At 72.8% G+C, this 115,343-nt stretch carries 96 protein-coding genes, 1 tRNA gene, 2 pseudogenes and 1 riboswitch (1 of these 100 running past the window's edge); of the genes and pseudogenes, 61 read left to right on the top strand and 38 right to left on the bottom strand.

What is annotated here, in order from left to right; genetic code table 11:
- Both AB0947_RS09260 and AB0947_RS09255 read left to right on the top strand, forming a co-directional pair.
- Positions 1-296 carry the end of an SUKH-4 family immunity protein gene (locus AB0947_RS09260; RefSeq protein WP_366749672.1) on the top strand. 2,776 nt of this gene lie to the left of the window's left edge, so only the last 296 of its 3,072 coding nucleotides appear in the window; its start codon lies off the left edge, out of view; its stop codon occupies positions 294-296.
- Between the two features lie 268 nt (positions 297-564).
- Positions 565-1,437, top strand: coding sequence for a DivIVA domain-containing protein (locus tag AB0947_RS09255; protein WP_366749942.1), 873 nt, complete (start codon positions 565-567; stop codon positions 1,435-1,437).
- Positions 1,438-1,456: 19 nt separating this feature from the next.
- Here AB0947_RS09255 and AB0947_RS09250 read toward each other — a convergent pair whose 3' ends face one another.
- From AB0947_RS09250 to AB0947_RS09240, 3 genes are all read right to left on the bottom strand, one after another.
- The gene (locus AB0947_RS09250; RefSeq protein WP_366749671.1) at positions 1,457-3,091 is read right to left on the bottom strand and encodes a cation acetate symporter; all 1,635 of its coding nucleotides are present in this window, start codon (positions 3,089-3,091) and stop codon (positions 1,457-1,459) included.
- On the bottom strand, positions 3,088-3,531 hold the full coding sequence (locus AB0947_RS09245) for a DUF485 domain-containing protein (RefSeq protein ID WP_366749670.1): 444 nt from the start codon (positions 3,529-3,531) through the stop codon (positions 3,088-3,090). Before AB0947_RS09245 ends, AB0947_RS09250 begins: the two co-directional genes overlap by 4 nt.
- Positions 3,532-3,720: 189 nt before the next feature.
- Complete coding sequence (locus AB0947_RS09240; RefSeq protein WP_366749669.1) at positions 3,721-5,217, bottom strand: MFS transporter; 1,497 nt, start codon at positions 5,215-5,217, stop codon at positions 3,721-3,723.
- A gap of 445 nt (positions 5,218-5,662) precedes the next feature.
- Here AB0947_RS09240 and AB0947_RS09235 point away from each other — a divergent pair, with 445 nt between their 5' ends.
- From AB0947_RS09235 to AB0947_RS09210, 6 genes and pseudogenes are all read left to right on the top strand, one after another.
- Positions 5,663-6,451 (top strand): ABC transporter ATP-binding protein, encoded by a 789-nt coding sequence (locus tag AB0947_RS09235; RefSeq protein ID WP_366749668.1) that lies wholly within the window; start codon positions 5,663-5,665, stop codon positions 6,449-6,451.
- Complete coding sequence (locus AB0947_RS09230; RefSeq protein WP_366749667.1) at positions 6,448-9,021, top strand: FtsX-like permease family protein; 2,574 nt, start codon at positions 6,448-6,450, stop codon at positions 9,019-9,021. The genes AB0947_RS09235 and AB0947_RS09230 overlap by 4 nt, the downstream gene beginning before the upstream one ends.
- 237 nt (positions 9,022-9,258) lie before the next feature.
- On the top strand, positions 9,259-12,801 hold the full coding sequence (gene mfd / locus AB0947_RS09225) for a transcription-repair coupling factor (RefSeq protein WP_366749666.1): 3,543 nt from the start codon (positions 9,259-9,261) through the stop codon (positions 12,799-12,801).
- 28 nt (positions 12,802-12,829) lie between these two features.
- A pseudogene (locus AB0947_RS09220) lies at positions 12,830-13,051 on the top strand (MerR family transcriptional regulator); the annotation flags it as partial.
- Between the two features lie 260 nt (positions 13,052-13,311).
- Positions 13,312-14,034 (top strand): HNH endonuclease family protein, encoded by a 723-nt coding sequence (locus tag AB0947_RS09215; RefSeq protein ID WP_366749665.1) that lies wholly within the window; start codon positions 13,312-13,314, stop codon positions 14,032-14,034.
- Positions 14,035-14,133: 99 nt separating this feature from the next.
- Positions 14,134-14,877, top strand: coding sequence for an N-acetyltransferase (locus AB0947_RS09210; protein WP_366749664.1), 744 nt, complete (start codon positions 14,134-14,136; stop codon positions 14,875-14,877).
- Between the two features lie 70 nt (positions 14,878-14,947).
- Here AB0947_RS09210 and AB0947_RS09205 read toward each other — a convergent pair whose 3' ends face one another.
- Positions 14,948-15,700, bottom strand: a complete 753-nt coding sequence (locus AB0947_RS09205) for a hypothetical protein (protein ID WP_366749663.1) — start codon at positions 15,698-15,700, stop codon at positions 14,948-14,950.
- Positions 15,701-15,813: 113 nt separating this feature from the next.
- Complete coding sequence (locus AB0947_RS09200) at positions 15,814-16,521, bottom strand: hypothetical protein (RefSeq protein WP_366749662.1); 708 nt, start codon at positions 16,519-16,521, stop codon at positions 15,814-15,816.
- A gap of 188 nt (positions 16,522-16,709) precedes the next feature.
- Between AB0947_RS09200 and AB0947_RS09195 the strand changes: the two genes are divergently transcribed.
- The 15 genes and pseudogenes from AB0947_RS09195 (at position 16,710) to AB0947_RS09125 (ending at position 35,480) form a co-directional block, all read left to right on the top strand.
- Complete coding sequence (locus AB0947_RS09195; protein ID WP_366749661.1) at positions 16,710-19,082, top strand: N-6 DNA methylase; 2,373 nt, start codon at positions 16,710-16,712, stop codon at positions 19,080-19,082.
- Between the two features lie 233 nt (positions 19,083-19,315).
- Positions 19,316-19,966, top strand: coding sequence for a hypothetical protein (locus AB0947_RS09190; RefSeq protein WP_366749660.1), 651 nt, complete (start codon positions 19,316-19,318; stop codon positions 19,964-19,966).
- A 17-nt stretch (positions 19,967-19,983) separates the two neighbouring features.
- Positions 19,984-21,498 (top strand): serine/threonine-protein kinase, encoded by a 1,515-nt coding sequence (locus tag AB0947_RS09185; RefSeq protein ID WP_366749941.1) that lies wholly within the window; start codon positions 19,984-19,986, stop codon positions 21,496-21,498.
- Positions 21,499-21,651: 153 nt separating this feature from the next.
- Positions 21,652-22,479 (top strand): annotated as a pseudogene (locus AB0947_RS09180) (glycoside hydrolase domain-containing protein).
- 156 nt (positions 22,480-22,635) lie between these two features.
- Positions 22,636-23,283, top strand: a complete 648-nt coding sequence (locus tag AB0947_RS09175; RefSeq protein WP_366749659.1) for a SurA N-terminal domain-containing protein — start codon at positions 22,636-22,638, stop codon at positions 23,281-23,283.
- Positions 23,284-23,392: 109 nt separating this feature from the next.
- Positions 23,393-24,382, top strand: a complete 990-nt coding sequence (locus AB0947_RS09170; RefSeq protein ID WP_366749658.1) for a nucleoside triphosphate pyrophosphohydrolase — start codon at positions 23,393-23,395, stop codon at positions 24,380-24,382.
- A gap of 154 nt (positions 24,383-24,536) precedes the next feature.
- Positions 24,537-25,853 (top strand): cytochrome P450, encoded by a 1,317-nt coding sequence (locus AB0947_RS09165; protein ID WP_366749657.1) that lies wholly within the window; start codon positions 24,537-24,539, stop codon positions 25,851-25,853.
- A 219-nt stretch (positions 25,854-26,072) separates the two neighbouring features.
- Complete coding sequence (locus AB0947_RS09160; RefSeq protein WP_366749656.1) at positions 26,073-27,176, top strand: transglycosylase family protein; 1,104 nt, start codon at positions 26,073-26,075, stop codon at positions 27,174-27,176.
- 183 nt (positions 27,177-27,359) lie between these two features.
- Positions 27,360-27,531: riboswitch (cyclic di-AMP (ydaO/yuaA leader) on the top strand.
- 4 nt (positions 27,532-27,535) lie between these two features.
- Positions 27,536-28,303: a transglycosylase family protein gene (locus AB0947_RS09155; protein ID WP_366749655.1), complete on the top strand. Its 768-nt coding sequence runs from the start codon at positions 27,536-27,538 to the stop codon at positions 28,301-28,303.
- 295 nt (positions 28,304-28,598) lie between these two features.
- A complete protein-coding gene (gene eno / locus AB0947_RS09150) occupies positions 28,599-29,900 on the top strand; it encodes a phosphopyruvate hydratase (RefSeq protein ID WP_041665249.1) in 1,302 nt (433 codons plus the stop codon).
- A 105-nt stretch (positions 29,901-30,005) separates the two neighbouring features.
- On the top strand, positions 30,006-30,482 hold the full coding sequence (locus tag AB0947_RS09145; protein WP_366749654.1) for a septum formation initiator family protein: 477 nt from the start codon (positions 30,006-30,008) through the stop codon (positions 30,480-30,482).
- 49 nt (positions 30,483-30,531) lie between these two features.
- Positions 30,532-31,137 carry a DUF501 domain-containing protein gene (locus AB0947_RS09140; RefSeq protein WP_366749653.1) on the top strand — a complete coding sequence of 202 codons (606 nt, stop codon included), beginning with the start codon at positions 30,532-30,534 and terminating at the stop codon, positions 31,135-31,137.
- Positions 31,134-32,075, top strand: a complete 942-nt coding sequence (locus tag AB0947_RS09135; protein ID WP_366749652.1) for a Ppx/GppA phosphatase family protein — start codon at positions 31,134-31,136, stop codon at positions 32,073-32,075. Before AB0947_RS09140 ends, AB0947_RS09135 begins: the two co-directional genes overlap by 4 nt.
- A 457-nt stretch (positions 32,076-32,532) precedes the next feature.
- The gene (locus AB0947_RS09130; protein ID WP_366749651.1) at positions 32,533-33,915 is read left to right on the top strand and encodes an NAD(P)/FAD-dependent oxidoreductase; all 1,383 of its coding nucleotides are present in this window, start codon (positions 32,533-32,535) and stop codon (positions 33,913-33,915) included.
- A 272-nt stretch (positions 33,916-34,187) separates the two neighbouring features.
- On the top strand, positions 34,188-35,480 hold the full coding sequence (locus tag AB0947_RS09125; protein ID WP_366749650.1) for a cyclopropane-fatty-acyl-phospholipid synthase family protein: 1,293 nt from the start codon (positions 34,188-34,190) through the stop codon (positions 35,478-35,480).
- A 90-nt stretch (positions 35,481-35,570) separates the two neighbouring features.
- Here the strand turns inward: AB0947_RS09125 and AB0947_RS09120 are convergent, their stop codons facing one another.
- Both AB0947_RS09120 and AB0947_RS09115 read right to left on the bottom strand, forming a co-directional pair.
- Positions 35,571-38,099: an FtsX-like permease family protein gene (locus tag AB0947_RS09120; protein ID WP_366749649.1), complete on the bottom strand. Its 2,529-nt coding sequence runs from the start codon at positions 38,097-38,099 to the stop codon at positions 35,571-35,573.
- On the bottom strand, positions 38,099-38,869 hold the full coding sequence (locus AB0947_RS09115; protein WP_366749648.1) for an ABC transporter ATP-binding protein: 771 nt from the start codon (positions 38,867-38,869) through the stop codon (positions 38,099-38,101). Before AB0947_RS09115 ends, AB0947_RS09120 begins: the two co-directional genes overlap by 1 nt.
- A 427-nt stretch (positions 38,870-39,296) precedes the next feature.
- Between AB0947_RS09115 and AB0947_RS09110 the strand changes: the two genes are divergently transcribed.
- The 3 genes from AB0947_RS09110 (at position 39,297) to AB0947_RS09100 (ending at position 41,725) form a co-directional block, all read left to right on the top strand.
- Positions 39,297-39,380 (top strand) — tRNA-Leu (locus AB0947_RS09110).
- Positions 39,381-39,546: 166 nt separating this feature from the next.
- Positions 39,547-40,722: a 4-hydroxybenzoate 3-monooxygenase gene (locus tag AB0947_RS09105; RefSeq protein ID WP_366749647.1), complete on the top strand. Its 1,176-nt coding sequence runs from the start codon at positions 39,547-39,549 to the stop codon at positions 40,720-40,722.
- Positions 40,723-40,870: 148 nt separating this feature from the next.
- Entirely contained in the window at positions 40,871-41,725 is an 855-nt protein-coding gene (locus AB0947_RS09100; RefSeq protein ID WP_366749646.1) for a Bax inhibitor-1/YccA family protein, read from the top strand.
- Between the two features lie 56 nt (positions 41,726-41,781).
- Here AB0947_RS09100 and AB0947_RS09095 read toward each other — a convergent pair whose 3' ends face one another.
- Positions 41,782-42,012, bottom strand: a complete 231-nt coding sequence (locus AB0947_RS09095) for a DUF4287 domain-containing protein (RefSeq protein ID WP_189814252.1) — start codon at positions 42,010-42,012, stop codon at positions 41,782-41,784.
- 99 nt (positions 42,013-42,111) lie between these two features.
- Between AB0947_RS09095 and AB0947_RS09090 the strand changes: the two genes are divergently transcribed.
- The gene (locus AB0947_RS09090; protein ID WP_366749645.1) at positions 42,112-42,423 is read left to right on the top strand and encodes a hypothetical protein; all 312 of its coding nucleotides are present in this window, start codon (positions 42,112-42,114) and stop codon (positions 42,421-42,423) included.
- 21 nt (positions 42,424-42,444) lie between these two features.
- Here the strand turns inward: AB0947_RS09090 and AB0947_RS09085 are convergent, their stop codons facing one another.
- The 3 genes from AB0947_RS09085 to AB0947_RS09075 form a co-directional block, all read right to left on the bottom strand.
- Positions 42,445-43,227, bottom strand: a complete 783-nt coding sequence (locus AB0947_RS09085; RefSeq protein WP_366749940.1) for a hypothetical protein — start codon at positions 43,225-43,227, stop codon at positions 42,445-42,447.
- A 319-nt stretch (positions 43,228-43,546) separates the two neighbouring features.
- A complete protein-coding gene (locus AB0947_RS09080) occupies positions 43,547-44,767 on the bottom strand; it encodes an acetyl-CoA C-acetyltransferase (protein ID WP_366749644.1) in 1,221 nt (406 codons plus the stop codon).
- A 144-nt stretch (positions 44,768-44,911) separates the two neighbouring features.
- On the bottom strand, positions 44,912-45,928 hold the full coding sequence (locus AB0947_RS09075) for an SGNH/GDSL hydrolase family protein (RefSeq protein ID WP_366749643.1): 1,017 nt from the start codon (positions 45,926-45,928) through the stop codon (positions 44,912-44,914).
- A gap of 157 nt (positions 45,929-46,085) precedes the next feature.
- On the opposite strand from AB0947_RS09075, the gene AB0947_RS09070 reads away from it, so the two are divergent.
- Positions 46,086-47,477, top strand: coding sequence for a cystathionine beta-synthase (locus AB0947_RS09070; RefSeq protein WP_366749642.1), 1,392 nt, complete (start codon positions 46,086-46,088; stop codon positions 47,475-47,477).
- Positions 47,478-47,819: 342 nt separating this feature from the next.
- On the opposite strand, the gene AB0947_RS09065 is transcribed toward AB0947_RS09070, so the two are convergent.
- Positions 47,820-48,674: a helix-turn-helix transcriptional regulator gene (locus tag AB0947_RS09065; RefSeq protein WP_366749641.1), complete on the bottom strand. Its 855-nt coding sequence runs from the start codon at positions 48,672-48,674 to the stop codon at positions 47,820-47,822.
- Between the two features lie 149 nt (positions 48,675-48,823).
- Here AB0947_RS09065 and AB0947_RS09060 point away from each other — a divergent pair, with 149 nt between their 5' ends.
- Positions 48,824-49,585, top strand: coding sequence for an SDR family oxidoreductase (locus AB0947_RS09060; protein ID WP_366749640.1), 762 nt, complete (start codon positions 48,824-48,826; stop codon positions 49,583-49,585).
- Between the two features lie 361 nt (positions 49,586-49,946).
- Here the strand turns inward: AB0947_RS09060 and AB0947_RS09055 are convergent, their stop codons facing one another.
- Complete coding sequence (locus tag AB0947_RS09055) at positions 49,947-50,396, bottom strand: hypothetical protein (RefSeq protein ID WP_366749639.1); 450 nt, start codon at positions 50,394-50,396, stop codon at positions 49,947-49,949.
- Between the two features lie 237 nt (positions 50,397-50,633).
- Between AB0947_RS09055 and AB0947_RS09050 the strand changes: the two genes are divergently transcribed.
- Positions 50,634-51,476: a MurR/RpiR family transcriptional regulator gene (locus AB0947_RS09050; RefSeq protein ID WP_366749637.1), complete on the top strand. Its 843-nt coding sequence runs from the start codon at positions 50,634-50,636 to the stop codon at positions 51,474-51,476.
- Positions 51,477-51,567: 91 nt separating this feature from the next.
- Positions 51,568-52,152 (top strand): hypothetical protein, encoded by a 585-nt coding sequence (locus AB0947_RS09045; RefSeq protein WP_366749635.1) that lies wholly within the window; start codon positions 51,568-51,570, stop codon positions 52,150-52,152.
- A gap of 7 nt (positions 52,153-52,159) precedes the next feature.
- Here the strand turns inward: AB0947_RS09045 and AB0947_RS09040 are convergent, their stop codons facing one another.
- The 5 genes from AB0947_RS09040 to AB0947_RS09020 all read right to left on the bottom strand — a co-directional run bounded on the left by AB0947_RS09040 (position 52,160) and on the right by AB0947_RS09020 (position 55,780).
- Positions 52,160-52,534, bottom strand: coding sequence for a hypothetical protein (locus tag AB0947_RS09040; RefSeq protein ID WP_366749634.1), 375 nt, complete (start codon positions 52,532-52,534; stop codon positions 52,160-52,162).
- A 10-nt stretch (positions 52,535-52,544) separates the two neighbouring features.
- Positions 52,545-53,024, bottom strand: coding sequence for a roadblock/LC7 domain-containing protein (locus AB0947_RS09035; protein WP_366749633.1), 480 nt, complete (start codon positions 53,022-53,024; stop codon positions 52,545-52,547).
- Positions 53,025-53,055: 31 nt separating this feature from the next.
- Positions 53,056-53,850, bottom strand: a complete 795-nt coding sequence (locus AB0947_RS09030) for a transcriptional regulator (protein ID WP_366749632.1) — start codon at positions 53,848-53,850, stop codon at positions 53,056-53,058.
- A complete protein-coding gene (locus AB0947_RS09025; protein ID WP_366749631.1) occupies positions 53,847-54,227 on the bottom strand; it encodes a hypothetical protein in 381 nt (126 codons plus the stop codon). The genes AB0947_RS09030 and AB0947_RS09025 overlap by 4 nt, the downstream gene beginning before the upstream one ends.
- Before the next feature lie 149 nt (positions 54,228-54,376).
- Entirely contained in the window at positions 54,377-55,780 is a 1,404-nt protein-coding gene (locus AB0947_RS09020) for a diaminopimelate decarboxylase (protein WP_366749630.1), read from the bottom strand.
- Between the two features lie 140 nt (positions 55,781-55,920).
- Between AB0947_RS09020 and hutU the strand changes: the two genes are divergently transcribed.
- From hutU to hutI, 4 genes are all read left to right on the top strand, one after another.
- Positions 55,921-57,585, top strand: coding sequence for a urocanate hydratase (gene hutU / locus AB0947_RS09015; RefSeq protein ID WP_366749629.1), 1,665 nt, complete (start codon positions 55,921-55,923; stop codon positions 57,583-57,585).
- Between the two features lie 77 nt (positions 57,586-57,662).
- Positions 57,663-58,865 (top strand): allantoate amidohydrolase, encoded by a 1,203-nt coding sequence (locus tag AB0947_RS09010; RefSeq protein WP_366749938.1) that lies wholly within the window; start codon positions 57,663-57,665, stop codon positions 58,863-58,865.
- A complete protein-coding gene (locus tag AB0947_RS09005) occupies positions 58,862-60,199 on the top strand; it encodes a formimidoylglutamate deiminase (protein ID WP_366749628.1) in 1,338 nt (445 codons plus the stop codon). The genes AB0947_RS09010 and AB0947_RS09005 overlap by 4 nt, the downstream gene beginning before the upstream one ends.
- A 29-nt stretch (positions 60,200-60,228) precedes the next feature.
- A complete protein-coding gene (gene hutI / locus AB0947_RS09000; protein WP_366749627.1) occupies positions 60,229-61,401 on the top strand; it encodes an imidazolonepropionase in 1,173 nt (390 codons plus the stop codon).
- A 13-nt stretch (positions 61,402-61,414) separates the two neighbouring features.
- On the opposite strand, the gene AB0947_RS08995 is transcribed toward hutI, so the two are convergent.
- Both AB0947_RS08995 and AB0947_RS08990 read right to left on the bottom strand, forming a co-directional pair.
- A complete protein-coding gene (locus AB0947_RS08995) occupies positions 61,415-62,962 on the bottom strand; it encodes an RICIN domain-containing protein (protein WP_366749626.1) in 1,548 nt (515 codons plus the stop codon).
- A 224-nt stretch (positions 62,963-63,186) separates the two neighbouring features.
- Positions 63,187-64,083, bottom strand: coding sequence for an RNA polymerase sigma factor SigF (locus tag AB0947_RS08990; protein WP_366749624.1), 897 nt, complete (start codon positions 64,081-64,083; stop codon positions 63,187-63,189).
- A 248-nt stretch (positions 64,084-64,331) separates the two neighbouring features.
- Here AB0947_RS08990 and AB0947_RS08985 point away from each other — a divergent pair, with 248 nt between their 5' ends.
- A complete protein-coding gene (locus AB0947_RS08985; protein ID WP_171155630.1) occupies positions 64,332-64,709 on the top strand; it encodes an STAS domain-containing protein in 378 nt (125 codons plus the stop codon).
- A gap of 428 nt (positions 64,710-65,137) precedes the next feature.
- Entirely contained in the window at positions 65,138-65,707 is a 570-nt protein-coding gene (locus AB0947_RS08980; protein WP_366749623.1) for an ATP-binding protein, read from the top strand.
- Positions 65,708-66,325: 618 nt separating this feature from the next.
- Here the strand turns inward: AB0947_RS08980 and AB0947_RS08975 are convergent.
- Positions 66,326-67,831 carry an oligopeptide:H+ symporter gene (locus AB0947_RS08975; protein WP_366749622.1) on the bottom strand — a complete coding sequence of 502 codons (1,506 nt, stop codon included), beginning with the start codon at positions 67,829-67,831 and terminating at the stop codon, positions 66,326-66,328.
- A gap of 493 nt (positions 67,832-68,324) precedes the next feature.
- On the opposite strand from AB0947_RS08975, the gene AB0947_RS08970 reads away from it, so the two are divergent.
- On the top strand, positions 68,325-69,002 hold the full coding sequence (locus tag AB0947_RS08970; RefSeq protein WP_030653180.1) for a response regulator transcription factor: 678 nt from the start codon (positions 68,325-68,327) through the stop codon (positions 69,000-69,002).
- A 172-nt stretch (positions 69,003-69,174) separates the two neighbouring features.
- Positions 69,175-70,446, top strand: a complete 1,272-nt coding sequence (locus tag AB0947_RS08965) for an ATP-binding protein (RefSeq protein ID WP_366749621.1) — start codon at positions 69,175-69,177, stop codon at positions 70,444-70,446.
- Between the two features lie 17 nt (positions 70,447-70,463).
- Here the strand turns inward: AB0947_RS08965 and AB0947_RS08960 are convergent, their stop codons facing one another.
- Complete coding sequence (locus AB0947_RS08960; RefSeq protein WP_366749620.1) at positions 70,464-70,967, bottom strand: GtrA family protein; 504 nt, start codon at positions 70,965-70,967, stop codon at positions 70,464-70,466.
- Positions 70,968-71,149: 182 nt separating this feature from the next.
- On the opposite strand from AB0947_RS08960, the gene AB0947_RS08955 reads away from it, so the two are divergent.
- The 3 genes from AB0947_RS08955 to AB0947_RS08945 are packed head-to-tail and all read left to right on the top strand — an operon-like array spanning position 71,150 to position 74,009.
- Complete coding sequence (locus AB0947_RS08955) at positions 71,150-72,289, top strand: 5-(carboxyamino)imidazole ribonucleotide synthase (protein ID WP_366749619.1); 1,140 nt, start codon at positions 71,150-71,152, stop codon at positions 72,287-72,289.
- Positions 72,286-72,810: a 5-(carboxyamino)imidazole ribonucleotide mutase gene (purE, locus tag AB0947_RS08950; protein ID WP_366749618.1), complete on the top strand. Its 525-nt coding sequence runs from the start codon at positions 72,286-72,288 to the stop codon at positions 72,808-72,810. Before AB0947_RS08955 ends, purE begins: the two co-directional genes overlap by 4 nt.
- A gap of 5 nt (positions 72,811-72,815) precedes the next feature.
- Positions 72,816-74,009, top strand: coding sequence for a dipeptidase (locus AB0947_RS08945; protein WP_366749617.1), 1,194 nt, complete (start codon positions 72,816-72,818; stop codon positions 74,007-74,009).
- Positions 74,010-74,067: 58 nt separating this feature from the next.
- On the opposite strand, the gene AB0947_RS08940 is transcribed toward AB0947_RS08945, so the two are convergent.
- Together AB0947_RS08940 and AB0947_RS08935 are read right to left on the bottom strand one after the other, a co-directional pair.
- Positions 74,068-74,463, bottom strand: coding sequence for a VOC family protein (locus AB0947_RS08940; RefSeq protein ID WP_366749616.1), 396 nt, complete (start codon positions 74,461-74,463; stop codon positions 74,068-74,070).
- 21 nt (positions 74,464-74,484) lie between these two features.
- Positions 74,485-74,853: a VOC family protein gene (locus AB0947_RS08935; protein ID WP_366749615.1), complete on the bottom strand. Its 369-nt coding sequence runs from the start codon at positions 74,851-74,853 to the stop codon at positions 74,485-74,487.
- A gap of 86 nt (positions 74,854-74,939) precedes the next feature.
- Here AB0947_RS08935 and AB0947_RS08930 point away from each other — a divergent pair, with 86 nt between their 5' ends.
- A complete protein-coding gene (locus tag AB0947_RS08930; protein ID WP_366749614.1) occupies positions 74,940-75,446 on the top strand; it encodes a CGNR zinc finger domain-containing protein in 507 nt (168 codons plus the stop codon).
- A gap of 112 nt (positions 75,447-75,558) precedes the next feature.
- On the opposite strand, the gene AB0947_RS08925 is transcribed toward AB0947_RS08930, so the two are convergent.
- Complete coding sequence (locus tag AB0947_RS08925) at positions 75,559-76,902, bottom strand: UDP-glucose/GDP-mannose dehydrogenase family protein (protein ID WP_366749613.1); 1,344 nt, start codon at positions 76,900-76,902, stop codon at positions 75,559-75,561.
- A gap of 190 nt (positions 76,903-77,092) precedes the next feature.
- Here AB0947_RS08925 and AB0947_RS08920 point away from each other — a divergent pair, with 190 nt between their 5' ends.
- Positions 77,093-78,250, top strand: coding sequence for an acyl-CoA dehydrogenase (locus AB0947_RS08920; RefSeq protein ID WP_366749612.1), 1,158 nt, complete (start codon positions 77,093-77,095; stop codon positions 78,248-78,250).
- An 85-nt stretch (positions 78,251-78,335) separates the two neighbouring features.
- A complete protein-coding gene (locus tag AB0947_RS08915; protein ID WP_366749611.1) occupies positions 78,336-78,710 on the top strand; it encodes a four-helix bundle copper-binding protein in 375 nt (124 codons plus the stop codon).
- A 61-nt stretch (positions 78,711-78,771) separates the two neighbouring features.
- Here AB0947_RS08915 and AB0947_RS08910 read toward each other — a convergent pair whose 3' ends face one another.
- Positions 78,772-80,097: an LCP family protein gene (locus AB0947_RS08910; RefSeq protein WP_366749610.1), complete on the bottom strand. Its 1,326-nt coding sequence runs from the start codon at positions 80,095-80,097 to the stop codon at positions 78,772-78,774.
- Between the two features lie 119 nt (positions 80,098-80,216).
- Between AB0947_RS08910 and AB0947_RS08905 the strand changes: the two genes are divergently transcribed.
- Positions 80,217-80,777: an acyl-CoA thioesterase gene (locus AB0947_RS08905; protein WP_366749609.1), complete on the top strand. Its 561-nt coding sequence runs from the start codon at positions 80,217-80,219 to the stop codon at positions 80,775-80,777.
- A gap of 69 nt (positions 80,778-80,846) precedes the next feature.
- Here the strand turns inward: AB0947_RS08905 and AB0947_RS08900 are convergent, their stop codons facing one another.
- The gene (locus AB0947_RS08900) at positions 80,847-82,214 is read right to left on the bottom strand and encodes an LCP family protein (RefSeq protein WP_366749937.1); all 1,368 of its coding nucleotides are present in this window, start codon (positions 82,212-82,214) and stop codon (positions 80,847-80,849) included.
- A 281-nt stretch (positions 82,215-82,495) separates the two neighbouring features.
- Here AB0947_RS08900 and AB0947_RS08895 point away from each other — a divergent pair, with 281 nt between their 5' ends.
- Complete coding sequence (locus tag AB0947_RS08895; protein ID WP_366749608.1) at positions 82,496-83,527, top strand: glycosyltransferase family 2 protein; 1,032 nt, start codon at positions 82,496-82,498, stop codon at positions 83,525-83,527.
- A 58-nt stretch (positions 83,528-83,585) separates the two neighbouring features.
- On the opposite strand, the gene AB0947_RS08890 is transcribed toward AB0947_RS08895, so the two are convergent.
- From AB0947_RS08890 to AB0947_RS08875, 4 genes are all read right to left on the bottom strand, one after another.
- Positions 83,586-85,244, bottom strand: a complete 1,659-nt coding sequence (locus AB0947_RS08890) for an LCP family protein (RefSeq protein ID WP_366749607.1) — start codon at positions 85,242-85,244, stop codon at positions 83,586-83,588.
- A gap of 82 nt (positions 85,245-85,326) precedes the next feature.
- Positions 85,327-87,084, bottom strand: a complete 1,758-nt coding sequence (locus tag AB0947_RS08885; protein ID WP_366749606.1) for an LCP family protein — start codon at positions 87,082-87,084, stop codon at positions 85,327-85,329.
- 252 nt (positions 87,085-87,336) lie between these two features.
- Positions 87,337-88,521 (bottom strand): LCP family protein, encoded by a 1,185-nt coding sequence (locus tag AB0947_RS08880; protein WP_366749605.1) that lies wholly within the window; start codon positions 88,519-88,521, stop codon positions 87,337-87,339.
- Positions 88,522-88,652: 131 nt separating this feature from the next.
- Positions 88,653-89,408: a TIGR03089 family protein gene (locus tag AB0947_RS08875; protein WP_366749603.1), complete on the bottom strand. Its 756-nt coding sequence runs from the start codon at positions 89,406-89,408 to the stop codon at positions 88,653-88,655.
- 111 nt (positions 89,409-89,519) lie between these two features.
- Between AB0947_RS08875 and AB0947_RS08870 the strand changes: the two genes are divergently transcribed.
- Positions 89,520-91,001: a peptidoglycan recognition protein gene (locus AB0947_RS08870; protein WP_366749602.1), complete on the top strand. Its 1,482-nt coding sequence runs from the start codon at positions 89,520-89,522 to the stop codon at positions 90,999-91,001.
- A 170-nt stretch (positions 91,002-91,171) separates the two neighbouring features.
- On the top strand, positions 91,172-92,254 hold the full coding sequence (locus tag AB0947_RS08865) for an NDP-sugar synthase (protein ID WP_366749600.1): 1,083 nt from the start codon (positions 91,172-91,174) through the stop codon (positions 92,252-92,254).
- Between the two features lie 405 nt (positions 92,255-92,659).
- On the opposite strand, the gene AB0947_RS08860 is transcribed toward AB0947_RS08865, so the two are convergent.
- The 4 genes from AB0947_RS08860 to AB0947_RS08845 form a co-directional block, all read right to left on the bottom strand.
- The gene (locus AB0947_RS08860) at positions 92,660-93,682 is read right to left on the bottom strand and encodes a DNA-3-methyladenine glycosylase 2 family protein (RefSeq protein ID WP_366749599.1); all 1,023 of its coding nucleotides are present in this window, start codon (positions 93,680-93,682) and stop codon (positions 92,660-92,662) included.
- Positions 93,683-93,794: 112 nt separating this feature from the next.
- A complete protein-coding gene (locus tag AB0947_RS08855) occupies positions 93,795-95,120 on the bottom strand; it encodes a coenzyme F420-0:L-glutamate ligase (protein ID WP_366749598.1) in 1,326 nt (441 codons plus the stop codon).
- Positions 95,117-96,076: a 2-phospho-L-lactate transferase gene (cofD, locus tag AB0947_RS08850; RefSeq protein ID WP_366749597.1), complete on the bottom strand. Its 960-nt coding sequence runs from the start codon at positions 96,074-96,076 to the stop codon at positions 95,117-95,119. The genes AB0947_RS08855 and cofD overlap by 4 nt, the downstream gene beginning before the upstream one ends.
- A gap of 34 nt (positions 96,077-96,110) precedes the next feature.
- The gene (locus AB0947_RS08845; protein ID WP_366749596.1) at positions 96,111-96,629 is read right to left on the bottom strand and encodes a cysteine dioxygenase family protein; all 519 of its coding nucleotides are present in this window, start codon (positions 96,627-96,629) and stop codon (positions 96,111-96,113) included.
- Between the two features lie 688 nt (positions 96,630-97,317).
- On the opposite strand from AB0947_RS08845, the gene AB0947_RS08840 reads away from it, so the two are divergent.
- The 3 genes from AB0947_RS08840 to AB0947_RS08830 all read left to right on the top strand — a co-directional run bounded on the left by AB0947_RS08840 (position 97,318) and on the right by AB0947_RS08830 (position 103,070).
- Positions 97,318-97,581, top strand: a complete 264-nt coding sequence (locus AB0947_RS08840) for a WhiB family transcriptional regulator (protein WP_003975777.1) — start codon at positions 97,318-97,320, stop codon at positions 97,579-97,581.
- 288 nt (positions 97,582-97,869) lie between these two features.
- Positions 97,870-101,559: a glycosyltransferase gene (locus tag AB0947_RS08835; RefSeq protein WP_366749936.1), complete on the top strand. Its 3,690-nt coding sequence runs from the start codon at positions 97,870-97,872 to the stop codon at positions 101,557-101,559.
- Positions 101,556-103,070, top strand: a complete 1,515-nt coding sequence (locus tag AB0947_RS08830; protein ID WP_366749595.1) for a DUF5719 family protein — start codon at positions 101,556-101,558, stop codon at positions 103,068-103,070. Before AB0947_RS08835 ends, AB0947_RS08830 begins: the two co-directional genes overlap by 4 nt.
- Positions 103,071-103,145: 75 nt before the next feature.
- Here the strand turns inward: AB0947_RS08830 and AB0947_RS08825 are convergent, their stop codons facing one another.
- Entirely contained in the window at positions 103,146-103,532 is a 387-nt protein-coding gene (locus AB0947_RS08825) for a metallopeptidase family protein (protein ID WP_366749594.1), read from the bottom strand.
- Positions 103,533-103,883: 351 nt separating this feature from the next.
- On the opposite strand from AB0947_RS08825, the gene AB0947_RS08820 reads away from it, so the two are divergent.
- From AB0947_RS08820 to AB0947_RS08795, 6 genes are all read left to right on the top strand, one after another.
- Entirely contained in the window at positions 103,884-104,309 is a 426-nt protein-coding gene (locus AB0947_RS08820) for a DUF3499 domain-containing protein (protein WP_014673095.1), read from the top strand.
- A gap of 207 nt (positions 104,310-104,516) precedes the next feature.
- On the top strand, positions 104,517-105,881 hold the full coding sequence (locus AB0947_RS08815) for a phosphomannomutase/phosphoglucomutase (protein WP_366749593.1): 1,365 nt from the start codon (positions 104,517-104,519) through the stop codon (positions 105,879-105,881).
- Positions 105,882-105,954: 73 nt separating this feature from the next.
- Positions 105,955-106,125, top strand: coding sequence for a Trm112 family protein (locus AB0947_RS08810; protein ID WP_014673093.1), 171 nt, complete (start codon positions 105,955-105,957; stop codon positions 106,123-106,125).
- Between the two features lie 55 nt (positions 106,126-106,180).
- Positions 106,181-107,308 (top strand): SIS domain-containing protein, encoded by a 1,128-nt coding sequence (locus AB0947_RS08805; RefSeq protein WP_366749592.1) that lies wholly within the window; start codon positions 106,181-106,183, stop codon positions 107,306-107,308.
- A 99-nt stretch (positions 107,309-107,407) separates the two neighbouring features.
- Positions 107,408-108,559, top strand: a complete 1,152-nt coding sequence (manA, locus tag AB0947_RS08800) for a mannose-6-phosphate isomerase, class I (RefSeq protein WP_366749591.1) — start codon at positions 107,408-107,410, stop codon at positions 108,557-108,559.
- 168 nt (positions 108,560-108,727) lie between these two features.
- Positions 108,728-109,708 (top strand): cation diffusion facilitator family transporter, encoded by a 981-nt coding sequence (locus AB0947_RS08795; RefSeq protein WP_366749590.1) that lies wholly within the window; start codon positions 108,728-108,730, stop codon positions 109,706-109,708.
- Positions 109,709-109,729: 21 nt separating this feature from the next.
- On the opposite strand, the gene AB0947_RS08790 is transcribed toward AB0947_RS08795, so the two are convergent.
- On the bottom strand, positions 109,730-109,996 hold the full coding sequence (locus tag AB0947_RS08790; protein ID WP_366749589.1) for a hypothetical protein: 267 nt from the start codon (positions 109,994-109,996) through the stop codon (positions 109,730-109,732).
- A 386-nt stretch (positions 109,997-110,382) separates the two neighbouring features.
- Here AB0947_RS08790 and ahcY point away from each other — a divergent pair, with 386 nt between their 5' ends.
- Together ahcY and AB0947_RS08780 are read left to right on the top strand one after the other, a co-directional pair.
- Positions 110,383-111,840 carry an adenosylhomocysteinase gene (gene ahcY, locus AB0947_RS08785; RefSeq protein ID WP_366749588.1) on the top strand — a complete coding sequence of 486 codons (1,458 nt, stop codon included), beginning with the start codon at positions 110,383-110,385 and terminating at the stop codon, positions 111,838-111,840.
- A gap of 236 nt (positions 111,841-112,076) precedes the next feature.
- Positions 112,077-112,691: a hypothetical protein gene (locus tag AB0947_RS08780; RefSeq protein WP_366749587.1), complete on the top strand. Its 615-nt coding sequence runs from the start codon at positions 112,077-112,079 to the stop codon at positions 112,689-112,691.
- A 54-nt stretch (positions 112,692-112,745) separates the two neighbouring features.
- On the opposite strand, the gene AB0947_RS08775 is transcribed toward AB0947_RS08780, so the two are convergent.
- The gene (locus AB0947_RS08775; RefSeq protein ID WP_366749586.1) at positions 112,746-113,720 is read right to left on the bottom strand and encodes an RDD family protein; all 975 of its coding nucleotides are present in this window, start codon (positions 113,718-113,720) and stop codon (positions 112,746-112,748) included.
- 164 nt (positions 113,721-113,884) lie between these two features.
- Between AB0947_RS08775 and AB0947_RS08770 the strand changes: the two genes are divergently transcribed.
- Positions 113,885-114,892, top strand: coding sequence for a stage II sporulation protein M (locus AB0947_RS08770; RefSeq protein ID WP_366749585.1), 1,008 nt, complete (start codon positions 113,885-113,887; stop codon positions 114,890-114,892).
- Positions 114,893-115,343: the final 451 nt, after the last annotated feature.

Raw genomic sequence — 115,343 nt, 5'->3', positions numbered from 1 at the left:
AGGCGGTCTGTGTGCAGTACGGGACGGCGAACATCGTGGCCGTGCCGGTGGAGGCGGGGCCGGGCGGTGCGCCGGTGCCGCCGCAGTTCGTGAACACCGGGCTGCCGGAGTTCACCCGGTGCCTGGCGCTGCTGGGGCGGATGTGGCGGCTCAGGTACGGGCTGAACCAGGAGCAGGCGGGCCGCTGGACCGTCGACTTCCAGGCGCAGCTGGCCGCCCTCGACCCGGCGGCGCTCGGTTCGCCGGAGAGCTGGTGGTCGGTGCTGCTGGAGCAGATGTGGGACGGGTTGCTGTAGCCCGGCCGTAGCCCGGTCGCCGGGTGTGATCCTTCGGGCCCCGCACGCGCAACGCGTGCGGGGCCCGGCGCGTTGTGCGTGCGAGCGTCGGCGCGTGTCCGTGCGGACGCCGGTGCGTGTCCGTGAGGGGGCCGTTCGGGGCGTTGGCGTGACGTGTCTGCGGAGTGTCGCGTTATGAACCGTTACTTCCCATCCATCAAGATATGCACGAAATCATCCTGTCATGCAGGTCCGGTGGAGAGGGGTCCCCAGGGTGAGCAGCGCATCGATGCCACCGCACGGCTTCGCGACCGTTCGGGGGCGTGGCTACCGACCCGACCAGGTCGAGGCGTTCCTGGAGGCGCTGTCCGAGGACCGGGACGCCGCCTGGGAGCGCGCCGCCCGGCTGACCGTGCTGGCCAAGGACATGGGGGCGGAGGCCGCGCTGCTGCGCGAGACCGTCGCCGAGCTCCGGCCGCAGACGTACGAGACGCTCGGGGAAGGTGCCCGCAAGCTGTACCAGTGCGTGCTCGACGAGGCGGCGGACCTGCTGGAACGCACCCGGCGCGAGGCCGCGGAGGAGGTCGCGCGGGCCGAGGCGGACGCCGAGCGCGTCCTGCGGGAGGCGCGGGAGGCGGCGGACGAGGTCCGCGCGGAGGCCGACGAACGCGCCCGCCAGTGGCTCCTCGCCGTGGAGACCGAGGCCGAGGGCATCCGCGTAGCCGCCCGGCGCGCGATGAAGTCGGGGCGCATGGAGTCGCTCGCGGAGTTGCGTGAGGCGCGCCGGCGCACCGAGGGCATGCTCGCCGAGCAGTCCCAGAAGCACGCCGCGCGCTGGGCCCGGGCCGAGCGGGAGGAGGCCGATCGGCTGGCGGAGCTGGATGCCGGGTACGCCGAGCGGACGAGCCGGGCCGAGGCCGAGCTGGCCGAGGCCGAGCGTGACCTGGCGGCGGCCGAGGAGTACGAGCGCCGTTCCCCGGAGGAGGCGAGCGCGCGGGCCGCGGAGGTCATCGCCGAGGCGCGTGCGCAGGAGGAGCGCATCGCCGGGGAGACGGAACGGGTGCTGCGCGAGCACGGCGAGCTGTGGGACGAGATGCAGGCGCACATGGACTCCGTGCGCGAGACCCTCGTCTCGCTGACCGGCAGGGTGGTCCTGGAGTAGCCGCGGGCCGGCGCTTTCGTCACCTTCCCTTGCGTACCGCTCCCGCCAGGATCCAGCCCTCCACGGCCTCGTACTGGTGCCGCTGCCGTTCCGCCTTCGCGCGGCCCGACAGCACCGTGCCGAGCCAGCCGAAGAGGAAGCCGGCCGGGATGGAGACGATGCCGGTGGTGGTGAACGGGAACCAGTTGAAGTCGGCGCCGGGGAAGGCGGAGACGGGTGATCCGGAGACGAGGTTGGTGCCCGGCATGAGCAGCAGCACGGTCAGCGAGCCCCCGATCAGCGTGCCCAGCAGTCCGCCGCGGGTGTAGCGGCGCCAGAACAGGCTGTAGACCAGGGCGGGGGCGAGGGCGGAGGCGCCCAGGCAGAAGGAGAGCGTGACCAGGGGCTGCAGGCTGTGGTGCTGCACCAGGGTGGCGAGCAGGATCGTCGGCACGCCCGTGGCGAGCGCCGAGACGCGGGCCAGGGTCATCTCGCGGCGGGCCGGCATCTCCGACACCCGGGCGGCGAACACGTCGTGCGCGAGGGAGTTGGCGCAGGCGAGGATCATTCCGGCCACGGAGGCGAGCAGGGTCAGGAAGAGCGCGGTGGTGACCAGGGTGAACAGGAGGCTCTCCGCCGTCGACACGTCGGCGCCGAACACCGCGCGCGAGCCCATCAGGTACGCCGTGTTGCCCTGCGGGTCGGCCGTGGCGATCGCCGTACGCCCGAGCAGGGCCGTGGCGCCGAACCCGACCACCGTGATGACGAGGACGAACAGGGCGACGAGGGAGACCGCCCAGGACATCGAGCGGCGCACCTGGCGGGCGCTGGAGGCGGTGTACATGCGCATGGTGATGTGCGGCAGGCAGGCGCCGCCGAGGACGACGGTCAGCTGTGAGGCGATCATGTCGACGCGGCCCGTGGGTGTGGTGCCGAACTCCAGCCCGGAGCGCAGGAAGTGCGGCCCGGCGCCGCTCTGCCGTGCGGCGGCGGTGAACAGGGCGCCCGGGTCCCAGTCGAAGCGGCGCAGGACCAGGAGGGCGACCACGGCGCCGGAGCCGACCAGCAGCACGATCTTCAGGATCTGGATGAGCGCGGTGCCCTTCATGCCGCCGATCGCCGCGTAGGCGATCATGAGCAGGCCGAGTCCCACGACGCACCCGGTCTTCAGGGACTCGTTGGTGAAGCCGAGGATGAAGGCCATCAGCTGCCCGGTCCCGGCCAGTTGGACGAGCATCAGCGGCAGCAGCGCGGCGATGGTCACCGCGCAGGCCGTGATCCGTACGCAGCGTCCCGGCAGCCGGCGGGCGAGGGCGTCGCCCATGGTGAACCGGCCCGCGTTGCGCAGGGGTTCGGCCAGCAGGAACATCAGCAGCATCAGCGACAGGGCCGTGCTGAGGGCGAGGACGACACCGTCGTAGCCGCACAGGGCGATCACCCCGCCGGTGCCGAGGACGGTGGCGGCGGAGACGTAGTCGCCGGCGATGGCGAGGCCGTTGCGCAGCGGGGACAGGGAGCCGTAGCCGGTGTAGAACTCGTCCAGGTCGTCGCGGTCGGGGCCGGTCATCACGCACAGCAGCAGGGTCACGGTGGCGGCGGTGGAGAAGGCCACCAGGGACATGGTCTGCGCGGAGTCGCTGAAGCCGGTGGACGCCGCACCGGCGGCGGCCGTCATCGGGCCGCTCCGCGCCGCGCGTCGAGTTCGGCGTGCCTGCGGATGCGGTCGGCGAGCGGATCGACGTACCGGCGCGCGGTGTGCTCGTACAGGGCGATCGCCAGCCAGGTGACGGGGAGTTGCAGCAGGGCGAGCAGCAGCCCGGCGGGGATGCCGTCGGCGACCGTGCGGGTCATGACGCCGGGCGCGTACGCGGACAGGACGAGGAACAGCGTGAAGTAGCCCAGCGCGGTGAGCGTGGCGGTGCGCCGCTGCCAGCGGTAGGCGCCGCGCAGCAGGCGCAGGTCGCTGTGGCGGCCGAGGGGCGCGCGCGGCGCCCGGCGGACCGGACGCTCCGGTCCGGGCGGCGCGGGCGGCTGCCAGGGGTAGGTCGGCCGCGCCGGGTACGACGGCTCGTGCGGGTGCGGTGAGTACGACGGGTGCGGCGGGTCGTAGGACATCCCGGGGCTCCTTGCGCGGCTCGGGTCCGTGGCGGCGGACCGCAGGGAGGTGGGGGAGCTGAGCCACGCACGCTACTCGCGCGTCCCGGGCCGCGCGGCGTTTTCACCAAACTGGCCGGTCGGTATGCGCTTACCCCCGGGAGGACGGGCGCGCCACCTGGGGCGTCACCCGCGTCAACCCGCCCGGGTTCAGTCCTGGAGCACCGGGAACCGGCGGGGCGCCACCACCAGCAGCACCACGAAGGCCAGGGCCGCCGCGACCGCCGCGCCCAGGTAGACCGCGTGGACCGCTTCGGCGATGGCCCGCCGGGTCGCCTCGTGAGCCGTACCGTCGTCCAGCGCGCGCGTGACGGAGTCCAGGTCGCCCGCCCCGCCGAGCCGCGCGGCCAGCACGCCGTTGGCGACGGCGCCGAACAGGGAGGCGCCCAGGGTCTGGCCGGTCTGCCGGCAGAACAGCACCGACGCCGTCGTGGTGCCCCGCTCCGACCAGCCCACGGTCGACTGCACCCCGACGATCAGCGGCAGCTGGAACAGCCCCAGCGCCCCGCCCAGCAGCAGCATCAGCAGCGTCGGCTGCCACCACGACCCCGGATACGGCAGGAACGGGAACGCGAAAAGGATCAGCGCCGCCAGGCCGATGCCGAGCAGCGCGGTGTCCCGGAAGCCGATCCGCCGGTAGACGTGCTGGCTCAGCGCGGCCGACACCGGCCAGCTCAGCGTCCACACCGACAGCACGAACCCGGCGGCCACCGGCGCGAGCCCCAGCACCGACTGCGCGTACGTCGGCAGGAACACGCTCGGCGCCACCATCAGCAGCCCCAGCGCGCCCAGCGCCAGGTTGACGGCCGCGATCGTCCGGCGCCGCCACACCCAGCCCGGGATGATGGGCGCCGCGGCCCGCCGCTCCACCCACACCACCACGGCGACCAGCAGCAGGCCCGTGCCGGACAGGGCCAGCGACGGCGCCGACAGCCACGGCCACGCCACCCCGCCCTGCACCAGCGCGGTCAGCAGCACCCCGCCGCACGCGAACACCGCGAGCGCGCCGGCCCAGTCCACGCGCGCGGGGCGGGCCTGCTCCCGCTCCGGCTCGTGCAGGTGACGGACGATCAGCCACAGGGCGGCGGCGCCGATCGGCAGGTTCACCAGGAAGATCCAGCGCCAGTCGGCGTAGGCGGCGAGCACCCCGCCGAGCCCGGGACCGGCGACCGCGGAGACCGCCCACACCGTGGAGAGCTTGGACTGGATCTTCGGGCGCTCCGCCAGCGGGTACAGATCGGCGGCCAGCGTCTGCACCGTGCCCTGCAGCGCCCCGCCGCCCAGGCCCTGCACGATCCGGAACGCGATCAGCGCCCCCATGTTCCAGGCCGCCGCGCACAGCAGCGAGCCGAGCAGGAACACGGCCGCGCCCACCACCAGCACCGGCTTGCGGCCGAAGGTGTCGGACAGCTTGCCGTACACGGGCAGCGTCACGGTGACGGCGAGCAGGTAGCCGGAGAACAGCCACGAGAAGACGGAGAACCCGCCGAGGTCGCCGACGATCTGCGGTACGGCCGTGGAGACGACGGTGGAGTCGAGTGCGGCCAGTGCCATCGCCAGCATGAGCGCGGCGACCACCGCGCCCCGCCGCCGGGTGTCCTGCCGCCGGCCGGCTCCGCCGCGCACCGCCGGTGTCGTCCTCCCCACCGCGCACCCCTCCCGTGGTCCCTGTCGGACGCTACCCCGTGCCCCCTGCACGTACCACCGGGACGACAGCTTCCCACGGCGGGCCGGGCCTGAGCCCGACGCGGCCAAAGGGTGGAGGCTTCGCGCACCGACGGGTGGAGGGCACCCCGAGAACGGCTCCACCCGGCGGTGGAGCACCCCTAGGGGTTCCTCCGTACTACGGCTCGGGGAGGGTTCGTCCCGGCGGAGGACGAGACCGGCCGGGGGCGTTCCCTAACCTGGCTGTACGCCGCTGGGGGGCGGCGGACCGCACCGGCGGGGGTGGGGATTACCCCCGGGAAAGACGGGGCTCCGCACCAGCGCGCGGCACCCCCGCCGACCGCGAGACTCATCGACGTAACCCAGGACGACGCCCGGAACACCGGGACATCGACCACGACCTGTCAACCGACATAGGAGACATACCGTGACATCGGCTGTGACCATTCCCAGGCACGGGGGCACTGGAGGGCGTACGGCCGTTGCCGCGCGGGCGCGGCAGGTCGTGAAGGCGTACGGGTCGGGCGAGACCCGTGTCGTCGCCCTGGACCACGTCGACGTGGACATCGCCCGCGGCCAGTTCACCGCGATCATGGGCCCCTCCGGGTCCGGCAAGTCCACCCTGATGCACTGCCTCGCCGGCCTGGACACCGTGACGAGCGGTCAGATCTACCTGGACGAGACCGAGATCACCGGCCTGAAGGACAAGAAGCTCACCCAGCTGCGCCGGGACCGGATCGGCTTCATCTTCCAGGCGTTCAACCTGCTGCCGACGCTGAACGCGATCGAGAACATCACGCTGCCCATGGACATCGCCGGCCGCAAGCCCGACCGGGCCTGGCTGGACCGCGTGGTGGAGACCGTCGGGCTCGCCGGGCGCCTCAAGCACCGCCCCACCCAGCTCTCCGGCGGCCAGCAGCAGCGCGTCGCCGTGGCCCGCGCGCTCGCCGCCCGCCCGGAGATCATCTTCGGGGACGAGCCGACCGGAAACCTCGACTCGCGCGCGGGAGCCGAAGTCCTGGGCTTCCTGCGCCGCTCGGTGGACGAACTCGGCCAGACCATCGTCATGGTCACCCACGACCCCGTGGCCGCCTCCTACGCCGACCGCGTGCTCTACCTCGCCGACGGCCGGATCGTCGACGAGATGTACCAGCCGACGGCCGAGCAGGTCCTGGACCGCATGAAGGACTTCGACGCCCGGGGGCGCACGTCATGACCGTGCTGAAGACCTCGATGCGCAACTTCCTCGCGCACAAGGGCCGCATGGCGCTGTCGGCGATCGCGGTCCTGCTGTCGGTGGCGTTCGTGTGCGGCACGCTCGTGTTCACCGACACCATGAACACCACCTTCGACAAGCTCTTCCAGGCCACGTCCTCGGACGTCCAGGTCAGCGCCAAGGGCTCCTCCGACACCGGGCAGACCACCTCCCGCACCGGCAAGCCGCCCGTGCTGCCCGCCTCCGTGGTCGCCAAGGTCCGCGGGGCCCGGGGGGTGCGGTCGGCCGAGGGCACGGTGTTCTCCACCGCGGTCACCGTCATCGACGCCGGCAAGGACAAGCTGTCGCCCACCAGCGGCGCCCCCACCATCGTCGGCAGCTGGAACGGCAACGACGCCCGCACCATGGAGATCACCTCCGGTACCGCGCCCAAGGGACCGGACCAGGTGATGGTCGACGCCGACACCGCCGGCAAGCACCACCTGAAGCTCGGCGACGAGATCAGCGTGATCACGGCCGTCGGCACGCACCACGCGCGCGTGTCCGGCATCGCCGCCTTCAAGGTCACCAACCCCGGTGCGGCAATCTTCTACCTGGACACGAAGACCGCCCAGCAGACCCTCGTCGGCCGGACCGGCGTCTACACCGACGTCAACGTCATGGCCGCCAAGGGCGCGCGGCTGAAGGAGAACGTCACCGCCGTCCTCGGGCACGGCTACAAGGTGCAGACCGCCAAGGAGGTCGCCGACGCCAACCAGAAGGACGTCCAGAGCTTCCTGAACGTCATGAAGTACGCGATGCTCGGCTTCGCCGGGATCGCCTTCCTCGTCGGCATCTTCCTGATCATCAACACCTTCTCCATGCTGGTCGCCCAGCGCACCCGCGAGATCGGCCTGCTGCGCGCCATCGGCTCCTCCCGCAAGCAGGTCAACCGGTCCGTGCTGCTCGAGGCGCTGCTGCTCGGCGTCCTCGGCTCGGTGCTCGGCGTCGGCGCGGGCGTCGGCATCGCGATCGGCCTGATGGAACTCATGGGCCAGATCGGCATGAACCTGTCCACCGACGACCTCACCGTCGCCTGGACCACCCCCGCCATCGGCCTGCTCCTCGGCGTGGTCGTCACCGTCCTCGCCGCCTACCTGCCCGCCCGGCGCGCCGGCAAAGTCTCCCCGATGGCCGCCCTGCGCGACGCGGGCGCCCCGGCCGACGCCAAGGCCGGTGCCGTCCGGGCCGTGACCGGCCTGCTCCTGACCGCCGCCGGCGGCTGGTGCCTGTACACCGCCGCCACCGCCGACCAGGCCAAGACCGGCTCGGGCTGGCTGGGCCTGGGCGTGGTGGCCACGCTCATCGGCTTCGTCGTCATCGGCCCGCTGCTCGCCGCCGGACTGGTCCGCGTCCTCGGCGCGGTCATCCTGCGGGTCTTCGGACCCGTGGGCCGCATGGCCGAGCGCAACGCGCTGCGCAACCCGCGCCGCACCGGCGCCACCGGCGCCGCCCTGATGATCGGCCTCGCCCTGGTGGCCTGCCTGTCGGTGGTCGGCTCCTCGATGGTGGCCTCGGCCACCGACCAGCTGGACAAGACCGTGGGCACCGACTTCATCATCCAGGGCGAGCAGGAGTACAACCTGATCAAGCCCCAGATGGTGCAGAAGATCAAGGACACGCCCGGCCTGGAGCGGGTCACCGAGTACAAGCTCCTGGACGCCTCCCTGACCACACCGGACGGCCGGGTCTCCAAGAAGGAGACCATCAACGCGGCCGACGCGACCTACGTCCAGGACCTGCGCACCAAGACCGTCGCCGGTGACCTCGCCGACGCCTACAAGCCCGACTCGATGTCCGTCTTCGAGGGCTTCGCCAAGGACCACGGCATCAAGCTCGGCTCCACGGTCGCCGTCCACTTCGAGGACGGCCGCACCGCGAAACTGACCGTCCGGGCGATCACCAGCGACGAGGTCGTCGTCGACAAGGGCGCCATGTACGTCTCCATCGCCACCGCCGCCAGGTACGTCCCGGCCGGCCGCATGCCCCTCGACCAGCTCATGTTCGCCACCGCCAAGGACGGGCAGGAAGCCGCCGCCTACAAGGCGCTGAAGTCGGTGGTGCGCGACGACCCGGCGCTGACCGTGCGCGACCAGACCGACTACAAGCAGGCGCTGAAGGACCAGATCGGCCAGCTGCTGAACATGATCTACGGCCTGCTGGCCCTCGCGATCATCGTCGCGGTCCTCGGTGTGGTGAACACCCTGGCCCTGTCGGTGGTCGAGCGGACCCGGGAGATCGGCCTCATGCGGGCCATCGGTCTCTCCCGCCGCCAGCTGCGCCGCATGATCCGCCTGGAGTCCGTGGTGATCGCCGTCTTCGGCGCCCTGCTCGGCCTGGGGCTCGGCATGGGCTGGGGCGCGACCGCCCAGAAGCTCCTCGCCCTGGAGGGCCTGAAGGTCCTGGAGATCCCCTGGCCGACGATCACCGGCGTCTTCGTCGGCTCGGCCTTCGTGGGCCTGTTCGCCGCGCTGATCCCGGCGTTCCGCGCGGGCCGCATGAACGTCCTGAACGCCATCGCGACCGATTAGCAGCCCAGCCGGAAGGGCTGGGCCGACGGCCACCGCACACGGGGGTTGCGGCGGGCGGACCCGGTGCCGGGAGTCCTGCGGGACTTCCCCGGCACCGGGTTTCCGCGCTGTGCGCCGGCCCGGGGTTGTCCACAGCCCCCCGCACCTCCGCCCCCGCCGTCGTACGCTGGACAGCCCCGGCCCGTCACACGAGTCGGGCCCTTCGTGTTGCCGACCCCCTGGACGGAAAGCCCCTCCATGAGCCTGCACGGTCTGCTCGACGCCGTAGTCAAGGACCCCGCCCTCGCGGAAGCGATCAGGGCGGCGGCGGACGGCAACCGCCCGCACGTCGACCTGGTCGGCCCCCCGGCCGCCCGGCCCTTCGCCATCGCCGCCCTGGCCCGTGAGGCCGGCCGCCCGGTGCTGGCGGTCACCGCGACCGGCCGGGAGGCCGAGGACCTCGCCGCCGCCCTGCGCTCCCTGCTGCCCGAACAGGGCGTCGCGGAGTACCCCTCCTGGGAGACCCTCCCGCACGAGCGGCTCAGCCCCCGCAGCGACACCGTCGGCCGCCGCCTCGCCGTCCTGCGCCGCCTCGCCCACCCCCGCCCCGACGACCCCGAGACCGGCCCGGTCTCCGTCGTCGTCGCCCCCGTGCGCTCCGTCCTCCAGCCGCAGGTCAAGGGCCTCGGCGACCTGGAACCGGTGGCGCTGCGGACCGGCCAGAGCGCCGACCTGGACGACGTCGTCGAAGCCCTCGCGGCCGCCGCCTACGCGCGCGTGGAGCTGGTCGAGAAGCGCGGCGAGTTCGCCGTACGCGGCGGCATCCTGGACGTCTTCCCGCCCACCGAGGAACACCCCCTGCGCATCGAGTTCTGGGGCGACGACGTCGAGGAGATCCGCTACTTCAAGGTCGCCGACCAGCGCTCCCTCGAAGTCGCCGAGCACGGCCTGTGGGCGCCCCCCTGCCGCGAGCTGCTGCTCACCGACGACGTCCGCGCCCGCGCGCGTGCCCTCGCCGAGGAACACCCGGAACTGGGTGAACTCCTGAACAAGATCGCCGAGGGCATCGCGGTCGAGGGCATGGAGTCCCTGGCCCCGGTCCTCGTGGACGACATGGAGCTGCTGCTCGACGTCCTGCCCGAGGGCGCCATGGCCGTCGTCTGCGACCCGGAGCGGGTCCGCACCCGCGCCGCCGACCTCGTCGCCACCAGCCAGGAGTTCCTCCAGGCGTCCTGGGCGGCCACCGCCGGCGGCGGCGAGGCCCCGATCGACGTCGGCGCGGCCTCCCTGCGGTCCATCGCCGACGTCCGCGACCGCGCGCGCGAGCTGGACATGATGTGGTGGTCGGTGTCCCCGTTCGCCGCCGACGAGGAATTCGCCGCTGACGCGGCGGGCGACACCCTCAAGCTCGGCATGCACGCCCCCGAGACCTACCGCGGCGACACCGCGCGGGCCCTCGCCGACACCAAGGGCTGGCTCGCCGACGGCTGGCGCGCGGTGTTCGTCACCGAGGGCCACGGCCCGGCCGCCCGCACGGCGGAGGTCCTCGGCGGCGAGGGCATCGCCGCCCGCCTCGACAACGACCTCGGCGAGCTCAGCCCCTCCGTGGTGCACGTCTCCTGCGGGTCGATCGAGTACGGCTTCGTGGACCCGGCGCTCCGACTCGCCGTGCTCACCGAGACCGACCTGTCCGGGCAGCGCACCGCCACCCGCGACGGCGCCCGGATGCCGGCCCGCCGCCGCAAGACCATCGACCCGCTCACCCTGGAGCCGGGCGACTACATCGTCCACGAGCAGCACGGCGTGGGCCGCTACATCGAGATGGTGCAGCGCACCGTCCAGGGCGCCACCCGCGAGTACCTGGTCGTGGAGTACGCGCCCGCCAAGCGCGGCCAGCCCGGCGACCGGCTGTACATCCCGACCGACCAGCTGGAGCAGATCACCAAGTACGTCGGCGGCGAGGCACCCACCCTGCACCGCCTCGGCGGCGCCGACTGGACGAAGACCAAGGCGCGCGCGAAGAAGGCCGTCAAGGAGATCGCCGCCGACCTGATCAAGCTCTACAGCGCCCGCATGGCCGCCCCCGGCCACGCCTTCGGCACCGACACCCCCTGGCAGCGCGAGCTGGAGGACGCCTTCCCGTACGCGGAGACCCCGGACCAGCTCACCACCATCGCCGAGGTCAAGGAGGACATGGAGAAGTCGGTCCCCATGGACCGCCTGGTCTGCGGCGACGTCGGCTACGGCAAGACCGAGATCGCGGTCCGGGCCGCCTTCAAGGCCGTGCAGGACGGCAAGCAGGTCGCCGTCCTCGTCCCCACGACCCTGCTGGTGCAGCAGCACTTCGGCACGTTCTCCGAGCGGTACGGACAGTTCCCGGTGAAGGTGCGGGCCCTGTCCCGCTTCCAGACCGACACCGAGGCCAAGGCCGTCCTGGAAGGGCTGAAAGACGGCTCCGTGGACGTCGTCATCGGCACCCACCGCCTGTTCTCCTCGGAGACCAAGTTCAAGGACCTGGGCCTGGTCATCGTCGACGAGGAGCAGCGCTTCGGCGTCGAGCACAAGGAGCAGCTGAAGAAGCTCCGCGCCAACGTCGACGTGCTGACCATGTCCGCCACCCCGATCCCGCGCACCCTGGAGATGGCGGTCACCGGCATCCGCGAGATGTCCACGATCACCACGCCGCCGGAGGAGCGCCACCCGGTGCTCACCTTCGTCGGGCCCTACGAGGAGAAGCAGATCGGCGCCGCCATCCGCCGCGAACTGCTGCGCGAGGGCCAGGTCTTCTACATCCACAACCGTGTCGAGTCCATCGACCGCGCCGCCGCCAGACTCCGCGACATCGTCCCCGAGGCCCGCATCGCGACCGCCCACGGCCAGATGTCGGAGTCCGCGCTGGAGCAGGTGGTCGTCGACTTCTGGGAGAAGAAGTTCGACGTCCTCGTCTCGACCACGATCGTCGAGTCCGGCATCGACATCTCCAACGCCAACACGCTGATCGTGGAGCGCGGCGACACCTTCGGCCTGTCCCAGCTGCACCAGCTGCGCGGCCGCGTCGGCCGGGGCCGCGAGCGCGGCTACGCCTACTTCCTGTACCCGCCGGAGAAGCCGCTGACGGAGACCGCGCACGAGCGCCTGGCCACCATCGCCCAGCACACCGAGATGGGCGCCGGCATGTACGTCGCGATGAAGGACCTGGAGATCCGCGGCGCCGGCAACCTGCTCGGCGGCGAGCAGTCCGGGCACATCGCGGGCGTCGGCTTCGACCTGTACGTCCGCATGGTCGGCGAGGCCGTCGCGGACTACCGGCGCCAGCTGGAGACGGGCGGGATCGAGGAGGAGGCCCCGCTCGAGGTCAAGATCGAGCTGCCGGTCGACGCGCACGTCCCGCACGACTACGCGCCCGGCGAGCGGCTGCGCCTCCAGGCGTACCGTTCGATCGCCTCGGCCAACTCCGAGGAGGACATCAAGGCCGTCCGCGAGGAACTCACCGACCGTTACGGCAAGCTGCCCGAGCCGGTGGAGAACCTGCTGCTGGTCGCCGGGCTGCGGATGCTCGCGCGCGCGTGCGGCGTCGGCGAGGTCGTCCTCCAGGGCACCAACATCCGCTTCGCGCCGGTGGAACTGCGCGAGTCGCAGGAGCTGCGGCTCAAGCGGCTCTACCCGGGCACGGTCATCAAGCCCACCGCCCACCAGGTGCTGGTCCCGCGCCCGAAGACCGCGAAGGTGGGCGGCAAGCCGCTGGTCGGCCGCGAACTGCTGGCCTGGGTCGGCGAGTTCCTCACCTCGGTCCTGGGGTGACGGCGGACGTACGGGGGCGGGGCCGCGCGTGCGGATCGGTGAGCCGGCCGAGGCCACCGGGACGGCACCGCGCGCCCTGCGCCACCAAGAGCAGCAGGGCCTGATCACGTCCGTGCGTGCGGCCAACGGCTACCGCGCGTACGCCACCGGTACGGCCGTCCGGGTCCGCGGCATCCGCCGGCTGCCGGAGGCGGGCCGCACCATGGACGACGTACGGGCGTTCCTGTCCTGTCTGGACGGCGACGGTACGGGGGCCGGCGGGTCGGCTGTTCTCGTTGCTCTTCTCGGTCACACGGGGATCGCCGGACCCTGACCCAGTGACAAGGTCAAACCCGGCCGGGGGCGCGCGGACGGCAACGGCCCGTCACCTTCTCCCACTAGCACCCGGTTTGCTCCCCGGCGGCCCCTTTGCGCTGGCATCTGGCGGGCCACAGCGGGCAGTTACGGTGGTGAGCGGAACGATCCGCCCGCGCCTGCGGGGCGGACCAGGGTGAGGGAGGGAGACGCACTGTGACGCGTCCGAGGGGCGGAGCGGCCATCGCCGTGGCGGTGCTGGTCGCCGTGGCCGGCTGCACGGCCGAGCAGACCGAGGGGGCCTCCGGGCCCGCGAAGAGCGGAAGCGGAACCGGAGGCGCGGCCCTGGCCGCCGTCGACTCGCTGACCGTCAAGGGACGCGCGCCGAAGACCGGTTACTCCCGGGAGCGGTTCGGCACCGCCTGGGCGGACACCGACTCCAACTCCTGCGACACCCGCGACGACATCCTCAAACGCGACCTGAAGCAGGCGCGGTTCACCGGCGGCCACTGCAAGGTCTTCTACGGGCTGCTGGACCCCGACCCCTACTCCGGCAAGGACATCACCTACCGGCGCGGTCGCAGCCAGGTCGACATCGACCACCTCGTCGCCCTCTCCGACGCCTGGCAGAAGGGCGCCAAGTACTGGGACGCCAGCAAGCGCATAGCGCTGGCCAACGATCCCCTGAACCTCCTCGCGGTCGATGCCGGCACCAACCGCGGCAAGGGCGACGGCGACGCGGCCACCTGGCTGCCGCCGGACAAGTCCTACCGGTGCGCCTATGTCGCCGCCCAGGTCGCGGTCAAGAAGAAGTACGGCCTGTGGGTCACCGCCGCCGAGCGGAGCGCCATGAGGAAGGTCCTCGCCGGCTGCCCCGGCCAGAAGCTCCCCACCGGCGGCACCCCCACCAAGGCACCCGAGCGCTTCCGGGCCCGGTGACCCGCGCCCGGTGACCCGCACGGGCACCGGCCGCACCACCGTCCCGCCGCCGGGCAATTCGCCGTCCCGCCCGGGGCGGCACCGCCTACCGTGACCGCCATGGACATCAAGGTGAGCAGCCTCGCCGAGCGGCCCGACCGGCTCGGGGCGGTGCTCGGCATGGCCGACACCTGGCCCGAGTTCGTCACGCACGACCTGGTGGGCAACGCCCACTACGGCCGCGTCCCCACCGAACTGCCGGAGTACACCCTGTTCGCCGAGGACGCGGACGGCCGGGTCGTGGCCCACGCCTACAGCGTGCCCTTCGCCCTCGGCCTGGACGGCCGGCGCACCCTGCCGGCCCGGGGCTGGGACCAGGTCCTGGTGTGGGCCTTCGCCGACCTGCGCCACGGCACCCGCCCGGACACCGTCAGCGCCATCGCGGTCACCATCGCCCCGCACGCCCAGGGCCGGGGCCTGTCGTCCGTCATGCTCTCGGCGATGCGCGCCAACGCCCGCGCCCGCGGCTTCCGCGAGGTCGTCGCCCCCGTGCGCCCCAACGCCAAGCACCGCGAGCCGCGCACCCCGATCGCCGAGTACGCCCACCGGGTCCGCCCCGACGGGCTGCCCGCGGACCCCTGGCTGCGCGTGCACGCCCGGGCCGGCGCCGCCATCGACTCCATCGCGCCGGCCTCCATGACCGTGACCGGCTCGCTGGAGGAGTGGCGCCGCTGGACCGGGCTGCCCTTCGACACGGTGGGCGACGTCGAGGTGCCCGGCGCACTGGCCCCGGTCCGCTGCGAACCGGAGCACGGGTACGCCGTCTACACCGAGCCCAACGTATGGATGCGCCACCCCCTGTGACCCCGTGCCGGGCCGCCCCGCCCCCGGCACCGGCCGTTCCGGCGCGTCGGCCGCCACGGTGCGTCGGCTGTTACAGCGCGTCCAGGTCGACGATCTCGCCCGTGGGCTTCTTCGCGGGCACCGGCTTGCCGTAGTCGAGGAACGACAGGTGCTCCGGCTCCTTCCCGCCGGACACGCTGTCGACCCGCAGCAGGTACGGCTTGCCCTCGGTCGCCACGTACGCCGTGTAGCGCTCCTTGCCGTCCTTCTCGTGCAGGGTGATCGCGGGCGTGCCGTCGACCTGCGTCGTCTTCCCGCGGGTGGTGCCCGCCGTGCCGCCGCCGCTCATGTCGCCGAGGACCGAGTCCAGGTCGCAGAAGCTCGCGATGTCCTTGGCGTCCTGGCCCTTCACGGCCATCTTGGTCCACTTCCCGGCCAGCATGTCCACGGCCGCCTGCGTGTCCTCCTTGGACTCGCCCTCGCTCTGGGCGCGCAGGAACGCCTCGTCGTACTTCATGTAGACGGTGCTGCCCGTCTTGATCAGGTCGGCCTTGCCCTGCCCGCTCATGCGCATCGTGCCGGCGCACTGGCCGTCGTGGTCGATCGCCATGTCGATGTCGATGACGCCCTTGCTCTCGTCGTCGGTGACCCGGCCCTTCAGCCGCACGGACGAGGCGCCCGTGGTGGCCTTCATTGCGCGGTCGGCGATCTGACCGCCGCTCAGCCCGGCGAACGGGCCCTTCGGCTTGCTGTCCGCCGAGTCCTGCCCCGGCTGGCAGCCGGTGGTGAGTCCCGCCGTGGCCGCGGCGGCGAGACAGAGGGCGGCGAGTGCGGTACGACGCATGACTGTTTCCTTGTTGAGAGAAGTAGGTGCTGAGAAGTAGGTGCTGAGAGGTGGGGGGTGAGAAGTGGGGGGTAGGAGAGTGCCGCGCGAGAAGTGGGGCGTGCGCGGACGGGTCAGGCCTTCTTCCAGGTGCCGCAGTCGTTCGTCTTGAAGTAGGCGTCCGACGGGCTGATGGTGACGACGGCCGTACCGGTGACGTTGTTGTTCGCGATGATCGAGTCCAGCCCGTGGCCGGCGTCCTTCGTACGCTCCCAGTAGCAGGAGTCGTCGGCGTTGCCGGTCGACCTGTAGGTGCCCGGCGCGATGTCCGTGCCGACCTTGAACATGCCCCCGTCCCCGTCCATCGAGGAGGCGGGCGTGCCCTTCGCCTTCGGGTCCACGGCCTCCCAGTCCTCGCAGCCGCTGGACTTGAACAGCTTGTCGGTGGCCTTGACGGTCACGTAACTGGTCCCGCTGACATTGTCGTTGGCGAGCAGGGAGTCCAGTTCGCCGGAGGCGTCCTTGGCGCGCTCCCAGTAGCACATGCCGTCGTCGTTACCGGTCGTGCGGTACGTCCCCGGCTTCACGTCGGTACCGACCCGGTACTCGCCGTCGCCCCCGAAGGCGGCCTTCTTCTCGGGCTTCGCCTCGGACTTCCCGGCTCCCTCCGAGCCCTTCCCGGCACCGGACTTGTGCTCGGCCGACGCCGAGGCCCCCTTGTCCCCACCGCCGGAACCACCGTCCTTGCCGTTGCTGCTGTCGCTGCCGGCGTTGGCGGACACGGCGCCGATGACGACGATCCCCACGACGGCACCGAGCGCGACCTTGGCCTTCATCCCCATGGCGAACCCCTCCCCAGACGTTGCGGCCTCCCCCTCCGGTGGCCGCTCGTTCGCTGGGTCAATAAGACCAGAGCCTGTGAACCGAGTCAACACGGTTCACAGATCGAGTGCATTACACGCCGTGAACCGCCATCCCTTGTGTACGTCGGTATGCTCGGTGCTCACACGGGACGAGGGGAGCGGGGCCGGTGCAGGACAACGCGACAGAGGTGACCGCCGCCGGTATCGCGCGGCTGGCCGGGGTGGGCCGCGCCGCCGTCAGCAACTGGCGCCGCCGGCACGCCGACTTCCCGAAACCGGTGGGCGGCACCGAGACCAGCCCGTCCTTCGCGCTCACCGAGGTCGAGGCCTGGCTGCGCAAGCAGGGAAAACTCGCCGAGGTGCCGTTGCGCGAACGTGTCTGGCAGCAACTCGCCGGGCACCCGGAAGGACCGCTGCCGGCCCTGGTGCAGACCGGCTGTGTGCTGCTGCTGATCCACGAGCGGCCCACCGTCTGGCTCGACGCGAGCGCGGGCTCCGACGCCCGGCTGGCCGCGATCCTGTCCGGGGCGCTGGACCAGGTGCTGATCCCGCGTCTCGGGGGACCGTCGGGACGGGCGGGGCGCCGGGCGCGGGGCGCGGCCGCGGCCGGGGCTGTCGGCGCCGGGGGTGTGAACGCGGGTGGTGACGCTGTCGGTGTGAACGCCGCCGTCGATGCCGCCGGTGTGCACACCGGCGCCGAGGCCGGCCGTGTGAACCCCGCTCTCACGCCCCCGGCCGTGAACACCTCACCGACGCCACCGCCTGTGAACACTCCACAGACGCCACAGCCCGTGAACCCCCAGTCGGTTCCGCACACCGCGGGGACCGTTCACACCGCCCCGGCAACCGCTCCGATCGCCCAAGTGGCCACAGCAACCTCAGGCACCTCAGGCACCTCAGGCACCTCAGCCGCCCCGGCCCTACGCACTCCCACCGGCCCCCAACTCCTCCTCTCCGCCCCCCTCCTGCGCGGTGCCGCCGAACTGGCCGCCGAGATGGGGGCACGGCAGGCGTTCGAGTTCCTGCTTGGCCGGCACCTGGACGCCAACCCCCGCCAGTACACGCTCACCCCGGCCGAACTCGCCGGTCTCATGGCCGACCTGGCCGGCCCGGCCCGCACCGTCCTCGACCCCGCCTGTGGCACCGGGGCCCTGCTGCGCGCCGTGGCCACCCGCCCCGGCCAGGAGCTGTACGCCCAGGACAGCGCCCCCGAACTGGCCGCGATCAGCGCGCTGCGGCTCGCGCTGCACGGCCGGGCCACCGTGCGCGCCGCCGCCGGTGACACCCTGCGCGCCGACGCGCACCCCGCTCTGCGCGCCGACGTCGTCCTGTGCCATCCGCCGTTCAACGAGCGCAACTGGGGTCACGACGAACTCGCCTACGACCCCCGCTGGGAGTACGGCTTCCCGGCCCGCACCGAGTCCGAACTGGCCTGGGTGCAGCACGCGCTGGCCCGGCTGACCGACGGCGGCACCGCCGTGCTGCTCATGCCGCCGGCCGCCGCGTCCCGCCGTTCCGGGCGCCGGATCCGCGCCGATCTGCTGCGCCGGGGCGCGCTGCGGGCCGTGGTCGCGCTGCCGGTCGGGGCGGCACCGCCGTACAACATCCCGCTGCACCTGTGGGTGCTGCGCCGGCCCGACCGGGCGCCGGCGACGCCGGAGGTGCTGCTCGTGGACACCGGGAGGTTCGCCGGTGAGGGGCGGGGCGGTCCGGACTGGGACGCGGTGCGAAAGGCCGTGACGGACGCCTGGGGCGCCTTCACGCGCACGGGGCGGCCGGCGGAGCGGCCGGGGCTCGCCCGTTCGGTGCCGGTCATCGACCTCCTGGACGACGACGTGGACCTGGCTCCCGCCCGCCATCTGCCGCCGGCCGCGGTGGCCGACGGCGCGGAGCAGCTCACGCGGGTGCGTGAGCGCCTGGGCGCCACCCTGCGCCTGACCACCGACCTCACCCCGCCCCCGGCCGACCCGGCGCCGGCCGCCCGCTGGCCGCTGACCACGGTCGGTGAACTCGCGCGCGGGGGCGCGCTGGTGATGCGCACCGGCGGGAACGGCGGCCACGCGCGCGTGCCGGTGCTCACCGACCATGACGTGCTCGCCGGAACGGCGCCTTCGGGCACGCTCCCGGAGAGCGAGGAGGAGGCCGTACTGACCGAGCCGGGGGACGTCGTCGTACCGGTGGTCGGCGGGGGATCGGTGGCGCGCGTGGTCGACGAGGCGACCGGGGGCGCGGTCCTGGGGCGCAACCTCGTGCTGCTGCGCCCGGACCGGTCGGCCCTCGACCCGTGGTTCCTCGCCGGGTTCCTGCGGGGCACGGCCAACAACCGGCAGGCCAGCAGCTACGCCTCCACGGCGACCCGGCTGGACGTGCGCCGGCTCCAGCTGCCCCGGCTCCCGCTGGAGGAACAGCGGCGCTACGGCGGCCGGTTCCGCGCGCTGGACGAGTTCGAGCGGGCGCTCAGGCAGGCGAGCCGGCTCGGGGAACAGCTGGTGCGCGGGATGTACGACGGCCTGACGGACGGCACGGTCGCACCCGACTGAGCCCGGTCACCGAACGCGGGCCGGCCGAACGGTTCCGGCCGAACGGTTCCGGCCGGGCCCCGTGGAGCGGCCGGGCCCCGTGGAGCGGCCGGGACGCGTGAAGTGATCAGTGCGACAACGGTTCGGCACAACCCGGGACCCGTTGTCCGTGTCGGCCTATACGCTCGGACTCCGACCGGGACACCGTCCCGTCGGCGTCCGTCCCATCGGTCCCACTCGGCCCAGGAGCAGTCATGTACGGCCACGGCGCGGTGCCGCCTCCCCGCAGCGCGGGAAAGGTCATATCCCTGCGCGTGATGTTCGCGGCGGCCGGGGCGCTCACCTGCGGACTGCTGTCGTGCCTGCCCTTGTTCCGGCTGGCCTTCGTGCGGGGCCGCTGGTCCGACTGGCTGTGGGCCTGGCTGAGCCTGCCGCTGTCCATCACCGGGTTCGTGGTGGTCGGTGAAGTGCCGGAGGCGGACTGGCGCAGCGACGTCGCCCTGGGCCTGCTCATGCTCCTCGGCGTGGCGTCCGCGGTGTACTACCTGGTCGTGGACATCCGGCTGCACCAGCGGCAGCGGGTCGCCGGGTTCCCCCTCGCGCACGCCGTCACCCACGCCCCGCCCGTGCCCGGACCCTACGGTTTCGGGCACGCGGCGCCGCCGTACACCGCGCCCGTGCCGGCCCCGCAGCACCCCGTACCGCCCGCGCACCCCACGCCGGTGCCCCGGCCGCACACCCCGGTACCCGGGCCGCCGCACACGGGGGCCGTGCCCCCGGTCCCCGGGCCGCCCCAGCGCCCCGCGCCCGCCCGCATCGACCAGGTACGCGCGGAGCTGGACGAACTCAGCGACTACCTGCGCCGGCACGACGGACACGAGGGACTCGGCGAGGGCGGACGGTGACCGTGACGCCAGGACGCATGGTCGCCGGCCGGTACGAACTGTCCACGCTCATCGGGCAGGGCGGCATGGGCCAGGTCTGGACGGCGTACGACCGACGGCTCGACCGGCGTGTGGCGGTGAAGCTGCTGCGCCCGGACAAGGTGGCGGGCCAGGAGGCGGACGAACTGCGCCGCCGCTTCGTGCGCGAGTGCCGGGTGACCGCGCAGGTGGACCACCCCGGCCTGGTGACGGTGCACGACGCGGGCAGCGAGGGCGATGAGCTGTTCCTCGTCATGCAGTACATCGACGGCGCCGACCTCTCCGACCACCTCGCCGAGCACGACCCGTACCCGTGGCAGTGGACGGTCGCGGTGGCCGCGCAACTGTGCGCCGTGCTGAGCGCCGTGCACGCCGTGCCGATCGTGCACCGCGACCTCAAGCCGCGCAACGTGATGGTGAAGCAGGACGGCACGGTCACCGTCCTCGACCTGGGCGTGGCCTCGGTGATGGACACCGACACCACGCGCCTCACGCACACCGGCTCCCCGATCGGCTCGCCCGCCTACATGGCGCCGGAGCAGGCGATGGGCGGCGCGGTCGGCCCGTACACCGACCTGTACGCGCTCGGCGTGCTGATGCACGAACTGCTCAGCGGCGAGGTGCCGTTCGCGGGCTCCACCGCCCTGGGTGTGCTGCACCGGCACCTGTACGAGCCGCCGCTGCCCGTGCGCCGGATCCGCCCCGAGGTCCCCGAGGCGCTCGAGGGGCTGGTGCTGCGGCTGCTCGCCAAGGACCCGCAGCACCGGCCGGCGTCCGCGCAGGAGGTGTACGAGGCCCTGGCGCTGCTCCTGCCCGCGCGTGGGACGCCCACCGGAGCGCCCCTGGACCCCACGCGCCCCTTCCTGCGCCCGCACGCCCCCTGGCCGGACCGCGCACGGACCCCCGCGCCCCAGCCAGCGCCCGTCGCGCCGGCGCCGCCGGTGGCCGAGAAGCCCGATGTCGCCGCCGCCGTGGACGACGTCAAACGGCTGCTCGGCGAGGGCCGCATCACACAGGCCGTCGACATCCTCGGCGCGATCCTGCCGGCCGCCGCCGAGCAGCACGGCGAGCACTCACCGGTCGTACGCACCCTGCGCAAGCAGTACGCGGCCACGCTCATGGACGACGGCCAGTACCGGCGCGCACTGCCCGAACTGCGCCGGCTCGCCGACGAACGCGCCGCCGAGGCCGGCCAGGCCGACCCGCAGTCGCTGCGCTACCGCTACGAGGCCGCGCAGTGCCTGGAGCAGCTGGGCGAACCGGCGGCGGCACTCGCCGAGTACCGCGCGCTGCTGCCGTACTACGAGAACCAGTACGTCGCCGGGGACCCTCAGCTCGCCCACGAAGTGCGCCGCCGCATCGGCCATCTGCTGCTCGCCCTCGGCGACCGGCCGGCCGCCCACGACACCCTCGCCCGGCTCGTCCTGGACGTCGAGCGGCTGCACGGCCCCGGCCATCCGCTGGCCGCGGAGATCCGGCGGACCCTCCAGTGGCTGGGGCAGGTACGCGGGTAGCCGCGCGGAGACTTCGCCGGGTTCTGAGAGAATCCTGCGCACGCAAGGGGCTCGCGTTTCCCGGCGCCGGGCCCGGCGCCCGACACGTTTCGCTTCGTTTTCGCCAGGCACGCACGCGCGTCGACGCGCCGTGCGACGAGCAGGGGTGGGTTCATGGCAGGTCATCGGCAGTCGAAGAAGCACAGGTACCTCACCTGGGCGGTGGCCGGCGCGGCCGTCGTCACGGGGGCCGGGATCGCCGCCCAGACCTCCATGGCCGCCACCACCTGGCCGGCCCAGAAGACCTTCACGGGCCGGGCGTTCGACACCTGCACCACCCCCTCGCTGTCGGCCATGAAGGCCTGGCACACCGGCTTCTACGGCGCCGCCGCCGTCTACGTGGGCGGCAAGAACCGCGGCTGCGCCCAGCCCAACCTCACCGCCTCCTGGGTGAAGTCGGTCAACTCCCTCGGCTGGAAGCTCATCCCGATCTACGTCGGCGCCCAGCCGCCCTGCCAGACCGGCTCCAGCCCCGAGAAGCTGTCCGCCGCGACCGCGGCGTCCCTCGGCGTGACCGACGCCAAGGACGCGGTCGCCAAGGCGTCGGCGCTCGGCATGAAGGCGGGCAGCCCCGTCTACCTCGACATGGAGCCGTACGACGTCCAGAACAAGACGTGCAACGACGCCGTGCTCACGTACGTCCGCTCGTTCATGAAGACGCTGCGGTCCAAGACCTACCGCGGCGGTTACTACGGCTTCACCAGCTCCAGCGCCAAGGCCGTCGCCACCGCCAAGGACAAGACGGACCTGCCGGGCAACCTCTGGTACGCGCTGTAGGACAAGCAGAACACCACGACCGCGGACTGGCCGTGGGGCGCGACCCAGTACACGGGCCACAGCCGCGCCCACCAGTACATGGTGAACAGCAAGGAGGCGCACGGCGGCGTCACGCTGACCGTCGACCGGGACGCCTGGGACGCGCCCGTGGCCATCGTCGGCTGACCCGGCCGGCCCGGCGGCCCCTCGGGGGGCGGCGCGGCGGTGCCCGAAGCGCGCGCGAATCGTTGGTCGAATGGGTTGGCCGCAGCCTGCCCACTGCCTACCATCGATCACCGCAAGACTTTGTGCACCGCCGCACAATCTCCCTGGGAGGTCCCCTTGCACCGCCGCCGCACCGCGCTCGTCCTCACCGCCGTGACCGCCGCCGCGGCACCCCTGCTGACCGCCTGTGGAAGCGACGCGCACCCGGGCGCCGCGGCCGTCGTCGGCGGGCAGCGGATCACCGTCGCCCAGCTGGAGGGCCGGGTCAACGAGGTCCGCCGGGCGCAGCGGGCCGCGGTGCCGGACGAGGCGCAGTACCAGCAGGTCGTCTCCTCCACCAGCGCCCTGACCCGCGACACCCTGCACAACATGGTGCTCGACCGGGTGCTGCACCGCGCCGCGCGGGACGCGGGCATCGGCGTCACCCGCAAGGAGATCCAGCAGATGCGCGGTGAGCTGGAGCGGCAGGCCGGCGGCGGCAAGGGCCTGGAGACGGCCTGGTTGCAGAAGTACGGCATCGCTCCGGCCCGCCTCGACGACAACCTGCGCCTGCAACTGGAGGCGCAGAAGCTGGCCGCGCGGCTCGGCACCGACACGAGCCAGCCCGCCTTCTGGAAGGCCCTGTCCAAGGCGTCGGAGGAGCTTCACGTCGACCTCAACCCGCGCTACGGCTCCTGGGACGTGCAGAAGAGCAGCCGCGTGGACGCCGGGACGCCGTGGGTACGGGAGGTCACGACGGCGGGCGGGGAGCCGGTGACGGCGTAGGCGGGCCGCCGGCCGACGCGGCGACGCGTCCGGTCATACGATCACATGACCACGCGGGGCCTGTGGACAACCCGATCCGCTCCGTCGCCCCGTGGGTTACGTTCGGATCGTGAACGAAACCAGCCCCGAGGCCCGTGGGGGAGCCGCCCCCGGCCGCATCGTCCTGCTCACCACCAGCCACCGCGTCGCCCCCGGTCTGCTGTCCTGGCCCGCCTGGCAGGCCCTGCGCACCGCCGACGCCGTGCTGTGCGCGGACGGCGCCCATCCGCAGCTGCCGTATCTGCGCGAGGCCGGGATAGCCGTGGCACAGGCGTCCCCCACCGCCCAGGAGCTGGTCGACGCCTGTGCCGGCGGCCGCACGGTGGTGGTCGTGGCCACGGGCGAGGGAGAGCCCGCCCTCACCGACGGCCTCGCCCGGCTCGCGGGCTCCGGCCGGATCGCCATGCCGGAGCTGGAGCTGCTCCCCGCCTCCTACGACCTGCCCGGCGCCCGCCTGCTGGACCTCGTGCAGGTCATGGACCGCATCCGCGCCGAGTGCCCGTGGTCCTCCCGGCAGACCCACGAGGGCCTGGCGAAGTACGGCATCGAGGAGGCCTACGAACTGGTCGAGGCGATCGAGGCCGGCGACCGCGCGGAACTGCGCGAGGAGCTGGGTGACGTCCTCCTCCAGGTCGTCTTCCACTCCCGCATCGCCGAGGAGGACCCGGACGCGCCGTTCTCCGTCGACGACGTCGCCGGCGGCATCGTCGCCAAGCTCATCCACCGGCACCCGCACGTCTTCGGCGACGAGCAGGCCGAGACCCCGGAGGACGTCAAGGAGCACTGGCTGCGCACCAAGGCCGAGGAGAAGCGGCGCGAGTCGGTCACGGACGGCGTCCCGCTCGGCCAGCCCGGCCTGGCCCTCGCCGCCAAGCTCGCCTCCCGCACCCGCACGGCCGGCCTCGACGTCCCGCTGCCGCAGGGGGACGGCATCGGCTACGAGCTGCTGGCGCTGGCGGCCCGCGCCGAGGCGGCGGGCACCGACCCGGAGGCGGCCCTGCGCGCGGCGGCCCGCGCCTACCGGGACGCGATACGAGCCGCCGAGGGCCTGCCGGCCTAGCGCCGGCGGCGTTCCGCCCCGGGGGGCCTGCCCGGCGCCAGGGCCGGCACCCCGCCCCCACCCCGCCCCGCTGTCACCCCACGCCGTTCCCACCCCATCCCACCCCCACCCCACCTCGTCCGACGCCCCCCGGCGAGCCGGATACGGTCGAGGTGTGACCGACCAGCCCTGCCCCGCCGAGCCGTCCTCCCACCTCGCCGAACCGTCCGCCCACCCGGGCGAGCCGGCCCCCGCCCTCTTCACCTGGGAGTTCGCCACCGACCCCTATCCCGCCTACGCCTGGCTGCGCGAGCACGCCCCCGTGCACCGGACGCGGTTGCCGAGCGGGGTCGAGGCCTGGCTGGTCACCCGGTACGCCGATGCCCGGCAGGCCCTGGCCGACCAGCGGCTCAGCAAGAACCCGGCGCATCACGACGAGCCCGCGCACGCCAAGGGCAAGACCGGTATCCCCGGCGAGCGCAAGGCCGAGCTGATGACGCATCTGCTGAACATCGACCCACCGGACCACACCCGGCTGCGCCGGCTGGTCAGCAAGGCCTTCACGCCCCGCCGGGTCGCCGAGTTCGCGCCCCGGGTGCAGGAGCTGACCGACCACCTCATCGACCAGTTCGCCCGGCGCGGCTCCGCCGACCTCATCCACGAGTTCGCCTTCCCGCTGCCCATCTACGCCATCTGCGACCTGCTCGGCGTCCCGCGCGAAGACCAGGACGACTTCCGGGACTGGGCGGGCATGATGATCCGGCACGGCGGAGGCCCCCGGGGAGGCGTCGCCCGGTCGGTGAAGAAGATGCGCGGCTACCTCGCCGAGCTCATCCACAAGAAGCGCGAGGCACTGCCCGCCGAGCCCGCGCCCGGCGAGGACCTGATCTCGGGCCTGATCCGCGCCTCCGACCACGGCGAGCACCTCACCGAGAACGAGGCCGCCGCCATGGCCTTCATCCTCCTGTTCGCCGGCTTCGAGACCACCGTCAACCTCATCGGCAACGGGACCTACGCCCTGCTCACACACCCCGCGCAGCGCCGGAGGCTGGAGGAGTCCCTGGCACGCCGGGAGACGGACCTGCTGGCGACCGGCGTGGAGGAACTGCTGCGCTACGACGGCCCGGTGGAGCTGGCCACCTGGCGGTTCGCCACCGAGCCGCTCACCATCGGCGGACAGCGGATCGCGCCGGGCGACCCGGTGCTCGTGGTCCTCGCCGCCGCCGACCGGGACCCGGAGCGGTTCGCCGACCCGGACGTGCTGGACCTCGCCCGCCGCGACAACCAGCACCTCGGCTACGGCCACGGCATCCACTACTGCCTCGGCGCGCCGCTCGCCCGGCTGGAGGGCCAGACCGCGCTCGCCACCCTGCTCACCCGGCTGCCCGATCTGCGGCTGGCCGCGGACCCGGCCGAACTGCGCTGGCGCGGCGGACTCATCATGCGCGGCCTGCGCACCCTGCCGGTGGAGTTCACACCCGGCGGCGCCTGAACAGCGCGCGCCTGCCGGACACACCGTCCGACCTGGTACGGCAGGACCCCGCACAGGCTTCTGCAAGGGAACATGACAGACGTTCACCTCTGTGATCTTCACGTGATCTGTGCGGCATGAACTTGTGACAAGTGATCGTCTGCCGATACGTTCACCCATCAGCGCGGCGACCGGCTCCGTCCGCCGCGCCGGTCCTGCTGTCGCTCGAAAGGCTTCTGCATGCTCTCCGGGAACGGCCGACACCGTCGCCCCCGCCAGGCCCCGGCTCTCCTCGTCGCGGCCGGAGTGACCGGCTCCGCCATCGCCATCCCGCTGCTCGGCGCGGCGAGCGCCAACGCGGCCGACGGCACCACGTGGGACAAGGTGGCCGAGTGCGAGAGCGGCGGCTCGTGGAGCGCGGACACCGGCAACGGGTACTACGGCGGCCTGCAGATCTCGCAGGAGGACTGGAACGCCTACGGCGGCGGCCAGTACGCGGCCAGCCCCGACCAGGCGAGCCGCAACCAGCAGATCGCCGTCGCCGAGAAGATCCTCGCCGACAAGGGCACCACGCCCTGGGCCACCTGCGCCCTGCTGTCCGGTCTCACCGAGGGCTCGGGTTCGACGCACGTCGACACGGGCGTCGGCGGTTCAGGCGGTTCGGGCAGCGCGGGCGGTTCGGGCAGTACGGGCGGTTCGGGTAAAACGTCCGGATCGGGGGGCAACTCCGGTACATCCGGTTCCTCCGGCAGCTCCGGCTCGTCCGGTCTGCCGGATTCGTCGCCCTCCGCGGACGCGGACTCCGACGCCAACTCCGGCTCCGGGGCCGGGTCCTCCTCGGGCGAGGCCACCACCACTCCGAGCGCCAAGCCGGACAAGGGCGCCGGTACGGCCACCGGTTCGACAGGTACCGACACCCCCAAGTCCGACAAGTCCACCACTCCGGACGCCGGAAGCCCGCAGGGAACCGGCAGCGTGCCCACCGCCACCCCGGACACCGGGGTCGGGAACGACCCGCAGCAGGCCGCCGGTTCCTGGAGCCTGGTCGACACCGGGTCCCTCGGCGGCGGACGCCACCGGGGCCCGAGCGCGGACGAGGGCAGCGGGGGCGAAAGCGTGACAAACGGTCAGAACGCCGCGTCTTCCGGCCGGCACGCCTCCCATGACACGGACACGTACACGGTCCGTCAGGGCGACACGCTGGCCTCCATCGCCGACTCCCTTGACGTCGACGGCGGATGGCGCGCGCTGTACGCCGGCAACAAGAAGGCCATCGGGACCGACCCGAATCACATCAGTGCCGGTCAGACCCTGGAAGTCGGGGGCGAAACGGGCGCGAAGTAGGGGGAGTTGGCGTCCCGCTTAGCGCCCTAATGTCCGGTTTGGCGAAAGTGTGGGATGAGTCTCAGAAGCCCTGATCGTCTTTGATATTCCGCGGATCGCGTGTCTACGGTCGTGATCGCTCGTCACCACGAGCCCCGGCAGCCGCAACGCCGAATCCTGCCAGCGGTTGCCCGGGAACAGTCGTCGCGTCAAGCGCCGTAGGCAGGAGCGGGGGACCCAAGGTAGGTGCCGGGCCCGGCAGTTGATGCCGGAACCGGCTCGGGGTGAAGCCGCACCCGCGTGAGCGGAGTGCGGCCGGGCAACTCAACCGGCCCGAACCCGACAGCTCACCTCGCAGGCGTCGGTGAGGGGATCGATCCATGCTGTTTTCCAGCAAGGGCAAGCACCGTCGTCCGTCCAAGGCCGTCCGCGCCGTCGCGCTCGCCGGTGTCACCGGTGCCGCCGTCGCCGCTCCGCTGATGGCGGCCGGCAACGCCTCCGCCGCCACCGCCTCCCAGTGGGACACGGTCGCCCAGTGCGAGTCCGGTGGCAACTGGTCCATCAACACCGGCAACGGCTACTACGGCGGTCTGCAGTTCTCCGCCTCCACCTGGGCCGCGTACGGCGGCACGCAGTACGCCGGCACCGCCGACAAGGCGAGCAAGGCGCAGCAGATATCCGTCGCCGAGAAGGTCCTCGCCGCTCAGGGCAAGGGCGCCTGGCCGGTCTGCGGCACGGGCCTGTCCGGCACTCCGTACAACGGCTCCGCGCCGAGCACCTCCACCCCGAGCACCTCCAACGGCTCCAGCACCTCCACCGGCTCCAGCACCTCCACCGGCTCGGGCAGCTCCACGGGCTCGGGCAGCTCCACCGCCACCCGCTCCACCGGCGAGCAGGCCGCCTCCCGCTCCGCCGAGCGTCCGGCCGCGAGCGCGAGCAAGGGCCAGGGCAAGACCGTCACCACCCCGACCGGCAAGAAGGTCAAGAAGGGCGACGGCGAGTACAAGGTCGTCACCGGTGACACCCTCAGCTCCATCGCCGGCAAGCGCCACGTGCAGGGCGGCTGGCAGAAGCTGTTCGAGCTGAACAAGGACATCGTCGAGGACGCCAACCTGATCTACCCCGGTCAGCAGCTGCACCTGAAGTAAGACCCGCCCGGCGGCCCGCGCCCGCGCGCGGGCCCGCTGAAGGCCCCCAGCGGGCCGTACCCCCGTCCCCACGGGCTCCCCGCCCGGTGCGTGTTCCCCCGTACGCACCAGGGCGGGGCTTTTTGCGTCCACCGGCCCGGAACCCTTTGTTTCGGCGAGAAACAAAAGGTACCGTCGGCGTGTCCACGGGACGGTCGGTCGGTGGCCGACGCCCCCGGGACGGTTAGGCTCTAGTCGCAAGGCACAGCCGTAAGGCACACCGCCCCGCACTTCCAGCGTCACATCCAAGAAGGAGATGCTCGTGCCGTCCATCGACGTCGTCGTAGCCCGGGAAATCCTGGACTCCCGAGGCAACCCCACGGTCGAGGTCGAGGTCGGCCTCGACGACGGCAGCACGGGTCGTGCCGCCGTCCCGTCCGGCGCCTCGACCGGCGCCTTCGAGGCCATCGAGCTCCGCGACGGCGACCCGAACCGCTACCAGGGCAAGGGCGTCGAGAAGGCCGTCCTCGCCGTGATCGAGCAGATCGGCCCCGAGCTGGTCGGCTACGACGCCACCGAGCAGCGCCTGATCGACCAGGCCATGTTCGACCTGGACGCCACCGACAACAAGGGCTCCCTCGGCGCCAACGCCATCCTCGGCGTCTCGCTCGCCGTCGCGCACGCCGCCTCCGAGGCCAGCGACCTCCCCCTCTTCCGCTACCTGGGCGGCCCGAACGCGCACCTGCTGCCGGTGCCGATGATGAACATCCTGAACGGCGGCTCGCACGCCGACTCCAACGTGGACATCCAGGAGTTCATGATCGCCCCGATCGGCGCGGAGTCCTTCTCCGAGGCCCTGCGCTGGGGCACCGAGGTCTACCACACCCTGAAGAAGGTCCTGAAGAGCAAGGGCCTGTCCACCGGCCTCGGCGACGAGGGCGGCTTCGCCCCGAACCTCGGCTCCAACCGTGAGGCCCTCGACCTCATCCTGGAGGCCATCAAGGAGGCCGGCTACATCGCCGGCCAGCAGATCGCCCTCGCGCTCGACGTGGCCGCCTCCGAGTTCTACAAGGACGGCAAGTACCTCTTCGAGGGCAAGGAGCGCTCCGCCGCCGAGATGACGGAGTACTACGAGGAGCTCGTGGCGGCCTACCCGCTCGTCTCCATCGAGGACCCGCTGTTCGAGGACGACTGGGCCGGCTGGAAGGTCATCACCGACAAGCTCGGCGACAAGGTCCAGCTGGTCGGCGACGACCTGTTCGTCACCAACCCCGAGCGCCTCGCCCGCGGCATCGAGGAGGGCGCCGCCAACGCCCTGCTGGTCAAGGTCAACCAGATCGGCTCGCTGACCGAGACCCTGGACGCCGTCGAGCTGGCCCAGCGCAACGGCTTCAAGTGCATGATGTCGCACCGCTCCGGCGAGACCGAGGACGTCACCATCGCCGACCTGGCCGTCGCCACCAACTGCGGCCAGATCAAGACCGGCGCCCCGGCCCGCTCCGAGCGCGTCGCCAAGTACAACCAGCTGCTGCGCATCGAGGAGATCCTCGACGACGCGGCGGTGTACGCGGGCCGCAGCGCGTTCCCGCGTTTCCGCGGCGGGATCTCCAAGGGCTGACCCATCCTGGCGTAGGGCTCAGCCAGTCGTACGTACGTCCCCGTGCTCGGTCCCGTACCGTGTCCGGGGACGTACGCGCGTGTGAAAGGGGAGGCGGAGAGCCAGATGGCCGTGAGGGACCGGGACCGTTTCTCCACCGCGACCAGGCTGCGGCTGCTCGGCGAGCAGACCGCGGCCCGGGTCTACCGTTCCCAGACCAAGCGGCAGGCCCGCCGCTCCCGGCTCACCGGCCGCGCGGCCCTGCTCGCGCTCGTGCTGTGCACGATGATCGTCGCCCTCGCCTACCCGATGCGGCAGTACGTCTCCCAGCGCGAGCAGATCGCCGACCTGGAGCGGCAGCGGCAGCAGGCCCGTGAACGCGTCGAGCAGCTGCGCGACCTGAAGGCGCGCTGGCAGGACGACGCCTACGCCGAGCAGCAGATCCGCCGCCGGCTGCACTACGTGATGCCCGGCGAGACCGGGTACGTGGTGGTCGACCCGGGCGCCGCCAGGCAGTCCCGCGCGGACCTCGGGGCCGCCCGCCGGCCCTGGTACACGAACGTCTGGGAAGGCGTCGACAAGGCCGACGCCTCCGACCAGTGACCGGCTCGCCCGGTCCGGCAACCGACACCAACCCACCCTGAAAGCAGTCATGGAAACCCCTCCGCCGCCCACTCCGCGCACCGAGCCCACCGACGCGGACGTAGAGGCCTTCAAGCAGCAGCTGGGCCGCCCGCCGCGCGGCCTCAGGGCCATCGCGCACCGCTGCCCGTGCGGTCAGCCGGACGTCGTGGAGACGGCGCCGCGCCTGCCCGACGGCACGCCCTTCCCGACGCTGTACTACCTGACGTGCCCGAAGGCGTCCTCCGCCATCGGCACGCTGGAGGCGAACGGCGTGATGAAGGAGATGACCGAGCGGCTGGGCCGCGACCCCGAGCTGGCCGCCGCGTACCGCGCCGCGCACGAGGACTACGTCCGCCGCCGGGACGAGATCGAGGTCCTCCAGGGCTTCCCGAGCGCGGGCGGCATGCCGGACCGGGTGAAGTGCCTGCACGTGCTCGTCGCCCACTCGCTGGCCGCCGGCCCGGGCGTGAACCCGCTCGGCGACGAGGCCCTGGCGATGCTGCCGGAGTGGTGGCGCAAGGGGGCCTGCGTGACGCTGCCCGGCGTGCCGGCCGGCGAGGGCCGGCAGACGGAGAACACGGAGGACGGCTCGGGGTACTTCGCCGTCCGGCCCATCGAGGAGGACGGCCAGTGACCCGTGTCGCCGCCATCGACTGCGGTACCAACTCCATCCGTCTGCTGGTCGCGGACGCCGACCCGGCGACGGGCGAACTGACCGACCTGGACCGCCGGATGACGATCGTGCGGCTCGGCCAGGGCGTCGACCGCACCGGCCGGCTCGCGCCCGAGGCGCTGGAGCGCACGTTCGCCGCCTGCCGTGAGTACGCGGAGGTCATCAAGGAGCACGGCGCCGAGCGCCTGCGCTTCGTCGCGACCTCCGCCTCCCGCGACGCCGAGAACCGCGAGGAGTTCGTGCGCGGGGTGCTGGACATCCTCGGGGTCGAACCGGAGGTCATCACCGGTGACCAGGAGGCCGAGTTCTCCTTCACGGGTGCCACGAAGGAGCTCACCGGCTGTGCCGGCCTCGCCCGGCCCTACCTGGTCGTGGACATCGGCGGCGGCTCCACCGAGTTCGTCGTCGGCGACGACCACGTGCGCGCCGCCCGCTCGGTGGACGTCGGCTGCGTGCGGATGACCGAGCGGCACCTGGTGCACGGCGGCGAGGTGAGCGACCCGCCCACCGAGGACGAGATCGCCGCCATACGGGCCGACATCGAGGCCGCCCTGGACCTCGCCGAGCAGTCGGTCCCGCTGCGCGAGGCGCACACCCTGGTGGGCCTGGCCGGGTCCGTCACCACGGTGTCCGCCATCGCCCAGGAGCTGCCCGCGTACGACTCCGCGCGCATCCACCACTCCCGGGTCTCCCGGGACCGGGTGCGCGAGATCACCGAACGGCTGCTGCGCTCCACGCACGCCGAGCGCGCCGCGATCCCGTCCCTGCACCCGGGCCGGGTCGACGTCATCGGCGCGGGCGCCCTCGTCCTGCTCGCGCTGATGGAGCGGATCGGCGCCGAGGAGGTCGTGGTGAGCGAGCACGACATCCTCGACGGCATCGCCTGGTCCCTGGCGTGACGCGTGGCGTGGCTCTCTTTTGTTACCGAGCGGTAGCCACCTCCTGAGCAGGTTGGATAACGTTTGAGCGGTACCCGGGGCCCCCTGGAGGGGCCCCTGGTCACACCCCGGCGGAAACCTTCGTGAAGTTCTTCACAAGGAATTCCCTCCGGTCGGGCCCCGGAAGGGGGCCCATTGGCCCTTTCGGGGGTCCCGGGGCTGTTTGAACATGTTCAGATGAAGGGCGCGGGAGGGGTCTGGAGGGGGGTGTTCCAAGGGTGTCACGGTGCCCTCACGGTCACCTCGCGGAGCCGGAGAGGCAGCTCACGCGGCCTTGACAACGGGGCGAAGCGCCCCTCGGTTCCCTCGTGTCCCCGTGGTCCGCGTCATGCGAGCCGCGGAGTTTAACACAGGCCCCGTCAGACCTTGTGAAGGGGCGCACGAGCGACCCCCCTGGGGCGGGTGGATACTCGATGCCATGAGCACCACGGAGCGTCCCAGGATCCTCGTAGTAGGCGGTGGGTACGTAGGCCTGTACGCAGCTCGGCGCATCCTCAAGAAGATGCGCTACGGCGAGGCGACCGTCACGGTCGTCGACCCCCGGTCGTACATGACCTACCAGCCCTTCCTCCCCGAAGCCGCCGCCGGCAGCATCTCCCCTCGGCACGTCGTCGTCCCGCTGCGACGCGTGCTGCCGAAGGCGGAGGTCCTCACCGGTCGGGTCACCACCATCGACCAGGACCGCAAGGTCGCCACGATCGCCCCGCTGGTGGGCGAGGCGTACGAGCTGCCCTTCGACTACCTGGTCATCGCCATGGGCGCGGTCTCCCGCACCTTCCCGATCCCCGGCCTCGCCGAGCAGGGCATCGGCATGAAGGGCATCGAGGAGTCCATCGGCCTGCGCAACCACGTCCTGGAGCAGCTGGACAAGGCCGACTCCACGACCGACGAGGAGATCCGCCGCAAGGCGCTCACCTTCGTCTTCATCGGCGGTGGCTTCGCGGGCGCGGAGACCATCGGCGAGGTCGAGGACATGGCCCGGGACGCGGCCAAGTACTACAAGAACGTGTCCCGCGAGGACATGCGCTTCATCCTCGTCGACGCCGCCGACAAGATCCTTCCCGAGGTCGGCCCCAAGCTCGGCCAGTACGGCAAGGAGCACCTGGAGAGCCGGGGCGTGGAGATCTACCTCTCCACCTCCATGGACTCCTGCGTCGACGGCCACGTGGTGCTGAAGAACGGCCTGGAGGTCGACTCCAACACCATCGTGTGGACGGCCGGCGTCAAGCCCAACCCGGCCCTGTCCCGCTTCGGTCTGCCGCTCGGCCCGCGCGGTCACGTCGACTGCGAGCCCACGCTCCAGGTCAAGGGCACGGACTACATCTGGGCCGCCGGCGACAACGCCCAGGTGCCGGACATGGCCGCCCGCAAGGCCGGCGTGGAGAACGCCTGGTGCCCGCCGAACGCCCAGCACGCGCTGCGCCAGGCCAAGGTCCTCGGCGACAACGTGGTCTCCGGCATGCGGGGCTTCCCGCAGAAGGAGTACGAGCACGCCAACAAGGGCGCGGTCGCCGGTCTCGGCCTGCACAAGGGCGTGGCCATGATCGTCATGGGCAAGATGAAGATCAAGGTCAAGGGCCGCCTCGCCTGGTACATGCACCGTGGCTACCACGGTCTGGCGATGCCGACCTGGAACCGCAAGATCCGCGTCTTCGCCGACTGGACGCTCGGCATGTTCCTCAAGCGCGAGGTCGTCTCCCTCGGCGCCATGGAGAACCCGCGCGAGGAGTTCTACGAGGCCGCCAAGCCGGCGCCGGTCGCCGCCGCGAGCAAGACCGAGGAGAAGGCCAAGGCCTCCTGACCTCCGGTCACTGACAGACCCTCCGGTCGACGACAGACCTCGGGTCACCGAAAGACAGTCCGGTCACCGACAGGTCCTCCTGTCGGTGACCGACCCGGAAGACCTCCTGCCATCCGTGGTGCGGGAGGTCTTCCGGCGTTCCCGGGCACCCATCCGCATGGTTTCTACAACCGTTTTGCCCAGTCGTAACTCCTTTGCGGGACTGCGCCGAGGCCCTCGCGGTGTTTACGTGGTATCCGGCATCCGGGATCGTCGTCTTGGAGGTGTGCGCCATGGCCGAAGCCGCGTCGCGGCTGAGGAGTCTTGCCGAGCAGATGCTGGGAGCCCCGCTCCCGGTACGCCTGAAGGCCTGGGACGGGTCGCAGGCGGGTCCGCCGGACGCGCCGGCACTCGTCGTGCGCAACCGCCGCGCCCTGCGCCGCATGCTGTTCAAACCGGGAGAGCTGGGCCTCGCCCGCGCCTGGGTCTCCGGCGACCTGGGGATCGAGGGCGACCTGTACACCGCGCTCGACGCCGTGGCGGGCCTCGTCTGGGAGCGCGGGGAGGACGCCCGCGGCCTCGTCCAGGCCCTGCGCGACCCCGACGTCCGGGCCGCCGCCCGCGAGCTGCTGAAACTGGCCGGCCCGCCGATCCCGCCCGCCCCGCCGCGCGAGGAGGTCCGCCGGCCCCGCCGGAACCTGCACACCCGCCGCACCGACAAGCGGGCCATCAGCCACCACTACGACGTCGGCAACGACTTCTACGAGATCGTCCTCGGCCCCTCCATGGTGTACTCCTGCGCCTACTGGGAAGATGCCGGAACCCTGGAGTCCGCCCAGCGCGACAAGCTCGAACTGGTCTGCCTGAAGCTCGGTCTGAAGGAAGGTCAGCGGCTGCTGGACGTCGGCTGCGGCTGGGGCTCCATGGCCATCCACGCGGCCCGCGAGCACGGCGTGAGCGTCGTCGGCGTCACGCTCTCCCAGGAGCAGGCGGCGTACGCCCGCAAGCGCGTCGCCGACGAGGGGCTGACCGACCGGGTGGAGATCAGGGTCCAGGACTACCGGGACATCGTGGACGGCCCCTTCGACGCGATCTCCTCCATCGGCATGGCCGAGCACGTCGGCGCCGAGAAGTACCTGGAGTACGCCCGCCAGCTGTACGCCCTGCTCAAGCCCGGCGGCCGGCTGCTCAACCACCAGATCGCCCGCCGCCCGCAGCGGGACGAGTCGGCGTACGAGGTGGACGAGTTCATCGACGCCTACGTCTTCCCCGACGGCGAACTCGCCCCCGTCGGCACCACCGTGACCCAGCTGGAGCGGGCCGGGTTCGAGGTAAGGGACGTGGAGTCCATCCGCGAGCACTACGCCCGCACCCTGCGCCGGTGGGTCGCCAACCTGGAGGCCGACTGGGACCGGGCCGTCCGCCTCACCAGCCCCGGCCGCGCCCGCGTCTGGCAGCTGTACATGGCCGCCTCCGCGCTCGCCTTCGAACGCAACCGCATCGGCGTCAACCAGGTCCTCGCGATCCGCACCCCCGAGTCCGGCGCCTCAGGACTGCCCCTGCGGGCCCGCACCTGGCACGGCTGACAGGGGTACGGCAGCAACACCCCCGGCCCGCGGTACGGCACAAGGGGGCCCCGCGGGACGGGGCCCCCTTGTGTGCCGTCGCAGGACCGCCTACTCGGCCTTGATGGCGGTCAGCATGTTCAGCCGGGCCGCGCGCCGGGCCGGCCACAGCGCGGCCAGGACGCCGACCAGGCCCGCCAGCAGCAGGAACACCGCGATCCGGCCCCAGGGCAGCACCAGTTCGTACGTCGGCATCTTCGTGCCCAGCAGCTCGCCCGCCGCCCAGCCGAAGAACACGCCCAGGCCGATGCCCAGCACCCCGCCGAACAGGGAGATCACCAGGGACTCCAGGCGGACCATCCGCTTGACCGCCTTGCGGTCCAGGCCGATCGCGCGGAGCATCCCGATCTCCTGGGCCCGCTCGAAGACGGACATGGCCAGCGTGTTGACGACCCCGAGCACCGCGACGATCACCGCCATGCCGAGCAGGCCGTAGACCAAGTTCAGCATCAGCGTGAACATCTGCGCGATCTCCCGGGAGATGTCCTGCTTGTCCTGGACCTTGATCGCCGGGTTGGAGCCGAGGGCCTTCTCCAGCCCGTCCTTGGCCGCGTCGGACGCCCCGTCCGCCGTCTTCACCATGACCTGCATGTCGGCCGGGTCGGACAGATGAGGGGTGAGGACCTTGTCGTCGAGGATGATCCCGTTGAGCATGTCGTTGCCCTCGTAGACCCCCGCGACCGTCAGCCGACGGGCCTTGCCGTCCTCGAAGTGCGCGGTGAAGCGGGAACCGGCCTTCCAGCCGAAGTGCTTGGCACGGTCCTCGTCCACGACGACCCGCGTGCCGCCCACGGCGAACGAGCCGTCGGTCACCTTCAGGTCCGTCAGCTTGCCGATCGCCGCGCCGTTCACGCCGGTCAGGAACTCGGTCTCACCGTCGATGCGGGACTCGCCGTTGCGCAGCGGGCTGCTCTCGGTGACCCCGTCGGCGGAGGCGAGCTTCTTCTCCACCCCAGGGGAGAGGGGACCGCGGTTGGCCATCGAGACGACGTAGTCGGCGCGGATCGCGGAGGAGGCCATCTTGTCGATGGACGTCTGGAGGCTGCCCGCCATCACCGTCATGCCGGTGATCAGCGTCAGGCCGATCATCAGCGCGGAGGCGGTGGCCGCGGTACGGCGCGGGTTGCGCACCGAGTTCTGTCGGGCCAGCTTGCCCGACACCCCGAAGGCGCGCAGCACCGGCGCGGCGGCCGCGATCAGCGGGCGGGACAGCAGCGGGGTCAGGACGAACACGCCGATGACGAGCAGGACCGCGCCGATGCCCATCGCGCCCTGGCCGGTGTCGGCGTCCATCCTCGTCCCGGCGAGGACCACCGCGACGCCGGCCGCCGCGAACAGCGAACCCAGCGTGTTGCGCAGCACCAGCGACTTGGTGGTGGCCTTGGCGTGCACGCTGCTCATCGCGGCCACCGGCGGGATCTTCGCGGCCCGGCGGCCGGGCAGCCACGCGGCCAGCATGGTGATGAGGACGCCGACGGCGAGGGCGGTGACCACCGTGCCGGGGCTGATCACCAGCGGGCCGTCGGGCATGCTCGCGCCGAACGAGCCGAGCAGGGAGCGCAGGCCCGCGCCGATGCCGACACCGGCGGCCAGACCGGTCACACCGGCGACCGCGCCCACGGCGAACGCCTCGATGAGCACCGAGCGGGTGACCTGGCGGCGGGAGGCGCCGACCGCCCGCAGCAGGGCGAGCTCCCGGGTGCGCTGGGCGACCAGCATGGTGAAGGTGTTGGCGATGATGAAGGTGCCGACGAACAGCGCGATGCCGGCGAACACCAGCAGGCCCTGCTTCAGGCTGCTCATGGAGGCGGAGATGGCCTTCGCCTGGTCGTCGGCGAGCTGCCTGCCGGTGGTGGTCTTGACCAGCTTCGTGGGCAGGGCCCTGTCGAGCCGGGCCTTGAGCTCCGTCTGGCTGGTGCCGGCCGCGGCCCGCACGTCGATCTCGTCGTACGTGCCCTTCTTGCCGAACAGCGCCTGCGCGGTCGCCGTGTCGAACAGGGTGAGGCTGCCGCCCGCGGCGACGTTGCCGTCGTCGGTGGTGAAGATGCCGCTGACGGTGGGCGTGAGCACCGGGCCGTCCACGGAGAGCCGCACGGTGTCGCCGACCCGGTAGCCGGCCCGCTTCGCGGTCGCCGAGTCGATCAGCACCTCGTCCTTGCCGCGCGGGGCATGGCCGCCGACCAGCGGATAACGGGGGTCCTCGGTGCCCCAGTAGTTGCCGCCGGCGGACTGCCAGTCGCCGCCGACGAGCTTGCCGTGCTTGTCGGCGACGGCGGTGAAGCCGGTGACGACACCGGTGGCGGAGGCGGCCCCCGGGACCGCGGCGGCCTTGTCGAGCAGGGCCCGGGTCAGCTCGGGCGTCCTGCCGACCCGGTTGCCCTCGGAGTCCTGGTACTCGGGCCGTACGGCGACGTCGACCTGGTCGAAGCCCTTGGCGGAGCTCTTCTGGTAGGCGTCGGAGATGGTGTTGGTGAAGACCAGCGTCCCGGAGACGAACGCCACGCCGAGCATGACGGCGAGCACGGTCATCAGGAGCCGGGCCTTGTGCGCGAGGACGTTGCGCAGGGCGGTGCGGAACATCAGCTGGTACGGCCCTTCGCGTCGAACTGCTTCATCAGGTCGAGGACGGAGTCGGCCGTGGGGCCGTATATCTCGTCGACGATCCGGCCGTCGGCCAGGAAGATCACGCGGTCCGCGTAGGCGGCGGCCACCGGGTCGTGGGTGACCATGACGACGGTCTGGCCCAGTTCGCGCACGGAGTTGCGCAGGAAGCCGAGGACCTCGGCGCCGGAGCGCGAGTCCAGGTTCCCGGTCGGCTCGTCACCGAAGATGATCTCGGGCCGGGAGGCGAGGGCACGGGCGACGGCGACCCGCTGCTGCTGACCGCCGGACAGCTGGGAGGGCCGGTGGCCGAGCCGGCCGGACAGCCCGACCATCTCGATGACCCGGTCCAGCCAGGCCTTGTCCGGCTTCCGCCCGGCGATGTCCATCGGGAGGGTGATGTTCTCCAGGGCGGTCAGCGTCGGCAGCAGGTTGAACGCCTGGAAGATGAAGCCGATCTTGTCTCGGCGCAGCCTGGTGAGCTGCTTGTCCTTCAGGGACCCCAGCTCGGTGTCCCCGATCCGGACCGACCCGGAGGAGAAGGTGTCCAGCCCGGCCACGCAGTGCATCAGCGTGGACTTGCCGGAGCCCGACGGCCCCATGATCGCGGTGAACTCGGCGGCCCGGAAGTCGACGGAGACCCGGTCCAGGGCGACCACCCGGGTCTCACCCTGCCCGTAGATCTTCGACAGCTCCGTGGCGCGTGCGGCCACGGCGGTGGTCCGGCCGGCGGTGGGTGTGGTGGTCACGGGAGGGCGCTCCTGTCGGGACGACGTGTGTTCCTGGGGACCGTTCCATCGTCTCGGTGCGAAAGGCGCGTGGAGTCAGTCGCTGTTCCGGTTCCGGGGGGCGACTGGGGTCGGACGGAGCGGCCCGCCGTCATACCTGGGGAGGACAGCGGACCCTGACGCCGTCCGCGTCGGGGGCGGTGTCGGGCGTCGCGCCGGGGGCCGTGTCGAGAACAGGTGGAACACCCTCGTTCGGACGGTGAAATTCCGTCATTTCGCGTACGCGTGTACAGCCGTCGCGACAGGCTATTGGCAAGTGCGGACGGCGCGTTCCGCGGGCTGATGCACCCTCAGACGTCAATAAAATAAGACAACATCGGCCCACCCACCCACTGTTCGGGGGATGGCTCCCGATAGGCTCGAACCTCGCAAGCGGAGCCCATGGCCTGCCCGGATGGTGGAATGCAGACACGGCGAGCTTAAACCTCGCTGCCCCTTCGCGGGCGTGCCGGTTCAAGTCCGGCTCCGGGCACCTTCCGCCGTCGGTTTCCCCTCCGGAACCGTCCTCCCACCCCTCGACCGCCGCACGACCGTTGACAGCGGGACCCGTGCGGTCGGAGACTCACGCCCGAACACGGTGAAAGAAATTTCACCAGACGAACGCCCTGTGGGGCGGCGGGAGACCAGGGAGACGTCCGATGCGCACCACCGTCGGGATCATCGGGGCGGGGCCGGCCGGGCTGCTGCTCGCGCGGCTGCTGCACCGTGCCGGGATCGAGTCGGTCGTCCTGGAGGGGCGGGACCGGGACTACGTCGAGCAGCGGCAGCGGGCCGGGATCCTGGAGCAGGGGACGGTCGACGTGCTGCGCGCCGCCGGGGCCGGGGAGCGGATGGACCGGGAGGGGCTGCGGCACGACGGGATCGAGCTGCGGTTCGGCAGGCGCCGGCACCGCGTCGACTTCCCCGCGCTCACCGGCGGGCGGTCCGTGACCGTCTACGCCCAGACCGAGGTCTGCAAGGACCTCATCGCGCTCGGGCTGGAGGAGGGCGGGCCGCTGCTGTTCGAGGCCGAGGCGCTCGCCGTGGAGGGCGCGGAGAGCGACCGGCCGCGGGTGACCTTCCGGCACCAGGGGCGCGAGGACGTGCTGGAGTGCGACTACGTCGTCGGCTGCGACGGGTTCTGGGGCGTGGCCCGCCGGGCCTTCCCGGCCGGGGTCTCCCGGGTGTTCGAGCGGTCGTACCCCTACGCCTGGCTCGGCATCCTCGCCGACGTCGCGCCCTCACACGACGAACTCGTCTACGCCCGCCACGAGCGCGGCTTCGCCCTGCTGTCCATGCGGTCGCCGGCCGTCTCCCGGCTCTACCTCCAGGTGCCCGCGGGCACGGACGCCGGGGCGTGGGGCGACGAGGCGGTCTGGGACGAGCTGGAGCGGCGGCTGGAGACGGACGACGGCTGGCGGCTGGAGCGCGGGCCCGTCACCCAGAAGTCGGTCACGCCCATGCGCTCCTTCGTGCACGAGCCGATGCGGCACGGCCGGCTCTTCCTCGCCGGCGACGCCGCCCACATCGTGCCGCCGACCGGCGCCAAGGGGCTGAACCTCGCCGTCGGTGACGTCGTCACGCTCGCCCGGGCCCTCGCCCACGAGCGGCGGACCGGCTCCCCGGAGCTCCTCGACGCCTACTCCGCGACCTGTCTGCGCCGGGTCTGGCAGGCCGAGCGGTTCTCCTACGACATGACGACGCTGCTGCACCCGGCCCCGGACGCCACCGCCTTCGACGCCCGCCTCCAGCTGGCCCGGCTGGAGCGGATCGCCTCCTGCCAGGCGGCCGAGACCGACCTGGCCGAGGCGTACACAGGGTTTCCGCTCGGTTAGCCGTCCGTCCATGGCCGGGAATCAGTCGTCCGCGTAGCGTGTTGCGCAGCACGGCAGGGGAAAGATCCTCCTCAAGTATCATGGTCGATCCTTTGCCAATCCATTACTCTTGAGCCAAGGCTGCGCTCGGCAGCCATGGAGGAGTGAAATGAGGAGCAGCAACCCGGTCTTCTCGCGACGGGGGTTCAGCCGCGACAACGGCTACGCCGGCTTCAACACCGCACCGCAGGCCGGGTACGCCCAGGGCAACCCGTACGCGCAGAACCCGTACGCGCAGAACCCCTACGCACAGCAGGGCGTCGGCGCCCCGCCCCAGGCCCCGGCCACCACCGACCGGATGACCATGGACGACGTCGTCGTCCGCTCGGCCGTCACGCTCGGCACGGTCGCCGTCGGCGCCGCCCTCGCCTGGGCCCTGCTGCCCGTCTCGGGCACCAGCTACGGCCTGGCGGTCGGCTCCGCGCTGATCGCCTTCGTCCTGGCGATGGTGCAGAGCTTCAAGCGCACCCCGTCGCCCGCGCTGATCCTCGGGTACGCCGCCTTCGAGGGCGTCTTCCTCGGCGTCATCAGCGAGATGTACAACAGCCGCTGGAGCGGCGCGCCCTTCCAGGCCGTGCTCGGCACCATGGCCGTCTCAGGCGCGACCCTGCTGGTCTACAAGGCCGGCTGGATCCGCGTCACCGCCCGGTACGCCCGCATCGGCCTCGCCATCGCGATGGCGTTCCTGGTGGTCATGGCGATCAACCTGCTGCTGGTCGCCTTCGGGGTCGCCGGTGACGGCGGACTGCGCAGCTTCGGCCCGCTCGGCGCGCTCGTCGGCATCATCGCGATCGTGCTCGGCGCGTTCTTCCTGACCCTCGACTTCAAGCAGATCGAGGACGGCATCGCCTACGGCGCCCCGCGCAACGAGGCATGGCTCGCCGCGTTCGGCCTCACCCTGACCCTGGTGTGGATCTACGTGGAGATGCTGCGGCTGGTGGCGATCTTCAGCAGCAACGACTAGCGCAGGCACAGCTCATCGGCAGGGCCCCGGGCGATCCGCCCGGGGCCCTGTGCCGTTCAGAGCAGCTTGCGCGCCGCCCTCCTCAGGTCGTACTCGTGCACGAGCGCCTTCGCGTGGCCGTACGCGAGGTCGTACTCGTGCCGGAGCCAGCTGACCTTCTCCTCGAAGCGGAAGAGTGCCGGGCCTTCTTCGACGGTGCGCAGCCAGTCGGAGACTTCGCGACCGGTGCAGTGCGGGATGCGGGCGAGCAGGTTGCGGTGGGTCTCCTCGGAGAAGACGTGGGACATCGGCGCCTCCGAACACAAAGGGGATGTAAGCCGGTCCTTCAGGTCACCGTGCCCGAGCGTTCGCGTATTGGCAACAGTGCGGGGCGTTACGCTCGGCGGGTGGTTGATACGACGCCCTTGACCCAAGCAGTGGATCACTTCGCCGACCGGTTGCGGGCGGCGCCGCAGAGCCGGCTCCAACGCAGCGCCGCGGCGGAGGCGTTGGCCCTGGCCCGGGAGCTCTCCCGGCGGGCCCAGCTGATGGAGGAGCCGGAGGGTGAGCCCCGGGAGATGCCGGACGCGGGGATGTTCGCCGCGGCGGACCAGATCCTGGTGGCCGCGCACGACCTCGCGGTCGTGGTGCGCAGCGAGGACCAGGTCGCCGAGGCCGTGCGGCTGGTGGAGGAGGCGCGGCAGCGCGCGGGGGTCTGACGCGGGGTCCGGCACCGCCCGTCAGAGGGAGGCGATCACCCTGTCGGCCAGGATGTACACCGTCTCCTCGCCGCACGCGAACGTCAGGGCGTACGCGCCGGAGATGCCCGAGCCGCCCAGGAGGTACGGGGCCTCGCCGGATTCCAGGGCCCTCGCCAGGCGCTCCGCCGTCTCGCGGTGGCCCGGGGTCATGCACAGGGTGGTGCCGTCGGCGAAGACGTAGACGTCGAGCGTGCCGAGCGGGCCGGGACGGACGTCGGAGAGTTCGACGCGCTCGGCGGCCAGCTCCTCCAGCGTGGTGACGGTGCGCTCGTGGTCGTTCACGGCCGGCGACTGCACGGGGACGAAGTCCGGGTGCGAGGGGTGCCGGCGGCGGGCAGCGGCCAGCTCCGGGGACTCCCCGGCGAACTCGTCGGCGTCGGCGCCCGGCTCGGCCACCGGCTCCAGCGACTCCAGGCCCGCGAAGTCCGCCTGGCGGGGCAGGAACACGTCGGCGTCGGACAGGCCGTACAGCGAGGGCGACTCGGAGGCGTCACGGGCCTCCTGCGCCGCCCAGAAGGCGCGCGCCTCGGCCAGCTCGCGCTCCCGCTCCTCGGCCAGCGCCTCGGCCACGGCCGCCCGTATCTCCTCGGCGTCCGCGGCGGTACGGGCGTTCGGCAGGAGGGCACGTGTCGTGGCCGCCTGGCCGTCGGCGAGCTGCGCCGCCAGATCGGTGAGCTGGCGGCGCAGCTTCAGCACGGTGCGCAGGACGGCGACACCCACGGCGCCGGTGGCTGCCGTGGTGAGCAGCAGGGCGATCGGCATGGCGCTCACTGACATACTCCCGGTTCAAAGTCGACCCCCGACTTCCTACATCAGCTTGAAGGGCGGACTAACCAGCTGTCAGTGCGTAACGTCACGAAACGGACAGAACTTTGGACGCGCGGCTGTGTCGTGCGTCACGCCGACCCGCGCTGACCAGCGGCGATGTGCCGGGCGAGCGACATAGGTCACATCCTGGGTGAGATTGGATCACGGAAAGGCCCGGAACCGCGGTGTTTCCCGGGTTCCGGGCCCTTTCGCGACACGCCGTGCGCGACCCGCTACGAACGGTGGGCCGGCCCGTGCGCTCGATGACGGTGGGTCAGCTCAGGCGCTCGATGACCATCGCCATGCCCTGGCCGCCGCCGACGCACATCGTCTCCAGGCCGAACTGCTTGTCGTGCCACTGCAGCGAGTTGATGAGCGTGCCGGTGATGCGGGCGCCGGTCATGCCGAACGGGTGGCCGACGGCGATGGCGCCGCCGTTGACGTTCAGCTTCTCGATGTCGATGCCGAGGTCCCGGTACGACGGGATCACCTGGGCGGCGAAGGCCTCGTTGATCTCGACCAGGTCGATGTCGTCGATGGTCAGACCGGCGCGCCGCAGGGCCTGCTTGCTCGCCTCCACCGGGCCGAGGCCCATGATCTCCGGGGAGAGGCCGGAGACACCGGTGGACACGATCCGGGCGAGCGGGGTCAGGCCCAGCTCGCGGGCCTTGGTGTCGGACATGATGACGAGCGCGGCGGCGCCGTCGTTCAGCGGGCAGCAGTTGCCGGCCGTGACGAGTCCGTCCGGGCGGAAGACCGGCTTCAGGCCCTGCACGGCCTCCAGGGTGACACCGGCGCGCGGGCCGTCGTCCTTGCTGACCACGGTGCCGTCGGGGAGGGTCACCGGGGTGATCTCGCGCTCCCAGAAGCCGTTCTTGATGGCCTGCTCGGCGAGGTTCTGCGAGCGGACGCCGAACTCGTCCATCTCCTGGCGGGTGACCCCCTTCCAGCGGGCCAGGTTCTCGGCGGTCTGGCCCATCGCGATGTAGGGGTCGGGCAGCAGGCCGTCCTCGCGCGGGTCGTGCCAGGTCGTGCCCTCCTGCTGGGCGACGGACTCGGTGCGGGCCTCGGCCTCGGCGAACAGCGGGTTGTGCGTGTCCGGCAGGCCGTCGGAGCTGCCCTTGCGGAAGCGGGAGACCGTCTCGACACCGGCCGAGATGAAGACGTCGCCCTCGCCGGCCTTGATGGCGTGCAGCGCCATGCGGGAGGTCTGCAGGGAGGAGGAGCAGTAGCGGGTGACCGTGCAGCCCGGCAGGTGGTCCATGCCCATCTGCACGGCGACGATCCGGCCGAGGTTGTGGCCCTGCTCGCCGCCGGGCAGGCCGCAGCCGAGCATCAGGTCGTCGATGTCCCGGGGGTCCAGCTCGGGGATCTTGGCGAGCGCCGCCTGGATGATCGTGGCGGTGAGGTCGTCGGGGCGCAGGTCCTTCAGGGAGCCCTTGTTCGCGCGGCCGATGGGGGAGCGGGCGGTCGAGACGATCACGGCTTCGGGCATCACGGCTCCAGTGGCGGATTTTTTCGGGCAGGCCAGGTGGGAAGTTACCCGTACGTATGGGCCAGGTCACCGGTGTCGCGGTGTGACACTGGCCGCAATTGTCTAAGCGCTTGCTTTGCTCCGGTCGGGTCCGGACGGAGGCGGTCAGAGGGGCCGGCTCGCCGGCTCCGCCTCGGGTACCCGCCGCCGGCGCCTGCGCTTGAGCAACGCCCATGGTCCCCGCGGCCCCGCCGGCATGGCCGCCGTCACCTCGGTGCCGGCCTCCGACGCGGCCTCGGCCGCCGCGCGGGCCACCGGCAGGAAACCCTCGCGGCGCGACACGTCCGGCCGCTCCTCCTCCGGCCACAGGCCCAGCGCCGCGCACACCGTGGGCAGGACGGCCATGGCCGCGGTGGCGTAGCCCTCGGCCGACGGGTGGTAGTTGTCCGGCCCGAACAGCTCCCGCGGGTTCGCCTCGAACTCGGGCCCGAGCAGATCGCCCAGCGACACCGTCCGCCCGCCCTGCTCCACCACCCCGATCGTCTGGGCCGCCGCCAGCTGCCGGGACGCCCGCCGGGCCAGCCAGCGCAGCGGCTGCTGCACCGGCTCGATCGTGCCGAGGTCGGGACAGGTGCCGACCACCACCTCGGCGCCCGCCGTGCGCAGCCGCCGTACCGCCGCCGACAGGTGCCGTACCGAGCGGGTCGGGTGCATCCGGTGGGTCACGTCGTTCGCGCCGACCATGATCACGCAGATGTCCGGGACGGGACAGGGCGCGGACAGCACCACCCCGACCTGGCGGTCCAGGTCGTCGGACCGGGCGCCCGGCACCGCCACGTTCCGCAGCTCCACCGGGCGTTCCGCCACCGCCGCCAGCCCGGAGGCCAGCAGCGCCCCCGGGGTCTGGCCCGCCCGGTGCACGCCCTGCCCCGCCGCCGTCGAGTCACCGAGCATCGTCAGCCGCAGCGGTGGTTCGCCGGGGGTGTCGTACGCGTGCCCGTACACGCCGTCGGCCACCGGCACCCGCCCTGCGCCGCCGTTGCCCACATGGCGCCGCGCCAGTCGCACCTCCGCCAGCACCAGACCGACGACGGCCGCGCCGATGAGCCCTGCCCCGCCCCCGCCGTACGCCGCCCCGGCCGCGATGCGCCGGGCCACCCGTGCCCTCGACGTCCTCGTCATGCGTCGCCGCCACCTCCTCGTAGCCGTACCCACTCCTTGCCCCGTACGGACCGTGCGCCAATCTCGACGGGGAGTGAAGGACCGCGCCCGCCACACCGCTGGCCTTAGGCTGGCGGCACCACTACGAACAGTTCTTTTGCAGCGACCGGAGACAACGGTGCGATACCACGACTCGATGATCAGCCTCGTCGGCGACACCCCGCTGGTGCGGCTCAACAACGTGACCAAGGGCATCCAGGCGACCGTCCTGGCCAAGGTGGAGTACTTCAACCCGGGCGGTTCCGTGAAGGACCGCATCGCCCTGCGCATGATCGAGGCCGCGGAGCAGAGCGGGGAGCTGAAGCCGGGCGGCACGATCGTCGAGCCGACCAGCGGCAACACCGGCGTGGGACTCGCCATCGTGGCCCAGCAGAAGGGCTACAAGTGCATCTTCGTGTGCCCGGACAAGGTGAGCACCGACAAGATCAACGTGCTGCGCGCGTACGGCGCCGAGGTCGTCGTGTGCCCGACCGCCGTGGCCCCGGAGCACCCGGACTCGTACTACAACGTCTCCGACCGGCTGGTGCGCGAGACGCCCGGCGCCTGGAAGCCCGACCAGTACTCCAACCCCAACAACCCGCTCTCGCACTACCACTCGACCGGACCCGAGCTGTGGGAGCAGACCGAGGGGAGGATCACCCACTTCGTGGCGGGCGTCGGCACCGGCGGCACCATCTCCGGCACCGGCCGCTACCTGAAGGAGGCCAGCCAGGGCGCGGTCAAGGTCATCGGCGCCGACCCCGAGGGCTCCGTGTACTCGGGCGGCTCCGGGCGGCCGTACCTGGTCGAGGGCGTCGGCGAGGACTTCTGGCCGACCGCCTACGACCGTAGCGTCGCGGACGAGATCGTCGCCGTCTCCGACAAGGACTCCTTCCAGATGACCCGCCGGCTGGCCAAGGAGGAGGGCCTGCTGGTGGGCGGCTCCTGCGGCATGGCCGTCGTGGCCGCGCTGAAGGTCGCCGAGCGGCTCGGCCCCGACGACGTCGTGGTGGTGCTGCTGCCCGACAGCGGCCGCGGCTACCTCAGCAAGATCTTCAACGACGAGTGGATGGCCGACTACGGCTTCCTGGAGGACGAGGGCCCCAGTGCCCGCGTCGGCGACGTCCTCAGCGACAAGGCGGGCGGCTCCATCCCGTCCCTGGTGCACATGCACCCGGAGGAGACCGTCGGCCAGGCCATCGAGGTGCTGCGCGAGTACGGCGTCTCGCAGATGCCCGTGGTCAAGCCGGGCGCCGGCCACCCGGACGTGATGGCCGCCGAGGTCGTCGGCTCGGTCGTGGAACGGGAGCTGCTCGACGCCCTGTTCAGCAAGCGGGCCTCGCTGGAGGACCCGCTGGAGAAGCACATGTGCGCCCCGCTGCCCCAGGTCGGCTCCGGCGAGCCGGTCGGCGACCTGATGCAGGTGCTGGGCTCGGCGGACGCCGCGATCGTGCTGGTCGAGGGCAAGCCGACCGGCGTCGTCAGCCGGCAGGACCTGCTGGCCTTCCTGGCCAAGGGCGGCACCAGGTAGCCCGCCCGGGCCGGGGGCCCGGGTTCGCGGAAGTGGAACGAGGGCGTCATGTGCGCGCAGCACCCGCTTAACACGGCTCCGGCAGAGTAGGGGGCGTCGGCAGGGGTGGGAGCGGCTCCCCGCCCTGGCCGGCGCCGAACGGCGCCAAGGACCTCCGGAGCGGCTCCCGGACCTCCATGGACGCCACGGACGCGTAGGCCCGGCCCTGACCCGGCCCGCGTCCCCCGCGGGGACCGCCGTCGTCCCGCCCCCCGGAAACGGGGGTGCGGCGGTCCCCGCGCAGCCTTTCCCGCCTCGGCCGGCGCCGCTCCCGCGGACGGGAGCGCCCGCCGTCGCGGCTCCTCAGTCGCCGGCCGCGGCCGGTGCCGCGTTCCAGCTGCCCAGCATGGCCAGCCGCTCCGCCGTCTCCGAGCCCGGCTCCGGCGTGTACACCACGATCGTCTGCTCCGGGTCCGCCGGGACGGTCAGCGTCTCGTACGGCAGGGTCAGCAGACCCGCGACCGGGTGCCGCACCTTCTTCACGCCGAACGCGCACTCGCGGACCTCGTGGTCCGTCCACAGCCGGCGGAATTCCCCGCTCTTCAGGGTCAGTTCGCCGACCAGCGCGCACAGTCCGGGGTCGTCGGCGTACCGGCCCGCCAGCAGCCGCAACTGTGCCACCGTCTGCGCGGCCACCGCCGCCCACTCCAGGTACAGCTCCCGGGAGGCCGGGTCGAGGAAGACCAGCCGGGGGACGTTCCGTTCGGCCGGCGCCAGACGGCTGAAGCCGCCCACCGCGTCACCGAGCGCGTTCCAGGCGAGCACGTCCATGCGGCGGCCCAGCACGAACGCCGGGCTGCGTTCCATGCCGTCGAGGAGGAGCTGCACGCCGGGCCGCACGCGGGGCGCACCGGCCGGCTTCGACCGCCGCCGCTGGGGGCGCGCCACCGTGCGCAGGTACGCGTGCTCCGTCTCGTCCAGGCGCAGCACCCGCGCGACCGCGTCCAGCACGGCGTCGCTGACGCTGGTGCCCCGGCCCTGCTCCAGCCGGATGTAGTAGTCGACGCTCACACCCGCGAGCTGGGCCACCTCCTCGCGGCGCAGGCCCGGCACCCGGCGCCGCCCGTGCGCGGGCAGCCCGACCTCCTCCGGCCTGATGCGGGCGCGGCGCGAGCGCAGGAAGTCGCCCACCTCTGCTTCGGTCCAGTCCCCGTCCATGACCCGATCGTAGGGGAGAGGGGCCCGCCGTTCCTGGTACTGGCAGACCCAGGAACAGCGCATCCCTGGGTAAGGCCGCCGGACGCGACGAGAGTGGTGCCCGCCGCCGGGGAGCAGCCCGCCGCCCGGCGATCCACGAGGGAGCACCCATGTCGTACGAGAACCTGTCCGGCCGCACCGCCGTGGTCACCGGAGCCGCCAGCGGCATCGGCGAGGCCGTCGCCCTGCACCTGGCCGCCGAGGGGGCCGGGGTGGCGCTGCTCGCCCGGCGCGCGGACCGGCTGGACGCGCTGGTGGAGAAGATCCGGGCACAGGGCGGCCGGGCCCTCGCGGTGGCCGCCGACGTCACCGACGACGCGTCCGTGGCCGCCGCCCGGGACCGGGTCCACGAGGCGTTCGGCGCCGTCGACCTCGTCGTCAACAACGCCGGTGTCATGCTGCCGAACCCCGTCGAGGAGGGCCGGCTGGACGAGTGGCAGCGGATGCTGGACACCAACGTCACCGGCGTGCTGCGGATCATCCGCGCCTTCACCGCCGACCTGCTGGCCGCCGCGGCCGGGGGGCGCACCGCCGACCTGGTGAACATCTCCTCCATCGGCGCGCACGTGACCTTCCCGAACTACGCGGTGTACGGCGCGACCAAGGCGGCCGTCACCTACCTGTCGCAGAGCCTGCGCGGCGAACTGGGCCCGCGCGACGTCCGGGTCACCAACATCGAGCCGGGACTGACGGAGACCGAACTGGCGTCGCACGTGGGCAGCGCGGAGCTGTCGGGGCAGCTGGACGAGATGTTCGGGTCGATCGGGGGACTGGCCGCGGCGGAGGTCGCCGACGTCGTCGCCTACGCCACCAGCCGCCCCCGGCACGTCAACCTGCGCCAGATCATGGTCCTCCCGACCCGCCAGGCGTAACCCGCCGCCAGGCGTAACCCGCCGCCGGGCGGTCGGCTGGTGCCGGGGACCTGTCCGTTGCCGGGAGGTGGGCTGGTGCCGGGGACTCGTCCGTTGCCGGGAGGTCCGCCGGGGCCCGGTGGTTCGTCCGTTGCCGGGGGCTGCCGGGGGCTGCCGGGGTTGGGTTCGGTGACTCGTCGGTTGCCGGGGGGCGGCCCGCCGGTCATCCGCCCCCTGCCGCTCATCCGCCCCCCGGCGGTCACTCGTCCCCCCACCGCGCGGGCACCCCACGCCGGTCACCGGCCCCACCGCGCGGCCACCCCGCGCCGGTCACCGGCCCCACGCCGGTCACCCGCCCCCGCAGGGCCGTCGCCCCGCCCGGTCAGTCGTCTCGTGTCGGGCCGTCGGGGTCGGGGCGGCCCCGGAGGAGGTCCGGGTTGAGGCGTACGGCCTGGACCGCGTTGACGCCCACGATGCCGAGCCAGGTGACCACCACCCCGGACAGGCCGGCGATCGGACCCGCGATGGCGGACAGGGGGATCGCCAGGACCAGCGTGATCAGGGCGAAGCCGTACCGTTCGCCCCAGGAGTCGGCCGGTTTCGGACGCCGGCTCTCACGGGCCGTCGCCATCTGCCGCTCGGCCAGCTGCCGCCGTACCCGGCGGTCCACCGCGCCGTCGATCCGCTGCTCCACCTTCTCCAGGAAGGACTCCACCAGCGCGGAGTCGTAGTCGTCGCCCAGTTCCCTGCGGGCGCGCACGGTCGCGTCCAGGTCCTTCCGGAGGTTCTGGTCCGCCCGGAGGCCGGCGTCCTGGGGGTCGAGTGTGCTCATGCCGGTCAGCCTAGGGAGCGGACGGCTGGACGGCACTGGGGTTAGCCCCCGGTCCGGTTTCGGGCTGGCCACCGCCGCCACCGCGTTCCGGCGCGCGACCGGTGCGTACGGCGGCGCCGGGCGCGGGACTGTATAACGGTATGCAGTGACACACTGTCTGAATAGCAGGCCCGTGTTCGCCGACGCCTCGGCGCTGTACTCTCCCGGGGCGTCGAGGAACCGGAGGGGGAGTACGTGATGAGCGGGACCGACAGCCCTGCCAACCGATTGCAGGCGCTCTTCGAGGGCCACCGGCTCACGCCGACCCAGCGCCGCATCGCGCACAGCATGGTGCGCCGGGCCGCCGACGTGCCCTTCCTGTCCAGCGTGGAACTGGCCGAACTGGCCGGGGTCAGCCAGCCGTCGGTGACCCGGTTCGCGGTCGCCCTCGGCTTCGACGGCTATCCCGCCCTGCGCAAGCACCTGCGCGAGGTCGTCCCGGCCGAACCGGCCGCGGAGGCCTCCGCCTACAACGAGTACCAGCAGGCCGTCGAGGCCGAGATCGAGAACCTGAGGCACCTCGCCGAGCTGCTCGCCGACCCCCGCCCGGTGCAGCGCGCCGGCCGGATCCTCGCCGCCTCGCGCCCGCTGCCGGTGCTCGGGCTGCGCGCGGCCGCCTCCCAGGCGTACGGCTTCGCCTACTTCGCCGCCAAGGTGCACCCGGACGTCCGGCTGCTGCACGAGGGCGGCACGATGATCCACGACCGCATCGACGCAGCCGTCCGCGCGGGCGCCACCGCCCTGCTGTGCTTCGCGCTGCCCCGGCACCCGCGCGAGGTCGTGGACACCCTCGCCTACGCCAAGAACGCCGGCCTGACCGTGGTCACCGTCGCCGACTCCGCGTTCGCGCCGGTCGCCAAGCACTCCGACCTGCTGCTGCCCGCCGCCGTCGGCACCGGGCTCGCCTTCGACACCGCGTGCGCGCCGATGCTGCTCGGCCGGGTGCTGCTGGAGGCGCTCTGCGACGACCTGCCGGACGCCCAGGCCCGCCTGGAGGAGTTCGACGCGAAGGCGGCGGCGCACGGCCTGTTCGTGGAATGACCGGGCCCCGCCACTCTCAGATTCGTCTCAGGTTCTGCTATTAGCTTCCTGCGGGACACATGCGCTGTGACACGTGACACGGGAGGCTGACGTGGCGCGCGGAGGACAGGGACTGGCTCGGGTGGCCGTCGTCGTACGGGCCGGGGCCGCACCGCTGTGGTGGCTCGGAGTGGTCGCCGCGGGGATCGGGGCCGTGCCGCAGGGAGTGACCGGGCGGCGGATCGGCGTGCTGGCGGGGACGGCGCTGTTCCTGATCGGCGCGGCCGTCGTGGCACTCGTCCGGCGGGGCCGGTACGCCGCCCTCGCCGGCGGGGCGGCCCGCGCGGGCAAGTACGACGTGCTGCAGGACCGGGCGGTGACCGTGCGCGTCTGGCGCCGGGGCCACCGCTGGTGGCTGCTGCTGGGCTGGGCGGTCGCGCTCGGCTCCGCCTTCGCCGTGCCCGCGGCCGGCGGCATGCTGCTGGCCGGGCTCGGCGCCGGGCTGCGGCTGAAGGCCGCGTGGCTCGGCCGGCTGGAGCGGACCCGGGAGACGCTGCTGTGGGTGCGCGTCGACTGGCTCGACCGGCGCGGCGGGCGCCCCGCGGGCAAGGCCGTCAAGGGCCTGCGCGGTACGGGCGTCGCGGCCGGCGACGCGGCCCCGGGCGGGGCCCGCCGCCGTACCGCCGCACTGGTCTGAGCCCTCGTCAGACCTCCAGCTCCTCCTCGATCCGTTTCAGCTGGTGCCGGGCCATCGCCAGGTTGGCCCGGCCGGAGTCGAGGACCAGGTACAGGAACAGCCCGTTGCCGCCGCGGCTGCTGAGCAGGCGGATCAGGTGGTACTGGTCGGACAGGGTGATCAGGATGTCCTCGATGCCGGCCTTGAGGCCGAGCATCTCCATCGTGCGCATCTTGGCGCGGATGACGTCCGTGTTGCCGGCGGCGGCCACGTTCAGGTCGAAGTCCTTGCTGCCGCCCATCGTGCCCAGCGCCATCCCGCTGGTGTAGTCGACGAGCGCGACACCGGTCGCTCCCTCTATGGAGGTGAGGGCTTCCTTCAGCGCGGTCTCGGTGTTGGCCATGGTGGTCCTTTCAGCTGTCGGTTGCGGTGCGCGCCTCGGCGGCCGTGGTGCGGGGCGCGCGGGGAGTGCGGGTCCGTGCGGGGGTGGTCCTCGGGAGCGGGCGTACGGCCTCGGCGGCGTCCAGCAGCTCCCCGATGCGGGCGCCGGCCCGGCGGCCCTCCAGGTGCAGCCGGCCGACGTTGACCCGGTCCTGTGCGAGCAGGGTCAGGACGGCGGTGCGGCCGGCCGCGTAGGTGGCGATGTAGCCGCGCTCGCCGCGCACCAGCAGCTCCCGGAAGCCGCCGTGCCCGGTGGCGTCGGCGACCCGCACGGCGACGCCGAGCGCGGCGGCGGTGAGCGCGGCCAGTCCCTCCGGGTCGACGCCGGGGGTGTCGTGGGCGACGACGAGGCCGTCGACGCCGGCCGCGAGGGCGCCGGTGAGCTGCGGTACCCGGGTGCGCAGCCGCAGCAGCTCCTCCAGGACGGTCCGCAGGTGCTCTTCGGCCACCATCAGGTCTCTCCTCTCGGCGGGGCGTTGCCGTTCAAAGCGCCTCCAGCGCATCCCTGAGCCTTTTCAGCAGCGCGATGTCGGGGTCGGTGGTGACCTGGTAGGGCGGCGGTGGCGGCGTGGCGGGTGCCGTGGGCGCGGGTGCGATCTGCCCGGCCGCCGTCAGCCGGCGCACGTCGACCAGCGTGTGGAACGCCTGCCGGCCCAGGTTCCGGGCGATGTCGGCGGCCGTGCGCACCCCGTCCACACGGTCCAGCACGGCCCGCTGCCGGGGCGTCACCGGGCCGGCCGGGTCCGCGCGGATCAGCGGGGCGGTGTCGGCGGCCGGGTCGGGCCACAGCCGGTGCAGCAGCAGCCGGCGGCGCAGCGTCTCGCGTTCCAGCGCGACCACCGGCACCGAGGGCAGCGGGCCGAGCCGGGGCGCGGAGTCGTACCGGAACCGTCCCGGCGTGCTGCTCGGCGCCAGCGCGAAGTACCCGGCGTCGTACACCGCGTCCAGGTGGCACAGCTCCAGCGCGCCGGTGGGCAGTACCCCCGAGCGCAGCAGGAGTTCGGCCGCGTGCAGGGGGCCCGTGGTCCGTGCCGCCGCCTGCTGCCAGGCGGCGGCCGCGAGGGTGCCGTGGGCCGTGAGGAGCACGTCGATACCGGGGGCGAGGGGGCTCTCGGCGTGCACCACCCGGCCCTCGGCGAGGTGCAGGACGCCGTGCTCGCGGACCAGGACGCCGGTGGCGCGCTCCTCGGCGAGCCGGGTGAGCATCGGGGACAGGGCGCGCCCGGCCTCCTTGTCCCGGACCGGGAGGGCCGGCTGCGGGGTGCCGACCACGGTCATCCCAGCACCAGCCGGGCGGCCATCTCACCGAGCCGGATGCGGGCGAGCGCGAGGTTGCCCTCCCCGCGGCCGAGCCATAGGTGCAGGAACACGCTGCTGTCGAAGGACGTGTCCACGAAGCGCAGCAGGTGGTAGCTGTCCCCGTTGCTGATGATCACGTCCTCCACGGGCGGCAGGTCGCCGTCCGCCGTGAAGGTGCCGTGCTCGGCGGCCATCCGGGCGAGTTCGGCGGCCTCGGCGGCGGTCGTCTCGTGGTCGCCGCCGGGCGCCTCCCCGACCGTGCCGAGGGCCAGTCCGCTCGTCCAGTCCACCAGCGCGGCTCCCCGGGCACCGGGCAACCGCATCGCTTCCAGCAGGCACTCGTCGATTCCGGGCACCGTGGCTCCCCTCCCGCCTGGGACTCCGGTTGAGTGACGCCGACACTACGCAACGTGTGTGCGAGAGGTGAGGCGTTCGGCATTTTCCGTTGGAACATGCGCGGGGCGTACTAGTGTGGGTCAACTGGCCTGTGCCGCACGGGAGTTGATCACCGGGGCGAGGGGTGTGCGCCGGTGGTGCCCGGGAGGCCGGTCAGCGCGGACGCGTGCGCCCCTCCCGACTCCGCCACCACCTCCGCGACGGTCTGCGGTTCCCGTACCGTGGCGAAGGCGACGCCCCCCTCGCCGTCCGGCGCGTAGCCGTAGACGCCCGGCCGGGCGAGGGAGTTGTACGCGTAGTGGTGGGCGAAGTAGTACGCGCCCGTGTCCAGCGCCGCCGCGTAGTCGCCCTGCTCCAGCAGCGGCAGCGCGCGCCCCTCGGCGAGCAGGTCGCCCGAGAAGCAGGCCGGCCCGGCCACGTCCTGCACCACCTCCGGCCCCGTCTTCGGCCGCCCCCCGGCGTCGTACGCGGCGATCCGCAGCGGCCACGCCCCCGGCACGTACACCGTCCGCGCCGCCACCTGCACGCCCGCGTGCGTCACCGCGATCCGCCGTCCGCCCGCGCTCTTGGCGTACTCCACCCGGGCCACCACCGTCCCGTACTTGGCCAGCAGCGACCGCCCGAACTCGGTCACCAGCCCGTACCGCCCGTCGAACAGCCCCGGCACCCGCTCGGCCAGCAGCCGCGCGTAGGCGGCGTACGACGGTGTCGTCTCCTCCGACGCGAGGTTCACCGGCAGCCCGCCGCCGATGTCGATCGTGTCGACCTGCCGCCGCCCGGCGACCGCGTTGATCTCCTCCGCGAGCGCGTACACCTCCGCCGCGCCCCGCGCCAGCAGCGGCAGCGGGATGCCCTGCGAGCCGGTGTGCGCGTGCAGCCGGGTCAGCCACGGCCGCTCCGCGTACGCCCGGACGACCCAGTCGCGCGCCCCCTCGTCCCTGAGCGCCACGCCGAACTTCGAGGTCCGCGTCGCCGTGGAGGTCGCCCCGATGGTGCCGCCGCCGATCTGCGGGTTGACCCGGAGCCCGAGCGGGGACCGGGTCGGCGTGGCGTGCACCAGGGCGTCGAGCCGGTCGAGCTCCTGCGCGTTGTCCGCGTTCACGGCGATTCCCAGGGCCAGCGCCTCGCGCAGCTCGGCCGGGGTCTTGGCCGGCGAGTCCAGCACCGTCCGCTCGGGCGGCACCCCGGCGGCGCGGGCCAGCGCCAGCTCGCCGGGGCTCGCCACCTCCGCGCCGATGCCCGCCTCGTGCAGCAGCCGCACCACCGGCACCAGCGGGGTCGCCTTCACCGCGAAGGCGTGCAGCACGGGTGTGCCGGGCGGCACGACCGCGTCGAACGCCGCCCGCAGCGCCGCCGCCGACTCCCGGATGCCGACGACGTCCAGCAGGCCCACCACGGCCGCGTCCGGGCCCAGCAGTCCCCGCTCGACGGCGCCCCGCACGGCCCGGTCCCGGCGGGCCGCCCGCCCCCGCGCCTCGCTCCCGACGTCCCCGACCGTCTCGATCTCCGCCACGGCTCCTCCGTCCTACTCCCGGCTACCGGTGCTTCCAGCCAAACACCCGCCGCGCGCGGACGGGGCCGTCCCGATGTATTGACTAGCTCTATTCAGACCTACAGGATGTGAATAGACGTAGGCATAGGAGGAGGCAGACGATGTCGGGACCCCGCCCCGTACGAGCACCGCGCGACACGGAACTGAGCGCCCTGGGATGGCAGCAGGAAGCCGCCCTGCGCATGCTGCAGAACAACCTCGACCCCGAGGTGGCCGAGCACCCCGACAAGCTCGTCGTCTACGGCGGCACCGGCAAGGCCGCCCGCGACTGGCGCTCCTTCGACGCCATGGTCCGCACCCTGAGGACCCTCAAGCAGGACGAGACCATGCTGGTCCAGTCCGGCCGGCCGGTCGGCGTGATGCAGACCCACGAGTGGGCCCCGCGCGTCCTCATCGCCAACTCCAACCTGGTCGGCGACTGGGCCAACTGGGAGGAGTTCCGCCGCCTGGAGGCCCTCGGCCTGACCATGTACGGCCAGATGACCGCGGGCTCCTGGATCTACATCGGCACCCAGGGCATCCTCCAGGGCACCTACGAGACCTTCGCCGCCGTCGCCGCCAAGAAGTTCGGCGGCACCCTGGCCGGCACCATCACCCTGACCGCCGGCCTCGGCGGCATGGGCGGCGCCCAGCCGCTCGCCGTCACCATGAACGACGGCGTCGCGATCTGCATCGACTGCGACCCGCGCGCCATCGAGCGCCGCATCGAGCACCGCTACCTCGACGTCAGGGCCGACTCCCTCGACCACGCGCTCCAGCTGGCCACCGAGGCGCGGGACGCCCGTCGTCCGCTGTCCATCGGCGTCCTCGGCAACGCGGCCGAACTGGTCCCGCAGCTCCTCGCGATGAACGCCCCCGTCGACATCGTCACCGACCAGACCTCCGCCCACGACCCGCTGTCGTACCTCCCGGTGGGCGTGGCCTTCGAGGACATGGCCGCCGAGGCGGCCAAGGACCCGGCCGGCTTCACCACCCGCGCCCGCGAGTCCATGGCGCGGCACGTGGAGGCCATGGTCGGCTTCATGGACGCCGGCGCCGAGGTCTTCGACTACGGCAACTCCATCCGCGGCGAGGCCCGGCTCGCCGGCTACGACCGGGCGTTCGCCTTCCCCGGCTTCGTCCCCGCCTACATCCGCCCGCTGTTCTGCGAGGGCAAGGGCCCCTTCCGCTGGGCGGCCCTGTCCGGCGACCCGGCCGACATCGCCAAGACCGACAAGGCGATCCTGGAGCTGTTCCCCGAGAACGAGTCCCTCGCCCGCTGGATCAAGATGGCCGGTGAGCGCGTCCACTTCCAGGGCCTGCCCGCCCGCATCTGCTGGCTCGGCTACGGCGAGCGCGACAAGGCCGGCGAGCGGTTCAACGACATGGTCGCGAGCGGCGAGCTGGCCGCGCCGCTGGCCATCGGCCGCGACCACCTCGACTGCGGTTCCGTCGCCTCGCCGTACCGGGAGACCGAGGCCATGCTCGACGGGTCCGACGCGATCGCCGACTGGCCGCTGCTGAACGCGATGGTCAACGTGGCCTCGGGCGCCTCCTGGGTCTCCATCCACCACGGTGGCGGCGTCGGTATGGGGCGGTCCATCCACGCCGGCCAGGTCACCGTGGCCGACGGCACCAAGCTCGGCGGCGAGAAGATCCGGCGCGTCCTCACCAACGACCCCGGGATGGGCGTCATCCGGCACGTGGACGCCGGGTACGACAGCGCGGAGTCGGTCGCGGCCGAGCGGGGGGTCCGGGTGCCCATGCGCGAGGGTGACGAGGCGTGACGGTCGGCGAGGCCGGGCACGGCGCCCCCGCCGCCCGGCGGAACGACAGCCCGCGGCCCGGGACGTCTTTCCAGGAGATGTGGCGCGAGCTGCTCCCCGTCGGCCGGCACCCCGGCTCCGGCGGCTACCGGCGCTACGCCTGGACCGGGGCGGACGCCGAGTGCCGGGCCTGGTTCCGGCAGCAGGCCGAGGACCGCGGGCTCGCCTACGAGGTCGACCGGAACGGGAACCAGTGGGCCTGGCTGGGGGACCCGGCCGCCGGTGACGCCGTCGTCACCGGGTCGCACCTGGACTCCGTGCCGGACGGCGGGGCCTTCGACGGCCCCCTCGGGGTCGTGTCCTCCTTCGCCGCCCTGGACGAACTGCGCGGCCGGGGCGTCGAGTTCGCCAAGCCGCTCGCCATCGTCAACTTCGGGGACGAGGAGGGCGCCCGGTTCGGGCTCGCCTGCGTCGGCTCCCGGCTCACCGCCGGGCAGCTCACCGTGGAGCAGGCCCAGCGGCTCACCGACGGGGACGGGGTCAGCCTGCCCCGGGCCATGGAGGCGGCCGGGTACGACCCCGACGCCATCGGGCCCGACCCCGGGCGGCTGGCCCGGATCGGCGCCTTCGTGGAACTGCACGTCGAACAGGGCCGCGCGCTGGACCTGTCCGGCGACCGGGTCGGCGTCGCCAGTGCCATCTGGCCGCACGGACGGTGGCGGTTCGACTTCCGGGGCGAGGCCAACCACGCCGGAACCACCCGGCTCGTGGACCGCCGCGACCCGATGCTGTCGTACGCCGAGACCGTGCTCGCCGCCCGCCGCGAGGCCGAACTCGCCGGTGCCGTCGCCACCTTCGGGAAGATCGCCGTCGAGCCCAACGGGGTGAACGCGATCCCGTCCCTCGTGCGCGGGTGGCTCGACTCCCGCGCCGCCGACCAGGACACCCTGGACACGGTGGTGGGCGGCATCGAGAAGGCGGCCCGGGAGTACGCCGACGCCCACGGCATCGACCTCGGCGTCGTCCGGGAGTCCTTCACCCCGGTCGTGGAGTTCGACCACGCCCTGCGGGACGAACTCGGCCGCATCCTGGGCAAGGACACCGGCCTGAAGGTGCCCGTCCTCGGCACCGGTGCGGGACACGACGCCGGGATCCTCTCCGGGAGCGTCCCGACCGCCATGCTGTTCGTGCGCAACCCCACCGGTGTCTCGCACTCCCCGGCCGAGTCCGCCGCCGAGGACGACTGCGTGGCCGGGGTGCGCGCACTCGCCGACGTACTGGAAGGGCTGGTCCGCAGGTGACCAAGGGGACCTACTGGCTGGAGCACGCCTGGCTCGGCACGTATGTCGAGCCCGGGGTCACGGTGGAGGTGACGGACGGCCGGATCGGTGCCGTCCGCACCGGGACGCCCACTCCGCCGCCCGGCGCCGAGGTGCTGCGCGGGCTCACCCTGCCCGGGCTCGCCAACGCCCACAGCCACGCCTTCCACCGGGCGCTGCGCGGCACCGTCCAGGTCGGCTCCGGGACCTTCTGGACCTGGCGCGAGGTGATGTACTCCGTCGCCGACCGGCTGACCCCGGAGACCTACCACGCCCTGGCCCGCGCCGTGTACGCCGAGATGGCCCTCGCCGGCATCACCTGTGTCGGCGAGTTCCACTACGTGCACCACGCCCCCGGCGGCACCGCCTACGCCGACCCCAACGCCATGGGGGAGGCGCTGATCGCCGCCGCCGCCGAGGCCGGCGTCCGCATCACCCTCCTCGACACCTGCTACCTCTCCTCCGGCTTCGGCGAGCCGCCCACCGCCCACCAGCTGCGCTTCTCCGACGGCAGCGCGGAGGCCTGGGCCGAACGCTGTTCAGTTCTCAAGGAACGGGACCACGCGCGGATCGGGGCGGCGATCCACTCCGTACGGGCGGTGCCCGCCGGACAGTTGGCGACCGTGGCCCGCTGGGCCGGGGAGCGACGGGCCCCGCTGCACGTGCACCTTTCGGAGCAGACCGCCGAGAACGACGCCTGCCTCGCCGCCCACGGCCGCACGCCCACCCGGCTGCTCGCCGACCACGGCGTCCTCGGGCCGCGCACCACCGGGGTGCACAACACCCACCTCACCGACGAGGACATCGCCCTGCTCGGCGACTCGGGCACCGGCACCTGCATGTGCCCGACGACCGAACGGGACCTGGCCGACGGCATCGGCCCGGCCGTCGCCCTCCAGCGGGCCGGCTCCCCGCTCTCCCTCGGCTCCGACAGCCACGCCGTCATCGACCTGCTCGAAGAGGCACGCGCCATGGAGCTGAACGAGCGGCTGCGCAGCCGCACCCGGGGCCACTGGACGGCCGCCGCCCTGCTGCGGGCCGCCACCGCCGACGGCCACGCCGCCCTCGGCTGGGACGACGCCGGCACCATCGAGCCGGGTGCGCTCGCCGACCTGACGACGATCGCGCTGGACTCGGTCAGGACGGCCGGGACACTGCCCAGACTGGGCGCCGAGACGGCCGTATTCGCGGCGGGCGCGGCGGACGTACGGCATACGGTCGTGGGCGGCCGGCACGTCGTACGCGACGGCGTGCACACGCTCGTACCCCATGTGCCGCAGGCGCTGGCCGCCGCCGTCGAAGCCCTGCGCGGCTGAGCAACGCCGACCCCCACGAGGACGACACCATGAGCAGCACCGTCATCACCAACATCGCCACGCTGGTCACCAACGACCCCTCCCTCGGACGGGGGTCCCCCCTCGGTCTGGTCCAGGACGCGGCCGTCGTCATCGACGGCGACCGCATCGCGTGGACCGGTGAGTCAAGCAAAGCACCCGCCACTGACAACCGGGTCGACGCGGGCGGCCGGGCGGTGCTGCCGGGCTTCGTGGACTCCCACTCCCACCTGGTCTTCGCGGGCGACCGGACCGAGGAGTTCAACGCCCGCATGTCCGGCCGCTCCTACACGGCCGGCGGCATCCGCACCACGGTCGCGGCCACCCGGGCCGCGAGCGACGCGGAACTGGAGGCGAACCTCACCCGTTACCTCGGAGAGGCCCTCCGTCAGGGCACCACCACCTTCGAGACCAAGTCGGGCTACGGCCTCACCGTCGAGGACGAGTCCCGCGCCCTGCGCCTCGCGGCGCGGCACACCGACGAGGTGACGTACCTCGGCGCGCACATCGTCTCCCCGGACTACGCCGACGACCCGGCGGCCTACGTCGCCCTGGTCACCGGCGAGATGCTGGACGCGTGCGCGCCGCACGCCCGCTGGATCGACGTCTTCTGCGAGAAGGGCGCCTTCGACGGCGACCAGGCCCGCGCGATCCTCACGGCCGGCAAGGCCAGGGGCCTGCACCCGCGCATCCACGCCAACCAGCTCTCCCACGGCCCCGGCGTCCAGCTCGCCGTGGAACTGGACGCGGCCAGCGCCGACCACTGCACCCACCTCACGGACGCGGACGTGGACGCCCTGGCCAGCGGCTCGACGGTCGCCACCCTGCTCCCCGGCGCCGAGTTCTCCACCCGGGCCGAGTGGCCGGACGCCCGCCGTCTGCTGGACGCGGGCGTGACGGTCGCCCTCTCCACCGACTGCAACCCCGGCTCCTCCTTCACCTCCTCCCTCCCCTTCTGCATCGCCCTGGCCGTCCGCGACATGCGGATGACTCCCGACGAGGCGGTCTGGTCGGCCACGGCGGGCGGAGCGGCGGCCCTGCGCCGCACGGACATCGGCCGGCTCACCCCCGGCGCCTACGCCGACCTGACCCTCCTGGACGCCCCCAGCCACGTGCACCTGGCCTACCGCCCGGGCGTACCCCTGGTCAGCGGCGTGTGGCGACGCGGGGTGCGGGTGGTCTGAGCGCGGGGCACGCTCACCGCGCCCCCGCCCGCCACCGCTGCTCACGGCCGCCCGACAGGGTGCGCAGGGTCACGGCGTCGCCGTCGTGCGGGGTCACCGCCGTCCCGGTGGCGATGGCGGGGCGGACCGTGCCGTCGGGGGCGACGGTGAAGCGGAGGTTCTCGCCGTTGCGGCCGTGGACCGAGTCGCACTCCCAGATGCCCACGCCCCGGTCGACCGAGCCCCGGCTGTCCAGGCAGAAGTCGTCGTCGGCCGCCGAGCGGAGCACGCCCAGGGAGGCGTCGACGCTCCAGCGCTGGGTCGCGGAGGAGTCGCAGGGGGCCGTGACGACGTCGGTGCCCTTCGCCAGGTCGCCGTCGCGGATGTCCAGGCAGCGGCCCGTGGCGAGGTTGACCACCTGGGCGTAGACGGTGCCCGGCGGGGCGGGCGGGGGCGTCGGGCTCGGGGTCTCGCGGCGGGGCGGGGCGGACGCCGGGCGGTGCGACGCCGGGGAGGGGGACGCGGGCGCGGACGTGGGGGACGGGGGAGGGGAAGGGGGCAGCGAGACCGTTGCCGTCACCGTCACCGGGGAGGGTGCGGGGGTGGCCGCCGCCGGGCGGCGGTCGGCGGAGTGCGCGGGGCCGAACAGGAAGACCAGCAGCGGGGTCAACGCCACCCCCAGGGCCGCCGAGCCCAGCAGGACGCGGCCCCGGGGCGGCCGGCCCGGCGTGCCCGCGGCCGTGGGCGCGGCGGCGGGTGCGGCGGCGGGTGCGGCGGCGGGTGCGGGGCGCTCGTCCCCGCGCGGGTACGCCGTTCCGCGCCACGGCAGCAGGCCCTCGGCCAGGGTCTGCCGGGGCGCGTCCCGCAGCGCCCGCAGCTCCTCGAACGCGGCCGCGCAGTGAGGGCAGCGCGCCATGTGGGTGTCCAGGTCGGCGCTGCGGCGCGGGGCGTCCGGCCGTACCGCCTCCTCGATCAGCCGCCGGAAGTCCGCGCAGCGCGGGTCGTCGGAGGCGGCCAGCCGGTGCCGCAGACAGGCCTGGGCGAGGGCGGTGAGGGCCCGCGGGGTGTCGTGGGAGACGTCCGTGCGGCCGAGGCCGAGGAAGGCGGCAGTGCGCTCCTCGGGTTCCGCTTCCAGGACGCCGTACCAGAGCAGTCCCTGGGCGCGGGACGGCAGTGACCGGAAGGCCGGGAGCAGGGGCGGGGTCGGGCCCTCGGGGTGGCCTGCCGTGGTCAGCACCAGCAGCAGGCCGGGGTCGACGCCGGCGGAGCGTTCGTCTCGTGCCCAGCCGGCCGCCAGCCGCACGGTGAGCAGCAGCAGCCGGTGGCGCAGGGGGACGGGCGGTTCGACACCCCGGGCCGTCTCGCGGGCCGCCGTGGTGAACGCGTCCGCCGTCAGCCGGCGGGCCGCGGACTCGCTCGCCGCGCACAGCCGGGCGTAGGCGAGGACCGCCGGGTGGTGCCGGCGGCGCAGCTCCCGCAACGCCGGGTAGGCCGTGGGCGTGGGGGAGCGCAGCAGTTCGGTCAGCCGTGCGTCCGGCGCGTCGCCGTGGTCCCCCGCCGTGGCGTGGTCCCCCTCAGCCATGCAACACCCCTCCGTCCCGAGAAGGCCGCTGACATACCAGCCAGTTTGGGGACCCATGGTGATGGACGGTGGCGGTCGCGGGAAGAGGTTTCCGTGAGGAACCGCATAACGGTTGGACCGCCGGGCACCCGGCACGGCGGCGAGGTGGGTGACGGGGACGGCGGAGCGGCCCGGCGTCCGGGCCGGGCCGCTCACCGCAGTGCGGGGAAGTCGCGCGCGGAGGGTCACTCCTCCAGCGTCAGCCCCTTGCGCAGCCGTACCAGCGTGCGCGACAGCAGCCGGGAGACGTGCATCTGGGAGATGCCGAGTTCCTCGCCGATCTCCGACTGGGTCATGTTCGCCACGAACCGCAGGGAGAGGATCTTGCGGTCCCGGGGCGCGAGCTCGGCGATCAGCGGCTTGAGCGACTCGATGTACTCGATGCCTTCGAGACCGTGGTCCTCGTACCCGATGCGGTCCGCGAGCGCGCCCTCGGACTCGTCCTCCTCCGGCTGGGCGTCCAGCGAGGAGGCGGTGTAGGCGTTCGAGGCGGCCATGCCCTCGACGACCTCGTCCTTGGAGATGCCGAGCCGCTCGGCCAGTTCCGCGACGGTGGGGGCGCGGTCCAGCTGCTGCGCCAGCTCGTCGCCTGCCTTGGCCAGGTCCAGCCGCAGCTCCTGGAGCCGGCGCGGGACGCGCACGGACCACGAGGTGTCACGGAAGAACCGCTTGATCTCGCCGATGATGGTCGGCATCGCGAAGGTGGGGAACTCGACGCCGCGGGAGAGTTCGAAACGGTCGATCGCCTTGATCAGGCCGATGGTGCCGACCTGGATGATGTCCTCCATCGGCTCGCTGCGGGAGCGGAAGCGGGAGGCGGCGAACTTGACGAGCGCGAGGTTGAGCTCGACGAGGGTGTGGCGGACGTACGCGTGCTCGTGCGTCCCCTCCTCCAGCGACTCCAGGCGCTCGAAGAGGGTCTTGGACAGGGCCCGCGCGTCGACCGGGGCGATCTCGTCGTACGGGGGGATCTCCGGGAGTCCCTCGAAGAGGTCGAGGGGGCCGATGGGATGATCCAGTTGTTCCGGTGGGGGTGTCGACGTCGCAGTCGGGGTAGGCGATGCGTCGAGCCGGGGTGACATGGGTGTCCTCCATCGTTCTCGGCATATGGCTGCCGAAGCCAGTACGTGCACTGCGGTGTGCGGCGCCTCCGAAGCCGGCGTGTAGGTGCGTGTGTCCTTACTAGCCCTACCCGCTGCAGCGAGAGAGTCGCAAGTGCGTTCTGTAGCGATATGTCCGTTTCTGTGCGGAAGTTCGGGTGTCGGAGTGCGCATGGAAGGCGTAATGTTCGAGGGCATCAGCAGCCACGACCTCGGGAGAGAGAGACGGCATGGACCACGGGACGGTCGGCAGCGCACAGTCGGGCCGGCTTCTGGTGGAGGTGCGGGAAGAGGGCTCCAGCGCCGTTGTGACACCGGCCGGTGAGCTCGACCACCACACCGCCGATCTTTTGCGTGAGCCCCTCGACGACCTCTTGGACAAGGGCTTCACGCGGCTTGTCGTGGACTGCTCACGCCTGGAGTTCTGTGACTCCACAGGGCTGAACGTCCTGCTCGGCGCCCGCCTGAAGGCGGAGGCCGCCGGGGGCGGGGTCCATCTGGCAGGGATGCTGCCGGTGGTCGCCCGCGTGTTCGAGATCACCGGGGCCGAGGCGGTCTTCACCGTCCACGACTCCCTGGAGGCGGCCCTGGCCGACGGTGCCGACTGACCCGGCTCCCGGTCCGGTCCGTCGCGGCTTCCCGTGGGAGTTACACACTTCCTGCCCGAAACGGGGGGTGTTCCGCCGGATCGGTCGGGCAGGAGTGGGCAGAAGGAAGCGGGAGGCGTTCCGCCGGCCACCGGCGCCGGTGGCCGGTCGTCGGTCACCGGATCACCGGAGGCGGGCGGGCGCCCGGGACGGGGCGTGCGTCCGGCGGACGGGCGGGTATGGATTCCCGGCCGGGCGGCGTTCGGACGACCACCGGGCGGCGTGCGGACGGCGTTCGTACGGCGTGCGGACCACCTCCCGACGAGACGGCACCCGGGGTGCCGACGGAGGCCAGGCCTTCGACAGGACTGACCGGCTGGAGACCGCCGGCCGGACCAATGACCGGACTATTGAATCGTGAACTGGTGAATCGGTGAGGTGAAGCGCTGATGAGCACCACCCGGCCTTACTCGCCGGGCGACCGCGGCCCGGAGCCCAGCGGCGCTTCCGGGGCGTCCGAGGGGGCTGCGTCGACCGTCGGCGCGGCCACGGGGGCAGCCGCGCCGTCCGGGCCGCCGGGCCCGGCCGACGGCACTCCGCAGACCCGGGGCAGGCAGGTCCGCAGGCTGCGCCTGGAAGGCGAGAGCGGGGTCGTCCCGCTCGCCCGCGACTTCACCCGCCAGGCGCTGTACGCGTGGGGCTGGCTGCCCGCCGCCACCGCCGACCAGCGGGCCGCCGCGGAGGACGTACTGCTCGTGGTCTCCGAACTGGTGACCAACGCCTGCCTGCACGCCGAGGGCCCCGACGAACTGCTCCTCACCTGCGACAACAAGGTGATCCGGCTGGAGGTCTCCGACCGGGGCGCCGGCCAGCCGGCCCCGCGCACCCCGCACCGCGCCGGCCGGCCCGGCGGGCACGGCATGTTCATCGTGCAGCGGCTGTGCCTGGACTGGGGCGTGGTCCGCACTCCCGGCACGCCGGGCAAGACGGTCTGGGCGGAGCTGGGCGCTCCCGCCTGAGCGCCGGCGGAGGCCACCCGGGCCCCCGCCTCCCCCCGGCACCGCCGGGCGCACGCCGGATCACCGCGACTCCGGCGTGTGCCGTACCCGGGACGAACCGCCGCGCTCGCGTCCGCCGCGGCCCCGGCCGGCTCGGCAGTGCCGCCGGCCGCGCCGGCGGCTGCGAGATCACCAGGTCCTGGCGGAAGGGCGTCTCCTCCAGCCCGGCCGAACCGGGCAAGGGGCCGACGAACGCGAGCCCCGTCGGGTCCGGCGGCCCCCTACGGATTCCCGACCTCACCGGCACCCACGAACCCGGCGCCGGCGGCGCCTCGACGCTGTCCCCGCGCGTCCCTCGCGGTCAAGGCGCTCGGTACGACCACGGCCCGCACCCCGGTGAGGACGGCCGTCCCCCTCACCCTGGACGCGACGGGCAGCCGGGCGGCGCGGCGGGCGGCACGTCGGCATCGGGCGGTTCCCCGGGTGCCCCACGACCGGCGGCGGCGCCGGCGGCCACGGTGTACGCCCCGAAGGCCCCGGGCCCGGTCGCGGGCACGGCGATCCGGCGTTCAGCGCCCACACGAAGAGGGCCGCCGCACCCACCCGGGTGCGGCGGCCCTCCCGGCCAGGTCACCGTGACTAGTGCACGTTGCCCATCATCCTCTTCACCTTGCCGCGGTACATCCACACCGCGACGCCCGCGAGAACGGCGAGCACGGCCTCCAGGGCGACGAAGCCCATCTTGTCGAGGTTGACGCCGCCGACGGCCGGGTTCGACAGCAGGGCGGTGACGGAGTCGCCCGCGGTCACCGCGAGGAACCAGACGCCCATCATCTGCGAGGCGTACTTCTTCGGCGCCATCTTCGTCGTCACCGACAGACCCACCGGCGACAGCGTCAGCTCACCGACGGTCTGCGCGAAGTAGATCGCGACCAGCCACAGTGCCGCCGCCTTGTGGCCGCCCTCGGCGATCGACAGCGGGGCGAGGAAGACGAAGAAGGACGCGCCGACCAGCACCAGACCGGAGGAGAACTTCACGATCGTGCTCGGCTCCTTGCCGCGCTGGTTCAGCCACAGCCACAGCCAGGCGAAGACCGGCGCGAGGGCCATGATCATGACCGGGTTGACCGACTGGTACCAGGAGACCGGGAACTCCCAGCCGAAGATGGTGTTGTCGGCGCTCTTCTCGGCGAACAGCGAGAGGGTGGAGCCGCCCTGGTCGTAGATCATCCAGAAGACGGCGGCGGCCACGAAGAACCAGATGTACGCGGACACCTTGGAGCGCTCGGCCGGCTCCAGGTCCTTGTCGCGCAGGATCCGGGAGATGACCAGGATCGGCACGATCAGGCCGACGAGGGTGAGCGGGATCAGCGCCCAGTTGAGGGTGAAGTGGCCGGTGCCGCCGACGACGCCGTAGAAGACCGCGGCGATCGCCAGCCAGATCAGGCCCTTGCGCAGGGTGGACGCCTTCTCGGCGGGCGTCAGCGGGGTCGGGACCTCGCTGCTCTTGGGGTTCAGGTGGCGGCCGCCGAGCAGGTACTGGGCGAGACCCAGCGCCATGCCGAGCGCGGCCAGCGCGAAGCCCAGGTGCCAGTTGACGTTCTCACCGACGGTGCCGATGACCAGCGGGGCGACGAAGGCACCGAGGTTGATGCCGATGTAGAAGAGCGTGAAGCCACCGTCCCGGCGCGGGTCCTCCGGGCCGTTGTAGAGGTGGCCGACCATCGTGGAGATGTTGGCCTTCAGCAGACCGGAGCCGATGGCGACGAGGACCAGGCCGACGAAGAAGCTCGCCGCGGCGGGCAGCGCCAGGCACAGGTGACCGAGCATGATGACCAGGCCCGCGACGGCGACCGTCTTGCGGGGGCCGAGGACGCGGTCGGCGAACCAGCCGCCGGGCAGGGCGAGCAGGTACACGAGCGACAGGTACACGGCGTAGATCGCCGTCGCCGTGCCCGCGCTCAGGTGCAGGCCGCCCGGGGCCACCAGGTACAGCGGGAGAAGGGCCCTCATGCCGTAGTAGGAGAAGCGCTCCCACATCTCGGTCATGAAGAGAGTGGCCAGGCCGCGGGGGTGGCCGAAGAAGGTCTTCTCGGAACCGGGGGTGCCCGGTCGGGCCGAGTCCTTCGTCAGGCTGGACGCCATGGTCGTTCCTTGCTGGTCGGGACGCGCGGTGGAGCCGTGCGCGCCCGGTGGGGGTGTCGGCCGGCACCGGCGGGGTCGGCCGACACCCCCACGCCCAGGGGGAGTCCGCCCCGGATCGCGGAGCGGCGGACGGCGACCACCGGGATCCACGCCCCCGACGCGTCGCTGCGTCCGGAGCCCGGCCAGAGGTCATTCCTTTCAAGGCTGGTCTCGGCCAGCCCGCACACAAAGAAGACCCTCAGCGTCACATGCCGCGCCAAAGGTCCCCGGGTGTACTACAGGCGTTCAGGTCACCATACGGCAGGACACCGCCGGATATGGAAGGACTTGAGACACGGATCACAGGTGTCGCGGGAACCACGGAACCTGATTCGAAGGTCTCTCCTACGATCGCATCCCCAGGTCAATGGTTCGTACCAGCAGCATACGAAGGTAAGAGGCCCGGGTGCCGATCACACCCCGGCACCGCACGCGGGCGGTCTACCATCACCTCATGACCCGTGTACTGCTCGCCGAGGACGACGCGTCCATCTCGGAGCCGCTGGCCCGCGCCCTGCGCCGGGAAGGTTACGAGGTCGAGGTGCGCGAGGACGGACCCGCCGCGCTCGACGCCGGAATGCAGGGCGGCGTGGACCTGGTCGTGCTGGACCTGGGCCTGCCCGGCATGGACGGCCTGGAGGTCGCCCGCCGGTTGCGCGCCGACGGTCACACCGTGCCGATCCTCATCCTGACCGCGCGGGCCGACGAGGTGGACACCGTCGTCGGTCTGGACGCGGGCGCCGACGACTACGTCACCAAGCCGTTCCGGCTCGCCGAACTGCTCGCCCGGGTGCGGGCCCTGCTGCGGCGCGGCGCTGCCGAACCGCAGCAGCCGCCGGCCACGCACGGGGTGCGGATCGACGTCGAGTCGCACCGGGCCTGGATGGGCGACGAGGAACTCCAGCTGACCGCCAAGGAGTTCGACCTGCTGCGGGTGCTGGTGCGGGACGCGGGCCGGGTGGTGACCCGGGACCAGCTGATGCGGGAGGTCTGGGACACCACGTGGTGGTCGTCAACCAAGACCCTGGACATGCACATCTCCTGGCTGCGCAAGAAGCTGGGCGACGACGCGGCGAACCCCCGGTACATCGCGACGGTGCGTGGCGTGGGCTTCCGGTTCGAGAAGAGCTGAGCTCCCCCGGAGGGGGTACCCCCAGCCGCTGGGGCCCGGCCGGCACGACGGGCCGCGCCGGAGAGGGCTCGGCGGACGTCCGGCCGCGGTCCGCCGTGGCCGGTCGCGCAGTCCCCCGCGCCCCTTCGGGGCGTTGCCCCGAAGGTACTGACAAAGCCCCCCGGAGATTCCCGTGCGCCGACGTCTCATCCAGTCCACCCTCGCCGTCGTCCTCGTGGTGATCGCGGTCTTCGGCGTGTCCCTGGTGATCGTCGAGACACGGACGATCAGCAACAGCGCCCAGGAACGGGTGGAGTCGGAGGCGGTGCGGCTGGCCAGCATCGTGGACAGCCGCATCCTCGCCGCCGAGAACGTCAACGCGGACGTGCTGCGCAACCCCGTCAGCAAGGACCAGTACGCGGTCATCCGGATGCCCGGCAAGCCGCCCATCGAGATCGGCGACAGGCCCGAGGGCGACACCATCCACTCCACGCAGCTCGGCGAGGAGGGCGAGACGGTCACCGTGCAGGAGCCGCGCTCCGCGGTGACCCGCGAGGTCGGCCGGACCCTGCTGATCATCGGGCTGGTCGCGCTGCTCGCCGTGGTCGCGGCGGTACTGCTGGCCGTACGGCAGGCCAACCGGCTCGCCTCCCCGCTGACCGACCTCGCCGAGACCGCCGAACGCCTCGGCTCCGGCGACCCGCGCCCCCGGCACAAGCGGTACGGCGTCCCCGAGCTGGACCGGGTCGCCGATGTGCTGGACGCCTCCGCCGAGCGGATCGGGCGCATGCTGACGGCCGAGCGGCGCCTCGCGGCCGACGCCTCGCACCAGCTCCGTACACCGCTGACCGCGCTGTCCATGCGGCTGGAGGAGATCACCCTCACCGACGACCCGGACACGGTGAAGGAGGAGGCGACCATCGCGCTGACGCAGGTCGAGCGGCTGACGGACGTCGTGCAGCGGCTGCTGACGAACTCACGGGACCCGCGGACCGGCTCCGCCGTCACCTTCGACCTGGACGAGGTCATCCAGCAGCAGCTCGCCGAGTGGCGGCCCGCCTACCGCAGCGCCGGCCGGGCCATCGTCACCTCCGGCAAGCGGCACCTCCAGGCGGTCGGCACCCCGGGCGCGGTCGCCCAGGTGCTGGCCGCGCTGATCGAGAACTCGCTGATGCACGGCGGCGGCACCGTCGCCCTGCGCACCCGGGTCACCGGCAACCAGGCCGTGATCGAGGTCACCGACGAGGGGCCGGGGGTGCCGGCCGACCTCGGCGCGCGGATCTTCGAGCGCACGATCAGCGGGCGGAACTCCACGGGGATCGGCCTGGCCGTCGCCCGTGACCTCGCGGAGGCCGACGGCGGACGGCTCGAGCTGCTCCAGGCGCTGCCCCCGGTCTTCGGCCTGTTCCTCTCGCGCACGCCCCCGGCGCGCACCCCGGACGACGACCAGCCGACGGTCCGCTAGCCGCCCGGCCCGCGCGGCTACGGCACGCGCTGCCTGGGCGCCCGCTTCGCCGGTTCCCGCCCCGCAACCGGTTCCGCGCTCGCCACGGTCTCCCGGGCGGGCAGCGCCCGGAACACCCAGGTGCGGTACGACCAGAACCGGAACAGGGTCGCGACGCCGATGCCGACGAACTTGAAGACGTTGCTCTGCAGCGGGCTGTCCCAGCCGAAGCCGTAGGTCGCCAGGTACAGCACGCCGTTCTCGATCACCAGGCCGATCGCGCTGAACAGCAGGAACAGCGTCAGTTCCTTGGTGCGCCCGCCCTTGTCGCGGTCCCGGTACGTCCAGTAGCGGAAGCCGACGTAGTTGAAGACGATGGCCACGACGGTCGCGACGATGCTGGCCCGCACCACCGGCAGGTCCGAGACGTGCCGGACCAGGTTGAACACGCCGAGATTGACGAGGACGCCGGCGCCGCCCACGGCACCGAACTTGGCCACCTCGCGTACGAGCCGTTGCAGCCCCGAGGAACGAGGTTCCATGGCTGTGCAGCTCCCGTCGGTAGGTTTCCTCAACCCCGCCATGCTAGCCGGGCGGGGTCGCCGGTGCCCGTGGACCGGGCCACGCTGTGGAAACAGGTCGGGAAGAGGTGGGGAAGCGCCGGGTAAGAGCCCGTGAGAGGGACGCGATCCGGCATCCGCCGCGTGGCCGATACGCTAGGGGTGTGACGTTCCCGGTAGTCGGCATGGTCGGCGGGGGGCAGCTCGCGCGTATGACGCACGAGGCGGGCATCCCGTTGGGCATCAGGTTCAAGCTTCTCAGTGACACTCCTCAGGATTCCGCGGCGCAGGTCGTGAACGATGTCGTCGTCGGCGACTATCGCGACCTCGACACGCTCCGCGAGTTCGCGCGCGGCTGCGACGTGATCACCTTCGATCACGAGCACGTGCCCACCGAGCATCTGCGTGCCCTGGAGGCGGACGGCATCCCCGTGCGCCCGGGGCCGGACGCGCTGGTGCACGCCCAGGACAAGGGGGTGATGCGTGCGAAGCTCGACGCGATCGGCATCCCCTGCCCGCGGCACCGGATCGTGAGCGACCCGGAGGACGTGGTCCGGTTCGCCGAGGAGGGCGACGGCTTCCCGGTCGTCCTCAAGACGGTCCGCGGCGGCTACGACGGCAAGGGCGTGTGGGTCGTGGACAACGCCGAGGAGGCGGCCGAGCCGTTCCGCGCCGGCGTGCCCGTCCTCGCCGAGGAGAAGGTCGACTACGTCCGCGAGCTGGCCGCCAACGTCGTACGCTCCCCGCACGGCCAGGCCGTCGCCTACCCGGTGGTGGAGTCGCAGCAGGTCAACGGCGTCTGCGACACGGTCATAGCCCCCGCGCCCGACCTGGACGAGGACCTGGCGCTGCACGCCGAGCGGCTGGCGCTGACCATCGCCAAGGAACTCGGCGTCGTCGGGCACCTCGCCGTCGAGCTGTTCCAGACCCGCGACGGCCGCATCCTCGTCAACGAACTGGCCATGCGCCCGCACAACTCCGGCCACTGGAGCATGGACGGCGCGATCACCTCGCAGTTCGCCAACCACGTCCGCGCGGTCCTGGACCTGCCGCTGGGCGACCCGCGCCCGCGCGCCAAGTGGACCGTGATGGTCAACGTCCTGGGTGGCGACTTCCCGGACATGTACTCCGCGTACTTGCACTGCATGGCCCGCGACCCCAAGCTCAAGATCCACATGTACGGCAAGGACGTGAAGCCGGGCCGCAAGGTCGGACACGTCAACACCTACGGCGACGACCTGGACGACGTGCTGGAGCGCGCCCGTCACGCAGCCGGCTACCTGAGAGGCACCATCACCGAATGAGCCCCGTTGTTGGCATCGTCATGGGGTCGGACTCCGACTGGCCCGTCATGGAAGCCGCCGCCAAGGCCCTGGACGAGTTCGAGATCCCCTACGAGGTCGACGTCGTCTCCGCGCACCGCATGCCCCGCGAGATGGTCACGTACGGCGAGCAGGCCGCCGACCGCGGCCTGAAGGTGATCATCGCGGGTGCGGGCGGCGCCGCCCACCTGCCCGGCATGCTCGCCTCCGTGACCCCGCTGCCGGTCGTCGGCGTGCCCGTGCCGCTGAAGTACCTGGACGGCATGGACTCCCTGCTCTCCATCGTGCAGATGCCGGCCGGTGTCCCGGTCGCCACGGTCTCCGTCGCCGGTGCCCGCAACGCCGGCCTCCTGGCCGCCCGCATCCTCGCCACGCACGACGAGGAGCTGCTGCACCGCATGCGCGACTTCCAGCAGGACCTCAACGACCAGGCCACCGAGAAGGGCAAGCGGCTGCGCTCCAAGGTCGAGGGCGCGGGCAGCGGCTTCGGCTTCGGGAAGTGACCGCCGTGGCCGCCTTGGACGAAGCACGCGCGCTGCTGCGCGAGTTCCCCGTGGTCGACGGGCACAACGACCTGCCCTGGGCGCTGCGCGAGCAGGCCGGATACGACCTGGACGCCCTGGACATCGCCGGTGACCGGCGCGAGCGGCTGCACACCGACCTGCCGCGGCTGCGCGCGGGCGGGGTCGGCGCCCAGTACTGGTCGGTGTACGTGCCGTGCGAGCAGCCGGACCCGGTCGCGGCGACGCTGGAGCAGATCGACTGCGTCCGGCGGCTGCTGGCCCGCTACCCGGCCGAGCTGGCGCCCGCGCTGACCGCCGCCGACATGGAGGAGGCGCGCGGGCAGGGCCGTATCGCCTCGCTCATGGGCGCCGAGGGCGGCCACTCCATCGCCAACTCGATGGGCACCCTGCGCGGCCTGTACGCGCTCGGCGTGCGCTACATGACGCTCACCCACAACGACAACGTGGACTGGGCCGACTCCGCGACCGACGAGCCGCGGGCGGGCGGGCTGTCCGCCTTCGGCCGCGAGGTCGTGGCGGAGATGAACCGCCTCGGCATGCTCGTCGACCTGTCCCACGTGGCGGCGACGACGATGCGGGACGCGCTGGACGCCACGTCCGCCCCGGTGATCTTCTCCCACTCCTCCTCGCGCGCGGTGTGCGACCACCCCCGCAACATCCCCGACGACGTCCTGGAACGCCTGCCCGCCAACGGCGGCGTGGCGATGGTGACGTTCGTGCCCAAGTTCGTGCTCCAGGCCGCCGTCGACTGGACGGCCGCCGCCGGCGAGAACCTGCGCGCCCACGGTCTGCACTCCCTCGACACCAGCCCCGAGGCCATGAAGATCCACCGGGCCTTCGAGGAGCGCAACCCGCGCCCGGTCGCCACGGTGTCCACGGTCGCCGACCACCTGGACCACATGCGCGAGGTCGCCGGCATCGACCACCTGGGCATCGGCGGCGACTACGACGGCACCGCCTTCACGCCGGACGGCCTGAACGACGTCTCCGGCTACCCGAACCTGCTCGCGGAACTGCTGGACCGCGGCTGGTCCAAGGCCGACCTGGCCAAGCTGACCTGGCAGAACGCGGTACGCGTGCTCGGCGCGGCGGAGGACGTCGCCCGGGACCTCCAGGTCACCCGCGCGCCGTCCCTCGCCACGATCGAGTCGCTGGACGGCACGCGCGACGGGAGCTGACCGGGGTACGCCCGGCCCGGCGGAGATCCGCATCACCGGGCCGGGCGTTCCCCGGACGTCACGACCGTTCGTCGATCCGGCACAGGCAGAACGGATGCCCGGCCGGGTCGGCGTACACCTGGTAGTCCTTCGTCTCGCGGTCCTCCAGGTCCAGCGGGCGGGCGCCGAGCGCCAGCACCCGCTCGTGCGCCGTGTCGAGGTCCGCCCAGGTCGGGCCCGCGTCGAAGTCGAGGTGGAGCTGCTGGCCGTTGCGGTCCGCGCGCGGCCACTCCGGCGGGGTGTGCCCCTCGGCCCGCTGGAAGGCGATCCGCGGCCCGTCCGGCACCTGGAGCACGACCCAGTCGTCGTCCTCGGGGCGTGGGGTCCCCCCGGCGACCGCCGCGTAAAAGGCGGCCAGCGCGTGCGGATCGGGGCAGTCGAGAACGACGTTGCGGAAACGGGCCACGGACGCCATGGAATCCTCCTCCGGGACGGGTCAGCAGGCGCAGAGACAGAACGGGTGCCCTGCCGGGTCGGCGTAGACACGGAAGGTCCGCTCGCGGTCCTGCGTGTCCAGCGGCCTGGCGCCCAGCTCCAGCACGCCCTTCTCGGCCGCGTCCAGGTCCTCCACCGCCAGGTCCAGGTGGAACTGCTGCGACCGGTCCGCCGCGGGCCACTCCGGCGGCACGAACCCCGGCGCCCGCTGGAAGGCCAGTGCCGTCCCGCCGGGCACCTTCAGGTCCACCCACGCGCTGTCCTCGGGGTCCTCCTCCGCCGTGCCGCCCAGCACACCGGCGTAGAAACCGGCCAGCGCGTGCGGGTCGGGACAGTCCAGGACGACGATGTCGAGCTTGGCGAGAGCCATGACTACCTCCTCGTGGAGTTACCTGTAAGGACGGGTAACCAGTAACGGTTACTGCATGCTCCCCCATAGGGGGTAACGTCACAAGCATGAGCGAGAGATCGGCGGCCCCCGGCGGCCTGGCCCTGGTCGAGTCCCTGGTGAACACCCTGGACATCGAGGCGGGCACGGACGGGCTGGACACGCCGGAGGGCCGCGCCCGCCTCGGCATCACGCAGGACGGACTGGACGGGGCCCGGGAGCTGCGCGAGTCGCTGCGGGCCGCGCTGCTCGCGCACGCCGGGCACCCGCCGCACCGCCCGGTGACCCCGCTGGGCACCCTGCTGGCCGGGGCCCCGCTGTACGTCGCCGTCGACGACCACGACGGCTCGGCCCGCCTCGCCCCGGCCGACGCCGAGCCGCTGCTGTCCCGGGTCGCCGCCGCCGTCGCCGAGGCGCTCGTCGCGGGCACCTGGACCCGGCTCAAGGCGTGCGAGGCCGACACCTGCCACTGGGCGTTCTACGACCGCAGCCCCGCCGGACGCGGGCGCTGGTGCTCGATGCGGGTGTGCGGGGCGCGCGCGAAGATGCGCCGGTACCGGGCGAAGGGCGCGTGAGCGGCGACGGTTTGGTGCACAATGCGGACAGACGCCGGTTCGGCCGACTGAGCCTCGGCCGAACCGGCGTCGCCACCCGGGTCCCGGCGCGGGCCCTGGGCCCGGAGGGCGCCTACGCCTTGGGGCGGCCCATCGCGCGGTACGTCCAGCCGGCCCGGCGCCACAGCTCGGGGTCGAGGGTGTTGCGCCCGTCGAGGATCACCCGGGCCGCCGCCGCCTCGCCGAGCGCCACCGGGTCCAGCTCGCGGAACTCTTGCCATTCGGTCAGGTGCAGGACGACGTCGGCGCCCCGGGCGGCCTCCAGCGCGGAACCGGCGTAGCCCAGGGTCGGGAAGACCTTGCGGGCGTTCGCCATGCCCTTCGGGTCGTACACGGTCACCTGGCCGCCCTGGAGGTGGATCTGGCCGGCCACGTTCAGCGCGGGCGAGTCGCGGACGTCGTCCGAGTCCGGCTTGAAGGTGGCGCCGAGCACCGCGACCCGCTTGCCGAGGAAGGAGCCGCCGCCCAGCGCCTCCCGGGTCATCTCCACCATCTGGCCGCGCCGGCGCATGTTGATGGAGTCGATCTCGCGCAGGAACGTCAGCGCCTGGTCGGCGCCCAGCTCACCCGCCCGTGCCATGAACGCCCGGATGTCCTTGGGCAGGCAGCCGCCGCCGAAGCCGATGCCGGCGCGCAGGAACTTGCGGCCGATCCGGTCGTCGTGGCCGATGGCCTCCGCGAGCTTCGCCACGTCACCGCCGGCGGCCTCGCACACCTCCGCCATCGCGTTGATGAACGAGATCTTGGTCGCGAGGAAGGAGTTCGCGGCCGTCTTCACCAGTTCGGCGGTCGGGAAGTCGGTGACCACGAACGGGGTGCCCTCGCCGACCGGGCCGGCGTACACCTCGCGCAGCAGCTTCTCCGCGCGCTCGCTGCGCACCCCGACGACGATCCGGTCCGGGTGCAGGGTGTCCTGGACGGCGAAGCCCTCGCGCAGGAACTCCGGGTTCCAGGCCAGCTCGGCGTCGCCGCCCGCCGGGGCGTGCTCGGCCAGGTAGGCGGCCAGCCGGTCGGCGGAGCCCACCGGCACGGTCGACTTGCCGACGACCAGGGCGGGGCCGCGCAGGTGCGGGGCGAGGGAGGCCACGGCGGAGTCGACGTAGCTCATGTCGCAGGCGTACTCGCCGTGCTTCTGCGGGGTGTTCACGCACACGAAGTGCACATCGCCGAAGGCGCCGACCTCGGCCCAGTCCGTGGTGAACCGCAGCCGCCCGGTGGACCCCTCGATCCCGGCCACGTGCCGGCGCAGCAGTTCTTCCAGCCCCGGCTCGTACATCGGGGTCTCGCCGCGCTCCAGCATGGCGATCTTCTCCGGTACGACGTCCAGGCCCAGCACCTCGAAGCCCAGTTCGGCCATGGCCGCGGCGTGCGTGGCGCCGAGGTAACCGGTGCCGATCACGGTGATCTTCAGGCTCATGGGGTGCGCTCCAGCTCCGGTCCGTCGTCCTGCTCGGTCATGCGGTGCCTGAGCATAGTCGGGCCGCCCCGCGGGCAATTTCCCCGCTGTCACCAAGCTCACGTAGGCGGGTGCACGCGGGGGCTCTAAAATTCGGTTACTTAACGGTAATTAGCGTCAGTATCACTGCGTCTTTGGAGCGTGAGAGACCGTGGCCGGATCGGCTGACTTCGACCTGTACCGCCCGTCCGAGGAGCACGACATGCTCCGGGACGTCGTCCGCTCCCTGGTCGAGGCGAAGATCGCGCCGTACGCCGCCGCGGTGGACGAGGAGGCCCGCTTCCCGCAGGAGGCCCTCGACGCCCTGGTAGCCAACGACCTGCACGCCGTGCACGTCCCCGAGGAGTACGGCGGCGCCGGCGCCGACGCGCTCGCCACGGTCATCGTGATCGAGGAGGTGGCCCGCGCCTGCGTCTCCTCCTCCCTCATCCCCGCCGTGAACAAGCTGGGCTCGCTCCCGGTGATCCTCTCCGGCGGCGAGGAGCTGAAGAAGAGGTACCTGACGCCGCTCGCCAAGGGCGATGCCATGTTCTCGTACTGCCTCTCCGAGCCGGAGGCCGGCTCGGACGCGGCCGGCATGAAGACCAAGGCGGTCCGCGACGGCGACCACTGGGTCCTCAACGGCGTGAAGCGCTGGATCACCAACGCGGGCGTCTCCGAGTACTACACGGTGATGGCCGTGACGGACCCCTCGAAGCGCTCGAAGGGCATCTCCGCGTTCGTCGTGGAGAAGTCGGACGAGGGCGTCTCCTTCGGCGCCCCGGAGAAGAAGCTCGGCATCAAGGGCTCCCCGACCCGCGAGGTCTACTTCGACAACGTCCGCATCCCCGCCGACCGCATGATCGGCGAGGAGGGCACCGGCTTCCTGACGGCCATGAAGACCCTGGACCACACCCGCATCACCATCGCCGCCCAGGCCCTCGGTGTCGCGCAGGGCGCCTTCGACTACGCCAAGGGCTACGTCCAGGAGCGCAAGCAGTTCGGCAAGCCGATCGCCGACTTCCAGGGCATCCAGTTCATGCTCGCCGACATGTCGATGAAGATCTCGGCGGCCCGCGCCCTGACCTACCAGGCCGCCGCCGCCTCCGAGCGCGGGGACGCCGACCTCACCTACCTGGGTGCCGCCGCCAAGTGCTTCGCCTCCGACGTCGCCATGGAGGTCACCACCGACGCCGTCCAGCTCCTCGGCGGCTACGGCTACACCCGTGACTACCCGGTGGAGCGCATGATGCGGGACGCCAAGATCACCCAGATCTACGAGGGCACGAACCAGGTCCAGCGCATCGTCATGGCCCGCAACCTGCCGTAATCCGACATGCGGGACACCGCTCCCCGGCGTAGGACGGAAGCACACGGGGCCCGCCCCGGGTCCCACCTGCCTCCGTGGAGGAGCCATGACCCAGTCCCAGTCCCGGTCCGGAACGATGCCCGCCCTCACGCAGCAGATGCAGGACTGCATCGAGGCCTGCATGAACTGCCACAACATCTGCGAGGAGGCCATGAGCTCCTGCATGCAGCAGGGCGGCCAGGCGCAGATGCAGGTCATGCGCGCGCTCATGGACTGCTCCGAGACGACCCGCATGTGCGCCGACATGATGATGCGGCGCTCGCCCATGGCCGGCGAGATGTGCGCCGTCTGCGCGCGCGCCTGTGACATGTGCGCCGAGGCGTGCATGTCCATGCCCGACGACCAGATGATGATGCGCTGCGCCGAGGCGTGTCGCCGCTGCGCGGAGACCTGCCGGGCGATGGCGGGCGCCAGCATGTGAGCCCACCCCGGCACGGCCGAGGGCACCCCGCGGGGTGCCCTCGGACCGGTGCCTCACGGCGTCAGTTGCCGGAGACGGTGACCTTCTCGTCGTTGTTCAGCTCGTCGACCAGGGTCTTCACCTTCGCCTTGTCCCAGACGAGGTTGCCGCCCACGGAGCCGGAGATCGGCATGTTCATCGAGGTGCCGTCACCGCCGCTGACGCCCTTCATCGCCCAGAACATCGAGCCCAGGTCCCACAGCGACATGTCCTTGTCGACGATCAGGGAGTTCAGGCCCGCGCCCATGGTCGGGTAGAACTTGAACGGGTTGAGGATCGTCGACGGGGTCGCCACCTGGTGGGCCAGGGCGGCCAGGAACTTCTGCTGGTTCTTGGTGCGCTGGAGGTCGGACGCGGCGAACGCGTGCCGGGTACGGACGAAGGCGAGCGCCTGCTGGCCGTTCAGGGTCTGCTTGCCGGCCTTGAAGTCGGCGCCCGACCACTTGTCCTTGAAGCCCTTGTCGATGGTGATGTCGACGCCGCCCACCGCGTCCACGATGCCGGCGAAGCCCTGGAAGCCGATCTCGACGTAGTGGTCGATGCGCAGACCGGTGTTGGCCTCGATCGTGCGGACCAGCAGCGTCGGCCCGTCCTCGGCGTAGGTGGCGTTCAGCTTCGTGTGCCGCCCCTGCGCCGGGTAGGTCTTCCCGGACGTCGAGCCCTGGTACGAGGGGACCACCACGTCCGAGTCGCGCGGCAGCGAGATCAGCGTGTCGCCGTTGCCGCCGACGTGCAGGATCATCATCGAGTCCGTGCGCTTGCCCTCGGCGCCGCCGGTGTGCAGCTTCTTCTCGTCCGCCTTGGACATGCCCTCACGGCTGTCCGAGCCGACGATCAGGTAGTTCGTGCCGTCGCCGCCGTCCGGCCGGTCGATGACCTTCGACAGGTCGACCTCGCGGCGCAGCTTGGAGTCGGCCCAGAAGTAGGTCGCGATCGAGGTGACGACCAGCACGGTCGCCAGGGTGATCGCCGTCCACTTGATCCGGCGCCGCCAGTTCGGCGCGGGGCGCGGCGCCCGGGTGGGCGCCCCCGCCGTGCCGCCCGGGCCCCGGCCGCCGGCGCCGCCGTAGACCTGGCCGGTGTTGTAGCCGCTGTCGTACTCGCCGTAGCCGGCGCCCTCCTCGTGCCCCTGGCCGTCGACGTACGACGGCTGCCGCGGCACACCGGCCCCGTACGGCGGCGCCGCCGGGCCGGAATCGCCGTACGCCGAGCGCGGTCCGGGCGGTACCGCCGGGCCGCGCCGCACCTGACGCATCACGCGGGCCCCCTCCGGCTGTGCGCCGGCACTGCCGCGTCCGTAGCGCGGGCCGCGGTTGTCGTCGGACCATCCCTCGGGCCAGTCATTCATGCGCCCCAGTGTGCAGGGCGCGGCCATGTGCTCGACAAGGGATGTGGGGAAATCAGGGCCTCGCTGTTGCGAACCCGACACAAAGTCCGCGAATGAGGCTTCGGCATAAGGTAGGGGGCATGACAGACCAGGCCACGGACACGGATCCGGCGATGGAACCGGACATCCCGGGCAAGCCCACGTCCGCCTCGCGCACCACCCTCAGCCACATCATGACCCACAACGACACCAACCTGCTGGGGACCGTGCACGGTGGCGTGATCATGAAGCTCGTCGACGACGCGGCGGGCGCCGTGGCCGGCCGGCACTCCGGCGGTCCCGCCGTCACCGCCTCCATGGACGAGATGGTGTTCCTCGAGCCGGTCCGCGTCGGCGACCTGGTCCACGTCAAGGCGCAGGTGAACTGGACCGGCCGGACCTCGATGGAGATCGGCGTCCGGGTCCTCGCCGAGCGCTGGAACGAGTCGGACCCGGCCACCCAGGTCGGCTCCGCCTACCTGGTCTTCACGGCCGTCGACGCCGACGGCAGGCCGCGCCGGGTGCCGCCGGTGGTACCGGAGACCGACCGCGACCGCCGCCGCTACCAGGAGGCCCAGATCCGCCGCACCCACCGCCTGGCCCGCCGCCGGGCGATCAGGGAGCTGCGCGAGAAGCGGGCCGCGGAGGGCTTCGAGGACTGATCCGCGGACTGATCCGCGAACTGGTCCGGAGACCGGTCCGAGGACTGGTCCAGGGCCGGGGAGACCGCCTCAGCACGTCACCTCGTTGCCCCGCACGACACTCTGCTCCGGCTGGGCCGGGTCGTCGAACCGCACCTTCCGCACGTTCGTGAACTCCGCCCCGGCCGTCACCTTCAGCAGCGGTCCCTGGCCCGGCACGGCCCGCAGCTCGCTGCCCGGCAGCGCCGCGGCCAGGGAACGGGCGGAGCGGTCCCAGCGGGGGTCGTAGAAGACGAGCGTGCGCGCCACCCGGGCGGGCGCGGTCACCGGCCGGCGGGTGGTGGCGAAGCCGGTCGCCGCGAGCTCCGCGTCGACCCGCTTGGCCAGCCCCACCGTGCCGCTGCCGTTCGCCACCTGCACCCGGATCGTGTCCGGGGACACCTCCACCGGCACCGGGGCGTGCGCCGGGTCACGGCGCGGCCGCTCCCTGGCAAGCGGCTTGTCGTCCCGCAGTGCCCCGAACAGCTGCTCCGCCTTCGCCGGGTCCCACTTCAGGGTCGAGCCGATGCCCTTGACCGGGTAGTCCATCCGGCCGATCGGGACGGTGGTGAACTCCGACGACGACGGCGAGAAGTTCCGCATCGCGCGGCCGAGGTCGAGCAGTTCGTCGGTGCCGAAGCCCGCGTCGGCGCGGACCGAGCCGAGCACCGCCCGGGTCACGTCCCGGAACCGCATCGGGTTCAGCAGCACCCCGGAGGAGGTCGCCCTGTCCAGCAGGGCGGCCAGGAACCGCTGCTGCCGCTTCATCCGGCCCAGGTCGCTGGCCCCGTCGACGTGCCGGGCCCGTACGTACTGCAGCGCCTGCCCGCCCCGGAGGGTGTAGGTGCCGGGCGCGAGGTCGAGCCCGGTGTACCGGTCCTTCAGCGGCGTCGGCGTGCACACCTTGACCCCGCCGAGCACGTCCACGGTCTTCATGAAGCTGGTGAAGTCGACCTCCAGATAGTGGTCGATCTTCACATGGGTCATGCTCTCGACCGTGCGGATGGTCAGCTGGGGGCCGCCCTCGGCGTAGGCCGCGTTGAGCCTGACCGGGTGCGGGCCGTGCCGCTGACCGGTGTTCTGGTCGACGTGCGCGGGCGCCTCGGCGTAGGAGTCGCGCGGCAGGCTCACCACGGTGGCCCGCTCCCGGTCCTCCGCGATGTGCACGATCATCATGGTGTCGGTGCAGTGGCACGGGGCCCCGCCCAGCCGGTAGGCCCGCCGGTCCCGCTCGCTGAGCTTGTCGCGGCCGTCGGTGCCGACCAGCAGGACGTTCATGCCGTGCCCGGCCAGCGGCCGGTTCTTCATGTCCTTGAAGGCGTCGATCCGGGCGATGCCCGCGTCCAGGCTGGCGACCACCGCGTGCCCGATCCCGGCGGAGGCGAGCACCACGACCGACAGCGTGGTGGCCGCCCGCATGGCCCAGCGGGGCCGCCGCGGCGGCCGGACCGGCCGTACCCGCCGCTCGGGCGGGCGCGGCACCCGGCGGGGCGGCCGCGGGCGGCGCTGCGGGCTGGGAGCCCCTGCCACGCTTCGGGCGGTGGAGGAGGGGGACCGGGGCGGGCTGGGCAAGGAGGACACCTCCGGACGAGGCCGTACGTGGAATCCGTGAGCACAGTAGGCCGATACGATCTCCAGCCCGCGCCGCAGGCCCGGCGGCGCGCACCCGTATCCCCCGTTCGCGGTAACGTGAGGCCCCTATGAACGCCAAGCCCGACGTGCGGCTCCCCGCAGTGTCCGTGATCATGCCCGTCCTCAACGAGGAACGGCATCTGCGCGGGGCCGTCCAAGCGATCCTCGCGCAGGAGTACGCCGGCGAGCTGGAGGTCGTGATCGCCCTCGGTCCGTCCACGGACCGCACGGACGAGATCGCCGCCGAGCTGGTCGCCGAAGACCCGCGCGTGCACACCGTCCCGAACCCCACCGGCCGCACGCCCGCGGCGCTGAACGCGGCGATCAAGGCCTCCCGGCACCCGATCGTGGTCCGCGTCGACGGCCACGGCATGCTCTCGCCGAACTACATCGCGACCGCCGTGCGGCTCCTGGAGGAGACCGGCGCGCAGAACGTCGGCGGCATCATGCACGCCGAGGGCGAGACCGACTGGGAGCACGCGGTGGCCGCCGCGATGACCTCGAAGATCGGCGTCGGCAACGCGGCGTTCCACACCGGCGGCCAGGCCGGCCCCGCCGAGACGGTCTACCTCGGCGTCTTCCGCCGCGAGGCGCTGGAGCAGCAGGGCGGCTACAACGAGGAGTTCATCCGCGCCCAGGACTGGGAGCTGAACTTCCGCATCCGTGAGGCGGGCGGGCTCATCTGGTTCTCGCCCGAGCTGAGGGTGTCGTACCGGCCGCGGCCGTCGGTGCGGGCGCTGGCCAAGCAGTACAAGGACTACGGCCGCTGGCGGCACGTCGTCGCCCGCTACCACTCCGGCTCCATCAACCTGCGCTACCTGGCGCCGCCGACGGCGGTGTGCGCGATAGCCGCGGGCCTGGTCGTCGGCGCGGCGCTGACCCCGTGGGGCCTCGTGATCCCCGGCGGCTACCTGGCCGCGATCGTCGCGGGCTCCCTCCCGGCCGGCAAGGGGCTGCCGCTGAAGGCCCGGCTCCAGATACCGGTGGCCCTCGCCACCATGCACATGTCGTGGGGCTGGGGCTTCCTGACCAGCCCGAAGTCCCTGGCGAAGAGGGTCATCGCCTCCCGGCGGCCCGCGGTCGTGGACGCCGCCGCCTGACGCACGCACGAAGGGGCCCCTCCCGCGCGGGAGGGGCCCCTTCGTGCGCCGGGGCGTCCTACCACTGGTAGGGGCCGTACACGTTCATGCAGTCCCCCTTGTCCGCGGCGTTGACGGCGTCGGTGCCCTCGGGCAGGTCGCCGGCCTTCGGTTCGGACTGCTTGGGATAGGTGCTGCCCGAGCGCCAGTCCGCGCCGACGACGACGGTGACCCCCGACACGTCGGTCGACTTCTTGACCGCGCTCATCGGGATGCCCAGCGCCTTGGCCACCGCCTGCGCGTCACCCTCCAGGTCCGCGCTCGGGTACCGCACGACCGTCTTGTCCTCGGCCAGGCTCCCCGAGGTGTCGGCCTGCGCCCGCGTGTAGCCCTTCTGCACGAGCACCTGGCCGATCGCCGACGCCCGCTGCTGCACCGGGGCCTCGGTGTCGGTCCGGGTGGCGTTCTGCACCAGCACCCCGAGCCGGCTCGCGTCGAGCGAGGGCTTCTTGGCCGGCTCGCCCTTGCCCGTGTCCTTCTTCGGCCCGGACTCCCCGCCGTTCTTGTCGAGCGGCACGTCGTCCTGGAGCATCCGCCACAGCTTGGCGGCCTTGTCGTCGTCCGGTACGACGTGGTTGTCCGGGTCGTGCGGGTCGGGGATGTTGGGCATCGTCAGGCTGGTGACGCGGTCGGTCGGCACCGACTTCATCTCCATGCCCAGGTCGTACAGCTTCTTGACCGTGCCGATCTCCTCCGAGACCTTCAGGGACTTGGTGGCCGCGTCGGCCAGGTCCATCAGCCGGCCGGTGTCGGTGAACACGTTCTGCTGCTTCAGCGTGCGGACCATCGAGTTCAGGTACATGTGCTGGGCGCGGGCCCGCATCAGGTCGCTGCCCCAGGCGTGCCGGGTGCGCAGCCACTGGAGTGCCTGCTCGCCCTTCACCTTGTGCGAGCCCTTCTTCAGCTTCAGGCCGGAGCCGCCGCGCTGACGGGGTGTCGAGTGGTCCCAGACGTTCTGGTTGACGCACACCTCGACGCCCCCGATGGCGTCCGCCATCCGCACCACGCCGGCGAAGTCGATCGTCATCCAGTGGTCGATGTAGACCCCGGTGAGGTTCTCCCAGGTGAGCAGGGTGCAGCCGGCCCCACCGCGGGCCAGGCTGACGTTGATGATGTCGTTCGTCGCCGGATAGACGCGGTCGGTCTTGGGGTCCGTGCACTCGGGGATGTCCACCCGGGTGTCCCGCGGGATGCTCACCATGGCGGCGCTCTTGCGGTCCGCCGAGAGGTGGATGAGCATCTGCACGTCACCGAGCGGCGGGTCGCCGGCGTGGTCCTTGCTGCCGCCGAGCTTCAGGTTCTCCTTGGAGCCCCGGCTGTCGGAGCCGATCAGCAGGATGTTCAGCGGGGTCTGGCCGGCCGCGTTCGGGCGGGTCCGGTGCGCCTTGGAGTCGTCGCCGTTGGCCCGCTTGCCCTTCTGGATGTTGCCGTTCAGATGCTGGTAGTAGAGGTATCCGGCACCGGCCGTGCCGAGTATCACCACCGCCAGCACGGTGGCCGACCAGCGCAGCACGCGCCGTCTGCGCCGCCGCTCGGTCTTCGGTCCGCCCGCCCGCCGTCCGCCGCCGTGCCCGCCGCCGTGCCGGCCGGAACGCACCCGCGCGTCCGAGTTCTTCGACGCGAGCGACGTCGTTTCCTCGACCGCCGGAGCCTCCCCGCGCACCTCGCTCTGCGCCAAGCTCCCTGCCCTCCCCACCCTTGCGCCAAGCAACGGGCCCGTCCCGCGTCCGGTTAGACGCTTGACGGGCCCATAGGGTTACCTACGCGGCGCACTTCACCTTGTCTGCCGTCGACTTGTCGACGTCCGGCGCCTTCGTCGGCGCCGTGAGGGAGACCCCCGCTCCCTTGAAGTCCTTGCCCAGGGTCAGCGTCATCGCCGGCAGTCCCTGGGAGTTGGTCACGCTCTCGCCCGGCTTCAGCGCGGCCCCGGACAGGCCCATGATCGCGGCCAGCCGGCGTGCCTGGGCCGCCTGGTCGGGCGCGTACTCCAGTGTGGTCTTGGCCAACTGGGCAGGCGCGTTGCCCGCGTTCTCCGACTTGGTCACGCCCTCGTCGTTCTGCAGCCAGTTGAGCACCGCCTGGGCGCTGCCGGCCTGGGCTCCGCCGTTGAGGATGCGCACCCGCACCTCGGAGGCGGGCGCCTTGGTGCCCTTGAGCCGGGCGGCCTGCGCGTCCTTCGTCGCCTTCTCCTTCTTCTTCACGTCGGTGAAGGAGACGTCGTTCCTGATGGCGTCGAAGACCGCCGGGGCCTTCGCGTCGTTGAGGACGACCGTGGCGTGGACCTTCTCCGCCGGGTTGTCCACGACCGGCACCGTGGTGAAGGCGAGGTTCTTCGGGTCGAGCTTGCCCAGCTCCAGACCCAGGTCCTTCAGCTTGCCGATGTCCTTGAGCTTGTCGTCGACGGTGAGGGCCTTGGTGCCCGCCTCCGCCAGCTTCACCATCTTCGTGGGGCTGGTGAGCGTGTCGTTGCCCTTCAGCTTGCGCATCAGCGCGCCCAGGAACTGCTGCTGGAGTCCGATCCGGCTGAGGTCGCCGCCGAAGCCGACGGAGTGCCGGGTGCGCACGAACGCCAGCGCCTGCTCGCCGGAGATCTTGTGCGTGCCCTTGGACAGCTTCAGGTGCGACTTCGGGTCGTCGATGTCCTTGGCCAGGCAGACGTCGACACCGTCGACCGCCTCGGTCAGCGTCTTGACCGCGTTGAAGTCGGCGACCATGAAGTCGTCCGGCTTGATCCCGGTCAGCTCGGTCACCGTGCGCATGGTGCAGCTGGGCGTACGGTCGTCCTGGCCGAGGCTCGTGTTGAAGCGGACGCCCTGCGAGCCCGGGATGACCTTCTTGGTGCCGTCCTCCTGCTCGGTCGGGCAGTCCGGGACGTTCACGATCAGGTCGCGCGGGATGCTCAGGGCGGTGGCGTTGGAGCGGTCTTTGGAGACGTGCAGCAGGATCGTGGTGTCGGCGTGCCCGACGCTGCCCGAGTCGCCGTAGCCCTCGTTGCCCGCGCCCGTGCGCTTGTCCGTGCCGATCAGCAGGATGTTGATCGCCTCGTCCTTGCGGAAGCCGCCGGTGCTGGCGCCGTCGTCGGACACGGAGGTGATGTTGTCGTTCAGGTGCTTGATGTAGAGGTAGCCGGCGGCCGACACGGCGACCAGCACGAAGGCCATGGACCCGCCGGTCCACAGCAGCACCTTCTTCGCCGTCGATTTCTTCTTCACCGGCCGCCGGGAGGCGCGCCTGCCCTGCGGTGCCTCCGGCTCGGCTCCCCGGCGCCGGGCCGAGCGCGGCGCGGGCACCTCGGTGCCGCGCGTCCGGGGCGCCTGCGGGGTCTGGTCGCCCGTCTGCCGCGTACGGCCGCCCGTCGCGTCATCGCCGTCCCCGGGCGACGGTCTGCGCGGCCCGGGAACCGGTGACTGCGCTGCGGAAGGGCTCAGTCGCAGTTCGTATTCGCCGGTGTTCGGATTGAGCACCCACTGGTCTGCGGGGTCGATGTTGTCCGCCCGCCCACGGCCTTGCGCGTCCACGGTTGTCCGAATCCTCCGTCGGGGCCACGCGGCGCCTTCCCCCTGCGAGGCGCTCGGGTCTCGGTGAAACAGTGCACGGCCCCGACAAAGCCCGTCGGACCTCGCGGCCAGGTGCACCGGATCGCTCACACTATCCGCCCAGTTCAGCGTCGAGCGAGGCTGGTGACAAATTCGACATGCCTACAACCGGGCAATCCCCCTCATTTTCTGAACGGATTTTCCGAACGACGGTTCACCACCCCGGTGCGCGGCTCACTCACAGGTCTGTTCGGCGGCTGTCCTCCCGCGGAACGTCGGGGCGGGCGAAGGGCCGTCCGTCGCTCCCGGCCCCGTGTTCTGGCCAGGAGTTTCCTGTGCGTCCTCCTGTGTCACCACCACCGGCTGGTCGGCTCGCAGCCGGGCGAACAGCCTCTCGGCCTCCGGCTCCACGAGCTGGTCACGGTTGGCGTCGTAGACGTACGACTCCCTCGGCACCGTCAGGAACTGGACACGTTCGGTGGGGATGTCACGCAGCCCGCGGACCAACTGGTACAAACCGCGCAGACTCGCCAGTTCCGGATCGGTGGTCAGCGAGGAGGTCGCCGCGTCCAGCACCGGATACAGCTTCGCCGGGTTCAGCAGGACGTCACTGCCCCGCACCTTGTTGACGAGCGCGCCGAGGAACCGCTGCTGCCGCTCCATGCGCTCGGTGTCGCTGCCGTTCCCCAGCGACTCGCGGGCGCGCACGAACCCGAGCGCCTGCTCCCCGTCCAGCCTGACCTTCCCCGCGGGCAGCCTCAGCTTCGCGGCCTTGTCGTCCACGGGCTCCTTCAGGCACACCGTCACGCCGTCGACGGCGTCCACCATCTCCTTGAAGCCGCTGAAGTCCAGGACCATGTGGTGGTCGATCCGGATGCCGGTCAGCTTCTCGACGGTCCGGATCGTGCACGCCGAACCGCCCACCTGGAAGGAGTGGTTGAACATCGCGAACACCGGATCGCTGCGCCTGCCGTCCTTCTGCCCGCAGGCGGGGATGTCCACCATCAGGTCCCGGGGCAGTGAGACGGCGGTGGCGCTGTGCCGGTCGGCGGCCAGGTGCAGCAGGATCGTCGTGTCCGACCGCTCGGTGCCGGCGTCCTTGCCGTACTTGCCGTTGCCGTCGCCGGCCCGGGTGTCGGACCCGATCAGCAGGATGTTCTGGGCGTCCCGCACCAGCGCGGTGGGCCGCTCCCGCTCGTACCGGGCCAGTTCGGCCGCGGCGGCCTCGTCGGCGGTGATGTTGGCGCTGAGCCTGGCGTAGACGGCCCACCCGGCACCGGCGGCCACGACGAGGAGTGCGGCCGCCCCCAGCGCGGAGTTCCGCCCCCACCGCCGCCGGCGCCGCACCAGCCCCTCCCCCGTCGCGGAGGCCCCCGCCCCGGGACCGGGACCGACGGGCTTGCCTGCGGTGTCGGTCACGGTAGGGCCATCCCCTCATGGCGTACGAGCGTCGCGTCCTGCACTTACGACGATGGCGGGGACGGGGAGGCGGAGGCGCCCTTTGCTACTCCGCCCGGGTGACGTCGTCCGCCCGCAGGACGGGAGACGCCCTAGCGCCGCACGGCGGTCACCCTCTCGCTCTCCACCCGCTTGGCGAGCGCCTCCTCGTCCAGCCGGTCCAGGTTCCGGCACAGCACCACCGACCCCCCGACGGCCAGCGGCGAGAACAACCCCGCGGCCAGCCCCTCCCAGGTGTCGTACGGCAGCCCCGACAGCAACCGGGACCCGGGACCCGTGAGCCCGAGCGCCCCCGCTTCGGAAGCGGCCCGCTCGACGACCTCCGCCCCGCTGGACTCCCGCCCGGCGACGACGAGCGCCGGCCCCTCCGGATCCACCGGAGCGAACGGGGCGAACCGGTCGCCCTGACCCGGGACTTCCACGGCGTAGTCGATGAACCCGGGCGGAGTCTGCGGGAAGCGTCCGCCCAACGGCCGCAGCGCCAGCGCCACTCGCTCACCCGGGCAGGCGCGCGCCGCGTCGAGCGAGTCCGGTCCGCTCACGACGACGTCGGCCGCCGCCGGGTCCCCGGCGACGTCCGCGACCGCACCCACCGACGAACAGGCCAGCAGCCACACCGCCGTCTGCCAGTGCGCGGGCAGCAGCAGCGCGACCCGGTCGCCGGGCCCGGCGGCGAGGTCGCCCTGGAGGAGGTTGGCGGTCTTGGCCACCCAATTGGCGAAGGTGGCCACGGACAGTTCGACGCGTTCGCCCGTGGCGTCGTCGTAGAAGGTCACCAGCGGGCGGCCGGGATCCGCGGCGAGCGCGGAAGTCAGCAGGTCGGCAGGGGTGCGATCGGTGGCGTTCACCCGGGACAGGGTACGCGCGGGCGGGTGCGCGCGGCGGGTGGCGGGGCCACCGGTTCGGCGGAACGCCTCCCGACAGGCCGTCAGTTCAGAGATGGACATATATGTACGGCTATGTCCAAGATCATGCCCATGCGTGGATTCCTCACCTCCTGTCCTGGCGCTTCCCCGCTCGCCGTCCGTTCGCTCGGCCTCACCTTCGCCACGGCCCTCGTGCTCGTCCCGGCCGCGCCCGCGACCGCGGCGACCGTTGCCGCCGCCACCACCGCGGCCCCGGCGACCCCCGTGACCACTGCGACCGTCCGGGACCGGGCCGCGGTCCCGGGCAGCACCCGGTCGCTGCCGCTCGTCCCGCTCGCCCGGGAGCGGGTTTCCGGCGCGGCCCCGGAGCAGGGGCTGCGCCGGGCGGGCGGCGCACGGTTCTCGCTGCTCGGCGTGGTCTGGGACGACCCGGACACCGAGCTGCGAGGACGGGTGCGGGTGCGCACCCGGTCCGCCGTGACGGGGCAGTGGTCCGGCTGGCAGGACGTCGAGACGCACAACGCCGGCCACCGGGCCGACCCCGGTACGGCGCAGGGCTCGTCCCGGCGGGTGCGCGGGGCGACGGCGCCGCTGTGGGTCGGGGACTCCGACGGTGTGGAGGTACGGGTGCGGGCGGCGGGACCGGGCGGCGGGGCCCGCACCGGTCTCCCCTCCGGGAAGCGGGCCGGCGGGCCGCGTGCGTCACTGCCGCAGGGGCTGCGGCTGGAGCTGGTGGACCCGGGAGCCGCGCCGGCCGCGGGGGAGGGCGGGGCGGCCGGAGGGCGACCGCCACGGAACCCGCGCTTCGACGACCCGCCCCGCACCGCCCTCGACACGGAGGCCGCGCTGGCCGCCTCGGCCGCCAACGCGGACATCACCGCGTTCGGCGCCACCGCGATCCCGGAACTGGACCGGCCGGCCACCGAGCAGGAGCTGACCCGCCTCCGGGGGCCGGTGCGGGGGAAGCCGTACATCGGGCCACGCCCGCGGATCGTCACGCGCCGGGGCTGGGGCGCGGACGAGTCGCTGCGCGAGCGCGGGTTCGTCTACACCAAGAAGACCAAGGCGGCCTTCGTCCACCACACCGCCACGGGCAACGCGTACACCTGCGCCCAGGCCCCCTCCGTCATCCGCGGTATCTACCGCTACCACGTCAAGAGCATGGGCTGGCGGGACATCGGCTACAACTTCCTCGTCGACAAGTGCGGAACCCTCTACGAGGGCCGGGCCGGGGGCGTCGCCAAGGCGGTGCTCGGCGCGCACACCCTCGGTTTCAACGGCGACAGCATGGGGATCGCCGTGATCGGCACCTACGGCGCGACCGAGCCGTCGAGCGCCGCGGTGACGGCCGTCGCCCGGCTCACCGCGTGGAAGCTCGGGCTCTACGGGGTCGATCCGAGCGGAAGGACCTACCTCACGTCGGGCGGTGGCAATCTCTACCCCAAGGGGAAGAACGTACGACTGAACGTGATCTCCGGCCATCGCGACGGGTTCGCCACGGAGTGCCCCGGCAAGCGGCTCTACGCCAGGCTCGGCACGGTCCGCTCCAGCGCGGCGAGGTACCAGGGGCGCTGAGGCCGGAGCGGGGACGGCCGGAGCGGGGGCGGCCGGGGGAAACCGCACGCCGATCTCGCGGGACACCGCGCGGCCATCGAAGGCGTCGTCGCACGGTCTGCATACACTGACCGGCCGAAAAGAGTGTGACGAGTGGTTCGGCCGGTCCCGGCAGGAAGCAGAGACGACAGGTGACAGAAGCGATCCTCCTGGTCGGCGGCAAAGGCACCCGGCTGCGGCCGCTCACGGTGCACACACCCAAGCCGATGGTCCCGGCCGCCGGGGTACCGTTCCTCACCCACCAGCTGGCGCGCGCCCGGGCGGCGGGCGTCGAGCACATCGTCCTCGCCACCAGCTACCTGGCCGAGGTCTTCGAGCCGTACTTCGGGGACGGCTCCGCGCTGGGCCTGCACATCGAGTACGTGACCGAGGAGGAGCCGCTCGGCACGGGCGGAGCCATCCGCAACGTCGCCGGCCGTCTGCACTCCGGTCCCGACGACCCGGTGCTGATCTTCAACGGGGACATCCTGACGGGGCTGGACATCGGGGCCCTCGTGGCCACCCACGAGTCGACGGGCGCGGACGTCTCCCTCCATCTGACGCAGGTGACGGACCCGCGTGCCTACGGCCTCGTGCCCACGGACGGGACCGGCCGCGTCCTGGCCTTCCTGGAGAAGCCGCAGACGCCGGAGGAGATCGTCACCGACCAGATCAACGCGGGGGCGTACGTCTTCCGCCGCTCGGTCATCGACACCATCCCGGCGGGCCGGCCCGTGTCCGTGGAGCGCGAGACCTTCCCCGGCCTCCTGGCGGCCGGCGCGCATCTGCAGGGCATGGTCGACTCCACCTACTGGCTGGACCTCGGCACCCCGGCCGCGTTCGTCCGCGGCTCGGCCGACCTGGTCCTGGGCCGGGCGCCGTCCCCGGCGGTCCCCGGCCGCTGCGGCGACCAGCTCGTGCTGCCGACGGCCACGGTGGCGCCCGACGCCAAGCTGACCGGCGGCACCGTGGTGGGCGAGGGCGCGTTCGTGGCGCAGGGCGCGCGGATCTTCGGCTCCACGATCCTGCCGGGCGCCGTCATCGAACCCGGCGCCGTCATCACCGACTCCCTCATCGGCACCCGCGCCCGCGTCGGCGAACGCTCCGTCCTCACCGGGACGGTCATCGGCGACGGCGCGGTCGTGGGCGCCGACAACGAACTCCGGGACGGCGCGCGGGTCTGGTGCGATGCCCGTATCCCGGCGGGGGCGCTGCGCTTCTCCTCGGACCAGTAGAGGAGCCCGGAGCCGGCACGCCGCCGCCCTGGCGGCTACGCCCCCGGACCCCCACGGCCAGGACTCCCCAGCCACCGGATGCCGTCCGGCCGGTCAGGGGCCCGCCCGCCGGGTGCCGTCCGCGGCCCGCGGTGGGCCACCCGCGCCGCTGCGGGCAGTCGTGCCGCTGGGGCGGCACGGGTGGGCGCGGCGGCACCCGGCCGGCGCCGGTGAGCGATACCCCGCGGGCCGGCGGCAGCTCCGCGCACCTGGTCGGCGCCGGTGAGCGGGCCCCCGGCCGGCGGCAGCGTCCCGCTCCCCACGGGTGCCGGTAGGCGCGCCCGCCCGGGCCCGGCGGCAGCCCCCGGCACCGGCAAGCGAATCCGCCGCCCAGCGCGGCGCCGGCCCGGCGCGGCGAACCGCGTGTCACAGCAACCCGATGTCCACCCGCCGCATCTTCGGCTTGCGCCGTGCCGGTACACGTCCGCTCAGCAGGATCAGCCGAGCCGCCCGGTGCCGCTGCCCGGCGTACGGCTCGAGCAGGCGAAGCATCTCCGCGTCGTCGGCCTCCCGGTTCCCCGCCAGCGCCCACCCCACGATCCCGGGCAGGTGCAGGTCCCCGACGGTCACCGCGTCCGCCGCCCCATGACTGCGCTGCACCACTTCCGCCGACGTCCACGGCCCCACCCCCGGCACGACCTCCAACCGCGCCCGGGCCTCGGCCGCCGGCATCCCCACGGCCTGCTCCAGCCGCGCGGCGACCCGCACGGCCCGCAGGATCGTGGACGCACGCTTGTCGTCGACCCCGGCCCGGTGCCACTCCCAGGACGGGATCAGCGCCCAGGTCCGCGGCGCCGGCATCACCCACATCGGCCGTTCACCGGCGCCCGCGGGGCCCGGCGCCGGCTCCCCGAACCCGCGGACGAGCAGCCGCCACGCCCGGTACGCCTCGTCCGTGGTGACCTTCTGCTCCAGCACGGACGGGATCAGCGACTCCAGCACCAGCCCGGTCCGGGTCAGCCGCAGCCCCGGCCGCCGGTGCCGCGCCAGCGCGACCACCCGGTGCCGCGGCACGAACGCCCCGGGATCGTCACCGGCACCGAGCAGCTCCGGCAACTGCTCCAGCAGCCACGCGGCACCCGGCCCCCACGCCTCGCCGGACACCTCACCGCCGTAGGCCCGCACCCGCAGCGTCCCCGGTCCGGCGGGCGTACGGCAGGCCCGCCACACGGACCCGTCGGCCGTGGCCCGGAAGGTCGGGTCGGCGGGGCCGCGCCGGAGCGGTCCGAGGGTCAGCCCGAGGTCGAGCGGCCCGTCCGGCACCCAGCGCCGTACCCGCGCGGGCACCGCTCCCTGCCGCGGTATCCCGGCAGCGGCCCCCGCCGGCACGGCGACACGCCCGCCGCGCACGGTCGTACGCGTGGGCCGCTGGGGGAAACGTCCTGCCACGAGGGGTCCTCTGTGTCCAAAAGGGTGCGGTGCCGCCTACGAGACTAGGCGGTCGGCGCGCCCGCGGGGCCGCCTCGCGGCGGACCGGGGCGGACCGGGCCGCGCGTCGGACTCACCGCACCTCCACGAACGCCCCCGCGTCCCGCGCCGGCCGCGGTCTCGGCTCCTCCGCCGGGTGGCCGACTGCCACCGCGCCCATCGGGTCCCAGTCCGCCGGCAGCCCGAGCACCTCGCGCACCACGTCCCGGCAGAACATCGTGGACGACACCCACGCCGAGCCCAGCCGCTCCCCGGCCAGCGCGACCAGCAGGTTCTGCACGCCCGCGCCCATCGCGACGACGAACATCTCCCGCTCGGCGGCGTCCCGCCGGGCGTCTCCGTAGGTGTGCGAGCCGTCCATGACGAGGCACGGCACGACCAGGTACGGCGCGTTGCGCAGCACGTCACCACGCCGGATCCGCTTCGCGATGGACTCCTCGCCCTTGCCGTCCCGGCGCAGGTCCTCGATCCAGGCGTCCCGCATCGCGTCGAGCAGCCGTACCCGCGACTCCTGCGACTCCAGCAGCACGAACCGCCACGGCGTGGTGTGGTGCGGGGCGGGCGCGGTGACGGCGGCGGCCACCGCGCGCCGGACGGCGCCGGGGTCGACCGGCTCGTCGGTGAAGGCCCGCACGGTACGGCGCTGGGTCACGGCCTCCCGCACGGCCTCGGAGGTGCCGAGCCGGAACATGTCGTCCCGCGCGCCGCGCACCAGGGCCCGGGCTCCCGCCCCGTGCTCGTCGGCCACGGTGTGCGGCAGCCCGCGCACCACGGCCACCGGCAGGGCCGCCGCCTTGCCCTTGACCAGGTCACCGGCGGCGGCCAGCTCGTCCGCCGTGGCGACGACGGTCGCGCTGAGCGGGTTGCCGTGCGCGTCCGTGCCCCCGCGCAGATCGTCCAGCACGCGCACTCCGGCGGCGCCGATCGCGACGTCGGTGAGCCCCGCCCGCCAGGGCCGCCCGAACGTGTCACTGACGACGACGCCGACGTCGACCCCGAGGGCGGCGCGCAGGCCCGCCCGGATCGCGCGCGCCGACGCGTCCGGGTCCTCGGGCAGCAGGAGCACGGTCCCGGCCGGGGTGTTCGAGGCGTCGACCCCGGCGGCGGCCATGACCAGGCCCTGCCGGTTCTCCACGATGCGCAGCGGGCCGCGCCGGGCCACGACCCGGACCGTCTCGGCGTCGATCGCGGCCTCCCGGTCGGCCGCCCGCACGACGCGGCCCTCGGCCTTGGAGACGATCTTCGAGGTGACGATCAGCACGTCCCCGTCGGCCAGCCCCGGCTCGGTCGCGGCGATCAGCTTGGCGAGGTCGTCACCCGGCTGCACCTCGGGGATGCCGGGCAGGGCCCAGACGCGGTACCCGGGGCGCCCCGCCCCGGCGGACGCCGTGTCGCTCACGCCCCCCGCACCTCCTCGGCCAGCGCCAGCGCCTCCCGTGCCATCCGGGCGGCCGCGTCGACGTCGGTCATCATCAGCGGTACGGCCCGGCAGCGGATGCCGTCCGCCTCGACCCGCTCGACCGCGCCCGCGTCGACGGTGTCTACCAGCCAGCCGTCCAGCAGACCGGAGCCGTAGTGCTCGGCGACCGCGGCGGCCGTGGACTCCACGCCGACGGCGGCCAGCACCTTGTCGGCCATACCGCGCACGGGCGCGTCCCCGACGATCGGGGACAGGCCGACCACGGGCACGCCCGCCTCGGCGATGGCCTCGCGGATGCCGGGTACGGCGAGGATCGTGCCGATGGACACGACCGGGTTGGACGGCGGGAAGAGGATCACGTCCGCCCCGGCGATGGCCTCCAGCACACCCGGGGCCGGCTTGGACTGCTCGGCGCCGACCGGGACGACCGCCTCGGCCGGGACGGAGGCCCGCAGCCTCACCCAGTACTCCTGGAAGTGGAGCGCCTTGCGCTCCCCGTCCAGCTCGACGGCCACGTGCGTCTCGACGCGGTCGTCGGTCATCGGGATCAGCCGCACGCCCGGCTTCCAGCGGTCGCACAGCGCCTCGGTGACCGCGCTCAGCGGATAGCCGGCGCTCAGCATCTGCGTCCGCACGATGTGGGTGGCGAAGTCCCGGTCGCCGAGCCCGAACCATTCCGGGCCGACGCCGTAGGCCGCCAGTTCCTCCTTGAGGTGGAAGGTCTCGTCCGTCCGCCCCCAGCCCTGCTCCTCGTTGATGCCGCCGCCCAGCGTGTACATCACCGTGTCCAGGTCCGGGCAGACCTTGAGACCGAAGAGGTGGATGTCGTCGCCGGTGTTGCCGATGACCGTGACGTCCGCGTCCGGCACGGCCTGCTTCAGACCGCGCAGGAAACGGGCACCGCCGATGCCGCCTGCCAGAACCACAATGCGCATGCGACCAAGTCTCGCAGGCGGGTCCGACAACGCGTCAGGCAGTCACCGGACGCGCCGCGCCGTGCGTCTCGCCGTGCGCCTCGCAGTGGGGGGAGGTGTGCATGGGCATCTCGGTCAGGCCGGGGTAGTACACGTGCAGGCTGACCGCCGGTTCCAGCGCGTCGTTGACGACCTCGTGGACGTACCCCGGCGCGAACACCCGCTGCGCGCCCGCCGCGAGCGCGCGCGTGCCGCGTTCGGTGCGTTCGGTGAGGGTGCCCTCCAGGACGGTGAGGACACCGGACGAGCGCCCGTGGCCGTGCCGCCCGCTGCCCTGCCCGGGGACCCAGGACAGCAGCCAGACCTCGTAACCGGGGCCGGTGCGCAGCCGGTGGTACCAGCGGGTGGCGGCGTCGTAGCGGACGAGGTGCGCCCACTGGGCGCGGTCGGCGGCGATCGAGCGGGCCAGGCCCGCGAACTCGGCGACGGTGGCCGGGTGCTCGCGCGGCGGCTGGAGCAGGTGCGGGACTTCGAGGATGTCGCCGGCGATCTGGAGGTCGTTGTCGCTGTTCATCGGGGTCGGTGGTCCTCGGTGAAGAGTGGGGGGCCGGAGCCGGGGTGCGGTGCTGGGTGACGCGTACGGTCCGCCCGGGTCACGGGCGGGCGGGGTGCCCTGGATGAGGGATCACGCGGCGTGGAGACGCGGCCGGGCCGGTGATGGGCCCGGGGACAGCCGGAGCGGCTTGGCTCAACAGCTGGAACAGCAACAACAGCTACAACGCGCGCGGGCGGCACCGAGGGACCCGGCGGTGCGGGTCGAGGTGGGTGCCAAGTTCGCGAGCATGCCCACTAGGACATCGGTTCACACCCGCACTGTCAACTCGACGCCCGGTATGTGGGACATGTTTCACCTCATCCGGTTCATCTGAAAGGTGAAAGGTTTGCTCACCGGGAGGTCGGGACACATGGGGCACATCCGAGCGCTCGAGCCTGCGGAACGGGATCGAACACGGAGGCGTCTTTCTTCGTACAGAGATCTGTACGGGGTCGTGACCGCCCCGTGGGGTCCTGCTGTGTGTCGAGGTTTATGGCGATTTGAACACTTTCCGCACGGCCTTGGTTCCGCAGAGTGAATAACGGACCCAATAGCAGATCTCGGCTTGACTCGCCCGGAGCAGCACACTTGTAATTTCACTCGTGTCGTTCAGCCGAAATCGGTAACGGCTACGCACGGGGACGCGAAAGACAGACGAGGGGCGCACATGACCGAGCTGGTGCAGCAACTGCTGGTCGACGACGCGGACGAGGAACTCGGCTGGCAGGAGCGCGCGCTGTGCGCCCAGACCGACCCCGAGTCCTTCTTCCCCGAGAAGGGCGGCTCCACCAGAGAGGCCAAGAAGGTCTGCCTCGCCTGCGAGGTCCGCTCCGAGTGCCTCGAGTACGCCCTCGCCAACGACGAGCGCTTCGGCATCTGGGGCGGCCTGTCCGAGCGCGAACGCCGCCGCCTGAAGAAGGCCGCCGTGTGACCGCACGGCCGGCCGCCGACCTCGCGAACGGCCCGTCGCCAGTGGGTTGTCCACAGGCGGCGGGCCGTCGTCATGCCCAGCCGATAGTGTGGTCGCTCGTCCGAGACGCCCCGCTGTCCCCTCGACGCACTCGATCCGCTCGACGCACGGGGGGAGGCACAGGCGTCCACCGCAGTCCACCGAACCGGGGCCCGTACCTCAGTGTCCGTGCACAGCCATACGGCGGCCCAGAGCGGCACCGCCACAGCAGCGTTCGACCCAGCCCGTCCGCCCGAGTTCCCGCGCCACGTGGTGACCGCGGTCCTCGTCTCCCACGACGGCGCCCGCTGGCTGCCCGACGCGCTCGCCGGGCTGCTCGGCCAGGAGCGCCCCGTCCAGTACGCGGTGGCCGCCGACACCGGCAGCGCGGACGACTCCGCCCGGCTGCTCACCGAGGCCCTCGGCGACGCCAACGTGCTGCACCTGGCCCGCCGTACCGGCTTCGGACAGGCCGTGGAGGAGGCGAGCCGCACCGCGCCCCTCCTCACCCCGGAGGACCTGCCGTACCTCAAGCGCCCCAGCGGCTGGGACCCCGTCACGCGCAGCTGGCGCGACGACGCCTACGACCTGCCCGACCTGCCGCACGGCGAGCCCGTCCAGTGGCTGTGGCTGCTGCACGACGACTGCGCCCCCGAACCCGACGCCCTCGCCCAGCTGCTGCGGGTCGTCGACAACGAACTCGAACTCGGCCGCGACGACGTCGCGGTCGTCGGCCCCAAGCTGCGCGGCTGGTACGACCGCCGCCAGCTGCTGGAGGTCGGCGTCTCCATCGCCAACTCCGGCCGCCGCTGGACCGGTCTGGACCGCCGCGAGCAGGACCAGGGCCAGCACGACCACGTCCGCAGCGTGCTGTCCGTCTCCACCGCCGGCATGCTCGTCCGCCGCGACGTCTTCGAACAGCTCGGCGGCTTCGACCGCCGGCTGCCCCTCATGCGCGACGACGTCGACCTGTGCTGGCGCGCCCACACCGCCGGCCACCGCGTCCTGGTCGCCCCCGACGCCGTCGTCCGGCACGCCGAGGCCGCCTCCCGCGAGCGCCGCACGGTCGACTGCGCCGGCCGTACCACCGCCTCCCCGCACAAGGTCGACAAGGCCGGCGCCGTCTACACCCTGCTCGTCAACACCCGTACGGCCGCGCTGCCCTGGGTGCTGCTCCGGCTCGTCCTCGGCACCGTCCTGCGCACCCTCGCCTACCTCGTCGGCAAGGTCCCCGGCCAGGCCGTCGACGAGATCCGCGGCCTGCTGAGCACCCTGCTGCGGCCCGAGCGGATCATCGCCGCCCGGCGCACCCGCGGCCCCGCCCGGATCGACAAGGGCGAGCTGCGCGCCCTGTTCCCGCCGCCCGGCGCCACCATCCGGGCCACCGTGGAGCAGATCGCGGGCAACTTCTCCAGCGGCACCGACGGCGACACCGCCTCGGCCGGCCGGCACGGCGGTGCCGTGGAGTCCGGGCCCGGCGGCGACGACGCCGAGTTCCTGGAGGTCGAGCAGTTCGCCCGGCTCAAGCGGATCGCCCGCAGACCCGGCCCGGTGCTCTTCCTCGCGCTGCTGCTCATCTCCCTCGCCGCCTGCCGCGCCCTGCTCGCCGGCGGCGCACTCGCCGGCGGCGCCCTGCTGCCCGTCCCGGCCGGCGCCGGCGACCTGTGGTCCCGCTACCTGGACGCCTGGCACCCGGTCGGCGCCGGCGGCAGCCCATCCGCGCCCCCCTATCTGGCGATCGTCGCCGCCTTCGCCTCGATCCTGTTCGGCTCCACCGGACTCACCGTCACCGTCCTGCTCGTCTGCTCGGTGCCGCTCGCCGGCATCACCGCCTACTTCGCCTCCCGTCCCCTGGTCACCTCCCGGCTGCTGCGCGCCTGGGCGGCCATCGCCTACGCCTTCCTGCCCGCCACCACCGGCGCCCTGGCCGGCGGCCGCATCGGCACCGCCGTCCTCGCCGTGCTGCTGCCGCTCATCGCCCGCGCGGGCGTCGCCGCGAGCGGCCTGGCCGGCCGCACCGGCGCGCGCGGCAGCTGGCGCGCCACCTGGGCGTACGCGCTGCTGCTGACCATCACCACCGCCTTCACCCCGATCGTCTGGCCCATCGCCCTGCTGCTCGGCCTCGGCGTGCTGGTGCTGCGCCGCCGCGACCCCGTCGCCCACGGCCTGCGCTTCCTCGCCCAGCTCGGCACCCCGCTGCTGCTCCTCGCCCCCTGGTCGCTGACCCTCCTGCCGACCGGCTTCTTCCGGGAAGCCGGCCTGGAGTACGGCCCCTCGGCCGCCTCCGCGCTCGACCTGCTCGGCGCCGCGCCCGGCGGCCCCGGCACCGTGCACGGCCTGATGCTCATCGGCGTCGTGCTCGCCGCGCTCGCCGCCCTGCTGCGCTCCGAACGGCAGCTCGGCATCCGCGCGGCCTGGGCCGTCGCCTTGACCGGCCTCGTCTTCGCCGTCCTGTCCAACAAGTCCGCCTGGGCCGGACCGGCCACCCTCGTCTACGGCATCGCCCTGCTGGCCGCCGCCGCCCTCGGCGCCGACGGCGCACGCGCCCGCGTGGCCGAGCAGAGCTTCGGCTGGCGCCAGCCCGTCGCCGCCCTGATCGCCTTCGCCTCGGCCGCCGGCCCGCTGCTCGTCGCCGCCGGCTGGATGATCCGCGGCGCCGACGGCCCGCTGGAGCGCCGCGACCCGGCCCAGGTGCCCGCGTTCGTCGCCGAGGACTCCAGCGGCGGCGACCAGGCCCGCACCCTGGTCCTCGACAGCGACTCCACCGCGCGCGTGCGCTACACCCTGGTCCGCGGCTCCGGCGCCCGCATGGGCGACGCCGAACTCATCGCCGCCGACGGCCACAACGCCCGCCTGGACAAGACCGTCGCCAACCTCGTCGCCGGCTCCGGCGCCGACCAGGCCGACGAACTCGGCGGCTTCGCCGTGCGCTACGTCCTCGTCCACAAGGGCGCGCCGCGCGACATCACCCGCGTCCTCGACGCCACCCCCGGCCTGAGCCGGCTCAGCCAGCAGAACGGCAGCGCCCTGTGGCGCGTCGACCAGGAGGTCGGCCGCGCGGCCGTCGTGCCCGCCTCCGGCCCGGGCAAGGCCCAGCCGGTCAGCGCGGGACCGGTGGAGATCCACACGACGATCCCCGCGGGCTCCGGCAGCCGCGTCCTGCGCCTCGCCGACAGCGCCGACGACGGCTGGACGGCCACCCTCGACGGCAAGCCGCTCACCCGGACCACGGTCGACGGCTGGGCCCAGGGCTTCCGACTCCCCTCAGGCGGCGGCCGGCTGGACGTCACCTACGACACCCCGGTCGCCCACACGGCCTGGCTCTGGGCCCAGGGCGCGCTCGCCGTCGTCCTCGTCGTCCTCGCCCTGCCCGGCCGCCGCCGCGACGTCGACGACGACCTGCCCGAGGAGGAGCCCCTGCCCGTCCAGGCCACCACGGGCGAGGGCCGCCGCGCCCGCCGTCTGCGCGCCCAGGCGGAGGAGGCCGCCGCCGAGGAGCAGCCCGGCACGCCCGCGTGGCCCGAGCAGCCCCCGGCCGCCGTACCGCACCAGCAGGCGTACGACACGGGGGCACCCGCGGCCGGGCCTGGCCAGGACTGGGAAGGGGACCCGGCCGCCTACGGCAACGCCGAGAACGCCGGGTACAGCGAGTACGGCGCGGACCCGTACCAGGCCGCGACCGGCTACGACCAGCAGCAGTACCAGCGGCACGACCCCTACCAGACGGCCCCGTACGACCCGTACGCCTACGGCGGAACCCCCGACCAGATGCCGTACGACCCGGCGGCCTACCCGCAGGGCTACGACCCGGCGTACGACGCCGCCCAGCAGGGTTACGACCCCGCCCAGCAGGGCTATGACCCGGCCCAGCAGGGCTATGACCCCGCCCAGCAGGGTTACGACCCGGCCCAGCACCCCCACGGCACCGGCAGCCAGCGCCCCGACGGGAGCCAGCAGTGAACCGCACGACCCTGTCCCTGATCGCCGGCACGGCCGCGCTGGCCGCCGTCACCGCCTTCGCCGCGTTCGACGCGCCGTCAGCCTCCGGCGCCGCCGCGCCCCGGGCGGCGGCCCGGCTGCCCGTGGAGCGCACCACGCTGCTGTGCCCGGCGCCGAGCATGTCGGACATCGCCGACACGGCGTACACGTCGTTCACGCCGGTCACCAAGGCCGCCGGGAGCGGCGGCAAGGCCCGGCTCCAGGCGGCCGCCGGACAGTCGGCCGACGGCACGGACGGCGGCCGGAAGGGCAAGGGCGGCAAGGGCACCGGGAAGAAGGACGAGCCGGTGCTCACCCCGAAGGCACCGGGCACGCCGGCCACCGGCGAGACATCCGGAGCCGAGGCGCCCGCGCTCGTCGGCACCGCGGACGGCGGGTTCGCGTCCGGCTGGACCGTCCAGGAGACCACCGAGGTCGCCGCGGGCACCGGCAGGGGCCTGCTGGGCGTCAACTGCACCGGCGCGGACACCGAGTTCTGGTTCCCGGGCGCCAGTACGGCCACCGGCCGCACCGACTACGTCCACCTGACCAACCCCGACGACTCGGCCGCCGTGGTCGACATCGAGCTGTACGGCAAGGACGGCCCGGTCAAGTCCCCGCTGGGCGAGAACCTCACCGTCAAGCCGCACGCGAGCGAGCCGATCCTGCTCTCCACGCTCACCGACGAACGGCAGACCGACCTGACCGTGCACGTCAGCGTGCGCAGCGGCCGGGTCGGCGCGGCCGTGCAGGCGCTGGACGACAAGGCGGGCGGCGACTGGCTGGCCGCCGCCGCCGACCCGGCCGGCAGCCAGGTCCTGCCCGGCATCCCGAAGGACGCCACCGCCGTCCGCCTGATCGCCTTCACGCCCGGCGACGACGACGCCGACCTGAAGATCCGGCTGGCCACGCCCAGCGGCCTGATCACCCCGGCCGGCCACGAGACCCTGCACGTCAAGTCCGGCATGACCACGGCGGTCGATCTCGGCGACGTCACGCGTGGCGCGGCCGGCTCGCTGTTCCTCACCCCCACCGACCAGAGCGTCCCGGTCGTCGCGGCGCTCCAGGTGGTGCGCGGCAAGGGCGCCGGCAAGGAGACGGCGTTCATTCCGGCCACGGCCGCCGTCGGCGCGCGCGCGACCTCGGCCGACAACAGCGCGAAGGGCACGACGCTCGCCCTGACGGCCCCCACCGGCGCGGCCACGGTCAAGGTGACGGCGTCGGCGGGCAGCGAGGGCGGGACCCCGGTGACCAAGACGTACACGCTCAAGGCCGGCACCACCCAGAACGTCGACGTCCCGGTCCCGGCGGGCCTGAAGGGCACGTACGCCCTCACGGTCGAACCCGTCTCCGGCGCCCCCGTCTACGCCTCCCGCACCCTCGCCGCCACCGAGGGGGGTGTCCCCGCCTTCACCGTCCAGACCCTCCCGGACGACCGCGGAACGGTGTCGGTACCGGCGACGGAGCAGGACCTGTCGATCCTCCAGAAGTGAGGGGCCGGGGCGGCCGATCGCCTTCGAGCGAACCCGCCCCGCCCAGCACCTGCACCCGGCACCGGCGAACGCCTTCTAGTCCTCCCCGTACCGGGGGTCCACGGTCTCCGGGGTCAGCCCCAGCAGCTCGGCCACCTGCTCCACGACCACCTCGTGCACCAGCGCGGCCCGTTCGTCCCGCCCCTTGGTCCGGATCTCCACCGGCCGCCGGTACACGACCACCCGGGCCCGCCGCCCGTCCCGCGCGGGCATGACCCCGCCGAGCGGGACGACGTCGTCCGTCCATGCCGCCTGGTCCCCGCGCCCCTCCAGCCGGGGCACCTCCAGCACCAGGAAGTCGATGTCGGCCAGTTGCGGCCACCGCCGCTCGAGACGCTCCACGGAGTCCTGCACCAGGTCCGCGAACACCTCGGCGCGGCTGGCCGCCAGTGGCACCTGCGGCGGCGCGATCGGCCCTCGCATGCCCCGCCCGTGGCGATCACGGCGACGGGGCCCGGGGCCGGCGGTACGGGGCGGTACACGGTTGTCCATCACTGGTGAAGGGTAGTCCCCGCGCCCTCCGCGCGTCCGGCTCCGCGCGGCAACCGGCCCTTGCCCGCACGTGTCACAGGATGACCATTTCAGCCAAGGTCTGGCTCGATTCCGTAACTCTCCAAGACCGCCGAACTCATGGCAATTGGCGGTGTTTGTACCGGCTCCTGACCGGACGCGATCCCGTCCGGTACCCGCCCGGCATGCGTCCATGCAGGTCAACGAAGTCCGCTCGATGGGGTGTGTGGGGCGTTTCACAACACGACACGGGGGAGTGACCTGGTGGAGAGTCGTCGCGGCCCGCTCAAGAGTGCGGTACCGTCCAACGTCGTGAGCCCTGTACGTCGCTGTTCGCGCACCGCCTGCGGCCGACCCGCCGTCGCGACGCTGACGTACGTCTACGCCGACTCGACCGCGGTCCTCGGCCCGCTCGCCACCTACGCCGAACCCCACTGCTACGACCTGTGCGCCGAGCACTCCGAGCGCCTCACCGCCCCGCGGGGCTGGGAGGTCGTACGGCTCCTCGACGCCTCCGCGCCGGCCCGGCCCAGCGGGGACGACCTGGAAGCACTTGCCAACGCCGTGCGCGAGGCGGCCCGTCCGCAGGAGCGCGCGGCGGAGGCGGGCGGCGGCGGATCGCGCGCCGCCGACCCCATGGAGGTCGCCCGCCGCGGCCACCTGAGGGTCCTGCGCTCCCCGGACAACTGAGCGCGTCGACCGGCCGGCACCACGCCTGAGGTCCCATCGCGCGCCACGGCTGAACGCCACCTCACGCCACCCCCGTCCCGCGTGACGGCCGGTCCGTCCGGGCGTTACGCAAGGGGGCCCACCGGGCGCCCGGCCGGTGTCCGCGCGGGCGCCCCCGCTCCCGGCGGGTAGTTTGTGGGCACCCATAGGACTTCAGGAGGGTTGGCCGTGACTGCTGATCTGTCGCAGATCGTGAAGGCGTACGACGTGCGCGGAGTGGTCCCGGACCAGTGGGACGAGGCACTGGCCGGACTCTTCGGCGCCGCCTTCGCCGAGGTGACGGCGGCCACGGCCCTCGTCGTCGGCCACGACATGCGGCCCTCGTCCCCCGGCCTCTCCCGCGCCTTCGCGCGCGGCGCGGCGGACCGCGGCGCGGACGTCACCGAGATCGGCCTGTGCTCCACCGACCAGCTGTACTACGCCTCCGGCGCGCTGAACCTGCCCGGAGCGATGTTCACGGCCTCCCACAACCCGGCCCAGTACAACGGCATCAAGCTGTGCCGCGCGGGCGCCGCCCCCGTCGGCCAGGACACGGGCCTCGCGCAGATCCGCGAACTCGTCGAGCGCTGGCTGGCGGAGGGCGCCCCGGACCCCGTGGACCGGCCGGGAACCCTCCGCGCGCGCGAGACGCTGGAGGACTACGCGGCGCACCTGCGCTCCCTGGTCGACCTCACCGCCATCCGCCCCCTGAAGGTCGTGGTCGACGCCGGCAACGGCATGGGCGGCCACACGGTCCCGTCGGTCTTCGCCGGCCTGCCCCTGACCCTCGTCCCGATGTACTTCGAACTGGACGGCACCTTCCCCAACCACGAGGCCAACCCGCTCGACCCGGCCAACCTCGTGGACCTGCGCAAGCGGGTCCCGGTGGAGGGCGCCGACCTCGGCATCGCCTTCGACGGCGACGCCGACCGCTGCTTCGTCGTCGACGAGCACGGCGACCCGGTCTCCCCGTCCGCCGTCACCGCGCTGGTCGCCGCCCGCGAGCTGGCCCGCAACGGTGGCAAGGGCACGGTCATCCACAACCTGATCACGTCCCGCACGGTCCCGGAGGTGGTGGAGGAGAACGGCGGCACCCCCGTCCGCACCCGCGTCGGCCACTCCTTCATCAAGGCGGAGATGGCCCGCAGCGGCGCGATCTTCGGCGGCGAGCACTCCGCCCACTACTACTTCAAGGACTTCTGGAACGCCGACACGGGCATGCTGGCCGCCCTGCACGTCCTCGCCGCCCTCGGCGGCCAGGAGGGCCCGCTGTCCGCCCTCGTCGCCCAGTACGACCGCTACACGGGCTCCGGCGAGATCAACTCCACCGTCGCCGACCAGTCCGCCCGCCTCGCCGCCATCCGCACCGCGTACGAGGGCCGCCCCGGCATCACCCTCGACGACCTCGACGGCCTCACGGTCGCCGCGGCCGACTGGTGGTTCAACGTCCGCCCGTCCAACACCGAGCCGCTCCTGCGCCTGAACGCCGAGGCGAAGGACGAGGCCACCATGGCGAAGATCCGCGACGAGGCCCTGGCGATCATCAGGGGCTGAGCGGCCTGCCCATGAGCGGTACGCTGACCAGGCATATGCACAGACACCCACACGCCCTCTGAAGGGACAGCCCATGCCGCTCGAAGCCGGCCTCCTGGAGATCCTCGCCTGCCCGGCCTGCCATGCCCCTCTGAAGGAGCAGGACACCGAGCTGATCTGCACGGGCCAGGACTGCGGCCTCGCCTACCCGGTCCGCGACGGCATCCCGGTCCTGCTGGTCGACGAGGCCCGCCGCCCCGAGTGACGGGGCCCGTCACCTCGTAGCACCCCAGGATCCCGGCGATCGGAGGCTGCCGCCCATGCTGGACGAATCGCTGCTCGACACCCCGGAGGGCCTCGCCGAGGCCGACCACCGGGGTCTGCTCCGCGGCGCGGCGGAGGCCGGCGCCCGCGTCCGCACCGCCGCCCGGCACGCCACCGAGGCCGGCGTCGGCGAACTCAAGCCCGACGGCCGCCCCCGGGCGGTCCTCATCGCGGGCCCCGGCGCCGCCGCCACCCACACCGCCGACCTCCTCGGCACCCTGGCCGGCCCCGGCAGCCCCGTCGTCCGGCTCGCCCCCACCGGCGTCGCCCCGGCCGCGGGCGCCCTGCGCTGGGAACTCCCCGGCTGGGCCGGCTCCGTGGACCTGCTGCTGATCGCCACCCCGGACGGCACCGAACCGAGCCTGTCCCTCCTCGCCGACCAGGCCTACCGCCGCGGCTGCTCGGTCGTCGCCGTGGCCCCGCCCGGCACCCCGCTCGCCGAAGCGGTCGCCGGCGCGCACGGCCTGTTCGTGCCGATGGCGACGGCGCCGTACGACCAGGAGGAGCCGCTCGCCGCGTCTTCCCCGGGCGTCTTCTGGGCGCTGCTGACCCCGCTGCTCGCGCTCCTCGACCGGATCGGCCTGATCGCCGCACCGCCGGACGCCCTGGAGAAGGTCGCCGACCGCCTCGACCGGATCGCGGAGCGTTGCGGCCCCGCCATCGCGACCTACGGCAACGCGGCGAAGACCCTCGCCGCCGAACTCGCCGACGCGCTGCCCCTGGTGTGGACGGAAGGGTCCTCGGCCGGCCCGGCGGGCCGCCGTTTCGCCGCCGCGCTCGCCGAACTCGCCGGCCGCCCCGCCCTGGTCGCCGAACTTCCCGAGGCGCTCGCCGCGCACGGCGCCCTGCTGGCCGGCCCGCTCGCCGCCAGCGCCGACCCGGAGGACTTCTTCCGCGACCGCGTCGAGGAGCCCCCCGCGCTGCACGCGCGCGTGGTGCTGCTCCGCGACCGCCCGATCAGCGGCCTCACCGCCGCCCCCGCGGCCCGTGACGTCGCCCTCGGCCACGACACGGCGATCAGCGAACTCGAACCGGAGGAGGGCGGCGAACTGGAGACCCTCGCGGAACTGATCGCCGTCACGGATTTCACCGCCGTTTACCTGGCGCTCGCTTCCGGCGCCTGATCCTGCTCCGGGCCGGACGATCCGAGCCCACCCCCGGCGCCGCGACCGGCACGGTCGTCGGCGCCGCCGAGCGCGTACGTACGGAGACAGAGAAGACACATGGACCGCCTCGACAACACCATCCGCCCCTACGCCTGGGGCTCTCCCACCGCCATACCGCACCTCCTCGGCGTCGAGCCGACCGGAGAACCCCAGGCGGAGATGTGGATGGGCGCGCACCCGGGCGCCCCGTCGCACACCGCGCGCGGCACCCTCGTCGAGGTCATCGACGCCGACCCGGAGCGGGAACTCGGCGCCCCCGCGGTCGCGAAGTTCGGCCCCCACCTGCCGTTCCTGCTCAAGATCCTCGCCGCCGGCGCCCCCCTGTCCCTCCAGGTGCACCCCGACCTGAAGCAGGCCAAGGAGGGATACGCCGACGAGGAGCGGCGCGGTGTCCCGATCGACGCCCCGTACCGCAACTACAAGGACGCCAACCACAAGCCCGAACTGATGTGCGCCCTCACCGAGTTCGACGGCCTGTGCGGCTTCCGCGACCCGGCCCAGGCCGCCGGCCTGCTCGACGGGCTCGGCGTCGACTCCCTCAAGCCGTACGTCGACCTGCTGCACGCCCACCCCGCGGAAGCGGCCCTGCGCGAGGTCCTCACCGCGATCCTCCGCGCCGGCCCGGACGAGATGGCCCACACGGTCGCCGAGGCCACCGCCGCCTGCACCCGCCTCGGCGGTGCCTACACCCCCTACGCCGACATCGCCCGCCACTACCCGGGCGACCCCGGCGTCATCGCGGCCATGCTGCTCAACCACGTCCGGCTCCAGCCCGGCGAGGCCCTGTTCCTCGGCGCCGGCATCCCGCACGCCTACCTCAACGGCCTCGGCGTCGAGATCATGGCCAACTCCGACAACGTCCTGCGCTGCGGCCTGACCCCCAAGCACGTCGACGTCCCCGAACTCCTGCGGATCGTCCGCTTCGAGCCGAGCGACCCCGGCGTGCTGCGCCCGGAGGCGTCCCCGGAGGGCGAGGAGGTCTACGAGACCCCGATCGACGAGTTCCGGCTCTCCCGGTACGTCCTGCCCGAGGGCGGCGCCGCCCGCGACCTCACCCGGGACACCCCGCAGATCCTGCTCTGCACGGCCGGCACCGTCCGGGCGGGCGAGCACGAGCTGGGTCCCGGCCGGTCGGTCTTCGTCCCGGCCGGCGAGCGGGCGGAGATCTCCGGCGCGGGCACCGTCTTCCGCGCCACCGTGATCGTGTGACCAAGGCCGCGGACGGCCTGTGGATCATATGACCGGGGTTGTGGATACCTGACGTACCAGTGCCCGGCCGGGCTGCAAGAATGACCCATCGGCAAAGGCCGGGCAAAGCCGGGCACTCGTCCGGACGGACGCACCAGGACGACAGAGGCGAAGGGACAACGCGACCACATGAGCGCGTCAGGCGGTACCAGGGCGATCGTGGCGGCACTCGGCGCCAATCTCGCCATCGCGGCATCGAAGTTGGTGGCGTTCGCGTTCAGCGGCTCCTCCTCGATGCTCGCCGAGGGCGTCCACTCGCTCGCCGACTCCGGCAACCAGTTCCTGCTGCTCGTCGGCGGCAAGAAGGCGCAGCGCCAGGCGAGCCCGCAGCACCCCTTCGGCTACGGCCGCGAGCGGTTCATCTACGCCTTCCTCGTCTCGATCGTCCTCTTCTCCATCGGCGGCATGTTCGCCATCTACGAGGGCTACGAGAAGATCCGCCACCCGCACGACCTGGAGCACTGGTACTGGCCGGTCGGCGTGCTCGCCTTCGCGATCATCGCGGAGGGCTTCTCCTTCCGCACGGCCATCAAGGAGTCCAACGGCCTGCGCGGCACGCTCTCATGGACCGAGTTCATCCGCCGCGCCAAGGCCCCCGAGCTGCCCGTCGTCCTGCTGGAGGACTTCGGCGCCCTCATCGGCCTGGTCCTCGCCCTCGGCGGCGTCGGCCTCTCCCTGCTCACCGGCGACGGCGTCTGGGACGGCATCGGAACCCTCTGCATCGGTGTCCTGCTCGTCCTGATCGCCCTCGTCCTGGCCGCCGAGACCAAGTCGCTGCTGCTCGGCGAGGCCGCCGGGGCCGACGACATACAGAAGATCGAGGCCGCGATCGTCGACGGCGACACGGTCCCCCGCATCATCCACATGCGCACCCTCCACCTCGGCCCGGAGGAGCTGCTGATCGCCGCGAAGATCGCCGTGCGGCACGACGACACGGCCACCGAGGTCGCGAACGCCATCAACGCCGCCGAGGCCCGCATCCGCGCCGCCGTCCCCATCGCCCGCGTCATCTATTTGGAACCGGACATCTACAGCGAGGCCGAGGCCGCCAAGGGCCCCGACCCGGAGGCGACCCCGGGCGGCCCGACCCCGCACCCCGCCGGCCACTGAGGAAGCCGCGTTGCTGAGCCCTCAGCCCTGAACCGGCTGCGTGGGCCAGGGCGCCGGCGTCACCGTCGGCGCCTTCCGCCGCCGCATCACCAGGGCGGCGATGCCCAGCCCGGCACCGGTGAGCACCAGCAGACCGCCCACCAGCAGGGCCGTACCCAGCAGGACCGGGCCCGTCCGGCCGTCCGTCACCCGCCCCGCACGACGGACGAAGGCGCCCCCGGCCAGCATCACACCCAGCAGCCCCACCACCAGCCCCGCGATCTCCAGTCCCCGCCCTCTGCCCGCCATGCCGATCCTCCCCACGCGGCCCGTCCGCGGCGCGGAGAGCAGCGGTCCTTTCCGGACACCCCGCGTGCCAGAGCCCACCGAGACCGCTCGGCGCACCCTCCTCCGCCACCGGCACCGGCCGACGGGAACGCCGCGCACACGACCCGTCGAATGCTCAGGCGGACTGGGGCCGACCGGGCCGACCGGTGTAGCTTGGGACGGAGCCAGACGTCGCTGCTGATGGCGGTCGGGCGGTCCACGCGGACCGACCGAGGGAGAGAGGGCCTCCGACGGACTGCGCTGCGCGTACGCGGGCATGCCTGTGTCCTCTTCTCGGGCACCCCTGTGTCCGCCGCCGCGCAGACCAGCCGTACCCACCTCGAACCAACCCCGAGGAGCAGCTCGTAATGACGACTGTCGAGAACCGACAGGACTTCAAGGTCGCCGACCTCTCGCTGGCCGAGTTCGGCCGCAAGGAGATCACCCTCGCCGAGCACGAGATGCCCGGCCTGATGGCGCTCCGCAAGGAGTACGCCGAGGCCCAGCCGCTCGCCGGCGCCCGCGTCACCGGCTCGCTGCACATGACCGTGCAGACCGCCGTGCTCATCGAGACCCTGGTCGCCCTCGGCGCCCGGGTCCGCTGGGCCTCCTGCAACATCTTCTCCACCCAGGACCACGCCGCCGCCGCCATCGCCGTCGGCCCGAACGGCACGCCGGACGACCCGCAGGGCGTCCCGGTCTTCGCCTGGAAGGGCGAGTCCCTGGAGGAGTACTGGTGGTGCACCGAGCAGGCGCTGACCTGGCCGGACAGCCCCACCGGCGGCCCCAACATGATCCTGGACGACGGCGGCGACGCCACCCTGCTCGTCCACAAGGGCGTCGAGTACGAGAAGGCCGGTGAGGTCCCCGCCCTCGACACCGCCGAGTCCGACGAGCACCGCGTCATCCTCCAGCTGCTGCACCGCACCCTGGGCGAGAACCCCCAGAAGTGGACCCAGCTGGCCTCCGAGATCCGCGGCGTCACCGAGGAGACCACCACCGGCGTCCACCGCCTGTACGAGATGCAGCGCGACGGCGTCCTCCTCTTCCCGGCGATCAACGTCAACGACGCCGTCACCAAGTCGAAGTTCGACAACAAGTACGGCTGCCGCCACTCCCTGATCGACGGCATCAACCGCGCCACCGACGTCCTGATCGGCGGCAAGACCGCCGTCGTCTGCGGCTACGGCGACGTGGGCAAGGGCTGCGCCGAGTCCCTGCGCGGCCAGGGCGCCCGCGTCATCGTCACCGAGATCGACCCGATCTGCGCCCTGCAGGCCGCGATGGACGGCTACCAGGTCACGACCCTCGACGAGGTCGTCGACAAGGCCGACATCTTCATCACCACGACCGGCAACAAGGACATCATCATGGCCTCGGACATGGCCAAGATGAAGCACCAGGCCATCGTCGGCAACATCGGCCACTTCGACAACGAGATCGACATGGCCGGCCTCGCCAAGATCCCCGGCATCGTCAAGGACGAGGTCAAGCCGCAGGTCCACACCTGGACCTTCCCGGACGGCAAGAAGATCATCGTGCTGTCCGAGGGCCGCCTGCTGAACCTGGGCAACGCCACCGGCCACCCGTCGTTCGTGATGTCCAACTCCTTCGCGGACCAGACCCTGGCCCAGATCGAGCTGTTCACCAAGCCCGACGCGTACCCGATCGGCGTCTACGTGCTGCCCAAGCACCTCGACGAGAAGGTCGCCCGCCTCCACCTGGACGCGCTCGGCGTCAAGCTCACCAAGCTGCGCCCGGAGCAGGCGGCGTACATCGGCGTGGAGGTCGACGGCCCCTACAAGCCGGACCACTACCGCTACTGATCCACCGATCCCGTAGCCCGGCCCGCCGGGGGAGTGCGCCGGTGCACCGACGCACCCTCCCCGGCAGCAGGTCCACCGAGGCAGGCCCCCGCACCCCCGTGCCGGGGGCCTGCCCCTTTGGCCCCCCGGGGGGCATGCCGAGTACTCGGAAAACCGGGATGTCCCGGCGTCCCTCGCCGCATCGCCCCCGGACCACGCCTGCCGGCCGGATCAGCCCGTCAAGACCCAGGACCCCCATGCCCCGCGGCCGTTATTCGCTCCACGATCCGCACGATCACACCCCCCTCGCGGACGAACACTTCCAGTGCGCCCCCGGCCCGTCCGGCTGGCGCTACGTCTCCCGGCTGACCGGCCCCGCCGGCGACCACCGCGGCTCGGTCGACCTCGCCCTGGACGACCTCGGCCGTCCCATCCGCCTCGAACTCCACGCGGGTGACTGGCAGGTGCGCGGCGCCGCCCTCGACGGCGTCACCTGGGTCCGCACCGACCCCACCGGCACCGAGGCCACCGAAGGCAATGTGCGCGCCCACGCCTTCACCGGCACGTCCCCCGCGTTCCTCGTCGCCACCGCCCGGCTGCTGCGCCTCACCCCCTCGTCCGCCGCGACCCGCGTACGCCTCCTGGCCTTCACCGACCCCGTCCTCGCCCCCCGCACCGTGGACCAGTCCTGGGCCCTGGTGAACAGCGAAGCACACGCCACTGACAACGGGCCGCTGACCGTGGACGAATACCAGGTCACGGCCCTGGACACCGGTGAACAGCACACCGTCCACATCGCCGGCGACGTCGTCCTCGCCGCGCCCGGGATCGAACTGGAAGACCTCGAGTCACCGCCGTCGCGATTCGACTGAACCCGGTACCTCCGGCAGCCCCGGAAACCCGAGCAAGGCGGGGCCACACCCGCGCTACGCCGGCGGCGCGAACCCCGTGGCCGGCCGGTCGGCGGCCTGCGACTCCTGCCGCGGCTGCGCCGACGCGGGGGCGAGGGGGGCCTGCGGCGGTTGAGGAGCGCGTTCGTGTGCCATCGGCGGTGCGGCGGGTGCCGCCACCTCCTGGGCCGCAGGCGCGGCCACGGGCTGTACCGCGGGCGCCGCCATCGGCGGAGCGAAGCCGTCGGACGGCACGCCGCCGTCCCTCCCGAACGCCTGCCGGGCTTCACGGGACTGCCGCTCGTGCACCACGGCCGCCAGGAAGGCGGCGGGAGGCAGATCCCCCGGTACCGGCGTCCCGGCCCGCTCCGCCAGGTCGGCCGCGAGCCGCTGCGCCATACCCGCCGAGACCTGCGGATCGAGCTGCTGCATCCGGGTCAGGTACTGCCGGACGGCGAGCCACAGTCCGTCCGGCACCGCGGACAGGTCCAGCCCGGCGAACCGCCCCGCGAGCCACGGCGGCGGAGGCGGAACGACGCCGGTCCGCGCGGCGGGTATCCGTTCCCGCACGACCAGGGTGCCCGCGAAGACGTCCCCGAGCCGCCGCCCCCGCGCCGAGACCAGCGAGGCGACACAGGCGACCACCCCGAACGTCATCAGGATCTCCACCACCCCGATCGCACCCCGCACCAGCGCGTGCCGGAAGCGGATCGGCCCACCGTCGTCCCGCACCACCCGGAGTCCGAACGCCAGCTTCCCCAGCGAACGCCCGTGACTGAGCGTCTCGACGGCTATCGGCCCGCCGACCAGCACCAGCAGGAACGTCGCGATCGACAGCGCCAGCTGCGCGGCCTCGTCCAGCGAAGCCGTCGACACGGCCAGCACCATCATCACGACGGTGTACGCGACCACTGCCACGACCAGGTCCACCAACACGGCCAGCGCCCTGCTCGGCAGCTTCGCGGGCCGCAGTTCGAGCGCCACCGCCTCGCCCGTCACCAGCTCACTCACGCCCGCCGCACCTTCCCTGGTCCGCCCCCTGCACCGCAAGTCTGCCAAGCTGGGCGCACATCGCGCCGCAGTACGACAAGCTGACAGCAAGCGCGAGCACCCACGAGTACGTACGAGCAGCCACGACGAGCCGTGGACGATCAGCCGAGGAGCACGCAGACCCGATGGACCTGGACGTCTTCGTCTCCGTACACCGAGCCGAATGGGACCGGCTCGACGCACTGCTCGGCCGCCGACGCCGGCTCACCGGCGCCGAAGCAGACGAACTCGTCACCCTCTACCAGCGCACCGCCACCCACCTGTCCCTCATCCAGTCCAGCGCTCCGGACCCGGAACTGACGGGGCGGCTCAGCCGGCTCGTGGCACGGGCGCGCAGCACGGTCGCCGGCACCAGACGCGCCTCATGGCGGGACGTGACGCGCTTCCTCGCCCGGGGCTTTCCGGCCGCCGTCTACCGCACCCGGCACTGGTGGGTGCCCACAGCGCTGGTCTCCACCGCCGTCGCCGTCCTCCTGGGCTGGTGGATCGGCACCCACCCCGAGGTGCAGTCGTCCATCGCGGCCCCCCGCCAGCTGCGCGAGCTGACCCGGCCCGGCGGTGAGTACGAGACCTACTACTCCAGCCACCCGGCAGCCGCCTTCGCGGCCCAGGTATGGACGAACAACGCCCAAGCGGCGGCGATGTGCCTGGTCCTGGGCGTCTTCCTGGGACTGCCCGTCCTCTGGATCCTCTTCCAGAACATGCTCAACCTGGGGGTCGGCTTCGGCCTCATGTCCTCGGCCGGCCGCCTCGACACCTTCCTCGGCCTGGTCCTCCCGCACGGCCTGCTCGAACTGACCGCGGTGTTCGTCGCCGCCGGTACGGGCCTGCGCCTCGGCTGGACCGTCATCGACCCCGGCCCGCGCACCCGGCGCGCGGCGCTCGCGGAGGAGGGACGGGCCGCCGTCGGCATGGCGATCGGCCTCGCCCTGGTCCTGTTCGTCTCCGGGGCCATCGAAGGCTTCGTGACCCCCTCCGGACTGCCGACCTGGGCCCGCATCGGCATCGGGGTCGCGGCCGAGCTGGCGTTCCTGGCGTACGTCTACGTGCTGGGCGGGCGCGCCGCACGCGCAGGTGAGACGGGTGATCTCGAAGCGATGGACCGCAGCGCCTCGGTCCCCACGGCCGCCTGACGCCCGGCGGATGTGCGCTCGACCCCTGTGAGCTGCTAATCTCCTCTTCGCCCCACAAGAGCCGTTGACACGGAGCGAGTGGGGAGGTAGATTCAAACAGTTGCCCGGAGCTGGACAAGCTCCCTGGTAGCCGATAGAATCTATGAGCTTCCACCGGAAGTCCCGAGTGACCTTCCGAGAAGCAACCCCCCGATTACTCAGAAATGAGCGGCCGGTTCGACCGGCCAAAAGCTTCTGATAAAGTCGGAACCGCCGGAAAGGGAAACGCGAGAGCGGAAACCTGGAAAGCACCGAGGAAATCAGGTCGAGAAAAGATCTGATAGAGTCGGAAACGCAAGACCGAAGGGAAGCGCCCGGAGGAAAGCCCGAGAGGGTGAGTACAAAGGAAGCGACCGTTCCTTGAGAACTCAACAGCGTGCCAAAAATCAACGCCAGATATGTTGATACCCCG

Origin of the sequence: Streptomyces sp. NPDC047841 (genome assembly GCF_040704085.1) — a bacterium.
Lineage (GTDB): Bacteria > Actinomycetota > Actinomycetes > Streptomycetales > Streptomycetaceae > Streptomyces > Streptomyces argyrophylli.
This window is presented reverse-complemented; position numbering and strand designations above follow the sequence as displayed.

What these genes read in the sequence shown, in the direction of transcription:
- AB0947_RS09085 (WP_366749940.1), bottom strand. Translation starts at nt 43,227, where the DNA reads ATGCCGATCGCCCTGCTGCTCACCACGGCAGCCACCGGCGCCGTGGGT.
- AB0947_RS08840 (WP_003975777.1), top strand. Translation starts at nt 97,318, where the DNA reads ATGACCGAGCTGGTGCAGCAACTGCTGGTCGACGACGCGGACGAGGAA.
- AB0947_RS09160 (WP_366749656.1), top strand. Translation starts at nt 26,073, where the DNA reads ATGCTCTCCGGGAACGGCCGACACCGTCGCCCCCGCCAGGCCCCGGCT.
- AB0947_RS09245 (WP_366749670.1), bottom strand. Translation starts at nt 3,531, where the DNA reads ATGTCCTACGACCCGCCGCACCCGTCGTACTCACCGCACCCGCACGAG.
- AB0947_RS08970 (WP_030653180.1), top strand. Translation starts at nt 68,325, where the DNA reads ATGACCCGTGTACTGCTCGCCGAGGACGACGCGTCCATCTCGGAGCCG.
- AB0947_RS09105 (WP_366749647.1), top strand. Translation starts at nt 39,547, where the DNA reads ATGCGCACCACCGTCGGGATCATCGGGGCGGGGCCGGCCGGGCTGCTG.
- AB0947_RS08925 (WP_366749613.1), bottom strand. Translation starts at nt 76,902, where the DNA reads ATGAGCCTGAAGATCACCGTGATCGGCACCGGTTACCTCGGCGCCACG.
- AB0947_RS09100 (WP_366749646.1), top strand. Translation starts at nt 40,871, where the DNA reads ATGAGGAGCAGCAACCCGGTCTTCTCGCGACGGGGGTTCAGCCGCGAC.
- AB0947_RS08900 (WP_366749937.1), bottom strand. Translation starts at nt 82,214, where the DNA reads ATGCGGGCGGCCACCACGCTGTCGGTCGTGGTGCTCGCCTCCGCCGGG.
- AB0947_RS09155 (WP_366749655.1), top strand. Translation starts at nt 27,536, where the DNA reads ATGCTGTTTTCCAGCAAGGGCAAGCACCGTCGTCCGTCCAAGGCCGTC.
- purE (WP_366749618.1), top strand. Translation starts at nt 72,286, where the DNA reads ATGAGCCCCGTTGTTGGCATCGTCATGGGGTCGGACTCCGACTGGCCC.
- AB0947_RS09060 (WP_366749640.1), top strand. Translation starts at nt 48,824, where the DNA reads ATGTCGTACGAGAACCTGTCCGGCCGCACCGCCGTGGTCACCGGAGCC.
- AB0947_RS09120 (WP_366749649.1), bottom strand. Translation starts at nt 38,099, where the DNA reads ATGTTCCGCACCGCCCTGCGCAACGTCCTCGCGCACAAGGCCCGGCTC.
- AB0947_RS09075 (WP_366749643.1), bottom strand. Translation starts at nt 45,928, where the DNA reads ATGACGAGGACGTCGAGGGCACGGGTGGCCCGGCGCATCGCGGCCGGG.
- AB0947_RS08895 (WP_366749608.1), top strand. Translation starts at nt 82,496, where the DNA reads ATGAACGCCAAGCCCGACGTGCGGCTCCCCGCAGTGTCCGTGATCATG.
- AB0947_RS09200 (WP_366749662.1), bottom strand. Translation starts at nt 16,521, where the DNA reads ATGGGGATGAAGGCCAAGGTCGCGCTCGGTGCCGTCGTGGGGATCGTC.
- AB0947_RS08780 (WP_366749587.1), top strand. Translation starts at nt 112,077, where the DNA reads ATGCCCCGCGGCCGTTATTCGCTCCACGATCCGCACGATCACACCCCC.
- AB0947_RS08975 (WP_366749622.1), bottom strand. Translation starts at nt 67,831, where the DNA reads ATGGCGTCCAGCCTGACGAAGGACTCGGCCCGACCGGGCACCCCCGGT.
- AB0947_RS09080 (WP_366749644.1), bottom strand. Translation starts at nt 44,767, where the DNA reads ATGCCCGAAGCCGTGATCGTCTCGACCGCCCGCTCCCCCATCGGCCGC.
- AB0947_RS08825 (WP_366749594.1), bottom strand. Translation starts at nt 103,532, where the DNA reads ATGCGAGGGCCGATCGCGCCGCCGCAGGTGCCACTGGCGGCCAGCCGC.
- AB0947_RS09055 (WP_366749639.1), bottom strand. Translation starts at nt 50,396, where the DNA reads ATGAGCACACTCGACCCCCAGGACGCCGGCCTCCGGGCGGACCAGAAC.
- mfd (WP_366749666.1), top strand. Translation starts at nt 9,259, where the DNA reads ATGAGCCTGCACGGTCTGCTCGACGCCGTAGTCAAGGACCCCGCCCTC.
- AB0947_RS09210 (WP_366749664.1), top strand. Translation starts at nt 14,134, where the DNA reads ATGGACATCAAGGTGAGCAGCCTCGCCGAGCGGCCCGACCGGCTCGGG.
- AB0947_RS09040 (WP_366749634.1), bottom strand. Translation starts at nt 52,534, where the DNA reads ATGGCCAACACCGAGACCGCGCTGAAGGAAGCCCTCACCTCCATAGAG.
- AB0947_RS09065 (WP_366749641.1), bottom strand. Translation starts at nt 48,674, where the DNA reads ATGGACGGGGACTGGACCGAAGCAGAGGTGGGCGACTTCCTGCGCTCG.
- cofD (WP_366749597.1), bottom strand. Translation starts at nt 96,076, where the DNA reads ATGCGCATTGTGGTTCTGGCAGGCGGCATCGGCGGTGCCCGTTTCCTG.
- AB0947_RS08845 (WP_366749596.1), bottom strand. Translation starts at nt 96,629, where the DNA reads ATGAACAGCGACAACGACCTCCAGATCGCCGGCGACATCCTCGAAGTC.
- AB0947_RS08915 (WP_366749611.1), top strand. Translation starts at nt 78,336, where the DNA reads ATGACCCAGTCCCAGTCCCGGTCCGGAACGATGCCCGCCCTCACGCAG.
- AB0947_RS09145 (WP_366749654.1), top strand. Translation starts at nt 30,006, where the DNA reads ATGGCCGTGAGGGACCGGGACCGTTTCTCCACCGCGACCAGGCTGCGG.
- AB0947_RS09050 (WP_366749637.1), top strand. Translation starts at nt 50,634, where the DNA reads ATGAGCGGGACCGACAGCCCTGCCAACCGATTGCAGGCGCTCTTCGAG.
- hutU (WP_366749629.1), top strand. Translation starts at nt 55,921, where the DNA reads ATGTCGGGACCCCGCCCCGTACGAGCACCGCGCGACACGGAACTGAGC.
- AB0947_RS09010 (WP_366749938.1), top strand. Translation starts at nt 57,663, where the DNA reads ATGTGGCGCGAGCTGCTCCCCGTCGGCCGGCACCCCGGCTCCGGCGGC.
- AB0947_RS08940 (WP_366749616.1), bottom strand. Translation starts at nt 74,463, where the DNA reads ATGGCGTCCGTGGCCCGTTTCCGCAACGTCGTTCTCGACTGCCCCGAT.
- AB0947_RS08910 (WP_366749610.1), bottom strand. Translation starts at nt 80,097, where the DNA reads ATGAATGACTGGCCCGAGGGATGGTCCGACGACAACCGCGGCCCGCGC.
- AB0947_RS08905 (WP_366749609.1), top strand. Translation starts at nt 80,217, where the DNA reads ATGACAGACCAGGCCACGGACACGGATCCGGCGATGGAACCGGACATC.
- manA (WP_366749591.1), top strand. Translation starts at nt 107,408, where the DNA reads ATGGACCGCCTCGACAACACCATCCGCCCCTACGCCTGGGGCTCTCCC.
- AB0947_RS08805 (WP_366749592.1), top strand. Translation starts at nt 106,181, where the DNA reads ATGCTGGACGAATCGCTGCTCGACACCCCGGAGGGCCTCGCCGAGGCC.
- AB0947_RS08935 (WP_366749615.1), bottom strand. Translation starts at nt 74,853, where the DNA reads ATGGCTCTCGCCAAGCTCGACATCGTCGTCCTGGACTGTCCCGACCCG.
- AB0947_RS09035 (WP_366749633.1), bottom strand. Translation starts at nt 53,024, where the DNA reads ATGGTGGCCGAAGAGCACCTGCGGACCGTCCTGGAGGAGCTGCTGCGG.
- AB0947_RS09185 (WP_366749941.1), top strand. Translation starts at nt 19,984, where the DNA reads ATGGTCGCCGGCCGGTACGAACTGTCCACGCTCATCGGGCAGGGCGGC.
- AB0947_RS09030 (WP_366749632.1), bottom strand. Translation starts at nt 53,850, where the DNA reads ATGACCGTGGTCGGCACCCCGCAGCCGGCCCTCCCGGTCCGGGACAAG.
- AB0947_RS08995 (WP_366749626.1), bottom strand. Translation starts at nt 62,962, where the DNA reads ATGGCTGAGGGGGACCACGCCACGGCGGGGGACCACGGCGACGCGCCG.
- AB0947_RS09230 (WP_366749667.1), top strand. Translation starts at nt 6,448, where the DNA reads ATGACCGTGCTGAAGACCTCGATGCGCAACTTCCTCGCGCACAAGGGC.
- AB0947_RS08960 (WP_366749620.1), bottom strand. Translation starts at nt 70,967, where the DNA reads ATGGAACCTCGTTCCTCGGGGCTGCAACGGCTCGTACGCGAGGTGGCC.
- AB0947_RS09130 (WP_366749651.1), top strand. Translation starts at nt 32,533, where the DNA reads ATGAGCACCACGGAGCGTCCCAGGATCCTCGTAGTAGGCGGTGGGTAC.
- eno (WP_041665249.1), top strand. Translation starts at nt 28,599, where the DNA reads ATGCTCGTGCCGTCCATCGACGTCGTCGTAGCCCGGGAAATCCTGGAC.
- AB0947_RS09190 (WP_366749660.1), top strand. Translation starts at nt 19,316, where the DNA reads ATGTACGGCCACGGCGCGGTGCCGCCTCCCCGCAGCGCGGGAAAGGTC.
- AB0947_RS08990 (WP_366749624.1), bottom strand. Translation starts at nt 64,083, where the DNA reads ATGTCACCCCGGCTCGACGCATCGCCTACCCCGACTGCGACGTCGACA.
- AB0947_RS08810 (WP_014673093.1), top strand. Translation starts at nt 105,955, where the DNA reads ATGCCGCTCGAAGCCGGCCTCCTGGAGATCCTCGCCTGCCCGGCCTGC.
- AB0947_RS08985 (WP_171155630.1), top strand. Translation starts at nt 64,332, where the DNA reads ATGGACCACGGGACGGTCGGCAGCGCACAGTCGGGCCGGCTTCTGGTG.
- AB0947_RS09255 (WP_366749942.1), top strand. Translation starts at nt 565, where the DNA reads ATGCCACCGCACGGCTTCGCGACCGTTCGGGGGCGTGGCTACCGACCC.
- AB0947_RS09250 (WP_366749671.1), bottom strand. Translation starts at nt 3,091, where the DNA reads ATGACGGCCGCCGCCGGTGCGGCGTCCACCGGCTTCAGCGACTCCGCG.
- AB0947_RS08795 (WP_366749590.1), top strand. Translation starts at nt 108,728, where the DNA reads ATGAGCGCGTCAGGCGGTACCAGGGCGATCGTGGCGGCACTCGGCGCC.
- AB0947_RS09095 (WP_189814252.1), bottom strand. Translation starts at nt 42,012, where the DNA reads ATGTCCCACGTCTTCTCCGAGGAGACCCACCGCAACCTGCTCGCCCGC.
- AB0947_RS09205 (WP_366749663.1), bottom strand. Translation starts at nt 15,700, where the DNA reads ATGCGTCGTACCGCACTCGCCGCCCTCTGTCTCGCCGCCGCGGCCACG.
- AB0947_RS08930 (WP_366749614.1), top strand. Translation starts at nt 74,940, where the DNA reads ATGAGCGAGAGATCGGCGGCCCCCGGCGGCCTGGCCCTGGTCGAGTCC.
- AB0947_RS08980 (WP_366749623.1), top strand. Translation starts at nt 65,138, where the DNA reads ATGAGCACCACCCGGCCTTACTCGCCGGGCGACCGCGGCCCGGAGCCC.
- AB0947_RS09125 (WP_366749650.1), top strand. Translation starts at nt 34,188, where the DNA reads ATGGCCGAAGCCGCGTCGCGGCTGAGGAGTCTTGCCGAGCAGATGCTG.
- AB0947_RS08790 (WP_366749589.1), bottom strand. Translation starts at nt 109,996, where the DNA reads ATGGCGGGCAGAGGGCGGGGACTGGAGATCGCGGGGCTGGTGGTGGGG.
- AB0947_RS09140 (WP_366749653.1), top strand. Translation starts at nt 30,532, where the DNA reads ATGGAAACCCCTCCGCCGCCCACTCCGCGCACCGAGCCCACCGACGCG.
- AB0947_RS08770 (WP_366749585.1), top strand. Translation starts at nt 113,885, where the DNA reads ATGGACCTGGACGTCTTCGTCTCCGTACACCGAGCCGAATGGGACCGG.
- hutI (WP_366749627.1), top strand. Translation starts at nt 60,229, where the DNA reads ATGAGCAGCACCGTCATCACCAACATCGCCACGCTGGTCACCAACGAC.
- ahcY (WP_366749588.1), top strand. Translation starts at nt 110,383, where the DNA reads ATGACGACTGTCGAGAACCGACAGGACTTCAAGGTCGCCGACCTCTCG.
- AB0947_RS08870 (WP_366749602.1), top strand. Translation starts at nt 89,520, where the DNA reads ATGTCCAAGATCATGCCCATGCGTGGATTCCTCACCTCCTGTCCTGGC.